Below are 114,300 nucleotides of genomic sequence, written 5' to 3' on the forward strand. Positions count from 1 at the left end.
GCGCACGTCGCGCCGCCACCGGAAAAGCTGGCCCAGATCGCGGTGAAACTGTTCAGTAAATTCATCCATGATCTGAGCCTAAATGCTTTATTCTTCTGCGTTTTCTTCCGCTGGTGCGGCTGCTGCTTCGGCGGCTTCTGCTGCTTTAGCGGCTTTCTCTTCAGCGCGCTCTTGCGCTTTTTTGCCTGGCTTGGCTTTCTCAGGGTTGTTGCGTGTTTTCGCTTCGAGAACGCCAGCTGCTTCGAGGAAGCGGGATACACGATCCGAAGGCTGCGCGCCTTGGTCGAGCCAGTACTTAACGCGGTCGAGGTCGAGCTTTACGCGCTCTTCGCTGTCTTTCGGGAGAAGTGGGTTGTATGTGCCCAGTTTCTCGATGAAACGACCGTCGCGCGGCATACGGCTGTCAGCCGCAACAACACGATAGAAAGGGCGCTTTTTGCTGCCGCCGCGGGCAAGACGAATTTTCATAGCCATTGTAGTAGTCTCCTAGGTTATCAATTATAATCAACGCCTTACGTTGATCATTGTTTCAGTTTTCTTTGTGTTTGTTGTGATGCTGGATCACTTCCTGAATAATGAAATTCAGGAAATTCTTTGCGAATTCGGGGTCTAGATCTGCGCGCTGGGCGAGGTCTTCGAGGCGCGCGATCTGTGCTGCCTCACGGGTTGGATCGGAGGGCGGCAGGTCGTGCTCGGCCTTTAGTTGGCCCACGGCTTGAGTATGCTTGAAACGCTCGCCAAGGGTATAGACAAGGATCGCGTCGAGGCGGTCGATGCTCTCGCGGTGAGACTTGAGCAGGGTGGCTGCGCGTTCTACGGCGTCGGTCATGTCGTGCTCCTGTTCAGGGGCCAAAATGGCGATGTTATTTGCATATGATTTCCATATGTTTTGCATATGCGCGAAATCGGACTCATGCGTAGGCCTCCTGCGATCCGTCGTCGTCATCAGGGGACGGGGCGGGGTGGCGATAGACGAGCGTGTTGTCGTCATCCATGTTGTCGGCCTCTGGGTCGAGGGTGCAGCCAAGTGCTTCTGCCAGCTTGATCGACGCTACGTTCTCTTTGTGAATGTAGCTGACGGCAGTTTCCCAGCCGAGCACATCAAAGGCATAGTCACGGGTTGCAAGCGCGGCCTCGCGCGCAAGACCTTTGCCTTCATAAGCGGGATCGTAAATGGACCAACCCAGCTCCGGCTCTGGCCAATGGGTCGGGTGCCATGGACCAACCGCGCCGATCATCTTGTCGCTGCCTTTGGGGCAGAGCGCGAACAAGCCGTAACCACGCAGCGCCCACATGCCGACAAACATCGAAAGCACGCGGAAGGGCATGCCCTTGTCGACTTCGGCAGGACGCACGAAGCGCGAGCGGTCGGAGTTGATGAACTCCGTCACGATGTCGAGGTCCTCAAGGCGCGGCAGGCGCAGGGTCAGGCGCTCGGTTTCGAGCACGGGTGAATTGATGAGTTCTACGGTCATGCGGCTGCCCCGTTGTATTCGGGGTGGCGATAGACATGATACGCGCCACGCGGGCCTTCGCGGGTATCTTCGCGCGTGGCACCGAGGCGCTCGGCCAAGGCGATAGAGCGCAGGTTTTCAGCCGCGATAAAGCTGCACGGCTTGGTGATTCCGAAATGCTCGCCGCCATAGGCGCGGGCCGCAACAACGGCCTCGTAGGCAATGCCTTTGCCTTCGAATTCCTCAAGAAGAATCCAGCCAATTTCCGGCTCGTCATAGCGCTCGGGCTCGTAGAAACCGATCCAGCCTGCGGTTTTGCCGCTTGCTTTGTCTTCGACGATCCACATGCCATAGCCGCGCAGAATCCATTGACCAGCATCTGCACTGAAGGCGCTCCATGCTTCTTTGCGGTCGAGAGGCCCGCCAATATATTCCGTGCGCTCAAGTTCCCAATGCGCGGCAAGCGGATCGAAATCCGACATTTGCGGCGCGCGCAGGATCAGGCGCTCGGTTTCTATGGTGGGGATAAGGCTCATTTACTTCTTTTTCCCGAAGCCGGACAGACCGGGGGGCAGACCGCCGCCGCCAAGACCGGGAAGGCCGCCACCGGGCATTTTGCCCATTTGCTTGGCTGCTGCTTCAAGGGCTTTCGGGTCCATTTGCGAGGGGTCCATACCGGCGGGCATGCCGCCGCCTTTGCCAAACATGCCTTTCATGGCCTGTTTGAGCATGCCGCCCTTGCCCATCTTCTTCATCATGTCGCTCATCTGGCGGTGCATCTTGAGAAGCTTGTTTAGGTCAGACACCTGAAGGCCAGCGCCCGCTGCGATCCGCTTTTTGCGCGAGGCTTGGAGCAGGCCGGGGTTGGCGCGTTCGCGTTTGGTCATGGATTGGATGAGGGCGATCTGGTGACGCAGGATTTTATCGTCAAAGCCAGCGTCCTGAACTTGTTTGGCCATTTTGCCCATGCCCGGCATCATGCCCATGATTCCTTCCATGCCACCCATCTTGATCATCTGTTCAAGCTGCATGCGCAGGTCGTTCATGTTGAATTGGCCCTTTTGGAACCGCTTCATCATGCGTTCGGCCTGTTCGGCCTCGATGGTTTCTTGGGCTTTCTCAACGAGGGCAACGATATCGCCCATGCCAAGGATGCGGCCTGCGATGCGATCAGGTTCGAACGCTTCGAGCGCGTCCATCTTTTCGCCTAGGCCGACGAATTTGATCGGTTTGCCGGTCACTGCGCGCATGGAGAGCGCCGCACCGCCGCGGCCGTCACCGTCCATACGGGTAAGGACCACGCCGGAGATGCCGATTTTGCCGTCGAACTCTTCGGCGACTTCCACAGCAACCTGACCTGTGAGGCCGTCAACAACGAGGAGCGTTTCGCGCGGGTTGACCGCGTTGCGCACATCCTCGACCTCTTGCATCAGGGACTCGTCGATGTGCAGGCGGCCCGCGGTGTCGAGCATGTAAACGTCATAGCCGCCAAGAGTTGCCTGCTGTTTGGCGCGCTTGGCGATCTGTACGGCGGATTCACCGGCCACGATGGGCAGGGTATCAACACCGATTTGGGTGCCGAGGACGGCAAGCTGTTGCATCGCCGCTGGGCGGTAGATGTCGAGCGAGGCCATCAGGACTTTTTTGCCGGCCTTTTCCTTGAGGCGTTTGGCGAGCTTACCGGTTGTTGTGGTTTTACCGGAACCTTGCAGACCAACCATCAGGATCGGGGCAGGGGCGTTGTCGATCTTGAGATCGTCAGGTTCGCCGTCGCCCTTCAGGACGTGAACAAGTTCGTCGTGGACGATTTTAACAACTTGCTGACCGGGGGTGATGGATTTGGTAACGGCCTGTCCGGTTGCTTTTTCCTGAACCGCCTTAACGAAATCACGCGCCACGGGGAGGGAAACGTCGGCCTCAAGCAGGGCGACGCGCACCTCGCGCAGGGCGGTTTTGACATCATCCTCAGAGAGCGCACCCTGTTTTGTCAGGCGGTCAAAGACACCGGAGAGGCGTTCGGATAGATTTTCAAACATTCTCAAGGCTCCTTGGCCGTTTGTTATGCCCCTAAAGATAGGGACGGTGCGCGAATTGTTAAGGCAACGAATTGCCAAACCACAAAAGCACCCGTGGGCGCAACGCGCTGACGGATGGCGATCCTTCACAATGAAGGACCGAAGGCGTGGAACCCTCGGGATATGGGGTGCGTTTAGGCGCTGTGGGCCGGAGAGTCAAGCGATGTGGGGAATTGGGGGGCTATCGGCGGGGAATAGTATAAGGCGCCCGCGGGGGACTACGGGCGCCTTTTGATTTATGCGGGGATTTGGCCGCGGAAGCGATAGGCGGTTGCAGCCGCCAATGCGCCGAGGACGAGCGCGGGGAGTGCGGATGGTCCGAGGATAAAGAGGTGGGCAAGGACCGCTCCGATCATGGTAACGGTCAGTGCTGCCGCGCCAAGTAGTTGCAAGCCCGGCACCCAAAGCAGGATTGCGCCGCCAACTTCGATCAAGCCAGTCACATAGCGGAACCATTGCCCGACGCCGACGGCCTCGAATGTGCCGACCATCATCTCTGCTCCGAGCAGCTTCGCACTCCCCGCAGCGAGGAATGCGACCGTCAGGAGCGCGCGGATCACAAGAAACGCAATATTGCTGTATTTTGACATGTCGAGGTTCCTTATGCTGCGATGCGGTCGCCGAGGAGCGTGGCGAGTGTTTCATGGGCTTCTGCGTTATCGTCGCCTTTGGCCAGTACGAAATGTACATCTTTGATGCCAACAAACCCGAAGATGAAACGCAGGTAATCCGTTGCGAAATCCACGTTCGAGCCGATGTCTGTTCCGCCGGAGGCAAGGGCGATCACCACGCGCTTGTCTTCGAGCAGGCCGACGGGGCCGTTCTCTGTATATTTAAAGGCAACGCCAGCGCGGCCGATCTGGTCGATCCATGCTTTCAGCGTTGAGGGGATGTTGAAATTATAGATCGGCGTAGAGATCACGATGGTGTCAGCGTCCTGAACTTCCTGAAGGATCTCATCAGACAGCGCGAGGGCTTCGGACTGCGCTTCTGTGCGGCTTTCCGGCGGGGTGAATGTTGCGCCAACCCATGTTTCGTTGATGTGGGGTAGGCCCTGCCCGATATCGCGGGAGGTAACCTCTGCATCAGGGATGAGCGACACAGCGTGATCTGCAAGATCGCGGCTGACGGAGTTCTGGGTGCGGGCGGATGCGTCGATCCGGAGGACTTTGGTTGTCATTGATCTGTTCCTTTGAATTTGCGTTGACATAGAAATGGGGAATTGCGTTTTCGAACGCAATCTGGGAAAAGCAACAGCATGTGTGTGAAAATGCACAACAGTGCAGAATTGGCGTCTGCGACGGAACCAAGGAGCCTAAGATATGAACTGGGATGAGGTGAAAACGGCCTTTCAAGTTGCGCGGGTCGGAACTGTTAGCGGCGCGGCGGAGGTGTTGGGTGTTCACCATGCAACGGTGATCCGGCATATTGATGCACTTGAAGCCGAGCTTAAGACCAAGCTCTTTCAACGGCACGCTCGCGGTTACACGCCAACGGAAGCAGGGCAGGACCTGTTGCAGGTTGCGAAGGTGACCGATGATCAGTTCACCCAAATGGTCGGGCGGTTGAAGGGGCAGGGCGCGGAAATCTCAGGCGACCTTGTGGTGACGAGTTTGCGCCCTGTTGGGGAACTTCTTGCGCCGATCTTGGTGGACTTTCAGCGTATGCACCCGGGGTTGCGGGTTCGGTTCCTGACGGGTGCTCGCGTGTTCAGGCTGGAGTACGGCGAAGCGCATGTGGCGATCCGCGCCGGCAAGCCGCCCCAAGAGCCGGACAATGTTGTACAGCCGTTCAGTACCGTTCAGATCGGGCTTTACGCAGATAAAGACTACGTCGCGCGCAATGGCATGCCCAAGACAGACGAGGAACTGGCAACGCATGATTTTGTAGGGCCGGATGATGAGAGCAGCCGCGCTCCGTTCTTTCAATGGATGAAAGAGACCATTCCGCAGGATCGGGTACTGTTCCGCTGCTCTGATCAGGAAGATGGCGAGCGAGCGATTATAGCAGGGGCGGGAATCGGGTTTATGAGCGAGGTTATGGCGCGTTCGCATCCAAATCTGGTCGAGATTGCCGCGCCGCGCAAAGAATGGGAAGCTGCAAGCTGGATTGTGACCCATGTTGATTTGCATCGCACGCCCAAGGTTCAGGCCTTTTTGAAGTTCTTGAAGGAGCGCGCCCGTGCGCAAGGATATGGTTGAGACAGTCGGGCGCGCGCAGCCCCTTCATGACGCCAGACGGCGCGAATGGGTGGGCCATGCGGCGATGCTCGGCTTTTCCTGCTTGGTTGCGGGATCGTTTAGCCTTGGGGGGCTGGTCGCGAATGAGGTGGCGCCCGCCGCGCTCAATGCGGTTCGGTTTCTGATTGCGGGGGCAATTGTACTGGTGATTGTTCTGGTGCGGGAGCCCGCGCCAAAGGCGGCGTTCCAACAGGCGGCGCAGGCCCCTTGGCGGCATTGTATCAATGGCACGCTCATCGCGATCTATATGGTCTTGATGTTTGAGGGGCTAAAAACTGCGACTCCGGTTTCTACGGCAGCTGTGTTTACGCTCTCTCCGCTTATTACGGCGGGGTTCTCTTATTTGATCCTTGGGCAGGTGTTGCCAAAGCGTGTGGCGCTGGCGATTGCTCTGGGCGGTGTTGGAGCGCTTTGGGTTATCTTTCGGGCCGATTTGGCGGCGCTTGTGCAATTCGAGATCGGGCGCGGCGAGGCGATCTTTTTCGTCGGGTGCGCGGCTTATGCGCTGCACATCCCGCTTTTGCGAAAATGGAATCGCGGCGAGAGCGCGGTCATGATCTCTTTTGCAAACCTTGTTGCGGGGTCTGTCTTGCTGCTGACTCTCGGCGCGCCTGCGATATTGGCAACGGATTGGGGCAGCTTGCCTGCGATTGTCTGGATCACGATCCTCTATACCGCGATTTTTGCCACGGCGGGGAGTTTTACCCTATTGCAGATTGCGTCGATGCGGCTGCCGGGGGCGAAGGTCATGGCATATACCTATGTAATCCCGAGCTGGGTGATCCTTTGGGAATTGGCGCTGGGCCATGGCGCGCCAGCGGGCGTCGTGTTTATCGGAGTTGGCATCACGATTGCAGCGCTGTTGATGCTGTTGCGGCAGGACTAGCTGTTTTCGCCCGTAAGTTTGTTTTCGGTCAGGAAGGTTTCGAAGGCGTCAAGATTGATGGCTTCGAATTGGCCGAAACTTTGCATCCAGACTGACGCGTCCTTGAGGGCATCAGGCTCCAGCTTGCACCATTTCACCCGCCCGCGCTTCTCCTGCGAGATCAAGCCCGCGCGGGTCAGAATGGTGAGATGTTTGGAAATGGCAGCCAAAGACATATCAAACGGCTCCGCCACATCGGTGACGGCCATGTCATCCTCCAGCAGCATAGAAAGAATGTGCCGCCGTGTCGGATCGCTTAGGGCGGCGAATGTCGTGTCTAGGTCCATGAGATTTGTGTAGGGAGAGGGCGCGAATTGGTCAACTGTTTGGTTAAGTGTTCGGCTTTGGGTGGCCGCGGTTTCCTCAAGTTTAACCTGTTGGTTGAATAAGAGATTTGAGCGGTTTTACCCGAAGCAGGGATACTGAGGCGGGATGTGGGAATCCTTGCTCCAATTATTGTTGTTTGTTTACAATAAGTTAGCCAGCAAGAAATCCCGCGTTTGTTTTATTGACTCTGAACGCGACCCTTCATAGGTTGCGGCGAAACCTTGGGGGCCGTTCCGTCATGGCAAAAGAGCACAATCACGACCAGCTAAAGAGGCTGGAAGACAAGATTGACAAGCTCAAGAAAAGCCATGAACCCGCGCCGCCAAAGGACGAGCATTATTCGTTGGCCAATCAGGCATGGCGTATGGTGATCGAGCTGGTAGTCGGTCTTGGGATCGGCTTTGGCATCGGATACGGGCTGGATGTTCTGTTTGGAACGCTGCCGATATTCATGGTGCTGTTTACATTGCTGGGGTTTGCCGCAGGGGTCAAAACAATGATCCGCACCGCGAGCGAGCTTCAATCGGAAAAAGAGAAGGCAGACGCCGACTCGACAGAGACAACAGCGGCACATGCCGCAGAGAATTCGAAGGACTGAACATGGCCGCACAGCAGGAAGCAAAACAGGGCTCTTCTTTTGGAAAGATCGCGTTCTGGGCAGCAATCGCATTGATGATTGCCGCAAGCGTATTCCTTCAGCCGGAGCATGCTGGCCTTGCAATTCACCCAATGGACCAATTCAAAGTGGCACCTCTCTTCGGTGACGGTCACGGCGAAATCCACTGGTACACACCAACAAACGTGACCCTCTGGATGGGTCTGGCCGTTGTTGCAATCGTTCTGTTGCTGGTATTCGGCACAAGCAAACGCGCCATGGTGCCAAGCCGCACACAGAGCGTTGGCGAGATGCTCTATGGGTTCATCTATAAAATGGTCGAGGACGTTGCAGGCAAAGACGCTGTGAAGTTCTTCCCATACATCATGACGCTCTTCCTCTTCATCATGTTCGCGAACTTCCTCGGCCTTCTGCCGATGAGCTTCACAACAACATCGCACATCGCGGTTACTGCTGTACTGGCGCTTCTGGTGTTTGTGACAGTAACGGTTGTTGGCTTTGTTAAGAACGGCGCGGGTTTCCTCGGCCTGTTCTGGGTCTCGTCGGCGCCTCTGGCGCTGCGCCCGATCCTCGCGATCATCGAGCTTATCTCTTATTTCGTGCGCCCCGTTAGCCACTCCATTCGTTTGGCGGGTAACGTCATGGCGGGCCACGCTGTTATCAAAGTATTCGCCGGTTTTGCGGGTGCGCTGGGGCTGTTTGCCTTCCTGCCGATCCTCGCCATCACCGCCGTTTACGCCCTCGAAGTTCTCGTGGCCTTCATTCAGGCTTACGTGTTCACCATTCTGACCTGCGTGTACCTGAAAGACGCGCTGCATCCATCGCACTAAACGGATCAGGTCTGAACAATCACTAACTGACATTCCAAATTACCATCGTAAGGAGAAATACAATGGAACTCGTAGCAGCAGCAGCTCTCGGCAAATTCATCGGCGCAGGCCTCGCAGCCATCGGCTCCGGCGCAGCAGCCATCGGTGTGGGCCACGTCGCAGGTAACTTCCTCGCAGGCGCCCTTCGCAACCCATCCGCCGCAGCGGCACAAACAGCTACTCTCTTCATCGGCATCGCCTTTGCGGAAGCTCTGGGGATCTTCTCGTTCCTCGTTGCACTTCTGCTGATGTTCGCTGTTTAAGTCTGACGGACCATCCTTACGTGCGGGTGGGTGCCAGTTGTGGCGCCCACCTGTTGTAAACTAGGTTCCTGGAGGACGATATGGCGGATGACGCACATAAAACAGTAGACCTGCACGATCTGCATGAAGCAGAAGCCGCCGCAGGTATGCCACAGCTCGACTTCTCGTCGTTTCCAAACCAGATCTTCTGGTTGGCCGTAACCCTCGTTGTGATTTACCTCGTTCTGTCCAAGGTTGCGTTGCCACGCATTGCAGCCGTTTTGGCCGAACGTCAGGGCACGATCACCAACGACATTGCTGCTGCTGAAGAGCTGAAGCAAAAAGCGGCTGAAGCGGAAGAGGCCTATAAGAAGGCACTCGCAGACGCACGCGCAGAGGCTCAGACGATTGTTGCTCAGGCAAAGGCCGATATTCAGGCCGATCTTGATAAAGCAATGGCCAAGGCCGACGCAGAGATTGCCGCCCAATCCGCCGAAAGCGAAAAAGCCATTGCGGCAATTCGTGAAGGTGCGATGGACAGCGTGAAAAAGGTCGCAAAAGACGCAGCCAAGGAAATCGTTGCAGCCATGGGCGGTAAAGCCGATGCGAAAACGATCACCGCGGCCGTTTCCGAGCGGATGAAAGGGTAAGACGATGAAAAAACTTTCCGTTGCATTTGCCCTTTTGGCGAGCCCGGCCCTTGCGGCTGACGGCCCGTTCCTGTCGCTTGGCAATACGAACTTTGTTGTTCTCATCGCGTTTCTGGTATTCATCGCGGTTCTGCTGAAGTTTGGCGTTCCTGCCATGCTCGGCGGCCAGTTGGACGCCCGCGCAGAAGGCATCAAAGCTGATCTGGACGAAGCCCGCGCACTGCGTGAAGATGCTCAGACAATCCTCGCGGACTACGAGCGCAAGCACAAAGAAGTTCAGGCTCAGGCCGACAAGATCGTGGCTGCGGCCAAGGTTGAAGCGGAAGAAGCTGCCGAGCTTGCAAAAGCCGACATCAAAGCCTCGATCGAGCGCCGCCTTGCCGGTGCCAAAGACCAGATCGCTTCTGCGGAAGCGGCTGCTGTCAAAGAGGTTCGCGATACGGCGATTGTTGTTGCTGTGGGCGCTGCCCGCGACGTGATTGCCAAGAGCACAACCGCTGCTGAAGGTAACGCCCTGATCGAAGATGCGATCAAGGAAGTTGGCGCAAAGCTACACTAAATTCCTGTTCATTCAGGCTAAAGAACCCGGCCCAAGTGGTCGGGTTTTTTGTTTTTGGGAGCGGGTTATAGCGCCTTGATGATCGGATGTACTTTACGGAATAGGTCGTTGTCTGCTCGGCGCAGCCACTCGAAGATGACCATCTCTGTGGTAACAGCTTCTGCTCCTGCGTTTACCATGCGCGCAATACCTGTTGCCTTATCGGCTTCGCGCCGCGAACCGCAGGCATCTGTGGCCAAAAGTGGTGAAAACCCGTGCTGTAGAAAGCCGAAAAGCGTTTGCAGAACACAAACATGAGTTTCCGTGCCGCAGACTATGGGTCGCCGGCCGCTAAATTCCGCAAAGGTTTTCTGGTGTTCCGCTTCTTCAAGTGTACCGAAATGCGTTTTGTGAAGAACGGGTGCATTGGGGGCCGCCTCTAGCAGTGTTGGAACCGTTGGGCCGACCTTAGCGGCGCAATGCTCGGTAAAAATCACAGGTACGCCCATAACTTCGGCCGCCTGAACCAACGCCATGGCCGAGGCGAGAACGCGATCAAATTCCGCGATTGCTGGTGCGAGCCGCTCTTGCAGGTCAACCACAACGAGGAATGAGGTGTCGCGGCTCATGAGGTCTGTCGGCATGTTCGTATCCTTTGCTTCGTACCTCACGATACTCCGTTCTGATGAAATTTACGACATGGCCGATTGCAAAGTGATCACTCTTAAACTCTCGGCGAGGGAACGGGGTTCATGAGCAATCGGTTCTTGAGTTTTGTGAAGACCAGTGCTACCACCCGCAGAAATGCCCGTAGGGGTATTCCATTCTATGTGGCGGTGTTTTCGTGACCTTTACTCTCCTCCTTGGCTTTTTCATTGGCATGACCCACGCCCTTGAGGCGGATCACCTCGCGGCGGTTGCCAGTTTTTCGGTTCGGAAGCGGTCGCTTAAGGATACGTTGAAGCAGGCCTATAGCTGGGGCATGGGCCATACTGTGACTCTGTTTCTGGTGGTTGTGCCAGTGTTTCTATTTGGTGGAAACATCAGCCATACAACCGAGGCTGCGCTTGAAGGTATCGTCGGCTTGATGCTGTGTTATCTCGGTGGCTCCCTTGTATATCGCCTCCGCAAGGAAAAGGTGCATATGCATGTACACAGCCACGAAGACGGCGAGCGCCACGCACATTTTCATTCGCATAAAGACGATGCTGTTGAGCATTCGCATTCCGATCACAATCACGCTCATAAGGCCGGTGTTTCGCCTCGGGCGTTGGGTATCGGGCTGATGCACGGGCTTGCTGGCTCCGCGGCGTTGTTGATTTATGCGCAGGAGGTAGTGGAACAAAAATGGGCTATTGTGCCCTATGTTTTCTGCTTCGGTGTTGGTTCGATTGCTGGGATGATGCTGATCTCTAAGGTGATTTCCTTCCCGCTTCATGCAGTGAAAGAACGCAGCAGCATTTCATTTAACGGCATTCGCGCGGTGGTTGGCATCGCCACCGTTGTGCTTGGCTTGAAGTTTACGGGAAGCAGCCTTACCGCACTGCTCGGGTAGGCCTGCTTTTCAGTTGCCGCTAAAAGTTATGGTAGAGCTTTTAGATAAGCGGCAATTGCTTCCCTGTCTTCTGGCGAGATTTTTGCAAGACCTTCGACGACACTTGCCATCGCACCGCCTGCGCTATCGAACTCCGGCGTGAAGCCTGTCTCTAGGTAATAGGCGATATCGGGTGCGCTCCAGTCGAGCTTGTCAGGCGCTATGGCCGGAATGTTGCCTTTGCCAGACGGGTTCGGCGCGCCCCCCATCCAGTTTGCATGATCCAATCCGCCCGTAATGTCGCGGGGTGTATGGCATTCAGCGCAATGGCCAAGCGCTTCGACCAGATAGCGCCCACGCTCGATTTGTGGGGTTTCGGCGTTTTCAAGTACCCAACCTTCTTTGAGGTTCACCATTTTCCATAGGCCGAGCCCACGGCGCATGTTGAATGGAAAGCCGAGTTCGTGCGGCGCACTTTCCTCATCAGACGGCGGCAGCGTATCGAGGAACGACTTTAGGTCAACGATGTCCTGCGGAGTCATGTTGACGTAGGTTGTATAGGGGAATGATGGATAGAGATGCTTGCCGTCAGGAGAGACGCCTTCCTTGAGTGCGTTGGCCAAGTCGAGTGCGGACCAACCGGCGATACCGGCATCGCTTGGCGAGATATTGGGCGCAACAAATGTGCCAAAATCACTCTCGATTCTGTACCCTCCACTTAGGACAAGCTTGTCGTCCCCTGTTGATTTGGGCGCAGCATGACAGGAAGCACAACCAGCGGCCCAGAACACCGTTTCGCCGTGTTCTGTGTTGGGTTTAAGTCCTGCGAGGTAGTCTTCTGGGAGGGTTTGCGGCCGCGTTAGAAACCATGCCAAGGCAAGGCCAATGACGCCAAGAAGCAGCAGAAACCGTAAGAACTTCATAACCTTCCCTCCACGCATTAAAGGGGCAGAACCATGTTCCGCCCCGATAATTTGTCCTGAATATTCAGCCTAGTTGCGGCGCTGGCGATAGTTTTTGTGACATGCGTTGCAGGTTTTGCCTGCTTCACCGAACGCTGCGCGCATCGCATCAAGCCCATCACCGGCAGATTCGGCCAGTGCAGCAGATGCATTGGCAAGATCCATACCGTGCTTCATCGCCATGCTGTCAGCTTGCCAGATTGCCGGAAGTGCAGCGGTTTTGTCTCCGAGCGCTTCTGTATCCGAACCTGGAGGCCAGAGTTTGGATTGATCAAGAGCGGAAAGTGCGGCGAGGTTGGACGCGGCCGCTGTAGCAGCGTCGGCGTCATACTCGACTTCGCCTTTCGCCATCGCCGCAAGTTGTCCGACATTGAATGCATAGAGCTTCATTACGGCCTGGCGGGCTTCAACCGCTGCCATCAAGGCTTTTTCATCGTGGGAATCGCCAATCGCAGCAGAACCAAGTGTTCCGAGTGCAACGGCTCCGGCCAAAAGGGTAAGTTTAAAATTCATCGCGGGCCTCCAATAAGTTGGTCATATCCTTCGAGTATACATGTGAATAAAAGCAGGTATATTGGTAAATATTGCAGAAGGTTTGTTAATTTATGCACAAGCGGAATTGGGATGATCTACGTTTCGTCCTGACCGTGGTGGATCAGGGGTCTGTGAGCGCGGCGGCGAAACTGTTGGGCGTGAACCACGCAACGGTGATCCGACGTGTCGCGGCATTTGAGGATGACCACGGCGGCCCGATTTTTGCGCGAAGCCATAGCGGATATCGCGTTTTGCCGGATAGATGGCGAGTCATTGAGGCGGCGCGAGAAGTTGAAAATGCGATGTTTGCTGTCGAGCGCACGATGCAGAGTGCGGTCGCACCACTGAGGGGTGTTGTGCGTGTTTCCTCGACGGATTCGTTCTGTCAGATTCTGTTGCCAAAGTTCGTTGCGCGCCTACATTCAGAATCTTCCGAGTTGACGATTGACCTTCTCAGCAACAACAGTCACCTCGATTTCGCGCGGATGCAGGCGGATATTTCTGTTAGGCCTACGCCAACTTTGCCAGATGATATGCGGGGCGAAATTGCTTGCGACCTAGGGTTTGGAGCTTATGCAGCTAAGGATGCACCGGAGACGTGGCTTGGCCTAACTGGTGAATTGGCGCGAGCGGTTCCAGCAAGGTGGATGGCAACGCATATCGCACCAGAGCATATTACGATCGGGGCGGATTCATTCCTCGTTCTTCGCGAAATGGCGGTATCGGGGTTAGGTAAAGTTGTTTTGCCGAGATTCTTAGGAGATGCGGAGCCGCAACTGCGTCTTGTACCCGTTGAAGAGGACATTGCGTCCGTTCCTGTTTGGGTCGCTTCTCACGCGGATATGCGTATCGTTCCACGTATTAGAGCCGTTGCGGACCGTTTGGCGGCCTATCTCGGCGAAAATGCCGATCAACTTGCGGGACGTGGCCCTGAATAGCCTGGATCAGGCTCTTAGGAACTTGAAGCGATCCCAGATGGTAAGTGGTGCGATTGCGCCTTCAGGCCTATAACGCGCTAATAACTCCATCTCGGCCTCAGTCAGCCTCGAATTCAGATATCGCCACACGCGTGCAGCTTCTTTCGGGTTTAGCTTTCTTTGATGATACCTGAAGTCTGTTGGATTGTCTTTGGTGTGCGCGCCGCCGGTGCCGCTTTGCTTGGCGTCATAGTTGCTTCTGCTAAGCTGGCCGAGCTCGTCCCAGCGGTTTTCAACGTCTTGCGCGGTTGGCTGCGCGTAGCCCGCAGCGGGCTTGATCTCAAGGAATTCCATGGCCTCGTACATTGCGGCAGGCGATGCCACGATGTCCTCGTAATAAGCGATCTTACGGTCGGCCTTCTTCGCTTGCTCATAGAATTTAATGTTCGAAACATACGAGGCATATTTCGGATAATGGAATTCTGCCATTCGAACAAAAGATTCAAGCGGGTCGCGGACGATGAGCAAAACTTTCGCATTGTCCATTTTCTCAGGGTCAAACTTCGCCCAAGAGCTGGTTTTGCCACGTCGCGACCGTGGCGACAGATTGAGCGCATCATGCGAGCGACGGAAGGCCAGTTCAGGACATTCTTCTTTGCTCAACACGGATTTTTGACCGGGGGTGCGTTTGCCGTAAAAGGTTTCGATACAAAACCGAAGCCAGTTAAAGCCGCTGCGCTGCGAAGAAACTACGTATCTGTTCATACTGCCCCCAAACCTATGAACGGGTTATATGGGGCTGCGCCTGATTTCAAGCGTGAGGGATAGGTGCTCGATTATCTGCGGCTAAGGGCTTTCGAAGTACTCAGGGTGTTGTGCGCGGACTTGTTGAAGGATGTCTTTGATGCGCGCGAGATGTTCTTCCAGAAGTTTGGAAGCGCGCGGGGTGTTCCGCTCTTCGATCGCGTCCATGATCCGTTTGTGTTGCTCAAACGCGGTTGGGAGGCCAGATGGAAGCGAAAGAAAGCGTACCCGATCTATGTGGGCTTTCTGCTCTTCGATGAGGGGCCATGCGTGGGCGTGCCCTGCGGTTGCGCATATTGCTTTGTGAAACATGTCATCCAGAGCGTGAAAACCTTGGAGGTCATTGGCCTCAACCGAAGCTTCTTGTTGTTGGATCAAGGCTCTAAGCTCGTGGATGTCTTCGTCAGTTCCAAGCTCTATAGCTTCGGCGAGGCATGATAACTCGATGGCCTTGCGGATAAATGCCGCTTCGAGCACGCTTTGTTCAGATATCTTGGTGACCAATGTTGCGCGTTGCGGGCGAATTGCGATGAAGCCGAGCTTAGACAGACGGAAAAACACGTCGCGCACCGGTTGCCGAGAAACATCAAGCTGTTTGGCGACCTCCGCCTCGGAGACTTTGGTGCCCGGCGGCAGTTGAAATGTGATAATAGCTTGGTGAACCGCGTCAAACACTAGATCGGTGGTTGTTGTGCTGCGCCTATTTGCGTCGAGACTTATGCCGAGGTCGTTCATATTTCATCCGCGTTTTCTGACATGACTTTCTTAGATCAAAAGCCGTTTTGACACAACTGGTATAGTAGCGTATTAGAATATCGAAGCTCGAAATCAGATGGATGAACTAGTGGCGCTTTTAGATCAAGACAGACTTTTCCCTGTAGAAGACAAGCCACGGCAAATCGCCCGCGCGCTCTATGAAACAGTAGCTGATCTCCCGATTATTAGCCCGCATGGGCACTGTGATCCGCAATGGTTTGCCGAGAATGAGCGATTCCCCAACCCGTCGGAACTCTTTGTAACGCCGGATCATTATGTGTTCCGGATGCTGGTCAGCCAAGGTGTCTCGATGGATGACCTAGGCGTTCCTCGCGCTGACGGTAGTGTTGGGGAGGCGGATCCGCGCAAGATTTGGCGCATCTTTGCAGAGCATTTCCACCTGTTCAGAGGTACACCCTCTTCTTTGTGGCTCAACCATTCATTCGAGCATGTATTTGGGTTGGATATCCCGTTTAACACGGACACAGCTGACGCGTATTACGATCATATTGAAGCAAAGCTCGCCGAAGATGCGTTCCGCCCGCGTGCATTGTTCGAGAGTTTTGGCATCGAATGCCTAGCAACAACCGAAGGTGCGCTTGACGATCTGAAGTGGCACGCTCAAATCCGCGATAGCGATTGGAACGGGCGAGTCATTACGACCTATCGTCCCGATGCCGTTGTTGATCCTGAGTTTGAAGGGTTTGCCGAAAATGTTGAGAAATTCGGAGCGCTCACAGGCGAGGATACAGCTACGTGGAGTGGGTATCTAAACGCGCACCGTCTGCGTCGCGCGTTCTTTAAGGAGCATGGTGCGACTGCGAGTGATCACGGTCACGCGACGGCGCGGACCGAGTCATTGTCACGTCAAGACGCGGAAGCCCTGTTTCAAAAAGCAATTGCAGGAAAATGCAGCAAGGAAGAAGCCGATGCATTCCGAGGGCAGATGCTAACGGAAATGGCGCGCATGAGCCTTGATGATGGTTTGACGCTTCAAATCCACGCCGGTTCGGTGCGCAACCACTCCTCGAAAGTGTTGGCCAGTCATGGGCGGGACAAGGGCTTTGATATCCCGTCTCGTACTGATTACGTGCATGCGCTTCGGCCACTTCTTAGCGAAGTCGGCATGGAGCGTGACCTCAATATCATTCTGTTTACTTTGGACGAGACGGTTTATGGACGCGAGCTTGCGCCACTTGCTGGCGCATATCCGGCGCTGCGTCTTGGGCCACCTTGGTGGTTCTTTGACAGCTACGAAGGCATCATGCGATTCCGCGAGCAAACCACAGAGACCGCAGGTTTTTACAACACCGCCGGCTTTAATGACGATACGCGGGCGTTTTGTTCCATTCCAGCGCGGCATGATGTGTCGCGGCGATCAGATTGCGCTTATTTGGCGACGCTGGTTGCGACAGGCCGCCTTGGCGAAAGTGATGCATTCGAGGTGGCTCATGATCTTACTTACCGCCTCGCGAAAGAAGCGTACCGACTTTAGTGATCGGGCAAACCAGATCAAGAAACACTCTTTGCAAACCGAACAACGCACCAGTCTAAACGAGGAATTATGTCTGACTTGAAAAAATTTCCCACTGTCCAAGTGGATGACTTTGTAACGCGCGAAGTTCTTTCGGACTCCGCAGATCTGATGGTTGTCAGCTTTTCGTTCAAAAAGGGCGGGAAGGGTGACCTTCATAACCATCCACATGTCCAATCAACCTATGTTGAAAGCGGAGAATTCCGTTTCACGATCGAAGACAGGGAGTTCACCGTCAAAGCCGGTGACTCTTTCGTTATTCCATCAAACGCAACGCACGGGTGCGTCTGTCTTGAGGCAGGCCGCTTGATCGATAATTTCACGCCACGCCGTGAAGACTTTTTGTAAGGAACCACAATGCTCACAGTAGAAACCCGCCATGCCATTCACCAAGACCATGCAAAAACCATGGACACAGACAATCTGCGTAAGAACTTCCTTGCAGAGGGTATGTTTAAGGATGGCGAAATTCGCCTTGTATATACGCACTATGATCGTTTTGTGCTTGGCGGCGCCGTTCCAAATGGTGCGGAACTCGTACTCGACAAGGTCGAGGAAACACGCACAGCAACGTTTCTAGAGCGCCGCGAGATGGGCATTGTGAACATCGGCGAAACAGGAACCGTATCCGCAGCGGGCGAGACATGGACGCTAGACCGCGGTGATGTGCTTTATCTCGGTAAAGGCGCAGGAGCGGTTACATTTGGCGGGCAGGGACGCTTCTATATCACGTCTGCGCCGGCTCATGAGACACACCCAAACAAGCTCGTGAAACTCGAGGATGCGGCCAAGGTCGAAATGGGCGAGGCCGAAACTTCGAACAAACGCGTGATTTATCAATTTATCCATCCGTTGGTAATGGAAAGCTGCCAGCTTGTGCTTGGTTATACCCAGCTTCTGGATGGTTCGGTTTGGAATACGATGCCTTCGCATGTGCATGACCGCCGGATGGAAGCCTATCTCTATTGGGGTATGGATGAGGCGTCCCGCGTGATGCACTTTATGGGTGAGCCACAAGAAACGCGCCACCTTGTTGTTGGCAACGAAGAGGCGACAATTTCGCCGCCATGGTCGATCCATTCTGGCGCTGGTATCGGATCTTATACCTTTATCTGGGCGATGGCTGGCGACAATGTCGACTATACCGATATGGACTTTGTCCAGCCAAGCGAGCTTCGCTAGTCGCTCATTTGGAAAGACAAGCGCAGGAGGCATTCGTGTGTCCTGCGCGATTTGTTTGCGAATTTAGATCACCGAATAGACTGGAGACTGATATGAGCGTGCCACGGCTAAAACGAACCGGATCAAAGCCGAACGTCGGCATTGTTCATCTTGGGCCTGGTGCGTTTTTTCGCGCATTCAATGCAGTCTATACCGATGATGCCATGAAACAGGGCGACAAGGATTGGGGAATCCTCGCGGTGTCGCTTCGAAGCCCGACTGCGAAAGATCAGCTTGACCTGCAGGATGGGGCGTTTACCTCGGTCACGCTTGGCGCTGGGCATACGGAGTACCGAGTAATCAACTCGATCAGCGGAGTACTTGTTGCGCCCGAAGACCCTGAGGCTGTTCTTTCGAAAATGGCTGATCCCGCCGTCAAGATTGTCTCGCTGACGATCACCGAAAAGGGATATTGCCACGAGCCCGCAACAGGTGAACTCCAACTTGACCATCCGGATATCTCGCATGACCTTGCAAATCCGGAGGCTCCGAAGTCTGCAATCGGGTTTATCGTTGAGGCCCTCGCGCGCCGCCGCGCCGCGGGCGTTGCGCCCTTTACAGTCATGCCATGTGACAACATCCCTTCAAACGGGAAGCTCGCAAAAGGCATGGTACTGGCATTTGCCAAGGAACGTGAGAGCGCACTTGCGGCGTGGATAGAGGAGAATTGCGCATTTCCCTCGACCATGGTTGATCGGATTACACCGGCAACAACGCCGGCCGATGTGAAAAGCCTTGAGGAGGCTCAGGGGTATCATGACCCAGCGTGTGTTCAGCATGAGCCGTTTCGTCAATGGGTGATTGAAGACAATTTTGTGAACGGAGAGCGCCCGCAATGGGAGACCGGTGGCGCGCAATTCGTTGCAGATGTGGATGCGCATGAGTTGATGAAGCTTCGGTGTTTGAATGGAACCCATTCGACGCTCGCATATCTCGGATACCTTGCAGGGTTTGAAACGATCGCGGAGACAGTTGCAGAGCCAGCATTTGCCGAACTCTGTAAACGGATATGGCGCAACGAGATTATCCCAACGGTTCCAAAACCAGAGGGCGAGGATCTTGAGGCGTATTGTGATGCTTTGCTTGAACGATACCAAAATCCAAGCATTCGACACCGCACGTGGCAAATCGCGATGGACGGGTCACAGAAGCTGCCGCAGCGTCTTCTGGGTACGATTGCTGACAATATTCAAGCTGGCCGCGACTACACTTGTCTTGCATTGGCTGTTGCTGGCTGGATCAGATATGTGGGTGGCGTCGATGAGAACGGAGACCCGATTGAGGTCAAAGATCCGCTCGCAGACAAGCTTAAGGCGGCGATTGATGGAGCAAACACCCCTGCGGCTAAAGTTCAGACGGTTCTGTCCATGAAAGAGGTGTTTGATCCGTCTCTTTCCAGCAATCCAGACTTCGTCGCACGCGTGACCGAGGCTTATGAAGGTTTGCTTCAAAATGGTGCATTGGCGGTGGTCAAAAGCTAGTTCTTTACAGATAACAGGTTTGATTTTGTTCGGTCATCTGCGATGATTGGAATGTAATAACATAACGATTGAAAGTTCCAGATGGATCGGCCATTGTGCAGCCATTGCGAAATCAATTTGGAAGTTTGATATGTATCGACCGATTGTCTGCCTTTTGGCACTTGTCCCGACAGCCGTATTTGCCGACGAAACCCGTGAACTTGATAGCCATGAGCATGGCGTTGGTGAGCTCAATCTTGCAATCGATGGCAGCACGCTTGCGATGGAGTTACATGCGCCTGGTGCGGATATTGTTGGGTTTGAATATATGGCGGAAAGCGCCGAAGATAAGGCAAAGGTCGAGGCTGCGGTCGCAGTTCTGAAACAGCCGCAGAGTTTGTTTGTTCTCCCAGATGCGGCGGGCTGCGCAGTAGTTGATGTTCATGCAGGTCTAGAAGAAGAGGATCATCATGACGACGACCATTCAGAGCATGATGAAGCGCACGATCATGATGATGATCACGACAAAGACGGTGAAGAGCACGGCCACGACGACGAACACGATGACGAGCATGACGAACACAACGAACATGATGAGCACGACGATGACCACGAACATGGTGCGGCTCACTCCGAATTTCATGCCGAGTACAGCTTTACTTGCGAAAACCCTGAAGCTCTGACTAAGATCACATTTGACTATTTTGAAACTTTCGAGAACGCACTCGAACTCGAGGTGCAGGCTATTGGTCCAAACGGAGCACAAGCCTTCGAGGTCGAACGCGCAAATCCTGAACTTGACCTGAGCGGACTATAATAAGCTTGTCTCAATTCCCTGTAATAGAATTGCGGGATGTCCGCTTTCGGTGGTCGTCCCGATCATCATTCGCGATTTCCGTTCCAGAGTTGCAAATCGAACAGGGCGAGACTGTTCTGCTTCTTGGGGAAAGTGGATCGGGAAAATCGACCCTATTGTCTTTGATGTGTGGGACGGTCCTTGCCGACAGCGGCGAGATCAATGTCGGTGGAACCAACCTGAATTCGCTGTCGGGATGGGCTAGAGACAGATTCAGAGCCGAGCAAATCGGCATCATATTTCAGCAGTTTAATCTTCTTCCCTTTGGAACCGTACTCGACAATATTCTGCTGCCGCTAAAGTTTGCGCCAAAGCGCCGCGCGCGCTGTCCGGATGCAGCGGCAAAAGCTGTTGAGATGTGCAAAATGCTTGGATTGCCTGAAGGTGTTGAGAAGTCGAAGGCGGCGAACCTAAGTGTTGGTCAGCAACAGCGCGTTGCTGTTGTTCGTGCGCTTATCGGTGAGCCACCAATTCTGATTGCTGATGAGCCGACATCTTCGCTTGATGAAACCAGTCAGGAAAATTTTCTCGACTTGTTGTTCGCTCAAGTTGCAGCGCAAAAATCGACGCTGCTTATGGTAAGTCACGACCCAAGGCTTGCGTCTCGGTTTGATCGGGTTGTCCATATGAAAGACGTTGTGAGCGTAGAGGGTAGGCAGGCATGATCTTGCGGCTTGCTTTCGGTTCGCTCTTGGCGCGTGCACTCACTGTAGGCATGACCATACTGGCGATTGCGCTCTCGGTTGCGTTGTTTCTGGGGGTGGAGAAGGTTCGTACAGGGGCAAAGGCAAGTTTCGCTGATACGATTTCGGGTACAGATTTGATTGTCGGTGCGCGGTCGGGGTCTGTGCAATTGTTGCTCTATTCGGTGTTCCGAATTGGGAACGCAACGAATAACGTGACTTGGGAAAGCTACCAAGATATCGCGTCGCGTTCAGAGGTTGATTGGATCGTGCCGATCTCGCTTGGGGATAGCCACCGTCAGTTCCGCGTTATGGGGACCACGGAGGCGTTTTTTGAGCATTACAAATACCGAAACGGAAGAAGCCTAGCCATTCAGCAGGGCGAGCTTATGGGCGATTTGTTTGATGCCGTGATTGGGGCGGATGTCGCGCAGGCGCTTGGCTATAATACGGGTGACCCAATTGTTGTGGCGCATGGCATTGCATCTTTCTCCGAGCACAAAGATCAGCCATTTCGTGTATCAGGAATTCTAGAAAAGACAGGAACGCCCGTTGATCGAACGGTGATCGTTTCGCTTGAGGCGATTGAGGCGATCCATGTTGACTGGAAGAGCGGCGCGCGCGTTACCGGACAGTCGACGCCGGAAGAGGTCATTCGGCAGATGGACCTCAGCCCAAGTTCAATCACTGCCGCGTTGGTGGGCGTGAATAGCCCCATTCAAACCTTCGCGCTCCAGCGCGCCATCAATGAGTATTCCGAAGAGCCGCTACTGGCGATATTGCCGGGTGTTGCACTGCAGGAACTTTGGGCGATTGTCGGAATCGCCGAAACGGCGCTGCTGGCCGTTTCAGTTATGGTGGTTGTGACTGCGCTGCTTGGAATGATGGCCACAATCTTGTCGAGCTTGAACGAGCGGCGGCGTGAGATGGCTATATTGCGAGCAATGGGAGCTAGCCCTTTCACAATACTAGGACTGCTTGTGTTGGAGTCTGCGCTGACGGCGTTTTGTGGCGCTGTGTTAGGGCTCGGCATTCTCTACGTGGGCTTGTTTGTTGCGCAGCCGATCGTTGATCAGGCATTCGGTCTGTACTTACCAATAACACCTCCTGGAACGAGCGAGCTTTGGGTGATTATTACTGTTGTCTGTGCTGGCGCGATTGTGAGCATGGTTCCTGCAATCCGTGCTTTCCGCCTTTCACTCGCTGATGGTATGATCGTGAAATCATGAGCCAACTGAACCGACGCGACTTACTCGCAACGACAATCGCCGCTGTGTCTTTCCCATCGATCTCTCTTTCTGAGAGAGCGACAGAGATTATGTGGGAAGATTTGATCCCGCCAGGTGTTCCCTACGCCGAAATCATTGGCGAGGGTGAGCTTGATGAAGCAAGTGACTATTGGCGCCCGATTTATGATGACAACGGCGCCAAAGTAAACGACCTGTTAGATGGCGCCTATATCCGCATGCCGGGTTATATTATTCCGCTTGAGATGACATCGGAAGGCGTAACAGAGTTTGTGCTTGTTCCCTACGTCGGCGCGTGCATTCACACGCCTCCACCGCCAGCAAACCAACTTGTTTTCGTACATAGCAAAGAACCTTGGCCAGATACCGATCTTTGGGCTGCGGTTTGGGTTAGCGGCCGAATGAGTACGGAGTCCCTATCGACCGAGGTCGCAGATACAGGCTATAGCTTGGTTGCTGACCATATGGAGCTGTATGAATGGGAATAAGCACCTTTAGCCGCAGACAAGCGCTTGCTATTGCCGCAGGGGCCGTAGTGATGCCAAAGCTGGGTACGGCCGAAGAAGTTGTGGATTTGAATTGGGATGACCTCTTGCCCGAGGGGCAAACCGGCCTCGCGCAATCTCTTCAGGGGGTCGTTCAGCATGACCAATCTGCGCTTGCAAGCCAGCAACCTGAAGCCACAGGTTTCCGTTCTGATTGGAACGGAAAGATTGTGCGACTACCGGGGTACATGGTGCCCATTGAGTATGAAGGCACAGGGGTAACGGCATTTTTGCTGGTGCCATTTATCGGTGCCTGCGTACATGTTCCGCCTCCACCGGCCAATCAACTTGTACTTGTCCAAACCAACGAACCCTATGAATCCGAAGGGTTGTTTGAGGCTGTGAACGTAACAGGGATGTTCGGAGCGAGTGCGTCCTCCCTTCAGATCGCTGATGTCGGATATGTAATCTCCGCTGAGAAGATTGCTCCGTTTTATTGAACTGCGAAAATCAATGCCTATTTTGAACTGACGTTTAGAAAGGCGGTTCTAGAGAAGCAGAAGAAATCGCATTGGTAGAAAGCCGAACTTTTTGTTGCAGCGTTTAGCGTGCCTATCCACCCGCACATGCCTTTGAGATAGGGCGCGTGAATCGGTTCTAGAGTGACGAGCTCTATGTTCGGCTAGAAAGCTTGGGTCTTGAAGGTTGGGTGAGTGCATAGTGGCACAGATTGGACTTTCCGATGAAAAGTGAGTGCTTTTCCCTCTGATCGATCTTAAGTTTGCGCCTTGAACAGAAGTACTTTTGAGTGCTTGAAGGGATGGGCGATCACTATGGGGCAATTCAACCCAATTGATGCTGGTTTGGTCGCTTCAATGGGTACGCAGATGATATTACTAGGCAGGAAGAAAAGATGAAAACTGTGATTAGTTATGGCACGTTTGATTTGTTTCATCTGGGGCATGTGCGCTTGTTGCGTCGTTTGAAGAGCCTTGGGGGGCAACTTGTTATTGGTTGCTCGACCGATGAGTTTAACGCCTTGAAGGGTAAGAAATGTATTATGTCCTATGAGCAGCGCGTGGAAATTCTAAGATCCTGCAGATATGTTGACGCGGTGTTCCCAGAGCAAAGCTGGGATCAGAAGCGTGAGGATATTATACGAGAAAAAGCTGATATCTTTGGTATGGGATCTGATTGGGAAGGGAAGTTTGACGACCTCAAGGATATCGTAGACGTCGTATATCTACCGAGGACGGACGGAGTTTCGACTACGATGTTGCGGCAAGAAGTTATCAAAAACTATACAGTCCCCAAAAACTAATGCATGTCTCGTTTGAATAACGAATTGCGATTATGATCGGTAAAACAATACAAAATGAAAACAAAGCTTAAAAAATTATTCGGCGCTCTCGTTCCGCTACGAGATCCGATCATTAAGCGTTTGCTTAAAGAAAGCATGGCATTGGAATGGCGCCAATACGGGATCGCCATGGTTGCTATGGTTGTAGTCGCAATCACCACCGCGCTCACAGCATGGTCAATGGAAGGGATCGTGAATGCGCTCACCGAAAGCGAGGGTAGTGGTCACGTCTATTCAGTAGCGCTGATGATTGTCGGCATATTCTCGTTAAAAGGAGTTGCCACATATATTCAGACAGTTTTCATGCAGCGTGCGGGTAATCGAATTGTTGCACGCAAGCAAAATGAGCTGTTCGAGAAAATGCTTCAACAAGGGGCAGCGTATTACAATACGAACGAGTCTTCTGGCATCCTTAACCGGCTAACAAAAAGCGTTCGTGCGGCTCGATCGCTGGTCGAGACGATTGTCGTTTCTTATGTAAGGGATTTGCTGTCGCTTATTGGATTGGTTGCTGTGATGTACTATCAGCAACCCGTACTCTCACTTGTAACATTGATTTTCGGACCAGTTGCAGTCCTTGGCGTACGCAAACTTATTTCGGCTGTTCGCGACGTGATGTCGAATGAAATGGCGGCGCACGCCAAGATTATCAAACTTGCCCAAGAATCGATGCAAGGCGCACGTGTTATCAAGGTTTTCGACCTCGAAGGTGAGATGCGTGGCCAAATGCGCCAAGCTGTTTCTGATGTAGAAAATCGAGCGAATAAAATCGTGCGCTTACAAGCAATAACCGGCCCATTGATGGAAACCTTGGCGGGCTTTGCAATAGCGGGCATTCTGATCGTTAGTACACTAAAGTCATTTAATGCACAGCCGTTGTCAGCGGGAGAGCTTATGTCTTTCGTGACAGCGCTGATGATGGCCTACGAGCCTGCCAAGCGTCTGTCTCGCATGCGAGTATCAATCGAGACCAAACTGGTTATCACACGTCAATTGTTTGAGCTAATTGATGCTCCATTATTGATTGAGGATCGACCGAACGCGAAGCCATTGCCCGAGGGCGATGGAGAGGTTCGATTTGAAGATGTGAGTTTTGGTTACCGTAAGAATAAGCCAATTCTTAATCACATTAATCTAACCTTTGAGGCGGGTAAGATGACTGCGCTGGTAGGGTCTTCCGGCGGAGGGAAATCGTCTATTCTGAACTTGATTATGCGTCTATACGATCCAAGCGACGGTTCCGTTAAAATCAACAATATGGACCTGCGTGATGCAACCATGGCGTCGATTCATAGAGAAATTTCCTTCGTAGATCAGGATACATTTTTGTTTTCCTCAACAGTTTTCGAGAACATTAAATGTAGCCGCCCTGATGCAACCGATGAAGAAGTTTACGCCGCAGCACGCGCAGCGAGCGCAGAAGATTTTATTAAGGACCTTCACAAGGGTTACAAAACTCCAGTAGGTGAAAACGGTGCGTTTTTGTCTGGAGGACAAAAGCAACGTCTCGCAATCGCACGAGCTTTGCTTAGAAACAGTAAGATTCTTATCTTAGACGAGGCGACGAGTGCTCTGGATGCAAACTCCGAAACCCGAGTAAAGTCCGCTCTGCAAAGTAATATTGCTGATCGTACAACAATCGTTGTAGCGCATCGTTTAAGTACCGTTATGAATGCAGATATGATCTATGTTCTAGATCAGGGCGAGGTCATCGAGGCGGGTCGACCAAGCGATCTCCTCAATCAAAACGGACCGTTTCGAGCTTTGGTTGATCAACAATTTGAATCTGCAGCGGGTGAAAATACAGAGACCTCATCTTCTTGAACGACGATTAACGGCGTTAGTAAATAGATTGAGACATAAATAGAAATGTTTATGAAATCTAAGCTCTACTTGGCTTTGCAATCATTAAGTGTCACATTGCATAACCACTGTCAGTTGCTCGATTAGCAATATTGGGAACCACGTTCTAAACTTAAACAACGGTTGCGGATGTACTAATTTATCCGAGATGTTTTGAGAAATCGTGCATGAAGTACATACCACTATGAAAATTCTAATGGTTTGAACGCATTTTCAGTCGGGATTGGTTGGTTTCTAAACGTTCCTGAATGAAAAGCCAGATCGCCAGCAAATCGGTTCTACACGCAGTGCGAGCATTGAACGGTTCTAAGCGCCAAATTGAGCTAAAACGTTAGCAGGGAGTGTCTGCGAGTATTACGCATTTCAAATCCTGTCGACGGCCCGTTGACCATGTTCCTGCCACTTAAGTCAGCGCCACCCAAAAAGAGGGAAACGCTCGATTTGATCATCCAGGCGTTCTCATTGCTCTAGGCTAACATCAATAAAGGTTCGATGCGGTTCATAGTCTTTTACGCTACAAGAATAATCTACCGAGCCATCATCGTTTTCTGATACAACGTTGAATCCCATGTCCGAATAGAAGCTGGATACCATTTTGTTACGGTCTGTCGGAATATACTGCGCGACAATTTTCTCAACGCCTGCCTTCGCGGCTTCTTCAAACAGGCTGTTCATAACGCGCTGCTCTACGCCCCGTTCCAAAACACGACAGGACTGCAGCCAAGTATCGATCGACCATTCTTTGTTATCTTGCCGCACAATCACGACACCGATCATTCCGTGCTGAGCAAATTTGTCGTCCAGACGAACTTGCCAACCTAGTTGATTGGGGTCGTTCTCAATTGCCCTGACATCTTCTTCTCCATAGCGCCGCGTTGTCAGGTTGAATTGGTTCGATTTGTTGATCAACTGAGTTATGCGCGCACGCCCAACGTCATCGAAGGGCGAGATCGTCATACGCATTTCGAGGGTGGTCAGGTAATCGTCGTAATTTCCGATCTTGGCTCTAATTTCAGCCGCTGCGGCGCGCCCACCATAACTTTCAGCCCGTGAAATATCTTCAGTATTCAAAGGTAAATGATCAAACTGGCCAGACTGGGCGATCCGCTCAATATAAAAGGATGGGTCCTCACCGACTTCGATTGTCGAGACTAGAGGCAGCTCCTGTCTAACGCGCTCGCGCTCTGCCGCATTGTCATCGATGAACACGAAAGTTTCGAGGCCCAAGCTAAGCGTTTCGGCGATGGACTTGATGTTTGTCGCTTTGTCGCTCCAGTTGGCCTGAAACACAGCGATATGGTCTTCCTTAATAACCATCTCGGAATGTTCACGGAACGGCTCGCGGGCGATTTCATCGGTATTCTTGGAGCAAACAGCGAGTACAACACCTCGCTCACGCAAGCCCAATACGAAGTTCTGAAATGCGACGAAGGCTTCACCTTCAGGCGAATTCTGGCCAAGCTTGATTCCTCCTAGCCCGTCGTCACCAATGACACCGCCCCACAATGTGTTGTCGAGATCTAGAATAAGTCCGCGCGCGGACTTGCCCTTCATCGCCGCTAGTATGCTTGCTATGTTGTCCGCCGCCAATGGGCACATTTCTAGGCTGAAGGGTATTTTTGCAGCATGGTACCGAACTGGGTCTAGCCAATTCTCAAGCCCAACCCTGCTTGCCAGCGCCGCCTGATCCCACAACAACCATTTGCCTTCAATAGCACCTTCTGCGAGCAAGAGATTAATGCGTTGCCTAAACCGCGCACTTGAACCGGGCGTCGCTAACTCCGCAGATGAGACCTGAAGCGCGGTGGGGAGCGTCGCAAAAATCGCGGGGCAGCCCGTTTTTTGCTTTGCTGCTGATGCCAGTGCGGCAAATAGCTCTTCGGCATCGGCAAGAGCTTCATTCTCGGCCGAAACATCAAGCAGAGGCCGCTTGCTCGCAAAAGCACTTTCATCCAGCACAACCAAGACCGCATCCAGAGATTGGGCAAAACAGTTGGCAGGCGAGAAGGCAAAACTCGCCACGCTGTCGTAGGGCGCTTCTATAGAAGATATAGAGAGGCCTCGCGCCAACCCAGCTGCCGCCAAAGGGTCAGGAAGATAGCTTAGCGTACGATTGCCAAGTAACCCGATGGTTATGGGCGCAAACGCATCGTCTAATTGGGTCGCTTTCTTGAGCTTTTTTGCTAAGCGCTCTACCAGAAGCTGCTCGCGTCGGCCCAATTGCTGATTGGCGAGCGTTTTCACCGTTGTATAGTCTGGCACCCGGCCATCGGCGAGAGTTGCCTCGATTTCAGTCAAACGCTCAGCCCAGTCTTTGGCCAGAGGTGGCCGCCAGGGGAAGTTGCAGTTTGTCATGTGCTTTGCTTTGCCGCTGCTTCAACCAGATCCCCTAGATTTTGGAACCCTTGCATTTCAGATGTGCTGAATTGAACGCCGAGTTCCATCTCGATCATGATCATCAATCGGACGTGTGAAAGACTATCCCACTGAGGGACATCATCTGCTGTCGTAGTCATTGTGACAGGACCGTCATATTCATCGAATAAGTCTCTGATAATCTCTGTCACTTTGTCGAGAATGACTTGTGAATCTGCCATAATTTGAATCCTTCTTGTCCGAGAATACGAGCAGTCTAAAATTTGAGAGTGACCGCTCTATTTATCATTTAACGCTGTTTCGGGCATTAATAAGCTGTTTGTGGGGCGATATTGTTCCACAGCCAACCGAATTTTATTCTCATGGCTAGGGAAGTTTTCTTTGGTTAGGCGATCGCTGCCGGTTTTGACCGCAGAGATAAACCTGTGCAAAACTGCGGGGTCAAATACGTGTCCTACCTCGCGAAAGTTAGCTAGATCACTGGCAATGGCGGGGTCGTCATCAAATGCGTAGATGCTCACATTGGGAATATCACTCGCTGCATTTACCAAGCAGCGACGGGCAACCATCATTTCATCAAGCAAAGTCGCGCTGATATCGTGCCGCCGGACATAATAGAAGGCATAAGAATTGATAGGTACTAGAATGTCTACTTTGACACCACGTTCGGAAAGCGTTCTCACCGAAGGAACAAGTTGTTCGTTTATAGCTTGAAAGCTTTCACAGTCTCTACCGCTTGAGGCACCAATTCCCGCCTGATAAAGCTCCACAAGTCGCTCGATCTTTTCCATCTCAGCGGGAGTTTGGAAATTATCATACATCCGCTGAACAAACTTTGAATAGATTTCATCGTCTGGGTTGCTGTATGTAAGTTCGCCCCTCAAAATCTTAAATGTCTGTAGGATCGTCGGTAAGTTAACCATGCGCAAATCGTTGGTGATATCAGCATCGTAAAGGAATGTCGGAAAGCTGCGATTTGTAATGTCTGGGTTGCGGATATATGTCCAATCGAACGTAAGGATAACATTCTTGATGTCAGGATGTTCGGCAAGCCGGTCAAGGATCATATCACGATCCCGTGGCCTCGGGCCGCCATAACTAAGGTTCATCGCCCGCGCGTCTGATCCGAGCAAATCATCTAGGAATTCAGGCGTGTACATCGCTGTCACTGAGCTCCCTACAAGGAACGTATTGTATGTAGGATCCTTGACGGCAACATCTATCCAATCGATGACGAGGTCTCTGGGCGTATCACCCGCTTGGATCCGCGGCTCTGTACCCCATTTGTAAATGTTATAGGGGTCAACGGCGATAACCAGTATAGCCAGTGAAAGGTAAATACACGATATGAGACCCGCAGCAATCAACATGGGCTTCGCCGCACGCCAGCGAATTGCAGCAAGCTTGCCGTGTGGTTGGCAAACCGCGGGAGAAGAGGCTGATTTGTCGGCATACTTCATATCGTTAGAACCCCTGATAGAGGAAGGGTGGTTGCCGCGAGACGTAGTAAAGTGAGGCGATCACCAAAATGGAAAAGTAACTCGCCTGAACCCATCCAGGACGCCATAGTCCGCGCAAGAAAGACGGTCCGTAGCTCTTATTGTCATAGGTCATGATTGCGGGACGGTAACGTCGCATAAGCTCAACACTATTCGGACAGCAATAGATGATGAAAAAGGCGCCAGCGAGCATCAAGACAGGTTCACGCATATCAAAGAGAGAACGCGCATCAAACGATGTACCGAACATTTGCGAGAACAAATGGAACCCACCAAAAACGCTTTCTGAACGGAACATTGCCAGGCTAAGGCATAGCGGCATGAAGAATATCGCGCGCTCAATAAAACCAAGGATGTACGGGTTTGCTGTTTTGCTGATTGATTTATACCACTTCGTTGAACGAACTTCGGTCTCAAGCGCATACCAGAAACCATGCATCAGCCCAAACACACAGAACGTCCATAACGCACCGTGCCATAGTCCGATGATTTGAAAGTTAATCAACATGGGCAGCCACAAACTGAGCAAATGCGCAGGTAGCGGGGCAAGCCGGTTGAACATACTGTAGCGCGTCCCTGCCACGGATAGTGGGGTGTAAAGGAATCTGGCGATCACTCGCGTAAGTGTCATATGCCAGCGCCGATAATAGTCTATTATTCCGTTCGCTTTAAAAGGTGAGAAAAAATTTATCGGATATCGTAACCCGAACATTCGCGCGAGACCGATCGCCATATCAGAATAACCTGAAAAATCGAAGTAAAGCTGCCCCATGTAGGCCAGCGCTCCGATCCAAGCTTGAAGTGGATGTATCTCCCCCCCAACCTGCGCTGCGCTAAATACTACATCCACGGTCGGAGCAAGATTGTCGGCAACAACGACTTTTTTGAACATTCCAATCGATATGAAACTCAAACCGACGGCAAAGTCGATCGGGTTTATTCTGAGGAAACGTTTAGACTGCACTTGCGGATTGAATTCGCTGAAATATGTAATCGGCCCGATGATGAGCTGCGGAAAGAAGCTGACAAACGCGCCATAACGGAAGAAAGCCGCGACTATTGATTTTACCGAACCAAGTTTACCCAGGAACTCCATGACGTTGTCTTCACGTCGATAGGCATCAGCCAAGAAGGCAGCTTGGTGGAATGTATAGAATGATATTCCTGCAGGAATTGCGATACCGGCGAGATCAACCATCAAACCCGCGTCGGGCCCAAACAAAAGCATCACAATCTTGTATTTAAAATAACAGAGAGAAATGATGTTGTAGGCTTGCCCAGCCAAATAGATACGTCTTCTATTCTTATTGTCATCATCTAAAGAAGAAATAGAGATTGCGGCGGTAAAATTAATCGTTAACGCCAAAAGCAATAAAATGACCGAATTGATGCCGTGAGGTACATAAAAAATAATTGAAAAAATGAATAAAACAGCAAGAGCAGCGCTTTTTCCCAAAAAATGAGAGATAGAATAAAATGCAACCAATGCCGTCGGTAAGAAAACAAACAAAAATATTGGATCTGTAAATATCAATCCCGCTATTCCTTCAAATAGATACTCACAAAATTGATCTGGGGCTTCCCAGAACGATTGAACAAAATTACTTAAATGTTCCCGAAGGTAGGTCCATTGTCTCGCTTACATAGGCCGACAAATAGTCGACGCCCGCAAATGATTTTTGACCGTACACGCCCAGTGCTTTGAGTCAAAGGGTTTTTTCGGGCAGCTGAGAAGTGGCTGCCTTCTTAAATGCGCTTCCATTTCGTGGAACTAGCTATGGTCGGAGGCAGTATTCGGGAGTTCCCAATTGTTCTGTTGTACACAGCATTCGACGCGTTAACTACTCTTCGCGCCGCGGAAGTTTTAAGCGCATTGCGGGGTTTCCGATAACTGTAGAATCTTCAGCAACAGTTGAGAATACAACGGCCCCTGAGCCGACGGTTGAGGACTTGTTAATCTTCTGCCCTTGTAAAACGGTGGAGCCTGAACCGATCACGACCTCTTCGCCGATTGAAACGGCGCCACCAATTTGCGCTCCCGGGTTCACTTGAACGAAGTTATCGAATGTAGCGTCGTGACCGACCCCGACCATAAAGTTAATGTAAACATGGTTTCCAAAATGGACGTTAGTGCCGACAACACAGTTCGGAGAGATGATTACCCCTTCGCAATCAGCCTCAACTACGTTTGTTGCCGTAACGGCTGATGAATGCACTAAGTTAGGAAATACGAACCCTAACTTTTGGAGCTTGTCTGAAACCGCTCTCTTTGTAGCAGGGCTTCCTATTGCTAGAACCGCATGTTTGGTTCCAACACTGTCTGGAGAAATGTCGCTACCGAAATACTGCCCAGGTAGGGCGAACTCTTCGAATTCTTGTGGGTTGGTCGAGGAGTAGCCAATGATGTTTACTTCTTCAGAAAAGAAAGCTGAAAACTCTCTCGCGAGACCCCCAGTGCCGACGACAACTAAGTCCATAAAATACCCTCTTGAATTCGATCAGACTAAATTGTGTGATGCAATTTGAGTTGCAAAATGTGTAGCAAATAATCGCGTGCCGCAGAAGCTCTTCTTCTTGGTGTGGGCGGCTATAAATCGTGTATCCGCTTATTAATTAAATGTGACCTTTCTCAAAAGTCTTAATGAGGTATTGAGCGGCAACTGCAGGCGCTTACATGACAAAGGAACCTCACATCTTTGCTCGTCAGTTTGCTCTGACGTCACGCTTTTTTCCGAAAACCAGCCCTCAATCCAGAAGTATGCCGTCGGCCTTGGTGAGAACAATCCCGCGCGATTTCTAAGCTTTATCACGCTACCGGATGTTCTACAGTTCAAGTCTTCCATTTAAAAAACCTTGAAAGCCGCTGTTTTCTAGTAGCATTGATATGTTTTTGCGTATCCTCGCAAAACGCGTCAAGAAAGTCAGAGAACTTGATCTCGGCCTCTTCCCAAGGGAATTTAAACTTCGAGTCCGGTGTGTTCCAGGCATCTCCGTAGTTTAGCGCCAGCATCTTTTCGGGGTTTGCAGGTGCCGGAAACTTCTCTCCTTTGATGATACATTCCTTCACAGGCAGGATATCACTCATCTTAAGTTCGCCGAATGTATGGGGCCAGATATAGATCTTACCATTGCGCTGCCAGGCTGGAAATACATCAATGGCCAATCCGCTCTTGGTCTTAACCTTCACATGCGGCTGTTTGCACTCTGCTCTAGGGCGTAATTCGGTTCCGTAGTGTTTGTGTAAATCGTAGAATAACCGATTGAAGCTGTCGACTAGTTCGGAATCAGTTTGCCCTTCTAGCAGCACTGCGAGATCTGCGTCGCAATCATGCGCGATGAAATCCTGTTCACGTACCGCCCCCAGCAGGGTTCCGGAATTGATAAAGGCCGCATACCCCTCTGTATGCAACCGGTCGAACAAAGTCCTGAGCTGCTCCAATGCAGACGCATGATCGCTGAGCTCGAAGACCAAATTGAACGTTTTCTTTGTATCTACCATGCGGAGTTGAGATTTAAGGCGGTTTTTGAACTCTTGGAACTTATGCTGCTCGCCTGTGGCGGCGCGAGCGCGCTCAATTGAAGTCACCAGAGCTAACCATCTCTTGCGCTTTGCTTGTTTAACAGCATAGATGCTGACTACACGTTCGACCCAATCCACGCCGCGCTCTGCTCTTGGTACTTTGTTGATTGTCTTTCGCAAGGATTTTACCGTGCTTTTTTCAACCAGCTTTCGGTTGAGCAAATCCTCGTCACAAGACTTGAGCAAAGCCCACGATTTCTGGCTTAAGTCCCGTTTCTGCACCGGTAGAACTCGCGGTCGCCATAGTTTAGGCATAGATTAGATCTCATTTGTTTTTGGGGGGAGTGAATAGGTGGGGCGTTTGTAGCATATTTACGATACTCAACAACTCAAGCGAGCTACAATTAATAATGATTTTCAAATGATGTTTTATAAAGTATGTGAGCTACGCTGGATTTGAATCATGCCTGTTTTATTGGAGGCTCCAACACATAAGTAAGATGGAGCATCGTGGACAAGTCAACGAATAATCCGTCACCAGGAATATGTGAACGATCCGTGCCGACTTATCTCAACCCGAATTTATTGAGAGTAGCTCCCTAGTTGTTTGGTCTCAAGACTGTTTCGGTCTTACGTTTCTTGTCGACGTTTAGCTCAATCGATAACTGCAAACTGGTTGGAAAACTAAGGCCACCCGTAATTGACGCCAAATTTGCGTGCTGTTAAGTGCTAGAGATTAATAGTTCTTTCGTTTTCAACACATCAGAAGAATCGGAATCTGCATCAGATGACGCAAAACCCAACAATTGAGAATAATGGTGTAAGCCGTTTTCCTTTGGTTTCTGTTATCATTCCAATTTATAAGGTTGCCCCTTTCGTAAGGAAATGTCTTCAATCAGTTGCTGGTCAAACATACGGAAATATTGAAACCATTATTGTTAATGACGCTTCGCCTGACGAAAGTATGGTCGCTGTTGAGCGCAGTTTAGGCGGGGTGCCGCAGCCTAATATAATCAATTTGACAGAGAACGGCGGGTTGGGGAACGCCCGTAACATCGGAATGAAAGCCGCGCAAGGGAAGTATATTTTCTTTCTGGACAGCGATGACTGGCTGGACCCTACGACAATCGAGAAAGCCGTCGCAAAAGCAGAGATTGGCCAATCTCAAGTTGTTGTTGTTGATTTCTGTCGATGGGAATTTGGCAAGACAAGTCAAGCAAAAAATCGCGAACCATACAGAAGTGCAAAGTTCGATTTCATTGATCCTCGAGAAGACCAATCGGTGCTTATGTTGTTCAATCTCGCCCAGACTAAGCTCTATCAAAAAGCATTTCTTACCGAGAACGATTTTTCTTTTCGCTGTGGAGTAATCTACGAAGATGTCGACTGGACATTCAGGGTGATGACAACAGCTACCCGCGTTTCTATCGTCGATGAACCACTTTACTATTATCGGATAGCAAGACCGGGTTCTATTTTGGCATCAAAAGGCGACAAACACTTTGATGTAATCCGTCAATATCAACGCGTATTCGAATATTTACGCGAAAACAATAAGCAAGAGTTTTTCGATACTACTTATTCCTACGCTCTCCATGCTATTTACTCCGTTCTAGCGATTTCAAGACGAATTCGTAATAGTAGAAGAAAGGCTTTTTTTTACGAAGCACAGCTTATGCTTCGAGAGGCATGCGGCGTTCACGAGCCAAAATTAGGGATGCGTAGAAGTAAGAGGTACGATCGTATCTTGCGGAAAGGGAGTTATTTTAGTTTTCGCCTTCGGAAATCCAAATTTATACGAAAGATTGTAGTGAAGCTGGAGGGTACATCGAAGCAAATAAAAGAGAAAGTAACTATCCTCCACAGTAAGCACCCATTAATTTTTGACAAGCTGGTTCACCCTGTTCCGAGGGGCGACGTCGTATTTGAGAGTTATTGGGGCACTCAGTTCTCAGATAGCCCAAAGTACATTTATGAATATATCCAAAAGCATCATCCTGATATTAAGTGCGTGTATGCCTTGAATAGGGACGTGGATGCAGCTTTGCCAGCAAGCGATCGCGTAAGGCGCAACTCCTATGATCATAGAGTTGCTATGCTGGCGGCAAAGGTATGGATTAACAATAACAACTACATTTTTGCCAAGAAAAAGAGCAGTAAGCAAAAATTCATACAAACATTTCATGGAATTCCGCTCAAGAAAGTTGGAATTGATCTTTGTGGAAAATCAGCAGACCAGGACACAGATTACGCCGCTCTAGCTGAGCGTTGTGCTTTATGGGATGATGTTATTACAGCTGGCGCGCATCATACTGAGACTTTGCGAGCTGCTTTCCAGACCAAAGCAGCATTTCATGAAGTGGGGTCGCCACGGACGGACTGCCTGCAAGACAAACAGTTTCAACACGAATGGCGACTTAAGATTCGTGATGAATTTGATCTCGCGCCCTCATGTAAGATTGTTTTGTATGCGCCAACTTGGCGCGCGGGTTCTACTGACGCCTATCTCTCCAAGACCCAACTCAACCGTATTTGCGATGCCGTGAATGAGGATGCGATCGTGCTCTATCGCGGCCACCATATGGCTCAGAAAATTTCACGCAGTGACCACAAAATAATAGATGCAACAGATTATCCGGACTCTCAGCATCTTTGTGCCGCGGCGGATATGCTAATTACTGACTACTCATCCATTGCCTTCGATTTTGCGACAACCGGTCGCCCCGCGCTTTTTTATACTCCCGATTATAACGAATACGAAAAACAACGTGGCCTATATGTGAATATGCCCGAAGAGGTCGCAGACGTTACACACTCCGATTTTGATGGCTTGCTGGCAGCATCGGTGAAATGTTTGAGAGAGCCGAATTACGCAACAAAAATGAACAGGATCATTGTGGATAAATTTCTCGAAGCGGAAAGACCCAATAGTTGCAATTACGTTGTTCAGCAGCTTATTTTGCCGCACCTTCGGAGAACGAAAGCCTTGGAGTCGTGAGCTAATAGGCGGCCCGACACCCCAAATCAGTGCATTTACAAGAAGTGTTTGAGGACCCTACATAATCACATAGAGCGAAGTTGATGCCACAAGCAGAAACGCTGCCGAAGGATTTGAGCTACTCCCCATTTGTCGGACAGTATCTGGCGTAAATTAAGCTACTCTTTGAGCCTGCTGATCGGGTTTGGTCGTTTCAATTCTCTGCCAATAGACCACAGCAGGTGCTGCTGCTTTTCGCAAATGAAATTCCGGCTCTTGTGCAAGGAAATGTAGTAATCTTCGGACATTTGCGACCTAGCAGCCGACGAGGTGAATATTGTAGAGATCGTATCACCGAGACACTCTTGAGCCTAGAAATGAGTTTTGAATCATTCTTTGCGCGTCAAAAATCTAGATGTAGGAACGGGTGCAGCCTTATCCATTAAATTATCTTATCCCCAATGCAGGGTGCGGATACTCGTGACCTACTGCCCGAAAAAGGTCGTACGTAGCCCAGACCAAAAATTGGGTGAGTTCCAAAAGGGTGAAAAGCTCTAACAAATGGTTTAAAAAAATATGTTCCAGTGCAGAGTTAGGCTTTAATTGAGACGCACTCTAAACTAATATCGAAATTATTATCGAAACTATAACGAGCGCGTGTAAATTGACTAAGGTTATCGCAAGTGTGGGAGCCCACAAGACAGCATCCTCCCTGCTTCAGCATCATTTCAAGTGGCGTAGCGAACATTATATAAATTGTGGACTTGCGTCATTGACGCGAGATGAAGTTAGCGAGTGTGTTGGCGGGGGAGGGATAAAAGAACAATCCCATAAACTTGCGAATGCGATAAATGCTCGGCTTCAAGAATCTGATTGTCAGAAACTATTCTTTTGTTTTGAAGATATGTTCGGGAAACCTTTTTCCGTCGAAAATAGCTTATACGGTCAAGCATTTGACGGATCTCCAATTTTGGCAGATGCGCTTTCTGAATTTGATACGCGCGTTGTCTACGTGGTTCGTCCCCAGTGGGAGTTTCTAGAGTCTTTTTACCTTCAAAAAGTTCATGAAGGCTACTTCTTGACATTCAATCAATTTATCGAAGGGATAAACCTAAATGAGATTTCATGGGTCCCACTTGTCGAACAGCTTCGTAAAGATTTTGGCAAGAACCAGGTAGATATCGTTGATTTTAGAGAAGTCCGAAATGGACAGCGTCAGTTCATTGAGAAAATCGTTCATAAAAGCGTTTCAAAAAAGGTTAAAATAGCGAAAGTAGACCCTAAAGTGCATAATGCGTCGATCTCTGACAGAGGGCTACAACTAGCTCTGCGTATTAATCCACTTCTTAAACCCGGCTGGAGTGAAGTTGGGAAGGTTCGTAAGTTCTTACAAGAAAATTTTTCTAACAGAGATGAACCAAGACCAAACCTATTGAGTGAAGAACTTAGAGTCATGTTAATTAATCGATACCAAAAAGAGTACGAGAATTTGGTAACTGTTCGAAAGTCCGGCTTCATGGGCATAAGAACTAGATGATATTGTAAACGTGTGCGGATCCTCGGCACAATTCCTTTAAATTCCCTGATTTGGGACGGAGGAATAATTCATGACAAACAACGAGCGCGATATTCAATGCTGATCTGCCACTGAATTTTCATTCAGCCTCGACCGGAGCCCGGTGGTTGATTACGCCGTGTGGCGTGGTTTGAGCAACTGGCCGACGCGCTGAGCTTTCAATTCGCGCAGCGGGGCGGGCGATCGAGGTGTTCAGGATCGCGGTGAGGCACTCACGGGTGACGTCGCCGACTACGTTGAACACCCGAATGTTCTGGCTATTCGCAAATTGATCATGAACGAAATCCAGTGACCCGCGCGCATTGGGATGGGCCTCGACCAGGATCGGGTCACGTGGTCTCACGGCTTTGCGCGGTGCCCGCCGCTTGCGCACCATCTTGCGATCCGCTCCAGCAATCCGGCACCGCCGCCGCTCCGACAGCTCAAGCCGGGCCTTCAGATGCGCGATGGCCTAGCGTTTCACGGCAGGCGTCACCACTTTTTGAAACCAGCTCTTTCATCGCGATGAGTTCTAGCATCTGTTCGTCAGTAAATCTCGTTCGTTTCATTGTCCGTCCTCAAGTTGGATCGGATTCTAATCGAGGGCGGAAGGAAAAATCCCGTGGCTAGTCATTCCCGAGACCTGTCATGCACTAGCGCTCAACTCGAACTGCTCAGTCGAAGGTCGAAGCGCTAGATTCAATAGGCACTACCCAAAACAATGTTCAAGCACCATAAACCAAATCCCGATCCAGTGGAAATATTGGGTTGCGTGCGAATAACGGCGAGCTATTGTTCGGTACCGCTAAACAGGTCGCTATCAGCTACCGTTGATGCTCCAATTAAAGAGGGACTTTATTTTGGATTGTGTTGTTCATATCGGGTTTTCGAAAGCTGCAAGCACCTATCTTCAATCTACTATTTTCTCAGGAGCTCATCCCGAAATCGGCTTGCTTGATAAAAATGATCAGCAATTGTCGAATGCGGCATGGCAGCCACACAAAACAGGCGCGTTCACCGACCGCTTCGTTGACCTGAATGGGAAGCGATCGCGACAGGCTCAGGCGCTGTTTCCATTTGAGTTCGACGCTGAGAAAGAAGCGAGCAAAATTTATTCACGTCTTAAACATACACGCAAAATAACGGCGATATCAAATGAAGACTACGTAGGGCATCCTTTTAGTGGTGGAGCATTAGGTGAGCAATTCGGAAGGCGAATTCATGCTACATTACCTAATGCCAAAATCCTTATCATAGTTCGCGAACAAAGAAAGATGGTACTTTCTCATTACGCGCATTTTTTAACTGAAGGAAATGCGCGTCTAAGCTTAGAGAGGTTCTTAGTTCCCAGATTTTGGCTGCAATCTCCAGGTTTTCATCACACTGTGTTTGCTTATAGTCGAATTATCAGCTGGTATCAGAAGCAGTTCGGCACTAATCAAGTTCTCGCAATTCCCTTTGAACTGCTAAAAATAGATGAAAATGATTTTTTTGGTCGTATAAGTAACTTTTTAGAGGTTGAAAGTTTTCTTCCAAGGCCTGTCAAAACCAAGAACCAACGTGATTATGCGGAGTATTGCGCTCTTAGGGTGGCCCCGTGGATTAACAAATTTGGCAGATGTGTTCCTGCTAACGGGTACACGGGAACTGAACATAAAAAGATTCGCCAGCTATTGCTGAGAACGGCAATTGCGACAATTTCTCAACAAAAACAACGTAAAATCATTGAGCGAGATTTGAAATTTATTGAGAAACGAATTCTCCCTGAAATAAAAGAAGATAATGTAAGGCTTTCGAAATTGCTCGATTTTGATCTTCAAAGTCTGGGGTATGCAGTCGGAGATTCCAAAGAATCGAGTAATTAGCCCGATGAGGTCGGACATAAAGGCAGCGTCTCTAAATTATCCCCTGTAAAAGTTTTATACCAATTATTTATTCTGATAGTATCAATGTGACGCTTTTGGCGTTTAATGTTTGAATAGAGTATGAGGACGTTTGCGTTAAGAAACCCGTGGACACATAGAATCGGTTGCTCTGCTACCCAACCCCCCTGTCGTAACGCTGGTTGGACTGGTCTGGTAATGCTGCTCGGTTTAATCTACAAACTTATTTCAGGACTCTATTTCACCTAATTCAAGATGGCAAATTGTCGAGCATGAAAAAAAACAATCTTATTGATACAAGGGATACTACCGCAACGCGTCCCCGAAAAAAAATCAAATTTGGAAATATTCCTCGACCATACCTAAAAAACCGTCAGCTACTCTCAATGGTCGTGCCTTGCTATAATGTTTCATTGTATCTCGACGATTTTTTCGAAAGTCTTTTCGCTCAGCGTGGCGGGTTGAAAAACTTGGAAGTTATTTGTGTTAACGACGGGGCCACAGATGATACGCTTGAGAAACTAGAGTATTGGGCATCGAAGCGACCCGATGTGATCCGAATTATTTCGCAGGAAAACGGCGGATTGTCGGCGGCACGGAACGCGGGCCTCGCTGCGGCGAAAGGGGCTTGGGTCAGTTTTCCAGACCCAGATGATTACCTAGATGAAACTTATATACTAAACATCAGAAAAGCGCTTGGAACCTTTCACAGGACGCCTCTTCTCGCAGTGTGCGCTAAATTAATCTACTACTTAGAAGATACTGATGAAGTATCAGATAGACACCCACTGACTTGGCGTTTCAAGAAGCCGATAACTCATCGCAATACAAGCGATATGAAGAAACACATTCACCTTGCCGCAAATACCGTCTGGCTTCGCAGGAAGGATATTGAAAAGCACGGGATTACCTTTGATGGGCATGGGTGGGCCAGTTTCGAAGATGCCCATTTTATCAATAGATTATTTATGCTCGAAAATGATAAGAGAGTAAGCTTCGTTGCAAATGCGCGTTACTACTATCGCAAGCGACAAAATGGCACTTCACTGGTTGACACAGCAAAAGAGAAAAAGTCGTTTTGGTTGTCACAGATGGAAGATGGTTATCTTGATCTCATAAAAAAGAGCCGAGAATTGCACGGAAACGTTCCCCTTTTTATTCAACGTACTGTGCTTTATGAAATGATGTGGCGAATTCACGCAGAATTGAGTGCGCCGAAGAAGCTTAGGGAGGTGCTTTCTAGTTCTGAGTATCAAAGAAGCAAAGAGATTTTTAAGAATATCTTTGATGGGATTGATGTCGAAACTATATCCAATTTCAACCTTGCGCGCTGCTATGAAGAACACAAGGTAGGCTTACTAAGCTTATTCAAAAGAAAATCACGTGAAAAGTTTAGGATCTATCTCAAAGCGCTTAACTCAAGGGCCGGAATAACCCGTTTCTCATTTTATTCGGGTGAGATCGAGCAGATCACGCCAACCGCCATAATTAACGGTCGTCCTGCGGAAGTGGCTATTGCTGGTGCGCGGAAGGCCAAGTTTCTTGGCGAAGACTTTTTCAATGAAATTTACATGGATTTGAAGCTGAAAAATGGCGATCGAATTGAATGGCTGGCCGATGGGAGAGCAGTCGAGATCAAGATTGGGAACAATGTTTATGGTAACACGATATTCTTTGATGATCTCGAAGCTCTCCTATCTCCGGCCCCCGCGATTAATGACATGGAACAAGATCCGGAAACACAACGGTTGCGTGAGCTGATAACATCTTCTGATTCCAAAGAAAAATATGGCGGGTGTTGGATATTAATGGATGCTGATACGCGCGCTGATGACAACGCTGAACATCTTTATCGTCACCTGATGAAAAAAGACGCTCACAAGGACGCTTATTTCATTCTGGATCGCCAATCAGCGGATTGGCAGAGACTTGAAAAGGAAGGTTTCCAGCTAATTGACGTTAGATCAGATGATCACATTGCGGCGCAATTTAATTCTTCGCTTCTCATCTCTTCCCACGCAGACGAATACGTTAAATGGCCTGTAAAGAGAAAGTTATTTAGTGATCTGGCAAAGTGGCGGACGGTGTTTCTACAGCATGGAGTCATTAAAGACGATCTTAGCGAATGGTTAAACTCAAAGGCCTTTGATATATTTATTACATCTGCTAGAGCCGAATATGAATCAATAACATCTTGTGAAAGTCGATATGCATATACCGAATCTGAAGTGTTCTTGACTGGTTTGCCACGTCACGACGCGTTGTTGGATTCTGCAAGAGTATCCGAACCGGAATATATAGTCATAATGCCTACCTGGCGCCGCTATCTTACAGATGAAACTGATCGAATTGGAAACACCAGAGGTCGTATCTCTTCATTCCTCGAAAGCGACTTTGCAAAGCAATGGACTACGTTCTTATCGAGCCAAGAGTTACGAGACGCTGCAACAAAATTTGACAAGAAAATAGTTTTTGCCCCACATCCAAATATGGCGATGTATTTGAGCGATTTTTGTGTTCCTGATTGGGTAGAAGTAGTGGATGTAAGAAAGGGCGCTAACTATCAGAAAATTCTATCCAAGTGTGCGCTTATGGTATCGGACTACTCATCCCTCGCCATGGAAGTGGCCTACATCCAGAGACCAGTGGTCTACTTTCAATTTGACGCTAACAAGTTCTTTAGCGGTGATCATGTGTACCAGAAGGGCTATTTTGATTATGAATTAGATGGCTTTGGTCCAGTAAAATCAAATGTTAATGACGCAATCCGATCATGTTGCGATATCTTGATTAACGGTACCCCAGAAATTTATGCTGAGCGAGCACTTAATTTCTTTGAGTTTCGTGACGGGCGGTGCTGCGAACGTATTGAAGGAATACTTAGGTCGATCGACGTTTTACCCCATAGAATCAATTGAATTGTCTGAGGTACCCCTAGATTATTAGACGCTTTGCTTAGTAATTTCGGAAGCAAAGGACGATGCAAATGTCAGGGCAAATAAGCTATTCGGATGAGTTTAAGATTGACGCCGTGGCGCAGGTCCGGAGCGAGGGTATTCATTTAAAGAGTTGGCTGAGCGGCTCGGGATCAGCGCCAAGTCGCTATACAGGTGGATGGCGCAATTCACGAAGCCGCAGAGACAGACTGATCAGGAGGCCGAGGTCAGGCGTCTCAACAGCGAACTTGCTCGTGTGACCGAGGAGCGCGAAATCTTAATAAAGCCCACCGCGTACTTCGCCATGGATGCAAAGTGAGGTGCGCGTTTATTGACGCGAATTGACAGCAGCACCCCGTTCGCGTTCTCTGCAAAATGCTGAGCGTTCATCTAAGTGGTTTCTATGCTCGGGTTAAGGAACCGTTAAGCCAGCGTGCGCTTGAAGATCAGCGACGGATCAAGCTGGTGAAGCGGGCGTGGAACGACAGCGGCAAGGTATATTGATACCACAAAAATCTGGCGTGCCCCTGATCAGCCCCAATTGAGTGGTCCAATTAGATTGTTAGTATATGATTGGCCTTTGGTCTATCTGGACGATGGTTTCGGGTGCCGGTGGGTGGTAGCCAAGAGCACTGTGTGGTCGTTTAGTATTATAGTGTTTTCTCCATTCTTCGATCAGGATTTGGGCTTCGCGTAGGTTGTAGAAGATTTCGCCGTTGAGGAACTCATCGCAGAACCTTGCATTGAAGCTTTCGCAGTATCCATTTTCCCAAGAGGACCCTGGTTCGATGTAAGCCGCCTTTGCGCCAACAGCTTTGATCCAATCCTGCACAGCCTGAGCAACGAACTTTGGACCGTCGCCCATTGGGCTCGAATCAATGGTGCCCTCAATTGGCAACTCTGAAAAATGAACGACGGGATGCCACGCAGGATTAACAAGTCACTCAGGACATCGATGACATTGCCAGAATTGCGCTTCCGGTCCACACGGATGGCCATGCACTCTCTGCTGTATTCATCAATAATGTTGAGTGTGCGGAATGCCTTTCCATCGTCTGTGCGACAATGCACGAGGTCATAGGACTCGACATGGTTGCGATAATCGGGGCGAAGTGCTGACGCACGATCCATCCATTGCCCCACAGCGGTTTGCAGAGCAAACCATGAAAGGGGCTCAGCCAAAGCCGCCACTTCTTTGTTTGTTTCATTGGCACTTTCAGCCCCTCTCGTCGCCACAGCCTTTCGACCCGTTTTTCGTTCACATGACAGCCAGCATCTCTCAGCAGCGCTGCGATCCGACGGTAGCCGTATCGACCATATCGGCCACCAACTGCTCTTCGTCTGGACGACCAACTGGCACCTTGTTCTGTGTTGACCAGTGTTGCTTCAGAACGCGACACGCTCGGCGTTCTGAGACATTCAGTTTAGCACTAACACGATTTAATGCAGGCACGACGGCTAGCGGGGCTTAGAAGTTTCCCTTTGCTGCCTCGGCCAAGATCAGCTTGTCCAGCTTAAGATCAGAAACAGCCCTGCGCAGCCGCGCATTCGCTTTCTGAAGGCGCTTCAGTTCCTTCAATTGATCTTTGCCCATTCCACCGTATTTCTTCTTCCAGCGATAATAGGTTTGTTCAGTCACTCCGATCTGGCGGATCGCATCCAGACGCGGCATTCCTTGCACCGTCAGAACCTCAACCTGCCATACCTTTGTGACAGTCTCTTCGGGCTTCGGTCGCTTGTTTGACATGTGTTTTCTCCGTTTTCCTAAACATAGCGGAGGACCACTTCAGTGGGGGAGGATCAGAGGCGATTGTTGTCGAAGGGTTTTGAGAAGCGTAGCGGAGCGATCTGTCTGGCTCCCAATTTCAGGGCCTCTAATTTTGGGTTTCTCTAATAAGGTTTCTGGCACGGGTGATCGCGACCCGAGCCTGTTTGATGCTGTGGAACCATTCAGCGTTTAAGGCTTCTCGGCGCAGAGTACCGTTGAACCGTTCGTTATATCCGTTCTCCCGGGGTAGGTTTGGATCGGCTTAACCCAAATCTTCCTAAGCCAGTCTTGAAGATTTTGAGTAATGAACTCCCCGCCTTTTTCAGAACGGATAGAATCGGATTTTCCGTATTTCACTAGCAGGCGATGCAACACTTCCAAAACATCGTCGGACCCCATTCTTTCTTTCACCTCAACACAAAGCGCTTGGCAGGTATGCTTGTCCAAGACAGTCAATATTTTAGAACTCCGCCCGTTGCTCAGCTTGTCGTGGATCGAGACATTGGGAGCGCCATTGGTCCGAGCGACAATGGCGAGCATCGATTGCCCAGACGTGATTTGAATTTATGGGGCGTAGGCGAATGATTGACCTGTCTTTGTGGTAAAGCCGGCGTCGCATCTTATGTCGCTCAGGCAGCTTGAGCTCCTCTTCACGCCACAAACGCTCAACTTTCTTGTGATTGACCCGCCAGCCTTCGACCCACAGCAACATAGTGATTTTATGATACCCATATCGCCCATACTGCTTTGCCAAACGGATCACAGCCAAGCGCAGCGCTTCATCATCACGAACCTTGGTTTGATAGTGTAGACTGGATCGTGACCTGCCCAGAACGGCGCAGGTTCGACGCTCTGAAATGTTCAACCTTTGACGGGTGTGGATCACGGCCTGACTCACCCCATCAATCGTCAGGCATTCGGCTTTAAATGATCAAGGCTCTCCTTCAGCATCAACTTGTCCAGCGGAAGATCCGCAACAATTTTCTTCAGCCGCTCGTGTTCCTTCTTGAGTGCTTTCATTTCGGAAGGCTGCGGGCGCCCCAGGCCGCCGAACTTCTTGCGCCAATAGTAATAAGTCTTATCGGAAATACCCGCTTTGCGACACGCGCTGACAACATCAAGCCCATCGTGTAAATGGACATCAATCTCGCGCAATATCTTAAGCGCATTTTCATCTGAATACCGTTGCCGTGCCATTCTTTGGAACTCACTTCGTCAACAAATAGTGGCACTGTTTTTGGGGCCAAGACAATCCATGGTGCTGCAAGAGGTGAAGAAATGCCCCGTTTTCTTCAGGTTTCTCCAGTCGAAAGTGATGGGGCGTCTTCCCTATTACAGCGTTACGAATACGTGTAATATCTTCTTGCAAATATCGCTGAGTGTCTTTGCGTGATGTGCGGTGAAAAGCAGTTCTAAGTAGCCACGGAGCAGATTGGCCTCTAAAAATATATCGCCGTGGCTGAGAGTAGCATTGTTCAACATATTCTTGAAAGTCGCTCCACGTGCTCGCTTCTGATTCGGGTGTAATTTCAGAAGCCCTGTCTGCTCTGCTTCGAAAGAGTTCTGCATTCCCTTTCGTTCCCAAGTCCGTAATCGAAGACACGTGGAGCTTTTCTTTAACTTTTTGCGCCGTTATTTGGACGCTTTGAGCTAACTCCTCTTCCTCTAACATCGCCCGATCAACGAGTTGAGGTAGGTTCGGGTGAATTAGTAGAATATTTGATTGAGTCTCGAAGCGTTCGCCGTCCTTTATCTAGAGCGGGATGAATGAACTGAAATTGTCCGAATTGCTATCAAAGGCGTACGCACTACCTCGCAAGCCATTTTCAAATTGATCTAAGTCCAATATTACGCGACCTTGATTGGTCCCGTTAAATCACCCCAACCATTGTCCAGTAAGCCCGTTTTGCATTCTGCATTAGCCCAATCAATTTTGATTCCTAGATAGAAGCACTGAAGGTTCCGGCTTACAACCCAAGTAGGCTTTTTTGTGGCACGTCATCAGTTACGTGACGTGGCGTACCGCATTTGGCATGTAATATATTAAAATTGTTTAAGTTATTTATAATGAAGTCGAATCCCGCCTCCCTCGCTTTTCCATTTGTGCTGACCACGAGAGCTTGCTCTTCTTGAAGCACTGACAGCTTTTCACCCTGTTTCAAACTAAGCCCAGCAATGCGTCAACGGTAAACGCTGTTCCTGCCGCGACCCCCATAATCTCAAGTGTGGACCGAACCTCACGTGCATCAATCGCCTGCCCCTCAAGAATGGCTTTGGCTTGCAGCGCCCCTCCAACTAACAGCGATGTAACTACACCATCTTGCAGCACGTCGCCCAAGTTCTCTCCCGCGAGATGCTCGAGAGTATCGCGGGTCGCTTGTGAGAGTTCCTCGTTGCTGATCCCAGATGTTCCGAGCCGATCCCCGAACTTCTCTTGGAGAACCTCGAACACCTCGGTTGTAGCCCGAACGTCGATGTCGGGATACTTCGAGAAATGCTCAATGATCGAAGCCGGATCTTGGACCGCCTTAAGTTGCACCTGATGCACAACCTCGCTGTCGATTAGGAACTCGATGTCCGCACCGGGATGGTTCGTTTGCTCGAATATCTGGGCGAACATATCGTCGCCATCGGTGTTCTCGAGATGCTCCACGAGTAGCTCGTGATAGATGCCCTTCACATTGCTTGTGACGCCCTGTAGGCCTGCTCGATCAAAGCCCCGAAGGTACTCGCCGAGTTCTGCTTCGCTGGCGTCTGAAATATCACCAGAAGATCGCCTGAGCGCCTCAATCACGAGTTGCTGATCGAAGGACCAACTGCTGATGCTACCCTCAATGAGTTGCTGGAAGGTGACTGCAATCGTCACCGCGACGCTACGACGGATCATTCGTTCTCCAGTCTCTTCTGCAGCTTTTTGAGGTTGATGACATGTCCCCGCAGCCGCGTTCGTTGATAGGTCGTCAGATCGGCAAAGCAGCCATCAGCGAGAGCTTGCTCTATCTCCGCGACCAGCGGTGACAAACCGATATGGGAGAACAGCTTCAACTCTGCCGTCGTCGTCTTGCTACTCTCCCGCGATTTGGCAATAGAAGCCGTGAGGGACTGAATCGCATGGAGGATTTTCTGCTCACGGGGGGAGATCGCCTCGCTTCTCCGAGCATACCCCAAGAGGACTCGACGCACCTTAACAGAGCCATACAAACCAACGCCTAGCGCCCCTGCTCCAAGAACCATGGTCCCAGCCGCCACTCCGCCTCCGACGACCCCACCAATCCACGCAAGGGTGGCTGAGGTCTTAGCGGCACCAAACAGGCCTGCGATGGCCGCTCCGGTCCCTGCCGTCCCCACAGAACCCACCGCTCCGGTCACCGCAGCAACGAAGGCCGAACCCGCAAGAGCGTTTGTCGCCGCACCAAGTGCCACGGATGCTTTCTTGTCGGATACCTGAAGTATACGGGCTGCAATCGAAGTTAGGAGCGAAGAGATGAGTTTCAGGTCAGGGTCAAGCCCGTTGAGCGTCTCGGTGGTCCAGGCTTCCCGTCTCTTTGAGGTTGCGTTCTGTCGTCGACGTAGGAACGGTGCGCGTGAGGTAGTTGTCAACTTCAAGTTACTATCAGAACCCTTCGAGATAACCAGCGCGTTTCAGTTCATCCCAGACCTGCTGCTGTGCCTCTTCAAGCTGTTCCTCTAGCAAACCGTGATCATAGGCGGAGTTTGAGGCGCGAGGGCCAGCCCATCCTCCAAGGTCGTTGATCGTGGCTTCATCCACTCTAGCGCGGCGGGCTGTCAGCAGCTCTCTGGCGTCCTCTACAAGCGGAATAAACCGCTTGGCGTTGTCGGTCTTGCCCTGTGCCAGCGTGAAGCCAGACCCGTCTGGGCGGATATCATCGGTGGAGAGGGTGGCGAGTTCGTCGGCACGACACCCTGATGCGATAGCGAGGCGGAGGATGTCTCCTTCCTTGGTGCCGCGTGTCGTGGCCTTCAGTAGGGCGCTGAACTCGTGGGGCTGATAATCCTCTCGGACCCGTTCACGCTTGTTGATGGTACGCCTGAGACCCTTGCGGAACTCCCATGGGTTCTTCGTCTTCTTCCCGAGATGTCCCTCGCCAATGGCCCACACCCAGACCTGCTTCAAGAGGTTGACGTTTTTGGCGACGGTCTGTGCGGAAAGACCATCAGGGGAGCGGTGATTTCTGACGGAGGGGAGGAATTCGTCACGGAAGCTCTGTGCCAACTCGGGCGTCACATCCTCTAAGCAGGCAGTTTTGGCGTCATCGTTGAGGAAGGTGCGGAGATGCTTCATCGCAGTGTCGAGGTTGGCGACCGTTGCTTGCTTGAGAGGCTCATAGCCGTATGGGTTGCCGGGGCGGCGGGCTTCAACATTCTTGGCGTAGGCGAGGTCAAGAGGGAAGCCTTTCCCTGTGGCCACACGAGCGAACCGCTCGAGTTGGTCGCGAGCGATACCACGTGCTTCGGCGTCTTCCAGCTTGTTAATCAGAACCAACTCGGCCCCGACGTTGTACGGATCGTCAGCACTCTCACGAGCGGTACCTATATCCTCCCGCCACTCAACGGCTGACCTCAGCGAGAACGCCGCGTTATCACTCAACTCGTCCTGTAGCCTTCGGATGTCGCCCAGCGCGATGTCTCGAAGCTTACGAGCCTCTGGGAGATGCCGTGTCCCAAGCCCCTTCTTGATCTCTATAGGTAGTGGTCTGCCGTCCCAGGGGTTAGGAACACCCACCAGCTCGCGAGGGGTCATCATCCTAAATACCCAGCTTTTGCCGGGGCCGCGTGGCTGCTTGAGATATTTCATGTCTTCTCTGGTGTCCTTTTTGTGGTCCATTCTGGACAACACACTCTTGGACATCACGCGAAAACCTTCACATTATCAATAACTTAGATGTAGTGGCGGAGACGAAGTCCGCCATTGAGTGGTCGCGTCCTGTCGCAATCTGTAGTGTAACTACATGTAATTAAATGCATTTTGATTTTTCAAGGCCGTATTGTGTTGCAATCAATCGCAGGGAATGGCATATTTTTAGGCGGGTATAATGATGGGTAAATATGCCGCGTGTAGCGAAAGAACTTTCAGCGCTAGAGGTGAAGCGTCTTCAACACCCTCAAATAGGCGGAAAAGTGACTTTTTCTGTAGGTGGGGTCTCAGGCTTGCTGCTCCAAATTTCTCCGAGCGGAAGTAGGAGTTGGCTACTTAGGACGACAGTCGGCCATAAACGGCGAGAAATTGGCCTTGGCGGATATCCAGAGGTTTCCTTGGCTGAAGCTCGAGTGCGAGCGCAAAATGTCAAAGAAAAAATTTATTCTGGTGTAGATCCAGTCGAAGAGCGAAGAGCCATGAGAGAAAAACTGGCTATTGCTCAAGCACGCACGCTCACTTTCGCCGAAGCAGTTGAGCGATGTGTTGCTGCGAGGAGTGACGGGTTCAGGAATGACAAGCACCGGAAACAATGGCGAAGCACTCTAAATAATTATGCTGTTCCTGTAATAGGCGCGATGAGTGTTGATCGAATACAAGTGCAAGATATCCTCCGTGTCCTAGAGCCAATTTGGCAATCAAAGACAGAAACCGCCAAAAGGTTGCGCGGAAGGATTGAGGCCGTTCTTACTTGGGCAACTGTCGCGGGTCACCGCGTCGGTGACAACCCCGCGCGGTGGTCAGGTAACCTCAAAGAATTGCTTCCCAACCCAGAGAAGGTGGCCAACAAACAACACCATCCTGCCATTCGCTTGGAGGACATGCCACGTTGGATAGGCGCTTTAAGATCTCTCGAAGGGGTTGGAAGTCGTGCGCTCGAATTCCTTGCTATCACAGCAGCTCGCTCCGGCGAAGTCAGAGGAGCTGTTTGGGACGAAATTGATTTCAACAAGGGTATTTGGATCGTCAAAAAGGATCGGATGAAAATGTACCGTGAGCATCGGGTTCCACTACCCGAACCCGCTTTTGTGCTTCTTAAGGCGTTGCCTCGATCTGCGGACAATCCACTCATATTCCCAGCGCCAAGGGGCGGACAGCTTTCTGACATGACACTTTCGGCCACAATGAAGCGCCTTCATCTTTCAGATTTGAAATCTGGCTATTCAGGCTTTTTTGACCCCCAAAACAAGCGAGCTGCGGTCCCCCACGGGCTGCGCTCGACGTTTAGAGACTGGGTGGCGGAAAAAACGAACTACCCAAACGAGATGGCCGAGATAGCTTTGGCTCATAAGATTAGCAATGCTGTCGAGGCGTCGTATCGTCGAGGAGACATGATTGAGCGGCGCAGAGAAATGATGAAAGATTGGGCGTCCTTCTTATCAAGCGATGTCCGTTGATGTGATTTGGATGACGAACTAAAAATTGGAAGTTGGGGCAAGTTCCTATGACACGAAAAGCCAATCAGATCCTTATTCGTTCCAACGTTTTTCAGGTTACCCAGACTGTCTATTGGCTTCGGTCCTATTACATCCCACTCATGAAACGAGTTCCTAAATCTGTTATTTCTTCAGAAAAGAGAAGTGTAGGAGAGGAACATTTTCGTTCGATGTTGGACCGTCTGGAAAAAAGCGCCAGAAGAAAAAGGAGTAGTAAAAATTTATTATTGGTTCTCTTCAAGAGCGAGGCTTCTAGTTTAACTTCTGCCGTCGATAGTATGATCGTCGCTTCGAGAATGAGTTCAATCTTTCTGCTTCCTCCGCCGCAAGTGTTGGCTCTTGCGAGCAAAGCGAGACTGGCTCGCTCGAGTAGGCGAGGGCCCAAACGGCATACTGCAGAACAAATAAGATTACGGTTAAATGCGGATTATCACATCGACGAACGACATCGGAAACGTTTGCGTGCAAAATACAACAATGAGAGAAAAATGCAAAAATGGCTCGATGAGACACGAGCGAGAGGACAAACTATCTTAACTAGTTATGACACCTCTTCCCAATAATAAGTCTGAATTGGCGCCACTTATCAACTGTGCCCGATTTCTCCAGATTGCCTGTCATAACTAAGCAAAAATGGAGATCCCAAAAATCTTATAGTTTCTTATCTGCAGCGCAATTTGCAGAACGCTATGGTGTTCATCCCCCCCACTAAATGTTACGCCACTATTGTTTCATGGACATCGATAAACCTTTCAATCAAATTGACTAAAAACTCACACGACATTCGAAAATAGACTTCGGTTAACTTTCGAAAACTTAGCGATTACTGGGGCCAATATGAGACGTTTAGTTTTAGCAATAGTCATGTCTTAAGCAGCTTGCGTCGCAATGGCAGACAGTAGGTATCCATTCACAATTTCGGCTTTCTCATGCGATGAAATTGGTGGCCTGTTCGTATTTGAGGTGGAGGGTCAGAAACCCTACATGGTTCCCGATATCGGAATGGAAATTCTCCGTTCAGACTTGGGTTTCATTTTTAGAGATGAAACTGAGAGAGGTGGAGTCCCGATTGAAGAGTACACCTTCTTAGAGAGGGAGAGGAACGGCGGCTGGTCACTAAACGGCGGTTTTCCAAGTGATGATATGCAGTTTGAATGTGAGAATATTTCTGATGCCATCGAAGAAATACTTCCCTTAATTGAGGTAGAGGTTCAGAAATCGGAAGTTGCTCCGTCGGAGCAGATAGCTTCTCTGGAACAGGAATTATCGGAAAGTATGTCGTTGCTTGAAAACGATCTTGAAAAGGCAAAAATTGATCTCGATAAACTGAGACGGACTGCAAATTCAAGGCAACGAGAAATTGACCAACTTCGTTTGCTAAATAGCGATCTTATTCAGAAATTGAATGCAAGATCAGCAAATGTCGTTAAGGGGTCAGTTTCAAGTTGTTGGGACGTAGAAGAGCTGTTTCCTGAAGCTAGGAATACAAGAATTACCGTTGAAGTAGAGATAAACGCAGATTCTACTGTTAATATTGAATCATTAAGCCTGAGAGACTTCGAGGGAGGTTCAGAGCAAGCAGCAAAACAGACCTTATCATCTGTAAGGCGTGCTTTTATCCGCTGTAGAGGGCAAAAGCTTAACTTACCTTTAGACAAAATCAGCGAACGAAGGACTGTCTTGCTTACTTTTGATCCGAATGAGATAAGCGAAAATTAGTCAAAAAATCCTTTGATTCATTATTGGTTTTCTAATCCAGCATACGGGCCTGAATTACTAAGTTGTTAAGAAATCTTGTTGAGAGTAGTTGAAGTGATCTCGATTGAACAAGGCCGTAAGTCACTCACAAGATTCAACTAGCTCATACAATCGTATGCTGGTGAGTTGTCAGTCCAGAAGATTATTGTATTTACGAACCAGATCGTCGTGCTCTGATAGTAAGCTGTTGTAACTATTAACCAAATCTCGATTGTCTTCCAGTAGGCTGTTGTACTCTCTAACCAGTTCATTGTACTCATCTACGGCATCGGTCAAATTGGATTTGCAGGTAAATCCCTCATAATTACATTGGTATGAATCAAAGCAAGCAGCACTACTGTCTACACACATTCCAGTGCTAGAGCAGACTTTATCTCCGTAGTCTAGGCAAGAAGGTTGCGTTCCATATGGGCAAGAAAAACTGCTCTGCGCATGAACTGGAAGCGCGAAAAAGAGTGCTCCTCCGATAATAGTAAGTAACTTCATTTAAGCATGTTCGCCCTTATGGTCTGTTTATTGATGTTCCACGCTGGGAATAGCATAAATGGCTGTTTCGTGAAGCCTTGTGACAATGTTTTTTCTTAATGAATCTAGCCGAGTTTTCAGGTCATTGGTTTGTTTTGATTAGCAGAGCTTCCGTAACCCTGCTGCAAAATCAAAAACCCCAACCGGATCCACTCCAGTAGCTGAGGCGGGTCAGCGGCAACCAATAGCAATTTCTTTAGCAAGTATGCTTTCTACTAATTCGCGTTCACGCGGAGGCATCATAATATTGCCAGCTTCAACTCCTTGCTTGCAATTCTCATTAGAGAAAGTTTGTCGTCCACGTTCGCTTTTGAAGCAATAACCGTATTTGGCAAAGATAGAGTTTCGTTCAAACCATAGATCGTCACAACTTCGGGGTGCCGTGACGCTGGCTGATTTGATTTCACGAACCCAGTTAGAATGTGCCCAACCTTCTTGCCCTGTTTCAGTGATAACATTTAGCCAAGCACCTTGTTGTTTCAATACGCGAAGCCCAGTACCTTCTGTCATTTTGGTTATTCGCGAGCCAATTTGCGCGTTTGGTCTAGTCCTTAGTGCTAGGAAGCCGTCTCCGTTTGGGTCCAGCCCAGAAACACTATGTGTCATTTCAAAGTGGGTAGTTACTTTAGGTGCTGCCGTCGTTGGAGCATTTTGAGCTCTGCCATTTAGTGAGAACTGCGCTTTTTCTTCCTCAGTAAACACATACATATCCTCAGGAGGTGTGCGGAACATGACGACGTAGATCTCAGGATCTATATCGAAATCATCCAGAACATCGATAATATCGGATACACCCACTTGAGAACCATGGTTGCTTTCTGCTTCGGAGCTAATCTGATGAACTCCCAAGTTTCCAAGTGCGTATCTCACAGTCCCAGCGAAAAACAAAAATGAACATGCTGAATAGCAGCTAGAATTGATTGGTACGATCGTTGTGAGCTGGTTGCGTCTGATTTTACGTGCACCCTCTAAAGCGGCATGCACATCCCCACCGTGACTATCGAGAACCAGTGTTTTAGCTTCTGGGTATTTCTCTAATGCTCGGTCAAGATTTAGCGGCATACGAGATGTAATTTCACCGAATAAATACAACTTCGATGTATCGCTAGTGTCTACGATAATCGGACTAAACGCCACGCTCATTTCGGCATTCACTGGACCTCTCAACGGTAAACACAGGAAAACAAAGCTTACAACCGAAAGAATGGACCATTTCATCTCTCAACACCTTATACGAATTGGACGTGCATTTCGCAAAAATAATCTTTGCTATTAGGAAGCTACGAGTATTCTAGGTCAAGCCTCTAGCTCGGCATTCTCCGTTCTTAAGAACCACGAAATAGTTCGCTGAGTTCGATATGCACTTGATGAAGCTGCGGATTAGGCCAACTGGCATGCTCGATACGAAGCGTAGCGACGTTTGTCGAAAAACTATGAGATTGTGCGGGATGGTTCTGGGAGATGCACGCCCCAAGAGAAGCACGGCGCCAACGAGAAAATGCTGGCTCACTACCGTGGGACGGCCATCAGTCAGCAAAATGGATCTTGGAACGAGGTGGTTTAACCTTTGATCCAAGGGAGCCGAGATTAGGTCGAAGTATGGCGTTGGAGCGATGCGGTAAACTGATCTTCGGAGGTCTCGGTCGCTCTCGCGTCAAATATTTTTTATTCAGGCTCAGCGACCAGCTCCGATACCTACTGAAGGGGGCTACGGATCTAGCTCCGCCCTCGACTCAGATTAGCCCAACGTCAGTTACGCGGAAAAAATGAGGGCATAGGCAGCCCTCCTTTCGATCAAAGAATTGAATGTGTTTGTGATGTTGATGGTAAGGGCGCCACGGAAAACCTACCGAGAAGTAACGTTCTTAACAAAATAGCCTCAATTAACGCCACTCCCCGATCGCGGTTGTTTTCTTCAAATTGCGTAATATTACGACGCATGACGGAGGTGACAATGTCACAGAATTTCTTATCAGTAGTTGAGATTGCGAAACGCTATAGCGTACACCGCGCCACACCTTGGCGTTGGGTCCAGACGGACCCGAGCTTTCCGCGCCCCATTCAGTTGACCAATGGTTGCACACGCTGGCGGTTAACAGACATTGAAGCTTGGGAAACTCAAAAGCGGGAGGCATCATAATGTTTGTCGCCTTTAGAAAAAACATGTGGGCAATTACACAACATCCCTCAAACGAGTTCTCAATCGTGGAGTTTGGTAATGTCTAAATCTCATCGAAAAACAAACTCAGAACATTGGACAAAGATGGTTCGCAACACAATGGAGGAGCCCGCGTGGCAGGCGCTCTCCCCAGTCGCACAGGCACTTTACCCATGGCTAAAGTTTGAATGGCACGGCCCAAGAAACAACAACAATGGCAAGATAAATTTCAGCGTTAGACAGGCAGCACAACGCTTGGGCGTTAGTGTTAATACTGCTTCACGTGGTTTCCATGATTTACAGAGAAAAGGTTTCATAGTTATTACGGAAATAGGGACACTAGGACACTCGGGCTTTGCCAAATCGCCGAAGTACGAGTTGACCGAAATTACTTTGCCTTACGGACAACAACCTGCTGGTAGGAAGCTCTACAAACAATGGCGTAAAGGTAACGATTTTCCAGTTCAAAAATCTCGCGCAAATAACCCGCATGGTGCGAATGGAAAGAGAAAAATCCTTTCTCAAAGTGAAGACAATGACGTCATTAAATTGAATACGCGTTCTAAATGTGCGTCATCCTAATGAAGACAGGCAGTCATAAATCTAGTGACGTTTATAACGGTTATGGGAGTGTTGACGTCATCAATCCCGAGACATCCTTATTTACCATTGGGGTGATCACCTGCTTAGTGGTTCGAAGGAAACTTGCTTGCTGGATTTCGGGACCGGTATCGCGCGCGCGACATCATGGGGTGTTACAAATATCGGCAATTGTTCATGACGTTTAGGACAATCATCATCCACCCACCATTCTCCGGTGCGGAACTTCGCCGTCACCGAAAAAGAACTGGTCAATCTCAGGCGGAGCTAGCAAAGAGGTCAGGTGTTTCCCGCGACACAGTTCAATACTGGGAAAGGAAACAATTGGTAGACGTTGAGGGCTGGGGGCCAAAACGTATTCTGAATGCACTGTATCTTCGAGTTTGTTTCCGATCAAATTCGCAGTCGCGTACCCAGAATTCCATGGAACTTCGAAATGAGGCTATGGAACGGGCAGTTGTATTCCATCTCCAAGATTTGGACGAAAAACGAAAAGCCCGCCTTTTGCGTCAACGTGTGATTTGCGGCGCAAAAACCCGAACAGGCACTCCTTGCAAACGTAAGAGCGAGGTTGGTCGCCAGCGATGCAGCTTACATGGAGGTAAAAGCACTGGACCGAAAACTACCGAGGGTAGAAAGAGGATCTCTGAAGCGCAGAAAGAACGATGGAGACGCCGCCGAAATAAGATTTCTTAAAATAAAGCTCAACCGTGCCAAGGCCACCCACAAGAGCTTGAGAGACCCTCTGAGCCGCGTCAGAAGGACGTGCGCCGAGGTAGGCATGGCTGAGGTGGTGCGTCACGCGCTGCAGCCATGCAGCATCCTCCTCCGCATCTTCGCGTGGTTGTTGATTTGGGTAATCCCATGGCCCGTCAACAATGTTCGTCACTCGAATACGCCTCTATCGTGAAAACAACTTAATACGGCTCAGTTGTAGGTTTTCCTCTCCGCTTTCAAACAGGTAAGTTGCAAGCGGTCCAGTCGTACCGGCTGAGTAATCCAAGCAGAGTGCATTGTGTGCTTGACGTGTAGGGTCTCCATCCAACCAGTAGTGGCCAAAGAACACGGGCGTAGCAGCTTCACAATAGAATTCGATTGGTGTGCCAACCGGTACTTCGCTCTTCGGTAGAGCTTCTAGATCTGGAACGGAAATTGCAATGTCGCCCCAGTTCTTGTTTCCCTTCGCCCACCATTTTGCACGAACTTTAGTTCGAACCGCTCCATTTTTGTCTGTGAAGGCGTAACCCTCGGGAAGGTCGATTTCTGGCCCTTTGGTCGTGATATCTACCAATGGGAACAATTCGCTGTCTTTGCGACCTGCCTCAATAAATTGCTCCTCCGACAGTACGCCATTTTGTGTGCATGCATTCAGCGATGCAATCTTGCCATCACTCCAACAGGCGTGCACAGCCCGAAACCCATCCAACTCTAGATATAGTGGTAGCGTCTTCATCCATTCCAAAGCACTGTGTGTGTTTACCTCACCAATCGGAAACTCTTTCAGAAAACTCTGGTGTTGCTTAGTGTTTTTATCGGATCGCGCTCGTAGATATTTTCCGTTTTCTGGGTCTCGCGTGTGGAAGTGAATGGCGTTTAGTTCATGGTTCCCCATAACTGCTACAGCCCGACCTGCCTCCATCATGTCACGCACGATCGAAATCACTTCCTTGTTGCTTGGGCCACGATCAATGAAGTCGCCTAGAAATACACACATTCGCGACGGGTCTGAATGCTTCCATGTTGCGCCTCGTTGTCGGTAGCCAAGTTGATCGAGTGCGAATTTCAGTTTGTCTGCCTGCCCATGGATATCTGGTATTATATCGTATCTCATTCAATTCCTTTCCTTGAAGAACTAAACACATAGACTTATCCGCGCGAGTTTGGTTCAACTTCTCGAACTCGAGAAGTCGGATCATTTCCTAGCCATGAAGTGTTCAAGTTTCCTATGCTTCCCAACTGGGCTCGTGTGCTAACGCAAAACCACCGATTTAGAATTCGGTTGGTGACATACGGTAATGTGCCCGATGTGCTCTTCACGATTGGTAGGGAGACGCTGTCTCCGCGAGGTTATTGTAGCGCTCAACGGTCGCAATCAAAAGGAAATAGTGGAGAATAGTTAAAAAATTCTTGGGCAACGTGCATCTATCGAGGCAAGGTTGAGGCTTTGAAAACGCATTAACCAAGCGTGTGTCGGCTTAGGAACGACTGATCAAACATCCAGTAAACATATGGGCAACGTTGCATAAAAAATGACTGCATGCGATGGACAAAAGCTGCTCCCTTGAAGCATGGCACAATCCCGTTAAAATAGGCGCATCTCATTGGGTAAGCACAAATTTCTCCATCTCGCCGTCTACACAAGAGCAAAGCATGACTGACCAGCTACTCGATCTCACCAACGACACAATCTATGAATGCATCTTGGGTGCCGCCGCACCGGCTTTGGAAGAGATGGCTGGAATGGAATTACCCGCGTTCGAAGCAATTCCGGACAATGATGATGACGACCACACGAAGCATCAAGTAAAAGTGTCGTATCTGGAGTCCTACGACGGAGGTGAATTTCAAAATGTATACGTAGAAGGAGCTTTTGATGTTCCCGAAATCCTTCTCAAGGGCATAGCCAGAAATCGAGAAAGCGCTATGAAAGCTTTTCTTGATCAATTCCTTCCCGATTATCGAGCGAAGTTGATGGAATACGAGCTTCAGTTTCAGCTACATGTCTTCGAACGGGAAACTAATAACAATCCCTTCATTCCACTCTGGAAGCGCGACGATGCTTTCACCTGCAAAGCGCAACCAAATTGGGTTTTGATGGACGCCTCTGTAGCAGCAGTAAATGTCGATCTCTTTAAAGTTAATTTCTTATTTCAGGATCATAGAGTATACCGAGCCCCCCCGAAAAGCTCGGATCAAGTCACAGACTACGATATGCGCCACTTACCTTATGCGCTGAGTTGGAGCGAGTACAATCGGGCCATTTCTGACAAGAAAAAATTTAAGGCGTTCATCCGAAACGTTCAACAGACGTTCATTGTCATGTTTTCAGATCTAGAAGAATCTTACTCTCCTTTCATCATAGGTGAACTAGAACGATTGGAGGCAATTGAATCAGAGGATGATGAGGAAGAGAATCCGTTCACTACGGGTGAGCTCTGCATCGACAGCGATGGCCGCGTTCATTTTTCTTCCGACATGGAAAACTAAGCGCCAAGCGGAAGTCACATGCATCTTTTAGACCGATGGTACGAGCGTTCCACCAGCGCCCGCGCAACCCGACGTGAGCAAGCGGGTGTAGCCGGTCAGATCAACTGGACAATCCGAATTAAATTTAGAAGGTGCGGAATGCATAATCAGCCGGCTCTAACTGCTGGGCGTTAAATGGCGCGGATAAGTGGTCCTGAAGTTTTTTAAGCTAGATTTGTGCACCTCCAATCAACAGCAAAATCACTTTGATTTTCGAGAAAGTGGTTTGCACGCCCCAATTCGCTAGAAAGTTTGAAAAGGACTTCCGTTGACGCTGCGCTATCTGCATGAATGTCATAAAACACAAGAGGGCGCTCCATGACCGATGAACAAAAGAAGAAGCTAAAGCAAAAGCTCTGGGACATTGCCAACACACTGCGCGGCAAAATGAATGCGGATGAGTTTCGCGATTACATCCTCGGTTTCATTTTCTACAAGTATCTGTCCGAGCGCCTTTACCTATATGCCAATTCAATTCTTGAGGCTGACGAAATCAACTTCGCCGATATTGATGAGAACACTGACGAAGGTAGAGCTTACCTTGATGCTGTCGCAGAGGCATCGATCGATGAACTAGGGTATTTCCTCAAACCTTCCGAATTATTTAGCGCGATCGCCAAGCGGGGTAGTAAGGCAGGGAACTTCATCATCGAAGATCTCGCTCGTATCCTCAACAATATCGAGCGCTCCACCATGGGAACGGAATCCGAAGACGACTTTGACGACCTCTTCTCTGATATGGACCTGACCTCCAACAAGCTTGGCCGCACCGAGGAGGCTAAGAATACGCTGATTGCCCGCGTCCTCACTCACCTTGATGAAATTGACTTTGAACTTGAGAAGGCCGACAGCGATGTTCTGGGAGACGCCTATGAATACCTGATCGGACAGTTCGCTAGTGGGGCGGGGAAAAAGGCGGGTGAGTTCTATACACCTCAACAGGTCAGCACGGTACTTGCTCGCATCGTTACCACCGGAAAAACACGGATCAAGAATGTCTATGATCCGGCTTGCGGTTCAGGTTCGTTGCTTCTTCGGGTGGCGAAAGAAGCGGAGGTCGAGGACTTCAATGGCCAAGAGTTGAACCGGACCACTTACAACCTCGCGCGCATGAATATGATCTTGCACGGCGTGCATTATCGTAACTTTGACCTCAAGCAAGAAGACACGTTGGAACATCCCCAACACGTTGAGAAACGCTTCGAGGCTGTGGTCGCCAACCCGCCGTTCAGCGCCAAATGGTCGGCTAACCCGCTCCTGCTGAATGATGACCGCTATAGCCAGTACGGACGACTGGCGCCCGCATCTAAGGCGGACTTTGCTTTTGTCCAACACATGCTGCACCAATTGGACGAAAACGGCACAATGGCTGTGATCCTGCCCCATGGCGTGTTGTTTCGACGCGCGGCTGAAGGGCATATCCGAGAATATATTATCAAGGAACGCAATTGGCTCGATGCGGTGATTGGCCTACCTGCGAATATTTTCTACGGAACGCCGATCCCCACTTGTATTCTGGTGTTCAAAAAATGCCGCGAACATCCAGAGGATATCTTGTTCGTAGATGCCTCTACTTGTTTCGAAAAAGCTAAGAACCAGAATTTCTTGCGCCCCAAAGATATCAACAAAATTGTCGATACTTATCGTGGTCGGGTCAAGGAGGATAAATTTTCCCGCCGCGCACCGTTAAGTGAGATCGCAGAAAACGACTATAACCTCAACATCCCGCGCTATGTGGATACCTTTGAAGAAGAAGAGCCGATTGATCTGGCCGCAGTCGCTGCGGAACTCAAGACAAACGCCGCAGGCATGGCCGATCTGGACGCGCAGATCAAAGGGTTTTGTGACGAGCTAGGGATTGAGGCGCCGCTATGAGTATCACGGATACCGCGAGTGGGGCGAAGCGCGTTCCAGCGCTGAGGTTTCCTGAGTTTGAAGGGGAGTGGGGCAAGTATACCGTAGACGATGTACTTCGCAGGGAAGGCGATCCCGTTGAAGTGAACCCCGATGAACTCTACCGGCAAATTGGCGTTCGCTCACATGGACGCGGTCTCTTTCACAAAGATGCGGTGACTGGCGCGGATTTGGGAGGGAAACGCGTGTTTCATGTTGTTCCAAATTCATTAGTAGTGAACATTGTTTTTGCTTGGGAGCAAGCAGTTGCCCTTACCACGGATGCCGAAAAAGGCTTCATAGCGTCGCATCGCTTCCCAATGTATCTTGAGAAAGACGAATTGTCGTTTCTTCCATTCATTAGAGAAATGTTTCTTAGAAAACGGGGTAAGCAACTCCTTGAATTGGCATCACCAGGGGGCGCTGGTCGAAACAAAACATTAGGGCAACAGGAGTTTCTGAAGCTCAAAGTCACGCTTCCTAAACGAGAAGAACAAAAGAAAATCGCGGAATTCTTGGGGGTGGTGGATTCGAAAATCGCGGGGTTGAAAGCGCGGCAAGAGGGGCTGGAACGCTATAAACGCGGATTGATGCAAGCCCTCTTCAGCCAACGCCTCCGCTTCACCAGACCAGACGGCACCGCCTTTCCTGATTGGGAAGAGAAGTTGGTGGGTGATATCTTGTCTCCAAGTAGCGTCAAAGGCTCTCGTGGTGATAAAGCGCGAAAAATTTCAGTGCAACTCTGGGCACGAGGTGTTCGGGAGAGCGGCCGTGCAGGCAGCATCTCAACTCAGTATTATGTCCGCAAGTCAGGCCAGTTTATTTACAGCAAACTCGATTTTCTGAATTGCGCGTTTGCTATCATCCCAGATGAATTCGACGGGTTGGAAAGCACAGTGGACTTGCCCGCCTTTGATATTTCGCCGAAGGCTAACCCTTACTTTTTGTTGAATTACATTATTCGCAGAAGTTTTTACGAAAAATATGGGTCAACCGCTGATGGTAGTCGGAAGGCAAGGCGAATCCAAGAGAACGTCTTTATGGGGTTTCCCATTTTTCTACCCCACCCAGACGAACAACAAAAAATCGCTGGCGCCCTCCAAGCGATGGACGCCAAAATCGCGGCTTTGGCGAGGCAGGTGGCGAAGATGGAAGATTTCAAAAAAGGTCTGCTTCAGCAGATGTTTGTGTGAAGGTGCCGGATGAATATCTTAACTTACAAGAGTAAAAATTTTCCGTCGGCTCCGCCGGATTCTTCAGGATCAATCTCTATCTCATCGGCAAAACTTTGTTGGGCCGCAATTACGATCGGTCGCCCTAACAAAACATCAGTCCGCTCCTTCGGTAAATATTCCACCCATGAGGCATTGTTTCGATGGAATATGGTGCAAGCAGCATTAGATATGCGTGGCACAAGCAGGCAATTTCGTAATTCAGATTTATTCAATGCCCTTGATCCGACCGAAAAAGGAGGAATAAATTTTTACCTTGGAATGATTTTCGCCAAAATTGCAGCTCAAGATCTACTAGAGATACCTTGGTTAGTTCACTATCAATTAATGACCCAAGATTATTCAGTTCCTTTAACTAAAGGAAAGTCATCACCAGATCTTCTTGGTTATTCTCCTAAGTCAAGAAAGTGGAGCGTTTTTGAAGCTAAGGGTAGGGCCAGTGGGTACTCTCAAGACCTTATGGAAAAGGCTAAAGGCCAAGCAAACAACCTGACTACTGTTGATGGGCAGGCGTGTGAACTTTATGTGGGGACCCAGCTTTATCGAAACTCAGCTAAGCAACTTAAATTTGCTTGGGAAGACCCGCCTCCTGACGAGCAAAGCCCGAGGAATTTGAAAAGCAATCGCGATATTTGGACTAACTACTATGCGGCTGCGTATTCTCTCTACAAATTGCAGCAAGAACCTACTCTTCGGCGAAGAGAACCGCTGGGATTTCAGATAAATCTGGCACCTCAGTTATTAGCGCTGCTTGAAGCCTTAAAAGATCCCGATAGCTCGTTTGAGCAAGAGCTACATGAGTTACATAAATGGTCCTCTGAGAATCTTGGTCAAAAATCAGAAGACTGGTTCGGTGACGGAATACAAATCATAATGGAAGAGGAATAGGTTCTTTGGCAGGCTACCAGTCCGAAGCACAGTTAGAAGCTGAACTTGTTACGCGGCTGACGGGGCTAGGATATGCCTCTGTCTCCTTACCAGATATGGATGCGATGCGTGCAAACCTGCGGGCGCAATTGGGTAAGCATAACGGCGTCACACTATCAGACGCCGAATTCGCAAAGGTGCTTAATCACCTCGACAAAGGCAATGTGTTTGAGAAGGCAAAGACGTTGCGCGGGCGGATGCAGTTGACACGCGATGACGGAACACCGTTGTATCTGCAGTTTCTCAACACGCAAGAATGGTGCCAGAACCAGTATCAAGTCACAACGCAAGTCACTGTTACCGGCCACCACAAGACCCGCTTTGATGTGACATTGCTGGTCAATGGGTTGCCGCTTGTGCAGATAGAGTTGAAGCGTCGCGGGGTGGAGTTGAAAGAAGCGTTCAACCAGATCAACCGCTATCAGCGCAACAGCTATTGGTCCGAAAATGCACTGTTCCAATATGTTCAGTTGTTTGTGATCAGCAATGGCGTCAATACCAAGTACTATGCCAACAACCGTAATCAGGACTTCAAGCAGACGTTCTTTTGGGCCAAGGAAGATAACACGCTGGTGACGCAGCTCGACGCGTTCGCGGATGCATTCTTGGAGAAATGCCACGTCAGTAAGATGATCAGCAAGTACATCGTACTGCATGAAAGCGACAAAGTCTTAATGGTATTGCGCCCCTATCAGTATTACGCGGTCGAGGCGATCGACGCACGAGTGAAGGCGGGCCGCAAGAATGGCTATATCTGGCACACTACTGGATCGGGGAAGACACTCACGAGCTTTAAGGCGGCACAGGTTCTAATCGAGAACCCCAAGGTCGATAAGGTGGTGTTTGTCGTCGATCGCGCCGATCTGGATTACCAGACCGCGAAAGAGTTTAATCACTTCTCCGACGGCTCGGTTGATGGCACCGACAACACCAAGGCACTTGTGGGCCAGCTAGGCGGCGACAGGAAGCTGATCGTCACCACGATCCAGAAACTGAACACAGCTATTTCTCGCGATCGTTATGAAGGTTCGCTTGAAGCTGTCAAAGATCAGCGGGTCGTGTTTATCTTTGACGAATGCCACCGGTCACAATTTGGAGATACACACAAACGGATTGTTAAGTTCTTTAGCAAAGCACAAATGTTTGGCTTCACCGGAACACCGATTTTTGCGGACAACGCTGTTGGCAAACGGACAACCAAGGATTTGTTCGCCGAGTGTTTGCATAAGTATGTAATCACTGACGCGATCAGCGACGAAAATGTGCTGCGGTTCTCTGTGGAGTATTGGGGGAAGCTAAAGCGCAAGGATGGAGGGCTGATCGATCAAGAGGTGCCCGCCATCAACGTCAAAGAGTTCTTTGACAACCCAGATCGGATCGATGGGGTCGTAGATTGGATAATCCAGAACCACGATCGTAAGACCCACAACAAACAGTTCAGCGCTATGCTTTGTGTGAGCTCTGTAGACGCATTGATAGCCTATTATGAGGCTTTTAAGCGAAAGAAAGAAGCGGGGGAGCATCACCTTAGGGTCGCGACGATTTTTACCTATGGCCCGAACGAGGCCGATCCAGATGCCGACGGTTTGATTGGCGATCCAAACCTAAACGTCGCAGATCTCCCAGTGGATGTGCATAAACGGGACAAGCTTGAAACCTTTGTGGCTGACTACAACGCAATGTATCAAACAAAGGAATCCGTTAAGGATAGCGCGGGGTTCTATACGTATTACAACCACCTCAGCAAAAGGTTGAAGGATCGCGATCGCAAAGATGCACTGGACAAAGATCGTCTCGACATTCTGCTAGTCGTCAATATGTTCCTAACGGGGTTCGACGCTAAAAAACTCAACACGCTCTACGTCGACAAGAACCTTAAGTATCACGGGTTGATTCAAGCTTTTTCTCGCACGAACCGAACACTGGGACAATTGAAGTCACAAGGGAACATCGTGTGTTTCAGGAATCTCAAGCCCAACACCGATCAGGCTATTACTCTGTTCTCCAACAAAGAGGCCGTCGAGACGATCTTGATGGCCCCTTATGAAGACTACGTTGATCAGTTCAACACGGCCGTTAAGGTGCTTCTCAGGATCGCCTCAGAACCAGCTTCGGTAGATGGGTTAATTAGCGAAGATGACCAGCTGCTGTTCGTACGAGCCTTTCGCGATTTGATGCGGCTACGAAATGTGCTGCTGAGTTTTACGGAATATGACGCAAATGATTTGAATATAGATCCTCAGACTTTCGAGGATTTTAAGAGCAAGTATCTAGATATTTTTGAAAAGACAAAGTCGGATACAGGTGGGGATTCCGTTTCCATTGTCGATGAGGTTGACTTTGAATTGGAGCTTATCCAGCGCGATGAAATTAACGTTGCCTATATTCTAGGGTTGCTGGCCGAAGCTCTCGCTGATCAAGACAGCCTCGACCCTAAAACCCGCGATGCATCCGTTGCCAAAAGGAAAATGGCAATGGACTTGCTTGGATCGGAAAGGCACCTTCGTAGCAAGCGTGAACTCATTGAAAAATTCATTGAACAGCATATGACGGGGACTTCCGAAAAACCGCTCAACGAGACATTCAATGATTTTTGGGATGAAGAGAAAAACAAAGCGATATCTGAGGTATGTGCTCAGGAGGGTATAGAGTCAGAAGCTTTCAGAAAAATGATTGAGCAATACCATTTCTCCGGTAAGCAGCCCTTGCAGGGTACAATAGTGGACGCCTTGGAAGAAAAGCCTAAGATTCTGGAACGCAAGAAAATCGTGGAGCGTATTACTCAAAAATTGCTCGATCTTATATCCAAATTTGATGAGGGCATCGGAAGCGTGTAAAAAATCGGTCTTGAAAATTGGCTGGTTCGCTAAATGTGACGTTTGCCGTATTGAAGGCTGGATTGGGACTGCACTTCAGGGTTGTCGTAACCGCTAGTATTCAATCGCAACCAATCACAATTTTCTTGGCGGGTTTTTAGGCGGGCAAGATCATTGGAGCCACATTTTTTGCAATAAAATCAGTGTATAGTGGCGGAGACGAAGGGATTCGAACCCTCGAGACCCTTCCGGGCCTACTCCCTTAGCAGGGGAGCGCCTTCGACCACTCGGCCACGTCTCCGCTGACCCGTCTATCAGCGGCGCATAGGGGGAAACAAGCGCAAAAACGCGTTTGCGGGCATTTTTTTGCGCTTGTTGGGGATGTCAGGTATTGAAGAGGAAATGCATCACATCGCCGTCCTTTACGGCGTAGGATTTTCCTTCTGCTCGCATCTTGCCTGCTTCTTTTGCACCGGCCTCGCCGCCGAGTTCGACATAGTCTTCATAAGCGATTGTTTCGGCGCGGATGAAGCCCTTTTCAAAGTCACCGTGGATTACTCCTGCGGCTTTCGGAGCAAGCGCTCCGGCAGGAAAAGTCCATGCGCGGGCTTCTTTGGGGCCGACGGTGAAGTAGGTCTTGAGATCAAGAAGAGTGTAGCCAGCGCGAATGAGGCGATCCAAGCCAGCTTCGTCGAGGCCCATTTCGGAGAGGAACATTTCGGCTTCTTCGTCCTCGAGCTGGCTGATTTCTTCTTCGATCGCGGCGGAAATGATCACGTGCGCGGCGCCCTGCGCATCAGCCATTTCAGCGACTTTGGCAGAAAAAGCATTACCTTCTGCTGCTGCGGATTCTTCGACGTTGCAGACATAAAGGATCGGCTTAGAGGTCAGTAGTTGAAGGAGCGACCATGCGCGAGCGTCTTCTTCGTCAACTTCAACCGTGCGCGCAGGCTTACCATTTTCGAGCGCTTCGAGGGCAGCTTTAAGCAGTCTTTCCTGCTGAACGGCTTCTTTGTCGCCGCCGCGAACTTTGCGCGATAGGCCCTGAAGACGTTTCTCGATGCTTTCCATATCGGCAAGCATGAGTTCGGTTTCGATGGTTTCTGCGTCCTCAACGGGGTCAACGCGGCCGTCAACGTGCGTGATGTCTCCATCTTCGAAGCAGCGAAGAACATGGGCAATCGCATCGCATTCACGGATGTTGGCAAGGAACTGATTGCCGAGCCCTTCGCCCTTGCTTGCACCCTTTACGAGGCCAGCGATGTCGACGAATGTCATACGTGTGGGGATGATCTGTTTTGAGCCAGCAATTGCCGCGAGCTTGTCAAGGCGCGCATCCGGTACGGCGACTTCGCCGACGTTCGGTTCAATGGTGCAGAACGGAAAGTTTGCGGCCTGTGCAGCAGCGGTTTTGGTAAGTGCGTTGAACAGAGTGGATTTGCCTACATTCGGCAAACCGACGATACCCATTTTGAAACCCATGAAACTCTCCGGTGGCAGTTGATTGGACGCATGTAGTGGCGCAGAGGGGGCAAGGTCAAGCGGGGCATTGATTTCCGGCCTGTTTTCGCGCAAAACGCTTGGGAAATACTGTGCCGCACTATGGCCCGCGCGAAGGAATGACCATGACAAGAATTGATGCCAAGTTTTCAGAGCTGCGTGCGGCGAATAAAAAGGCGTTTGTGGCCTATGTTATGGCGGGTGACCCAGATTACGAAACGTCTCTTGAGATTGTTAAGGGCTTGCCAAAAGCAGGCGTTGACGTGATCGAGCTTGGGCTGCCTTTTACAGATCCGATGGCGGATGGCTCTACAATTCAACTTGCAGGACAGCGCGCGTTGGATGGCGGCATGACACTGGCGAAAACGCTTGAGTTGGCTGCGGAGTTTCGCAAGACAGATACAACAACGCCGATTGTACTGATGGGGTATTATAACCCGATCTATAGCCGGGGCGTGGATGCGTTTCTTGAGGACGCTAAGGCAGCAGGTATAGACGGGATGATTGTTGTCGACCTTCCGCCAGAAGAGGATACAGAGCTTTGTATTCCCGCGCAAAATGCAGGGATGAATTTTATTCGTCTGGCAACACCAACAACCGATGATAAGCGCCTTCCCAAAGTGCTCCAGAATACCTCCGGATTTGTTTACTATGTTTCGGTTACCGGAACGACGGGTGCCGCCGAAGCAGAGGCGGGTGACGTGGGGCCGGAAGTGGCGCGGATTAAATCGCAAACCGAACTTCCTGTGATCGTTGGTTTCGGTATCAACACACCAGAGAAGGCCGAGAATATTGCCAAGACAGCAGATGGGTGTGTCGTTGGTTCCGCGATTGTAGGCCAAATCGGCGCGGGTAAATCTGCGGATGACGTTCTTGAGTTTGTGGCCAAGTTGGCGGAGGGCGCGCACCGCGCCTGAAAACTTTCAAACTGTAGAATTTGAGGGCGGCTCCGGTTGGGGCCGCCTTTTTTGTTTGCTGAAACGCGCCTGTTCGCCCTGCGGTACAGATTCATGTTGCAATGCTCGGAAATGGCGATATTGGTAAACGAAAGTTACCAATATTGACGAAAGTGCTCTGAAATGCCCGTTATTACCTGCATCGATGATCTGAAGCGCCTGCACAAACGGCACTCGCCTAAAATGTTCTATGACTATTGTGAAAGCGGAAGCTGGACCGAGCAGACATTCCGCGAGAACACGAGTGATTTCGAGAAAATCCGTCTGCGGCAGCGTGTTGCGGTCAATATGGAAGGGCGTACGACCAAGACCCAGATGATTGGGCAGGATGTTGCAATGCCGGTGGCTCTGGCGCCAGTTGGCTCAACTGGGATGCAGCGCGCAGATGGCGAAATCAAAGCCGCTCGCGCCGCAGAGAAATTCGGGGTTCCATACACTCTATCTACTATGTCGATTTGTTCGATTGAGGATGTGGCCGAAGCAACGAGCACGCCTTTCTGGTTCCAGCTATATGTGATGCGGGATGCAGAGTTTGTGTCTGGTCTTATCGCACGGGCGAAAGCGGCAAACTGCTCAGCACTTGTGTTGACGCTCGACCTCCAGCTTTTGGGGCAGCGACACAAAGACCTGAAAAACGGCCTCACAGCGCCGCCCAAGTTTACACCGCAAACAGCGCTTGATCTATCGCGCCGTTGGAAGTGGGGCCTTGAGATGATGGGAACAAAGCGCCGCACGTTCCGCAATATCGTCGGCCATGCCAAAGGTGTGGAGAATCTCGGTTCGCTGTCGCGCTGGGCGGATGAGCAATTTGATCCGCGTATGAACTGGGATTGGGTCAAACGCCTTAAGGACGAATGGGGCGGCAAACTGATCCTCAAGGGCATTTTGGATGCAGACGACGCACGTATGGCGCTTGAAGTGGGTGCTGATGCGATCGTTGTGTCAAACCACGGAGGCCGTCAGCTTGACGGCGCGCTGTCTTCAATCCGGATGCTTCCGGCAATTCTCGATGCTGTTGGTGATAAGGTTGAGGTGCATCTTGATAGTGGTATCCGCTCGGGTCAAGACGTCCTGAAAGCAATCGCTATGGGAGCAAAGGGCACTTTCATCGGTCGCGCCTATATTTATGGGCTTGGTGCGATGGGCGAAGAGGGCGTGACTAAGTCGCTCGAAGTGATCCACAAAGAGTTGGACTACACAATGGCGCTCTGTGGCCACCGCGATATCAACAACGTTGATCGCGACATCCTGCTTGTACCGAAAAACTTTGGCGGCGAGTGGGAATAGCCTCAGTCAATTCGTGGGTCGCGCCGGAGCAGCATAAGAAGCACCGGCACGGCCGCGAGAACGAGCGCCACGAATACAAATGAGGCGGGTAGCCCAATGAGTTCGGCAAGGAAGCCGACAACGGGCGGCCCGACAAAGAAACCAAGATAGCCGATGACTGCAACGCGCGAGATAGCAAGCGAGCGGATGTCATCCGGTACACGTCGGCCAACAAGTGCAAAGACCATTGGCCCGATCACCGAAACACCTAGCCCCAGCGCGCCAAAGCCGACATAAGCAACCATCGGGGTAGGGGCTGCGGCCGCAATGAGTGCGCCGGATGCTGCCAGCAGCGAAGACCAAAATACGACCGTTGCTTCTCTGAACCATTGAACGAGCGCTTGCCCAGAGAGACGGCCAATTGCCATGGTGATGCCAAGCATCGCAGGGCCAAGCGCGCCCTCTGCCGCGCCGCCGCCAAGACTGCGTTCGATGTGTAGTGCGGACCACCCTTCGACTGCGTTCTCGGAAAGAAATGCCGCAAATACAATCAGACCGCCCCAGAAGACTGCCCCGCCGAGCGCAGGTTTTCCCGTTGGGGTACTGACGTTTTCTACGCCAAAATCTTCACGCGGCTCACTCATGAATAGGCAAGAGGTGCCTATGACCGCGAATGCAATCAAACTGGTCGTCGAGATTCCGGTCCCTGAATCCCGAAGCAACCCCGCGCTAATGGCCGCGGTTGCATAGGCCACAGAGAAAAGCCCGTGGTTGAGATTCATGAGCGATGTGTTGTTACGGTTCTCAATGTTTGAAAGACGCGCGTTCATGACCACATCAAGCAACCCAGACGCGGCACCCACGAAGAAAAGCGCTGCCGCAAAGGCTTGGGGAGATTCGAGGCGTACGGGAATCTGATAGGCCAACGCCAGAAAGAGCGCAGCAATCGGAAGCCCAAACCTTCCAGACGCCCGATCAAACCTTGGCGCAAGCCACATGGCGGTTACTGCACCAATGGCTCCGAAGAGCAGGACAGTTCCAAAGGTTGCATCAGTTGCGCCAATCTGAGCTTTGATCGCGGGGGCGTAGGCGGCAAAGCTGCCCCAAACGATACCCTGTGCCATAAAGCCAAGCGCGGTATGTCGGGAAAGATAGAGAGAATGGGTCCAGTTCATATGCATCGCGTTCGCATGGAAAAATTGGCAACGCAAGTCCCAAAGACAGAGAGCGTCAAAAAAGACTTTTCAATTGCGAGATTCTCACATATACGCGCGACTTCATCGAGCCTTACACCCTTGGAGGAAGGCTCTCTAACTTAGGAGAATCAATATGGCTGGCCAAATTCCAGACCTAGAAGTTACGGTTCGTACGGGGACAGGCAAGGGGGCCGCTCGTCAAGCACGCCGTGATGGACTCGTTCCAGGTATCGTTTACGGCGGTGGCGAAGATCCGCAACCCATCAACGTTCCTTACAACGTACTTTATAAAAAGCTGAAAGAAGGTCGCTTTCTTTCGACACTGTTCAACCTGAAAGTTGAAGGCCAAGAGGACGTCCGCGTTATCTGCCGGAACGTTCAGCGTCACACAGTGAAAGACCTTCCAACGCACCTCGACCTGATGCGCCTCAAGCGTACCAGCAAGATCGCGCTCTTTATCCACGTTGAATTCATCAACGAAGAAGAGTGCCCAGGCCTCAAGCACGGCGGCGTTCTGAACGCAGTTCGTCCTGAAGTCGAGCTGACTGTTACTGCTGGCGATATTCCTGAAAGCATCACAGTTGATCTTACTGGTCTTGAAGTTGGTGACACTGTCACAATCAACGACATCAAGCTTCCAGAAGGTGCGAAGCCGACAATCGACCGTGACTTCGTTATTGCAAACATCTCTGCTCCATCGAGCCTCCGTTCTTCCGACAATGAAGAAGAGGAGACAGAAGGCGAAGAGGCAGAAGCCACAGAAGAAGCAGCAGCAACAGAAGAGTAATCTTCTCTTTCTACTGTATGATTTACGAAACGCGGGGCCTTGGCCTCGCGTTTTGCGTTTGGGGGTGGATAAAATTCTGACCGTTGCGCATAGTGCGGTCTGAACCACTGATATTGCACAACTTGGGGGTGCCGATATGACCTGCGTATTTGTTCAGATCCGCTGCAAGCCGGGAACAACCTATACTGTCGCAAATGAAATCACACTGCGCGAAATCCATTCCGAGCTTTATTCCACGAGCGGGGACTATGACCTTCTGATGAAGCTTTACATTCCAGAAGGGCAGGACGTGGGTAAGTTCATCAATGATAATCTCCTCAATATTGAGGGGATCGAGCGCTCGCTAACGACGCTGACTTTCAAAGCATTCTAAGAAAAACAAACGAGGGAGACTACAATGGGGATTCTGAAGAACTGTGCCGTCGCGCTGGGCGCGCTGGCAATTGGAGCAACGGCAAATGCCGAGCCACTTAAAGTTGGGATGATTACCACACTTTCCGGCGGTGGTGCTGGACTCGGGCTTGATGTGCGAGATGGGTTCATGCTGGCGGTAAAACAGGCCGGCTCCGACATGGAAGTTGTGATCGAGGACGACCAGCGCAAACCTGATGTGGCCGTTCAGCTTGCCGATAAGATGATCCAATCCGAGAAGGTAGATGTTCTGACTGGCATCATTTGGTCTAACCTCGCTATGGCGGTTGTGCCGAGCGCTGTTGCGCAGGACAAATTCTATCTGTCGCCCAACGCGGGCCCTTCCGCGCTTGCTGGCAAAGGCTGTCACAAGAACTATTTCAACGTGGCATGGCAGAACGACAACCTGCATGAAGCTGCGGGGGCTGCTGCGAATGAAGCAGGCTACAAGAGCAGCTTTATTCTCGCGCCAAATTATCCTGCGGGCAAAGACGCGCTTACTGGTTACAAGCGGTTCTTCGAAGGTGATGTCACCGACGAGCTTTACACCAAGCTTGGCCAAACAGATTACGCCGCAGAGATCGCGCAAATCCGCGCCTCCGGAGCCGAGAACGTCTATTTCTTCCTGCCTGGTGGTATGGGGATTTCCTTCCTCAAACAGTACGCGGATTCCGGCGTTGATATTCCTGTAATCGGCCCTGCGTTCAGCTTCGACCAAGGGATTTTGCAAGCGGTTGGCCCTGCGGCATTGGGTGTGACCAACACATCTCAGTGGAGCAAAGATATCGACAACGAAGCCAACGCGGCATTTGTCGCAAGTTTCCAAGAAGAGTACGGCCGTCTGCCGTCTCTCTATGCTAGCCAAGGGTTTGATACTGCAAATCTTCTGATCAGTGCTGCGGCCAAGGCCGATGTAGCGGACCAGGACGCGTTCCGCGCTGCTTTGAAAGAAGCCGATTTTGCATCGGTACGTGGTGACTTTGCTTTCGGGCCAAACCACCACCCGATTCAGGATATCTATGTGCGTGAAGTTGTTCAGGAAGACGACGTGTTCACAAACAAGATCATCGGTGTCGGCCTAAGCGATCACGCTGATGCTTATGCTGCTGAATGTAAGATGTAGGCCGCTTTAAACGAAATTACCAAAGGCTCCGTGCGTAAGTGCGGGGCCTTTTTATTTGCTCCAAGCCTCTGCTGGGTCGCGTTCGGCATATTCGGCAAGGTCTTCGGTATCGGCAATTACAGCATGGTTCCGCTGAATGGTGACGCCGATGGCGCGAAGCTTTGCGAAGGCTCGTGACAAGCTTTCGGGCTTCATTCCGAGGCGCCCCGCAATGAGTGCCTTGTCGTAAGGGAGCGTGACCGAACATTCCCCGATGTGATCTTTCGGGCAAAGGGTCAATAGAAACTCGGCAACCCGCTGTGCGCCGGTTTGGGCTTTGAGTTGTTCGATCTGCGAAACCAGCCCATGCAGATGCGCAAAGGTCGCTGCCAAAATAGCCGTGCAAACCTCGGGCCGCGCTTGCATCAATTCTAGAAGCTTGCTGGCGCTCACCTGAACAACAACAGCATCCGTCACGGCCTCTGCGCTAACCGGATATTGATCGCCCTTGAACGCAACGGCCTCTCCAAAGCTGCTTCCTTGCGTAAACACGCCCACAACGGCCTCTGAACCGTTTGGCGTGACGCGGAAGAGCTTTACCCAGCCTTCGATCACAACGAAAATGCTCGACGCAACATCGCCATGCGAGAAAATCATTTGCCCGTGTTTAAAGCGGCGGGTCTTTGTTTCGCTCAGAATCTCGTTTGCCAGATCATCAGGGATGCTCGAAAGCAAAAGTGATTCACGTGCGATTGTACGGTGTTCTTCTTGCATGGAGCTGTTTCTTTGATGTTGGAGCGCGCGTTGTAGGTTGGGCAATTGAGATACTGGTCAATCAAGCAACTGGCAAGGCAGAAAGAATATGATCACGCGGGACGGTTAGGGCGGACTTGGCGTTCGTCATCGCCATTTCACCAGCGGATTGGTAGGGCGCGCGCCACGTTGGGTCCTGCGCGTTGATCACGGCTGAAGCCAACTCTCGCTCTGTTTCGATTTTGATTGTTGCGCCGTTTCCGTGAAGCGTGTCGTAAATATAAGTGAAGTCGCTATACTCCGGCCCGTGAATGACCACAGAGCCGAGTGTGATCGCTTCATAAGGGTTTTTCCCCGGCAATGGCGCGCCAACAGAAGGTAACGAATGGCCGATGAAACTTACCGGTGATAGGCGGAAGAATAACCCGAGTTCGCCGAGCGTGTCGGCGATATAGACTTCTGTATCAGGCTGAATTGCTTCGCCCTTGCTTCGCTGCGCGATGCGAGAGAAATAACCAAGGCACTTTGCGCGGGTTTGTTCACTGTCTTTCGGATGACGAGGCGCGATCACCAAAAGTAAATCCGGAAGGGTTTCCCGCGCAATTTGGTGCGCTTCAAAAATACGATCTTCTTCGCTGTGATGTGTTGATGCCGCGAGCCAATATGGCCGGTTGCCAATTGCTTCTCCCAGCTTCTGGCGTTCCTGCTCGTTGTCCGGCAGTGGTTCGGAAGCTACCTTTAGCGGTCCTGTGACGATTGTTTTCTCCGGTGCGGAACCAAGAGTAATAAAGTTCGCGCGCGAGACTTCCTCCTGACAAAGGATCATGTCGAACATCGAAACCAAAGTGCGATATAGACCTCGGCCAAAACGGCGCTTGTGAATGCTTCGATCACTCATGCGCGCGTTAATGAGGAACATGGATACGCTCGATTTATGCGTTTCCCAGAGTAGGCAGGGCCACATATCCAATTCCGAGAACACGGCAAGATCAGGCTGCCAATGCGCCAAGAATTTTCTAACCGCAGAAGTAGTATCTGCTGGTTGATATTGATGGATGACGCGCGGCGGCAGATCGATCTTGGCAAGCATATCCGCGGAGGTTCGTGTGTTCGTTGTTAACACAAAGCTAACGTCTGGCCGCGCTTTACCGAGCTCTTTGAGGAGAGTAAGCAATGACAAGCTTTCGCCGACACTTACGCCATGAACCCAGACGACAGGGCCAGCAGGTCGCGTAGCGAGGTTATCGCCCAATTTCTCGGTCATGCGGGCGGGGTCTTCTTTCCCCATTTTCAGCCGCTTGCGGAGGATCATGCGCCAGAGAGGCGCATTCAGCGCAGCAAACCCGAGATATAGGCGCAACAACACGTGATCTTCCTCTTACAGCGTTTTCAGAATGTAGCGCCAAGACAGGCGGGATTAAACATCTATTCGCCTGTTCGTACCTGTTCCGCAAGCTCGATGATTTTCGGCGCAAGTTCCTCGGCGATGAGTGCAACGCCGTCCTTGTTCGGGTGGATCGCGTCACCTTGCATATATTTGCGAAGCGCAGCTGGGTCGGTTAACTCATCTCGGAACGCCGCGAAGATATCCGGATATAGCAGCACGCCTGTTTCCTGAGCAAGTTCGGGATATATCGCGTCAAATTCTGCCTTAAATTCCGGGCCGAAGTTGTTGCTGCTCTCGATGCCGACAAGAAGCAGCGGTAACCCTTTGGCCTGAACCCGTTCGATGATTTGAAGAAGGTTCTCGCGGCTCTGTTTCGGGTCGATCCCGCGCATGAGATCATTGCCACCAAGCGCAACAATCATGGCGTCGGTTTCGGGCGTCATTGTCCAGTCGATTCGCGAAAGTCCACCTGCTGTTGTATCTCCGGAAACGCCCGCGTTGATAAGGACCACATCCGCGTTTGCATCGTCCAACTCGCGTTGAAGCTGGGATACCAGCCCCTCTTCAGCGGGGAGGCCATATCCATGCGTTAGGCTATCTCCGAGGGCGGCGATTGTGACGGTTTGCGCTGAAACTGATTGCACAGTTGCAACCAACGAAAATGTTATGCCGAATAAGACGTTGCGAGCCGACAATGCCGCCCCATATAGAATTGATACGCCTTGAACAGGGAAAAGATTAATGGCCGACACGGTACTCTCGCTTTCTGATGTAACGCTCTCGCTTTCGGGGAACGTCGGAGTAGTGGATATTCTGAAGGGGATTTCTCTTGATGTCACCCGTTCTGAGACTTTGGCATTGGTTGGGCCGTCGGGTTCGGGGAAGTCCTCGTTGCTTATGGTCATGGGTGGCCTTGAGCAGGCCAGTTCGGGGCGTGTCCTTGCATTGGGGCAAGACCTCTCAGTCATGAATGAAGATGCCCTTGCGCGGTTCCGCAGGCATCATATGGGCGTCGTGTTTCAGTCTTTCCACCTCATTCCGACAATGACCGCGCTTGAAAACGTCGCCACGCCGCTTGAACTCGCCGGAGATCGAGACGCGTTTGACAAGGCACGTGCCGAATTGGAACAGGTTGGGCTTGGGGCGCGTGTTGGTCACTATCCGGCGCAACTCTCTGGCGGGGAACAACAGCGCGTTGCACTTGCCCGCGCCGCGGCACCGAGACCAGAGATTTTACTCGCGGATGAACCAACCGGAAACCTTGATGGAGAGAACGGTGCTGCGATTATGGACTTGCTGATGGGGCTGCGCGATCGGCACGGCGCGACGCTCGTGATGGTCACGCATTCCAACACTTTGGCGGCGAAATGTGATCGTGTGGTACGATTGGTTGATGGGCGTTTGGCCGAACTTGCCGAGGCGGCCCAGTGAAACTGTGGAGCCAACTGACGCAATCCGCCCGCATTGCTCGCCGCGAATTGCGTGGTGGTATCGCGGGTTTTCGGGTCTTTCTCCTGTGCCTTGCGCTTGGGGTTGCCGCGATTGCGGCCGTTGGCTCTGTGCGCGAGGCGCTTCAGCAAGGACTGGAAAACGAGGGCGCAGCTATTCTAGGTGGCGATGCGGAGCTGACCTTTACATACAGATTTGCAGATGATGCAGAGCGTGCATGGATGGAAGACACGGCGCTGGCAGTGTCGGAGATTGCAGATTTCCGCTCCATGGCCGTTAAAGGCAGTGGAGATGACGCAGAGCGTGGCTTGACGCAGATAAAGGCGGTTGATGGGCTCTATCCGTTATACGGAGATGTGGGGTTGTCTGGTATAACATTGTCAGACGCCTTCTCTGATGAAAACGGAACACCTGGCGCGGCAATGGATCAAATTTTGGCCGATCGGCTGGGGCTTGCGTTAGGAGACAGTTTTTCACTTGGCCTTCAGGAGTTTCGGCTCGGTGCGATCCTTGAGAAAGAACCAGACAGCGCGGGTATGGGATTTGGGTTAGGGCCGCGTACGATTGTGTTGAAAGAAGACCTTTCCGAAAGCGGTTTGCTTGCACCGGGAACGCTTTTTGAAACGAAATACCGACTAAAACTTCCAGAGGGTTCTGACCTTGAGGCCCTGAAGAAGGAGGCGCTCGACCTTTTCGGTGATAACGGCGCAAGGTGGCGCGACATGCGAAACGGCGCGCCGGGAATTTCGCGGTTCGTTGATCGGATCGGAGCCTTTCTTGTGCTGGTCGGGATCGCTGGTCTTGCAGTCGGCGGTGTGGGGGTCTCTGCTGCGGTGCGCGCCTATCTTGAGAAAAAGACAGAAGTTATCGCTATCCTGAAAACGCTCGGCGCTGAGCGGCGCGTGATCTTCGGAGCCTATGTCATTCAGATCGGGATACTGTCTATCGTTGGTGTTTTGATCGGCCTTGTTCTTGGCGCTGTGCTGCCGCTTGCTGTTGCACCAATACTGGAAGCCCGCTTGCCAATTCCGGCAGTTGTACAGGTGCATTGGGGTGCGCTTGCAGAGGCGGCGATCTATGGCGTGCTGGCCGCAAGCTTGTTCACGCTCTGGCCATTGGCGCGGTCCGAGAAAATCCGTGCGGCTGCTTTGTTCCGCGAAGTTTCTGGCGGCCCGAGTGGATGGCCGAGGCCCGTTTATATCGTCATCACAGCAGGTATCCTTGCTGCTCTGATCGGTGCAGCTGCATATTTTTCAGGTGTTCCGAAACTGGCGATTTGGGCGGCTGTTGGCGTGACTGGGGCGTTGGTCCTTTTAGCTATTTGCGCAGCAGGAGTGCGGGTATTTGCCCGTCATTCTGCGAGGTTTGCTCATGGGAGAAGCGCGCTGCGGCTCGCGCTTTCTGCCATCGGTGCGCCGGGTGGGTCAGCGACATCCGTGGTCCTTTCGCTCGGACTTGGCTTGTCTGTTTTGGCGTCGGTCGGCCAAATCGACGCGAACCTGAGAGATGCAATCGCACGGGACCTTCCAGAGATCGCGCCGAGCTATTTCTTTGTAGATATCCAACCCGACCAGATCGACCCTTTCCGAGACCAAACGCTTAGTACGACTGGCGTAGACAACATTCAAACCGCACCGATGCTGCGCGGTATTATCACCAAAATTAATGGCCAACCCGCGCGAGATGTGGCCGGTGAACATTGGGTGCTCCGCGGAGATCGCGGCGTCACATATGCGGACGCCCCACCAGAGAACTCAGCAATTGTTAAGGGGGATTGGTGGTCGGAAAACTATTCGGGGCCGCCCCTTGTAAGCTTCTCTCAAGTCGAGGGCGAAGAAATGGGGCTGAAGCTAGGAGATACGCTGACGGTCAATATTCTTGGCCGCGATCTAACGGTCGAGATTGCCAGTTTCCGTGCGGTCGATTTCTCCGACATAAGCATGAACTTCATCATGATTTTCAACCCAACTGCACTCGCAGGCGCACCCCACAGTCATATCGCAACCGTTTATGCTGAGGAATCCGCAGAGGCAGGATTGGTGCGGGAGATTTCTAAAGAGTTCCCAAATGTAACGGCCATTCGTGTTCGAGATGCCATTGATCGTGTGTCAGAGGCGCTTGGCTCGATCGCGACGGCAACATCCCTCGGTGCCGCTGCGACGCTGATAACAGGATTTGTGGTCTTGATCGGTGCCGCCGCAGCAGGGGAGTCTGCTCGCGTGTTTGAAGCTGCGGTTTTACGAACTCTTGGCGCTTCACGGGCAACGGTTCTGACAAGTTTTGCGCTGCGTTCTGCTGTTCTTGGTGCTGCTGCTGGCGGAGTTGCCATTCTTGCGGGAGGCATTGCAGGTTGGGCCGTGATGACGTTCGTAATGGAGACCGACTTTAGTTTTGATATCCCATCTGCTCTCGGGATTGTCTTTGGCGGTGCACTGATCACGCTTCTTGCAGGGTTGCTCTTTGCGTGGCGGCCACTTTCTGCGCGGCCCGCTCAGGTCTTGCGCGCAAAAGAATAGCGCGCCAACAAAAAAGGCCCGAAGCAATGAATGCCTCGAGCCTATGGAATCGGGTTTGGCGCTATCTACGGAAGTTTAACTTGGTGCTCCGCTTGGCCCTTGCCGGCATTGCGCGAAATGAAGGTCGAGCCTGCCAGTGGCTCTTTTGCAAGTGCTTCATCTGACAGCAAGACACGAGCTGTTGTGACCAACAAGTCTGTCAGGTCTTTCCCGCCGAATGCAGGGCAGGAGGTCTGGCTCGCATCAGGAACCGCGATGGTTTCGAGCAAAACGCCTTCAGGGCTGTAACACGCAACGCGGTTCGCGCCCCATTGTGCATTCCAAAGGCAACCGCGAGAGTCGACGACAGCGCCGTCAGCGCCAAAATCTTCATTGGTGAAATCGAGCCATACTTCGCTTGGGCCCGTTGGCCAGCCGTTTTCTTGGTTAAGCTTCTGGCGGCGGATAACCTTTTCGGCGGTGTCGCAGAAATAGGCAAACTTACCGTCTGGAGAGAAACAGATCGCGTTGCTGATGGTGATCTCTGGGAAGATACAGCGCACTTCGCCTTTGTAGTAGCGATAGATTGCGCCCGCATTCGGCTCTGCGTCATAGCCCATCGTGCCAATCCAAAAGCCACCGAACGGATCAGCGCGGCCATCATTGGATCGTGTGATTTCGTTGTCGGCTTCGATCTGTGCGAGTGTTTCACCCTTTTCGCCTTTGTCGACATCAAAGAGGAAGAGCGAGGTTTCGCTTGCGATTAGGAGAGTGGAGTGGTCAACCCAGCCAGCAGCAGAGACGCATTCGTCAAACTCCCACTCGAGGGGGCCAGTCTCATCTTTGGAGTAGAGCTTCTTTTCAAGAATGTCGAACCAGAAGAATTGCTCGCGCTTTGGATGCCAAAGCGGCCCTTCGCCAAGCGTGCATTGACGATCATCAAAAAGCGTTGCGTGTGTCATTTGCTTACCTCCTCAAGCGCTTTGTCGTACCCTTCGGCGGTTTCGACAGCGCGTTTATAGACTTCCTCGGCGGTATAGCCGGGTTGATATAGTTTTGTTCCCATCCCGAACCCTTGGGCGCCCGCAGCGAGCATCTCGGCAAAGTTCGCGGGCCCAACACCGCCGACCATATAAATCGGCGTCTCGGCAGGGAGAACGGCGCGGATGGCTTTCAATCCTGCGCTGCCAAGCAAGAACGATGGGAAGATCTTAAGGCCATCAGAGCCAGCTTGTAGTGCGGCGAAACATTCTGTTGGTGTGAGTACACCAGGGAAACTCTGGAGGCCGCGCGCTTTGGATGCGCGAATTACATCGACATCCATGTTCGGCGATACGATGAGCTTACCGCCAGCATCGGCAACAGCGTTTACGTCATCAACAGTGAGCACAGTTCCTGCGCCGATTAGAGCTTTGTCGCCAAACTTCTTTGCCATTGCACTGATGCTATCAAACGGCGAGGGCGAGTTCAGCGGCACTTCGATACGGTCAATCCCGCCTTCGATGAGTGCTGCTGTTATGTCGGTTGCTTCGTCTGGTTTGACGCCACGGATGATGGCGATGATAGGACGGCTCATGAAGAGGTCTCCTTTAGGGTAAGGTAGGCGGCGGCCAAGCCAGCGAGCGTAAGGTTCTCGGCATCCGGACAGCGCGGCGCGCACCCTTGTAGCTCCAATGCGCGAGAATAAAGGCCAGACAGCGTGTCAGCCCCTATAATCGCGATATCCATGCCGAGCCAATAGGGGCGGGCTGCTGCGATTTCTGCGCCGATCAACAAGCCCGACAAGCGCGCGCGAGCTTCTGCATTTCCAAGATCGTGCAAAAGAGAGTCCGCACGCAGGGAAAATAGTCGGCCAGCGAGTTTCTCAGGATGCGAGATAGCGTCATTGATTGCGGTTTCAAATGTTTCGTCGTTCCACGCCTTGCCCGCGACCGAGTGGCGCAAAACGGAGTGATTGCTTAGGCAAGCAAAGAGTTCACCCGACATAAAGGTCTGAAAACTCACGACCTCCTTTGCAGATATCCGAGCCCATTTGGTATGCGTGCCAGGTAAACAGACCACGCCGTCGAAATCTGGCTCTGCGGCGATGAAGCCAGCGATTTGGGTTTCTTCGCCGCGCATAACGTCAGCGGGCTTCATCTGGCTTAAACCCGAAAGCAGGTGAACGTCCAATCTGCTATCATGTGTCTCGACTTTCGTCGTTTTGCCATCAAAAGGAAGGCAGGGAACCTCGGCATAAGGCGCTTCTTTCCAGCCTTGCCGTGCGCCGACCATGCCGCAGGCTACAACCGTTGTTTGCGCTGAAAGCCACGGTTCTACCAATTCAAGAAGCGCGGGTTCAAACTCATCTTTTGCAAGCGATCCCATGCCTTTGGCAGAGCCGTTCTCTGCTATGATTTTGCCTGCATTAGTCATGGCCCAAGCGCGAACGTGCGAGGTGCCCCAATCAACGGCGATCCAGTCTGGTTGTTCAGAAGTCATGATTAACCTGTCACCACCACGCCGCCGTCAATCACCATCATCTGGCCAGTCATCATTTTGCTGCTGTCAGAGGCCAAGAACAAAATGCCGCCAGAGATATCTTCGGGAACCAGTTTGTCTTTGAGGCACTGCAACTCAAGGTGTTTTGCCACGCCTTCTGGCGTTGCCCATTTGTCCAGTTGTTTTTGGGTGAAGACCCAGCCTGGAGCCAAGGCGTTTACACGAATACGGTCTGGCCCGAATTCGCGAGCGAGGCTGCGCGAGAGGCCGTTGATTCCCGAGTTTGCGGTTGTGTAGGCCGGAAAGCCCCCGGCTCCCATCATGTAGGAGATGGATGAGAAGTTGATGATGCTGCCGCCGCCAGCCTCTTGCATGCCTGGAATGACGGCCTGACACGCGAAGAAGTAGGGCTTGAGGTTGATCGATTGCGACCAATCCCAAAACTCCTCGTCTGTTTCGAGAGTTGCATGACGTTGGTCGTTGGCGGCATTGTTAACCAGAACCGTCACTGGGCCATGGGCGTCTGATGCTTTTGCAATCGATGATTTCAGCGCCGCAATGTCGGTGATGTCAGTTGGGATAAAAAGCGGACGGTTGCCTGTTTCCTTTTCCATCTCGTCGCAGAAAGCCGTCGCGTCGGAGCGCTGCACGAATGCAACCTTTGCCCCTTGCAGCAAGAACGCCTTGGTAAGTTCGGCGCCGATGCCCGAACCGCCGCCAGTAATGAATACGGATTTCCCTTTGAGGTCAGGGTAGACAGGTTGTGTTGTCATTGTTCTTCCCGTGAGATATTTTTGGTCCCAATATTTGGAACTAAATTTCATATATTGAAACTATACTGGGTTTTAGGGTATGAATGCAATAGTTTCGTCTGAGAATGGCGAAGACTAAGTGGAGGAAATACGGCTTGAAAAGCTCGAATAGCGGAGATGGTACCGTAGGAAAGGCGCTTGAAGTGCTTGATATGGTTGCGTCGTTCGAGCGGCCAATTCGATTCTCCGAGCTTCTTGAGGCGAGCCCTTATCCAAAGGCGACTCTCTACCGACTCGTTCAAACGCTCACCAATCAACGCATGCTGTCTTACGATCCTGAAAGCCAGTATTACCGCCTTGGCATTCGGCTGGTGAAATTGGCGCATGTCGCTTGGGCGAGCAGTTCTATCGCGCCTGTTGTTCGGCCGCATATCGACGCTCTGTCGCGTGATCTTGGCGAGGTGGTTCACCTTGCGCAGCTCGATAACGCGCAGGTGCTGTACATCGACAAAAGAAATGCCGGCGAGACCATTCCGATGTATTCTCAAGCTGGAAAGGTCGGGCCCGCCTATTGTACGGGCGTCGGAAAAACGATGATGGCTTTCCTGCCGAAGGATGAGCTTGATGAGATCGTTTCACAACAATCATTTCATCGGTTCACGCCAAAAACCTTGGCCGATGCAGAAAGCCTCAAAGCGGAACTTCAAGCGATCAGAGATCGTGGATATGGTTTTGACGACGAGGAACACGAACCGGAAATCATCTGTGTTGCTCTGCCGCTCCTGTCGAGTAGCGGGCGCGTTCTCGGGGGGATTTCCGTGACAAGTACAACAAACAAGACCGATCTCAACGGTCTGGCAAGCTTCGTTCCTCGCATGCGAGAAGCGGCCCGTGACATTCAGGAAGAGGTCCAAAATTGGCGTTTCCCTGATCAAACATTCACCAAATAACGATTGGAATAGCGCATATGTCAGGTGTAACTCTCAAGAATGTAATCAAGAAATATGGTGATGTCCAAGTCGTCCATGGCGTTGATTTGACGGTTGATGATGGTGAGTTTTGCGTGTTTGTGGGGCCGTCTGGCTGCGGTAAGTCCACACTTTTGCGGATGGTTGCTGGCCTTGAAGAAACGACTGGTGGCAATATTGAAATTGGCACGCGAGATGTAACCCATGTTGATCCTGCGGATCGTGGCGTTGCGATGGTCTTTCAGACATATGCGCTCTATCCGCATATGACGGTCGAGGAAAATATGGGCTTTGGTCTGAAAATGACGGGCCACAACAAATCCGAGATCAAGGAGAAGGTCAGCGAAGCGTCCAAAATCCTCAAGCTGGATGATTATCTGGGCCGTAAGCCAAAGGCGCTCTCTGGCGGTCAGCGGCAGCGGGTTGCAATTGGGCGTGCAATCGTTCGTGGGCCCGAAGTCTTCTTGTTTGACGAGCCGCTCTCCAACCTTGACGCTGAACTGCGTGTTGAGATGCGGGTCGAGATTGCGCGGCTTCACAAAGAGATCGGCGCAACCATGATCTATGTGACACACGATCAGGTCGAGGCGATGACGCTTGCCGACAAGATCGTTGTGTTGCGCGATGGGCGGATCGAGCAGGTGGGTGCGCCGCTCGAACTATACCGTGACCCTGACAATAAATTCGTTGCGGGTTTCATTGGCAGTCCTGCCATGAACTTTGTCGACGGAACTGTGGCCTCGGGCAAGGTTAACGCAGCGGGACTGGGCCTCACGCTTGAGGCCGATGTCAAATTGCTAGCGAGCGGCGAGGTGATTGTTGGCGTGCGTCCGAACCATCTTGAGATTGATAAGGACGCTGCAACCCACACTGTTGACATTACCGAGTCGCTTGGCGGTATTTCCTATGTTTACCTGACCGCGGACAACGGCGAGCGGTTGATCGTAGAAGCGCGCGAAGACGAGCCGGTTCGCGCGGGTGCGAAGGTTGGCGTTAAAATCTCTGATGGTACGCCGATGTTCTTTGACAAATCGTCAGAAGCGCGCATTCGCTAAGAAACGCGAAATTTTCTAAATAGGGCTGGCACTTGCCGGCCCTTTTTTGTTGCGCTCATTGAGGGAATGCGCCGGATTGGTAAGATTTTTGTGCCAGTTTCCTCTTGCCGCCGTTGACAAGACCGAACTTCCCGTGAATATATTTTAATCGCTAAATTAAAACTGAGTCGCGATTGGCTCAGTCTCTGGGAGGGGTAATATGTATCTTGGGCTGGACCTCGGAACATCGGGGCTTCGCACTGTTCTTGCTGATGCTTCAGGGCAAATCTTGGCCTCTGAAGAGGCGCATTATGATGTGTCTCATTTGCATTCAGGTTGGAGCGAGCAAGACCCGCAGGAATGGATCACTGCCTGCGAAAAGACCATTACCGCATTGCGGAAGTCTCACCCAAAAGAACTTGCTGCGCTAAAAGGGATCGGTATCTCTGGCCATATGCACGGTGCAACGCTTGTTGACGCCAGCGGCGAAGTCTTGCGGCCTTGCATGCTCTGGAACGACACGCGTAGCGCGAAAGAGGCGGCTGAATTTGACGCAACCAAAGGGTTCCGCGAAATTTCTGGCAACATTGTGTTTCCAGGATTTACAGCGCCAAAAGTTGCTTGGGTCGCCAACAATGAGCCTGAAGTATTTGCCAAAATTCACAAGGTTCTTCTGCCGAAAGATTACCTCCGCTATTGGCTAACGGGCGAGTATTTTGGCGATATGTCAGATGCGGCCGGAACAAGTTGGTTTGACGTTGGTGCGCGCGATTGGTCGGACGAGTTGCTGGCGAAATCAGGAATGCGTCGCGACCAGATGCCCGACCTCGTTGAAGGAAGCGCGCCCGCAGGAATGTTGCGCGCGGCTTTGGCTAGCGATTGGGGAATAGAGGGACCGGTTGTTTGCGTTGGGGGCGGTGGTGATAACGCTGTTGCGGCCTGTGGCGTCGGGTGTTTCTCTGAAGGGGACGGTTTTGTCTCTCTCGGAACGTCTGGAGTGCTCTTGGCGGCGAAAGAGAGTTTCTCGCCTAAGCCCGAAAGCGCCGTTCACACATTCTGTCATGCCATTCCCGACACTTGGTATCAGATGGGTGTTATCCTTGCGGCGACCGATTGCATGAACTGGCTCGCAAAAACACTCGGCTCAAAACCGGCGGAACTTTCCGCACAGCTTGGAGACACGATCTCAGGCCCGGGTTCGATCCAGTTCTTGCCTTATCTATCAGGCGAACGCACGCCTCATAACGACAGCACAATTCGTGCGTCCTTCATTGGCCTGAGTGTTGGCACAACCCATGCCGACCTGACGCAAGCCGTTATGGAGGGGGTGGCCTTCGCACTGCGCGACAATCTTGAGGCGCTTAAATCAACCGGAACCGATCTAAAGCGCGTTCTGGCTATCGGCGGCGGCAGCGCGAGCGCTTATTGGGTCGAGATGTTGGCGACCGTTTTGGATATGCCAATCGATCTGCCCGAAGCGGGCGATTTCGGCGCGGCCCTCGGAGCGGCGCGGCTTGCCATTGTCGGAGACACCGGCGCAGCCCCAAAAGATATAATGACCGGCCCGAACGTGGCCAAAACCGTAAATCCGCGCAAAGAGCTTTCGGCGGCCTATAACGAGGCCTACGAAACCTATCGCGCACTCTATCCAGCAATAAAGGCGATCACAAAATGAGCACCGGATTTTTCCCCGTAGACAAGATCAAATACGAAGGCCCAGACAGCACAAACCCGCTGGCTTTCCGTCACTATAACCCTGACGAGATCGTTTTGGGCAAACGTATGGAAGACCACTTGCGTTTTGCTGCGGCCTATTGGCACTCCTTTGCGTGGGAAGGCGGAGACCCCTTCGGTGGCCGAACATTTGACCGCCCGTGGTACCCACAAGACAACATGGACCTCGCCAAGAAGAAGGTCGACATTGCGTTTGAAATGTTCACAGCACTCGGCGTGCCGTACTACTGTTTCCACGACGCCGACGTTCGCCCAGAAGGGAAGAACTTTGCCGAGAACACTGCGAACCTCAACGCAATCGTTGATCTCTTCGAGCAAAAACAAGCCGAAACTGGCGTTAAACTTCTTTGGGGTACGGCGAACCTCTTTAGCCAAGCGCGCTTTATGTCTGGTGCGTCCACGAACCCTGATCCTGATGTGTTTGCCTATTCTGCGGCAACTATCAAAACCTGTATGGATGCAACGATGCGTCTGGGTGGTGAGAACTATGTGCTTTGGGGCGGTCGTGAGGGCTATGAAACGCTGCTGAACACCGACTTGCGCAAGGAAGACGAGCAAATGGGCCGGATGCTCAATATGGTTGTCGAATACAAGCACAAGATCGGCTTTAAGGGCGAAATCCTTGTAGAGCCTAAGCCACAGGAACCTAGCAAGCACCAGTATGATTACGATACTGCGACGTGTTATGGCTTCCTTAAGCGCCACGGACTTGAGAACGAAGTAAAGCTCAACCTTGAGCAAGGCCACGCAATCCTCGCCGGCCACAGCTTTGAACATGAGATCGCAACTGCTGCAGCACTCGGAATCCTTGGGTCCATCGATATGAACCGGAACGATTATCAATCCGGTTGGGATACAGACCAATTCCCGAACAATGTTCCTGAAGTTGCGCTCGCCTATTACCACATCCTCAAAGATGGCGGCCTAAAGACAGGTGGAACGAACTTTGACGCGAAGATCCGTCGTCAGTCGGTCGATCCTGCGGACCTGTTGCACGGTCACATCGGCGGAATGGATATCTGTGCACGCGGACTCAAAGCGGCGGCAGCGATGATCGAAGACGGAACGCTCGATAAAGAGCTTGCCGATCGCTATGCGGGCTGGGAAAGCGACCAAGCGCAAAAGATGCTCAAGGGCGACTATACGCTTGAAGATATTCAGAAATACGTTGAAGCTGAGGATGTAAATCCGGAACCGCGTTCTGGAAAACAAGAGTATCTGGAGAATGTTGTTAACCGCTTCGTTTAGGTTGCAACACAGCCTATAGGAAAGCGTTACATGGCTTTGCTTAAAACAGTTGCTCGCACTTCTGATGGTGCGAGCATTGACGAGGTGACATTGGAAAGCAATGTCGCCTCGGTCTCGTTTCTTACGGCGGGTGCTGCGACACGGGATTGGCGCGTCAGTCACATTGGTCGCGAAATTCCCGTTGTTCTGTCTTATGACGATCCCGCGGTTTATCTTGAAAACCCGTCCTATTTCGGCGCAATCGCGGGGCGCGTGGCAAATCGTACCGCAGGTGGCCGTTTCACTCTGGATGGCAAGAGCTACCAATGCACACAGAACGAAGGCGAGAACATGCTCCATGGCGGAGCGTTGGGCCTCGCCCGTAGGCTTTGGGCTGTTGAGCTTGATACTGCGAACAACGCTGCGCGGTTTACTTACCACTCCGCAGATGGCGAAGAAGGGTTCCCTGGCGCAGTTGATTTTACAGTTACGGTTTCACTGAATGGTGCCGCGCTTACCTACGAGATGGAAGCGCGATCCGATCAGGTGACGCCGATTAACATGGCGCAGCACAACTACTATAACCTGATGGGGGAAGGTACGATTTGGGATCATAAGCTGCACCTCGCGGCCAATCGATATACCCCTGTTGATGATGCCCTGATCCCAACGGGCGAAATTCTTGGCGTTGCAAATTCGCGATTTGATTTTCGACAGCCAACATTGATCAAAGATGCAGATTCCGAAAAGCTCGGGATTGATCATAACTTTGTACTGGAAGACAGCTCCCCCGCCGCCGTCCTAAACGCGCCAAACGGTCTTTCGCTCACGCTTGAAACAGAACAGCCGGGGCTTCAGGTTTACACTGGTGCCTATCTGGACAATAGCGTTGCTGGGTTAAATGGCAGGGAGCATGTGAAGCATGGTGGCATCTGCCTTGAGCCGCAAACCTTTCCAAATGCGCTGAACCAAGCAGGCTTCGAAGCAAGGTTTGCTACGCCGGATGAGCCTTACAAACAGAAGCTTACCGTTACAATCGACGAGGGTCGCGAATGAGATTGGCAGGGATGCTTGCAATTACCATCGGAGTACCGGCGCTCGCCGGCCCGCTCCCAGATGCGAATGCAGTGTTCCCAGAGGTTTCATTTGAAAGCGCAGAGCTCGGGCAGCTTCTGTTCTATGACCCGATTTTGAGCGGTAACAAGAATATTTCTTGTGGAACCTGTCACCACCCAACTCTCGGCACGTCTGATGGGGTGTCGCTAGGGATTGGAGAGGGCGGGTTTGGTCTTGGGTTGCATCGGATGTTTGACCCAGAAAACCCGCCGGAAGAAAGAATTCCGCGCAATGCGCCAGCATTGTGGAATTTGGGCGCTACCGAATTTACGCGGATGTTCCATGACGGGCGTGTAGAGCTCGATCCAGCGGAGCCAAACGGCGTGCGCACTCCGCTTGGCGAAGAGATGTTGGCTGGCGCCAAAAATATACTAGCGGTTCAAGCCATGTTCCCTGTGCTATCAGGCGATGAAATGGCAGGTCACTACTCCGAGAGCGATATTTCCAAAGCTGCAAGGCTTGGGCAAAACAGTCAGGAAGGCGGAGTTTGGGATATCATCGCAACGCGCGTTGCGAGCATTCCAGAATATCGGGAGCGCTTTGACGCGATAATCGGGGCGGATCAACCGATAGGCTATGTTGATATCGCGAATGCCCTTGCAGATTTTATTGCGTTTGAGTGGCGCTCGGATGACAGCCCGTTTGACCGGCACATCAAAGGCGAAGCCAGCCTTAGTGGCGGAGCACTGCGCGGCATGGAACTTTTTTATGGCAAGGCGGAATGCGACAGTTGCCATAGCGGCCAGTTCCAAACAGACCATGATTTTCATGCCATTGCGATGCCCCAGATCGGCCCTGGCAAATCTGCACCCTTTGAAAGCCACTTTCGCGATACAGGCCGAATGCTTGTGACCGGAGCGGAAGCGGATGCTTATGCCTTCCGTACACCGAGCCTTCGCAACGTTACAGTGACTGCGCCTTATGGCCATTCGGGTGCGTATGCTGACCTGCGCGATGTGGTGGAGCACCATCTTGATCCGGTCGCATCTCTTCGGGCCTATTCCACAGATCGCGCAGCTCTACCTGAGTTCGCTGAGGCAGAGGATTGGCATATTGTCGAGAATGAAGCGGAAGTGAATGCCATTGCCGATGCGAATTCACTCGCACCAAATTCCGGCCTCAGCGATGCTGAAGTGGATGACATTCTTGCCTTTTTAGCAGCGCTCAAGGACGATAATGACGGACGAGGGCGCCTCGGCGTGCCGGAGTCTGTTCCGAGTGGGTTGCCGCTCGATGCGGTTACGCAGTGATCGTGCGTGGGGCTTAGGTGTCGTTCCGAACGGTGATCTTTTGACCAGCCTTAAATGACTGCCAAGCACCTTCTGTTCCGTCCGGCCAAATCACGCGCAGTTCTCCATCAGTATGATCGCCAAGACCAAAGTGCTGCGCTCCCAAACTGCCGCCTGCATGGCCGCCCCCGATGGTAACTTCTCGGGTTTGAATTCCAGACTGGGTTTTGACCTCAATAACACTGCCGATCGCGTCAGTGTTGGTGCTGTTCTGCGATAGCTGCACCGCAAGCCAATTTCCGGTTTCTGTTGAAGTATTTTGATATACTTCTAGTGGCGCTTTGCGGTTGTTCACAGCGAGATCCAAAAGCCCATCATTGTTTAAATCAGCAAGCACCGCACCGCGGCTCCGCACAAGCGAAGCAATGCCAGCAACATCACCGAACTCGGTAAAGTTCCCATCCTCACCTTGAATGAGCAGGTTGTTTGGGTCTTTCATCGCTGCGCCGGGCATGCGCTCGACATTGCCTTTCGCGATGAAGATGTCGTCTCTGCCGTTGTTCTGGATATCACCGAACGCAACATGCCAACCAGTTGAGGGGCGTCCGTCACCGCCGGTATAGGGGCGATGCGCTGTCGTTCCACGCTCGAACGTGTAGTCGGTAAATCGTGGCGCAGTTCGGTCGATAGGAGACTGGATTTTTTGGTCACCCATCGAAGTGAGCGCGATTTCGGCAAGCCCATCCCCAGTCAGGTCACGGCTTGCGATGCCCATGCCCCAAATCGAGAAGGATTCCCAACCATCTACCTGCGTGTACAGACGGGGTGTTTCCTCCATCGCCCACATCTGCTCTTCGCCGCCCTTCACATAGTAGTGTCGGTCATTTGACACCCGCAGATCAGCGCGCCCGTTGCGCCCCCAATCGGAAAAGAGCATCGACAGCGTACAATATCCCGGCGATAGTTCGAACGGGGTGGCGTAACTTTTGCCATTTGGGCGGTAGAGCGTGTTGACGTCGCAGGTCTCAAAAGGACCGTTCGGATCTTCTCGGTCGACATAGTTGCCAAAGGCGAGAGTTGGCAATGAGTTGTTGGCTTCCCACGTTGCTGAAAATGATGTTGTCCAATGGCTGTTACTTGAGAATTCGAGCGTGTCGAACGGGCGAAACGCGCAATTGCCTTCGCCTTTCAGCAACATATTTTCACCGACCCTCAAGATGGCAAGATCGGTAATGCCATCGCTGTCGATATCGATTGGGTAAGCGCCAGTCATGCCTTGAATTGCCAGTGCCTCTGGCGTTTCTTTGCGGAAGTCCAACGCCGTTTTGGTACTTGTGTTCACAAACAGCGCAGCGGGAGCCTCGCCACCGGCGGCGTAAAGTTCGGGCAGGTCATCACCGTTGCAGTCAAACGAAGCAAGCCCGCCGCCGACATAGAACTCCCAGCCGCCAATGTACTCATGCGCCTCAATTGAGATCGGTTCGAAGCTTGGGTTTGCGAAAATCGGTGTGGCAAGGAGTGTGGTTAGGAGGGCCGTGCTAAACCGCATTGTGGGTAATCTCTCGTATGGCAAGTTCTGTCACACCTTCCATCGCAAAGGCGGCGGCCCCTTTGGCCCACATCAAATCGCCCCATTTGTGGATTTTGACCTGCGGGAGTGGGGCGTCAATCTGAACGACTGATTTCTTCATCGTTTCAATTACATCGTCGGCATAGAGGTAATCGAACTGCATCCGTTCACCAGAGAGGATGATAAGCTCTGGGTCGAAAATGTTGACGATATTGGCAAGCCCCATAGCAAACATGGTACCTGCGCGATGAAAAATGGATTGGGCGAGAGAGTCACCGGATTTCGCGTCTGTGAAGAGTTGGGCGAGGCGGTTTTCTGAGAGCTCTTCGTTCCCACCGGAGCCCATGATCTCGGCTTCGCGCATGAGCGCATAGTCGGCGACATAGGCTTCAAGGCACCCGCGTTGCCCGCATCGGCAAAGTGCGCCATTCAAGTGAACCTTTGTGTGCCCGAACTCGGCGCCGCAGCCTCGCGTACCGCGGTAAATTTGGCCGTCGATCACGATGCCCATACCGACGCCGTGTTCAATGGTGACGACGATGAAGTCGCTGTATGACTTGCCCATGCCAAAAAGCTGCTCGGCTTTGGCGACAAGGTTTGCGTCGTTGTCGATGAATACCGGAAGAGGGATATCGGCCTCGATCAGATCACGTAGCGGCACGTTTCTTTCGGTCATGGAGGGCGACCAATATACAAAGCCACGCGGTGCATCGATGATACCTGCAACGCCAAGGCCAAGGCCCGAGAGTTTTTCTATTGAAAGCTCGGTGTCCTCCAAAGTGTCTTCAAGAGCCGTGCGAATGAAGTTGACCATCTCAGGGCCCGAAAGCTGGCTGCTCGGTAGAGGAATTTCGGACTCCGCAATGGTCTGCCCCTCAAAATTCATAAGGGCAACAGTAGCAGAGGTGTTGGCGACTTTTATGCCAGCAACAAAGTGAGAATCCCCACGGATTTTGAGCGCAACCCTTGGGCGGCCTCGTTTTGTGTCGCGCTGCTCGGATGCCGCAACCTCTTCGATTAAGCCCGCGTTGAGGAGTTCGCTTGTGATGGATGTTACCGTTGCTGGGCTAAAGCCCGTCTGCGAAGCAATGTCGATTCGGGCGATCTGTTCAGCCTTACGAATCGCGCTAATCACCTGCTGACGCCCTGATTCGCGCTGGTCGGATGACGATGAAATTTTGTCGTTCTTCACCAAGAAATCATTCCTCCCCAAATGCTTGCTCGCAGAAGAATCCATTGCCTGGATATCTCGAGCATATTGTATTCAAACCAGTTTTTTCTTGGTTTTTCAATCATTTTCAATTTCGTGAGAAGAGGTGCGCGGATTTAATTAGACCTCTGAATTTAATGGTGCTATCAATTTTGGGCACACCCCGATTCCAAACTGTATTATGGGGTGCGTACGATCTTGAAAGGGAGGATCAAATGAAAAAAGTAACTGGTTTCGCTGCGGTCGCTATGGCTGCTGTTCTGGGAACAACTGCTCTTGCTGACGGTGTTGTCGTTGGTGTGAGCTGGTCGAACTTCCAGGAAGAACGCTGGAAAACTGACGAGGCTGCTATTGTTGCAGCTCTGGATGCCGCTGGCGCATCTTACATCTCCGCTGACGCACAATCTTCTTCTGCCAAGCAGCTTTCTGACATTGAATCTCTGATTGCTCAGGGTGCAAATGCGCTGATCGTTCTGGCACAAGACACATCTGCTGTTGGCCCTGCTGTTCAGGCTGCTGCTGACGAAGGCATTCCTGTAATTGCTTATGACCGTCTGATCGAAGACGAGCGTGCATTCTACCTGACATTCGACAACGTTGAAGTTGGCCGTATGCAGGCACGTGCTGTTTTGGCTGCACAGCCAAAAGGCAACTACGTGATGATCAAAGGCTCGCCAACTGATCCAAACGCAGACTTCCTGCGCGGCGGTCAGCAAGAAGTGCTTCAAGCTGCAATCGACGCGGGTGACATCACCATCGTTGACGAAGCTTACACTGACGGCTGGGTTCCTGCGAACGCACAGCGCAACATGGAGCAAATCCTGACAGCCAACGACAACAATGTTGATGCTGTTGTTGCGTCCAACGACGGTACTGCTGGTGGTGTTGTTGCTGCTCTTACTGCTCAGGGTATGGAAGGTATTCCAGTATCCGGCCAAGACGGCGATCACGCTGCTCTGAACCGCGTTGCGATCGGCACACAAACCGTTTCGGTTTGGAAAGACGCTCGTGAGCTTGGTAAAGCCGCTGGTGAGATTGCTGTTGCCCTCGCGGAAGATCCAAACGCGACAATCGACGGTGCTGCTGAGTGGACATCGCCTTCTGGTACAACGCTGATGGCGAAGTTCCTTGAGCCGGTTCCTGTAACTGCAGACAACCTCAACGTTGTTCTCGACGCGGGCTGGATTTCGAAAGAAGCGCTTTGCGCCGGTTCGACACTCGACGTCTGTAAGTAAACCAAACAACGAGCCCTCAGCCTTGAGCTGGGGGCTCTGCTCCTTACAATTTTCCAAAAAACGTGATTTCTGGTACTGCGTCCTCGAGAAAGAGAGGAACGTATCAAAACGCGTATCTAAGCTTTGCCGCTTGGGAGAGGGCAACACATGAAAGATTCAGCTAAAAAATTCGTGTCCAATGTGGGCATTGATCCAAGGCTGCTCGGGATGATCGGCGCACTTGTCGTTCTTTGGGTGGTTTTTGATCTCTGGACCGGTGGGCGCTTTCTGACGCCGCGCAACCTGTTCAATATATCGGTACAGACTTCATCCGTTGCGATTATGGCAACCGGAATGGTGTTTGTGATTGTGACGCGGCACATTGATCTGTCGGTCGGTTCGCTATTGGGCTTTATCGGCATGAGTGTTGCGGCGCTTCAGGTGCATGTCTTGCCGGATATCGTCGGGCTCGGGCATTGGTCGATCTGGATCATCGCTTCAGTTGCGGCGGTTCTGATGGGGCTTGTTATCGGCGCCGCGCAGGGGTGGGTGATTGGTTATCTGACCGTTCCGGCCTTTATCGTTACGCTTGGCGGGCTTTTGATCTATCGCGGTGCTATGTGGTGGGTCACAGAGGGGCAAACTGTTTCTCCACTTGATCCGAACTTCAAGCTACTTGGAGGCGGTGCAGAGGGAACACTCGGTGAAACGCTGAGTTGGGCCTTCGGTTTGTTTGCGTCTTTTGCTGCTGTTGTCCTGATCATTCTGTCTCGTCGCCGTAAAGCGAACCACGGTTTTGTTGTGAAGCCTGTTTGGGCAGAGGGTGTTCTTATCGCTTTGGCTGTAGGGTTGATTATGGGCTTCGTTTGGACGCTCAATTCCTATCCAATCGCCAAAGGCGCGCGCGCACGTGTTGCAGAGGCGCGGGGGCTTGAGCTTACCGATACATTGTCTCTGAACCATGGTGTGGCAATTCCAGTTGTGATCCTGCTCTTGGTGACCGTTGCCATGACGATTGTGTCTAAGCGCACGCGTTTTGGCCGCTATATCTATGCAACAGGTGGCAACCCAGAAGCCGCAGAGCTTTCAGGCATTAATACGCGTATGCTGACGGTCAAGGTATTTGCGCTCATGGGCGCGCTTACAGGTATCTCTGCTGTTGTCGCCTCGGCGCGGCTTGGTTCGGTTGACGTTGGTCTCGGAACGCTCGACGAGCTTCGCGTGATTGCGGCTGCTGTTATTGGTGGAACCGCACTCGCTGGGGGCTTTGGCACGATCTATGGCGCTGTGATTGGTGCTGCGATCATGCAAACTTTGCAATCTGGTATGGCCTCTGTTGGCGTTGACGCACCGTTGCAAAACATGGTCGTGGGCTTCGTGCTGGTTGTCGCGGTTTGGATCGACATCGTTTATCGCCGTAAAGTCGGCGTTTAAGGGAGGATATGAGAATGACTACGAAAACCCCTCTCGTCGAGATGAAGAACATTTCGATCGCCTTTGGCGGTGTGAAGGCTGTGGATGACGTGTCGGTTGATCTGCACGAAGGTGAAGTTGTGGGCCTTCTGGGTCACAACGGTGCGGGTAAATCCACGCTGATCAAAATCCTCTCCGGCGCGTATCACGCAAACGCGGGCGAGATTTATATCAGCGGCGAAAAGGCGCATATCACAAACCCACGTGACGCGCGGAACTACAACATTGAGACGATCTACCAGACACTTGCTTTGGCGGATAATCTCGATGCTGCGTCAAACCTGTTCCTTGGTCGCGAAATTGTAACCAACGTTGGTACGGTTGATGATGACGCGATGGAAGCGGAAACGCGGAAGATCATGGGCCGTCTGAACCCGAACTTTGAAAAGTTCAGCAGCCCTGTTTCAGCGCTATCCGGCGGCCAGCGCCAATCTGTTGCGATTGCACGTGCGGTATACTTCAACGCCAAAATCCTGATCATGGACGAACCAACAGCCGCGCTTGGGCCGCACGAAACCCAGATGGTTTCGGAGCTCATTCAGCAGCTCAAGTCTGAAGGGATTGGTATCTTCCTCATCAGCCACGACATTCACGATGTTATGGACCTCTGCGACCGCGCTTCTGTTATGAAGAACGGTAAGCTTGTTGGCACTGTGAATGTTGATGAGGTTACGGATGATGATTTGCTCGGGATGATTATTCTCGGCAAGCATCCGCATGAAAATAAAGAAGACGCATAAGCGATTTTTCTTTAGGGCCTAAACGAACGGCGGTGCGCTATTTGCGTGCCGCCGTTACGTTTTCAAAACTCTCGACCCTCTTGTCTATGACCATTCCCTCGATGTCGGAGCAAAATGACTTGAAATGCGCGCTTTCAAGGTGCTCATCAAACGCGGCGGCGCTGTCGTAAATTTCATAGAGGAAGAATTTGGCAGTGTCGCTCGGGTCTGTGCAGACATCAAAAAGTTGGCATCCCGCTTCCATCTCTACGGATGCTTTCGCGTTTGCGTTGATGTGCGCGTGGAAAGCCTCGGCCTTAGATGGCTCAATGATGAATGTGACGCAAACGGCGAACATAGCTGCTCCTAAAGTGTTTGTTTGGTTGCGGTTTCGGCGGAAATGTAAGCTGCATCGGTCACGCGAATTACGGATAGATACTCGGCCGCGGTGTTCTCAAATTTCGTTGTACCGTTCAGAGCAGCAACAACATGGCGGTTCAGCGTTTCGACACAGCCACCGCCGAACCGTGTATCGTCGATAGGCTCAGAAACGGGAAGTTCGCTCCAGTTCAGCTCTCCGAACTTGCGCATTGTGATCTTGCCAAACCCATCAAGACGCAAAGTGCCGTTCTCGGCTTCGATCTCCATTTCGCCCATCGTATGGCGGGTGTTCTCTGCGGCGTGATCTAGAAGCCTGTTGCCGTCGAGCATTGTGCGGGTGCCCGTCGTGTGCTGCATCAGCATCACGCCCGAGTCTTCCCCCGCCAACACAGGGTTTAGCTTCTCAATATCTGCATAGACGCTTTGAATGTCACCGAAGAGGAATTGGAACAGATCGACAAAGTGAACGCCGGTTTCATGTATCAACAAACGTTCCATAGCTCGGAAAGCCGGTTGCCGCGACAAGTAGGCATCTTCGCCACGTCCATCACCGGGCCGAAGCGCGAAACGGGCTTGATAAACATGACCGAGCTTTCCGCTTTCGAGCACCGATTTGATCTCCCGATACCACGGCTGAAAGCGAAAGTTCTCGTGAATAATGAGCGTGCAGCCGCGTTCTTTCGCAAGTGCTGCAACGGCTTCAGCTTCTTTGAGGGACGTACAGAAAGGCTTCTGGCAGATTATAACCCGACCATCGCTGGCAAAGGTTTCAATCAGTGCTTTGTGCGCTGGCGGCGGTGCAACAATGTCGACGATATCAAGTTGTTCGCAGGCAATGTCTTCGACGGATCGAAAAGCTTTGGTTCTGTATTCGGCCGCGATTCCCTGCGTGCGCACTTCGTCGAGGTCAAATACGCCGCAAAGTTCGGTATCTGCAATGTCCCGCCAAGCATCCAGGTGGAATTGGCTGAAATAACCCAGACCAATAACCGCAACCTTGTACGGCGCCGCCATTAGGAGACCTCTTCGAGCAGCTCAATTACGGTTTGGGTTACGGCTTTGGTGCCCATATCGCCACCGAACTCCATCGGCCGGAGCGCGTTGCGTTCAAAACCAAGGTCAACCGCCTTGTCGATGAGCGCTCCTGCATTTTCATAACCGCCTGCGCCTGCTTTTTCGCCGATGTAGTCAAGCATCAAACCGCCGGACAGGATAGCTGCAAGCGGGTTGGCTTTGTCTTGGCCCATGATATCCGGTGCGCTTCCGTGGGCGGGCTGGAATAGGCCGATGGTGTCACCGATTTCGCCACAGGCCGCCATGCCCATCCCGCCGACAAGGCCGCCGCAGAGATCAGACAGGATGTCGCCAAACATGTTTTCCATAACCATGACATCAAACTCCCAAGGCTTGCGCACAAGGTCAAGCGCCATGGCGTCCACATAATTGTAAGACGTTTCGACGGTTGGATGCGCGGCTTTCACCTCGTCAAAGATTTGGCGAAAGAAGGCTTGGCTGGTGAATACGTTGGCTTTGTCCACACAGGTAAGGCGACCGGATTTTCCGCGCTCCTTGCGTTTTTCGGCCAATTGGAACGCAAACTCGTGGAGTTTTTCCGTTGTGGCGCGCGAAATGCGCATGATGTCGCGAACTTCAACATTGGGCACGATTTCTGCGCGATTGTGGACAGCGGCGGTGTAGAATAGCCCTTCGGTACTTTCGCGAAGGATTATCATGTCGATACCTTCGGCCCGAGGATCAGCAAGGCGCTGCGGTGCGTTGGGGTAAGCCTTGACGGGGCGAATGCCTGCATAAAGTTGATACCGGTCGCGCAAGCGCAGATGCGGAGAGATTTCTGTACCATCTTTATGACGAATAGCAGGAAGGCCAATCGCGCCGAGGAAAATGGCATCCGCTTCGCCAGCGCGCTCTTCGCCGTCCGGTTCGATATCCATGCCAGTCTCGGCATAGTATCCCGCTCCGGCTTTGATCTCTTGAATGTTCGGTGCCACGGCTCCAGAGTGTTTCAGCGCAGCCGTTGTTACCGCAAGTGCGGCCTCTGCAACGTCAATACCGATTCCGTCACCCTTTATGAGTGAAATCTTGGGCGTCCGTGTCATGTTTCACCTTGTTTAAGCCTTTGCTCTTATCAAGGATTGCGGATACCTTAATAAATGCATTAAAAAACTCATTAATGCACGCAACGACAGTTTGCAATCTGAAATGATCAAAAATACACCTAAAAAGAGCGATAAGCGGGGAGGAGGCCAAATGACAACCAAATGGCAGGTCTATGCGGTTAAATATGCGGAGCGGAATACGCGAACGCGGAAAGACAGCTTCATCTTTGACGATCACCCTGCGGCGCAACATGGAATGGACTATTTTGTTTGGCTTCTTACCGACGGCACACGGAATATTCTTGTGGATACGGGCTATGACGAGGCCGAAGGCCAAAGGCGTGCGCGACCAATCTTGCGCGATCCAGCACAAGCTCTGGCTGCATTGGATGTAAATCCACTGCTTATTGATACAGTAATCGTAACGCATCTCCACTATGACCACGCGGGGGGGCTAGATCGGTATCCAAACGCGAAGTTCCACCTTCAGGAAGTCGAAATGGGCTTTGCGACGGGGCCTTGCATGTGTGACCCGACATTACAGATGCCTTACACGGCCGACCATGTTTGTGAAATGGTGCGGCATGTCTTCGCTGGGCGTGTGGTGTTTTACAAGGGGGACGGCGAAGTTGCGCCGGGCGTCACTGTTCATAGGATCGGAGGCCATTCACGCGGTCTTCAGGCCGTTCGTGTTGAAACAGAGAATGGACCATTGTGTCTCGCAAGCGATGCCGCGCATTACTACGAGAACTTTCAGGAGCGAAAACCGTTTCCGATTGTCGTTGATATGGAAGACATGGTGCAGGGGTTTGACAAGATTCAGGCCCTAGCCGGGGGAAGCGCTTCGCGAGTTATTCCAGGACACGATCCGCTGGTTACGGATCGGTTCGATGAATTCGGCGAGAGTGGCTATGTATGGCGGCTTGATCGGCTCAAAGCGTAGTATCAACAAAAAAGGGCGAGCCGTTTGGCCCGCCCGAATTTCTTAATGTTCCAAACTTAAGCGAGCAGTTCGCGCGCAGCATCCGGAGTGAGCGGGGCAGGGCGCTCGCAGGTTGTTGTCATCTCGACGAAACCACGTTTTTCGCCAGCGGCGAGGATCGATGTCATGACCTCGACAGCGTGCAATGCTAGCGCATCGGAGCAGCGGTGAGGGCGGCCTTCTTGAATGGCGATCGCCATATCGGCCAAACCTGCACAGCGGTAATTTGCGTTGTCTCCGTCGTTAGGAATAGAGAATGGGTGCTCCCATTCACCAGAAAGCTCAACGTCAGCTTCGCGCTTCGTTTGCTTGATCTCGCCGCCAAAGAAGTTTGGATCAGGCACGTGAAGCGTTCCTTCTTCGCCATAAAGCTCCATGTTTGAATGACCGTGCTGCCAGACATCCCAGCTTGTTACCATTGTGATTACTGCGCCGGATTCAAACTCAAGCAACGCGTGAATTGTTGTCGGTGTGCCAACAGGAATTTTCTCGCCATTGCGAGGTTGAGACGTGATGAGGCGCTCTGGAGCTGGCGTAGACGTGAGGGCGGCAACCCGCGCAACAGGACCAAGTAACTGTACCAGATTGGTGACATAGTAAGGGCCGATGTCTAGAACAGGGCCTGCGCCTGGCTGATAGAAGAAGTCAGGGTTTGGATGCCAATGCTCCATCCCGTGTCCCATCACAAAAGCCGTCCCAGACGTGATTTTTCCAACCTCGCCGCTATCAATTATGTTGCGAACACGCTGATGAGCACCGCCCATGAATGTGTCTGGAGCGGAGCCAACACGGAGCCCTTTTTCTTCGGCCAGTGCTTTAAGCTCGGCACCTTCTTCCAAGGTCAGAACGAACGGCTTCTCCGAATACACATGCTTACCGGCAAGCAGCACGTTCTTTGAAACTTCGAAGTGCGCAGCAGGGATCGTCAAGTTAACAACGATATCAATGTCATCCGAAGCAAGCAGGCTATCGACAGTTTCAGCTCGAACGCCGAATTCTTTGGCGCGCTCGTTCGCGGCATCCATATTCAAATCAGCCACAGCCCGAAGCTCGATGCCTTTGAACATAGGGCCAAGTCGGAGATACGCCGCTGAGATATTGCCGGCACCAATGATGCCGACGCCAAGTTTATTAGTCATTTCGAACTCCTAAAGAGCTTTGTAGTTGTTGATCGAACGGGTCGCGAACCGTTTGAAATCGTTTGGGTTGTCATGTTCCAGTACGAAGTGCGCTGCCTTGGTCTTGGTGCGAACAGCATCAAGGATGCCCGCCCAATCCATGGTGCCCTCGCCAACATCTGCCCAGCCATCCTCGTCCGTGCATTCGCCTTCTGGGGCGATATCTTTGACGTGGATCGCAGAGATGCGGTCGGCGTATTTGGTGATCCATGCGATTGGGTCACCGCCGCCGCGCACGATCCACGCGATGTCTGCTTCCCATTCGATTTTCGGCGCGGCTTCAAGGATTACTTCCATTGGCACGGCGCCATCGGCTGTTGCGACAAATTCGAAGTCGTGGTTGTGCCAGCCAAAGCCGATGCCATGCGCCGCGAGTGCCTCTTGAGCCGCGGCGAGACGCGCGGCAAAGGCTTCCCAGCCTGCTTTGTCTGTCGGGCGCTGATCGTCCATCAGGTAGGGTGCATAAATGGTTTTGATACCAAGAGCGCCTGCGATTTCGACGACCTTATCAAGATTGCTTTCTAGGTCATCAATTCCGACATGCGCAGTTGGCATCGACAGGCCCGTTGCATCCATCGCGGCACGAACCTTGTCGGTGTCGCCATAAAGGGCGCCATAGCCCTCCACGCCCGTGTAGCCAAGTTCGGACAGAGTTTTGAACACGTAGTCCCATGGGGTGAAGTCTCTGGCACTATAAAGTTGAAAGGAAGCGCTCATGATTTAGATCCTGCTTTCGGTGGTTTTTTCAAAGAGTGAGAGGCGTGCGGCGCCAAATCCAATCCGCAATGTGTCTCCGGGCTCAACAGAAGATTGGCCGTCGATGCGGATGCGAATGCGTTCACCCATTACCTCGCACCAAACTACGGTATCGCTGCCCATTGGCTCGACGATTTCGACACTTGTGTCGATTTTGAAGTCAGATGCTTCGGCGGCCTCGCCAACAACAATATGTTCCGGGCGAATACCCATCCATGCGTTGCCCGCGGCGGGGGACGAAACAAACTCATACCCCGTGAGCGGAATGGTCTGCCCTGCGGTTTCAAAGGTCGGCGCGCCATCTGTGTTAACTGCGCCGAGGAAGAAGTTCATTGAGGGCGACCCGATGAAGTCGGCCACGTATTTGTTCGCCGGCTTGTTGTAGATTTCACTTGGGCTGGCGAGTTGCTGGATCAGGCCGTCTTTCATGATCGCGATGCGATCCGCGAGGGTCATGGCTTCCACCTGATCGTGTGTCACATAGATCATCGTGTTGTGAAGCTGCTGGTGCAGACGTTTGATTTCAACACGCAGGTCCGCACGAAGCTTGGCGTCAAGGTTGGACAATGGCTCGTCAAAGAGGAACACGTCCACATCGCGAACTAGGGCGCGGCCAATAGCAACGCGCTGGCGTTGACCGCCAGACAATGCTGCCGGTTTACGCTTCAGTAGGTCCTCCATTTGCAGGACTTCTGCTGCGCGCTGAACGCGTTTCTTGATCTCGTCTTTCGGCAGTTTGGCGTTCTTGAGGCCGAAGGAAAGGTTCCCCTCAACGCTCATTTGTGGATAGAGCGCATAGCTCTGGAACACCATGCCGATGCCGCGCTCGCTTGGCTCTGCCCATGTGACGTTCTCGCCTTTGATGTGGATCTGGCCGCCTGTTACGTCCAGCAGTCCGGCGATGCAGTTCAAGAGCGTTGACTTGCCACAGCCGGACGCACCGAGAAGCACGAGGAATTCGCCGTTGGCAATTTCGAGGTTGAGGTCTTTGAGCACTTCGACCGCGCCAAAGCTGAGATCGAGGTGTTTGATGGATACGCTTGATGTGCTTGTCATGATTTAGCCTTTCACCGCACCGGCAGCAATGCCGCGCACGAAGAGCTTGCCAGAGGCAAAGTAGATAATGAGAGGAACGAGGCCGGTCAGAAGAGTAGCCGCCATGTTGACGTTGTACTCTTTCACGCCTTGTACCGAGTTCACGATGTTGTTGAGCTGAACAGTCATCGGATAGATGTCCGGCTTTGTATAGATCACCCCAAAGAGGAAGTCGTTCCAGATACCTGTGACCTGAATGATCATCGCCACAACAAAGATCGGAAGACTCATGGGTAGCATCACCTGGAAATAAATCCCCCAGAAACCGGCCCCATCAACCCGAGCAGCTTTGAACAGTTCATCAGGCAGTGAAGTGAAGTAATTGCGGAACAACAGCGTCAGGATTGGCATACCAAAGATCGTGTGCACCACAACCAGCCCCCAGAGCGACCCCATGAGGCCAACTTCGCGGAGCAGGATCACAATCGGATAGAGCATCACCTGATAGGGAATGAATGCACCAAAGATTAGGATGGTGAAGAATACTTCGGACCCTTTGAACTTCCAGTTTGCCAGTGCATAGCCGTTTACAGAAGCGATCGCGATAGAAAGCGCCACCGAAGGAACAAGGATGGAAACCGAATTCCAGAAACCGCGGCTAAGGCCGTCACAGTTCAGGCCGGTACATGCGGTGGACCACGCCTTCACCCATGGCTCGAACGTAATGTCTACCGGCAGATCAAAGATGTTACCTGCGCGGATCTCTGGCATGCCTTTAAGCGACGTCGTAACCATCACATAAAGAGGTAGGAGATAGTAGAACGCAACGACCAGCAGCGTGCCATAGAGCATGATGTTTGTGCCGGAGAGGCGCTTGCGGGGTTTGGTGCCCTGCGGGCCTTCGAGATTGTACTTATTTTGCACGGCGTTTCCCTCCGTATTCGAGATAAGCGTAGGGAACGAGGATTATCAGCACCGTCACCAACATCATGGTAGAGGCGGCAAATGCCTGTCCGAGGTTTTGGTTCTTGAACATGGATTCAATAACGTACTTGGCCGGTACTTCAGAAGCGATGCCCGGTCCGCCATTGGTTTGTGCGACGACAAGGTCATAGACCTTAACGATGCCGGCAGTGATGAGCACGAGCGCCGTTACAAAAACAGGGCGCATCATCGGGATCACGATAAAGATGTATGTTTTCCACTTTGGAATTCCGTCGACGCGCGCGGCTTTCCAGATCTCCTGATCAATGCCTCGGAGACCAGCGAGCATGATGACCATGATCAGACCAGACCCTTGCCAGATTGCGGCAATCAGAATGCCGTAGATCACGATGTCCTGATTATAGAGAGGATCAAAGGCGAAGCTTTCCCAGCCAAGGGAACGCACGATCTTCTGTACTCCGAAGTCAGGGTTCAAAATCCACTGCCATGTAAGGCCAGTCACAACAAATGACAGCGCAAACGGATAAAGGATGATCGTCCGGATTGTATTTTCAAAGCGGATTTTCTGATCCAACAAGGTAGCAAGGAAGAACCCAATGCAAATCGACAATACAAGGGAGCAAATCCCGTAGATTGCCAAGTTCTCAATGGAAATCAGCCATTTGTTGGTCTTCCAAAGTCGCTCGTATTGGTCGAGACCAACAAAATCGGTTTTTGGAAGAAGTTTTGATTTAGTAAAGGAGTGGACAATCGTCCATATTGTGCAACCTACGAAAACGACAAGGGCAGTAGCGACCATTGGGATCGCGGCAACCTTGGCGTTCAGATTGCGCAAAAGCTGGTTGGGCCTTTTTGCATCCGCCATGGAATTTCTCGCTGTTGGATTTAGCTGAGGGTGTGCGACGGGTTAGCCGTGCCGCACATCAGGGTATTCAGGTTGCTCCCGAGTGCGAACACTCGGGAGCGGCTTACAAACAGAGAGGATCAGTCCGCGCTTGCAATGATGTCGGCGTAACGCTTATGCGCGTCTTCAGCCGTAATCGAAGTGTCGTTCCAGAATTCAACCATCAGGTCTTCAAGCTGGCCTGTGGTGTCAGCGGAAAGAACTTGGTTGCCATCAGGAAGGATGTTGCCAGAAGCGAGGATCTCGAGACCTTTCTTCATGCAGTCGTTCGCTGCGGCAAGGTCAACATCACCACGAACAGGCAGCGAGCCTTTCTTCAGGTTGAAGTTAACTTGTACTTCCTTGGACAGAAGCAATTTAGCCAGCTCTTTTTGAGCGGCTTCGACTTCTGGATCGTCCTGTTTCGGGAAATAGAACGCGTCACCACCAGTAGAGATGATTTCGTTCACGCCCAAACCTGGCAGACATGTGTAGTCTTCACCGGCAACCTGCTCGGCAACCGCGAATTCACCTTGCGCCCAGTCACCCATGATCTGACCACCGGCTTCGCCGTTGATGACCATAGCTGTTGCGAGGTTCCAATCGGACACGTTTGATCCTGCGGAAAGCTCACGTGCGGCTGCAGCAGCTTCAAATACAGCGGCCATTTCAGCGCTTGCAGCTGCTTCTGCGTCTTTCTCTGCGTATACTTTTGTCCAGAGCTCAGGGCCACCGAGTGCAACAAGCATCACGCCAAATGCGCCTGAGGACTGCCAGCTTTGCTGACCCATTGCGAGTGGTACTTTGCCAGCCGCTTCGAGAGCAGGAGCGGAAGAAACAAATTCATCCCAGTTGGAAGGAACGTCTACGCCTGCGTCAGCATATGCTTTGTGCGAGAGCCAGAGCCACTGCCAAGAGTGGATGTTCACAGGAACACAGTAAACTTTGCCGTCTACTGTACAGCTATCAAGAAGCGAAACAGGGTGGACGATGTCGCGCCAGCCGCCTTCTTCTGCGATGTCTGTAAGGTCAAGCATCAGGCCAGCTTCAACAAGCTCTTCGGCTTGACGTCCGTGGTTAAGCTGAGTGGCGTGCATTGGATCGCCGCCAAGAATACGGCTTACGATTACGCCGCGTGCAACGCCGCCGCCGCCAGCGATCGCGCCATCAACCCAGTTGTTGCCTTCTGTCTCGTTGAAAGCTTTTGCAAATTCGGCAACAGCAGCAGCTTCACCGCCTGATGTCCACCAGTGTGTTACCTCTAGATCGGCCGCAGAAACTGCGGAAGCCGCGCAAAGCGCACTAGTTGCAACAAGTGCATTACGGAAATTCATAGATTCCTCCCTTTATGTAAGCGTCATCCCACGACGCCCTTGTAATCGATTGCAATTTCACGCATCGTTACGTTAGAGATGCTGTAATCGATTACAGTATGGGACATTCTAATTGAGATTCTGTCAAGCCCTTCCGTCAAACTTTTGGTGCAGGCAGGGAAAATCTCGTAGGAGGAGGAATGAAGTCACCGAATCAGAGAGCGCGGATTCTCGACGTTGCGAGAGCGGCAGGCGTTTCGACCGCCAGTGTCAGTCGTGCGTTAAGTAATCCGTCGCAAGTTTCGGATGAGACGCGCGAGGCTGTTCTTAAGGCTGTAGAACAGACTGGCTATCGCGCCAACCGCGCAGCGCGGAACCTGAGAACCCAGAAAACGGGCGCAATTCTGGCGCTTATTCCGAATCTGTCTAATCCATTTTTCTCGCAGGTCATTTCCGGCATCGAGCAAGTAGCGAGCCAAGCTGGATATTCAATTCTTGTTGCGGATACGGAAAATCAATCGACCCCTAAAATTCATGTCGCTGACGTTTTCACTGATGGAATTGCGGATGGGGTTATTATCCTTGATGGGTTCATGGAGCCAGAATCCATTGATTCTGTGCGAGCCACAGGGTCGGAAAATCTGGTGGTCTATGCCTGTGAATGGGCGGAGAGCGTCGGCCTTCCTTCTATAAGATCTGATAACGCCGAAGGTGCGCGACTCGCGGCGCGGCATCTTGCGGAGTGTGGCCATAAACGAGTCGGGCACATATGCGGCCCAAAGGACAATATCCTGACGCCTACGCGCAGAGATGAATTTGTAAAAGAGGCGCGCGCGCTCGGCATGGAAGTTCGGGACGAGTGGATTTTGCCTGGAGATTTCCGTCTCGCCTCTGGTGCAGCGGCGGCGGAGACAATCCTTGCCATGGATCAGCGTCCGACTGGAATATTCAGTGCTTCAGACATGATGGCGCTTGGATTTATGAAAGGTCTCTTGGCGGCTGGTATCAAGATTCCGGAAGAAATTGCTTTGATCGGATTTGATGACGTAGCGATTGCGGCTTACATGCACCCTTCGCTCACAACCATTCGACAAAACCGTGTTGAAATCGGTCGGATTGCCGCAAAAGCGCTGTTGGAAAGAATCCAGAACCCGAACAAGGATTGGGAACATTTTCAACATATCGTCCCCGTGGAATTGGTTGGGCGCGAAAGCACAGGTCCGTTGCCGCAGAAATAATTAGGAAGATCCGGCATTCGTTGTTTGCGCGGAGGGCACACCGCAAGAAAACAACGCTGAATGGCCATATTGCTCGTCGAATTGCGCCATTTTGTTGCCTTTTTCTCGGGCGACATTTCCCTTGGTCCTAATGTTCGGACCGCTTAACGAGGCTAAAACGGACGAGTTTATTATGTCATTCCTGAGTGCCATTACAATTGACCAAATCCTTCTGAGCTTTATGGCGTGCTACATTGTACGTGAAATTATGGTGCTCGCACTGCCAGACACAATCGCAGGTCCAGGCGGTTGGCTCGTTAATACACAGTCCTGAACTACGGTTCCTTTCCGAAAAATCTGCCATCGACGTGGCGCGTATCCACATCAGAATTGCGGCTGCGCAATAGGTCGAACCCCCAAATCTCACGAAAATTGAGACAGTAACCGTTTACATTGCTTGATTTCTGCATTTGTAATCGATTACGGTGCCTCTCGGGCGCGTATTGTTTCTCGCCCTAATTGAGATTCTGGGAGGGATTCATGAAAACATTAAAGGGCCCCGGCCTTTTCCTCGCGCAGTTCGCAGGAGACGACGCTCCGTTCAATTCCTGGTCTGCAATCACAAAATGGGCAGCAGATTGTGGCTACAAAGGTGTTCAGCTTCCGAGCTGGGATGCGCGCTTCATTGATCTGGAAAAAGCTGCAACTTCAAAAGATTACTGTGACACGCTTGCTGGCGAAGCCCGTGAGAACGGCGTAGAGATCACCGAACTTTCGACACACCTTCAAGGGCAGCTCGTTGCAGTTCATCCCGCATACGATACGTCATTCGATGGCTTTGCAGCACCTCACGTTCAAGGTAACCCAAAGGCGCGTCAGGAATGGGCGGTCGAGCAGGTTAAAATGGCGCTTTCCGCGAGTAAGAATCTTGGAATCGGTGCACATGCGACCTTCTCTGGTGCGCTCGCATGGCCATATGTTTACCCTTGGCCTCAGCGTCCAGCAGGGCTCGTTGAAACAGCATTTGATGAGTTGGCAAAGCGTTGGAAGCCGATTCTTGATCATGCGGATGAGTGCGGCGTTGACGTTTGCTATGAAATCCACCCAGGCGAAGACCTGCATGATGGCGTTACATTTGAGATGTTCCTTGAGCGCGTAAACAATCACGCCCGCTGTAACATGCTCTATGATCCAAGCCACTATGTGCTTCAGTGCCTTGATTACCTCGACAATATCGACATCTACAAAGACCGGATTAAAATGTTCCATGTCAAGGATGCCGAGTTTAACCCAACCGGACGCCAAGGCGTTTACAGTGGTTATCAAAGCTGGGTCGATCGCGCAGGCCGATTCCGCAGTCTTGGCGACGGTCAGGTTGATTTCGGAGCGGTGTTCTCGAAGATGGCCGCGAATGATTTTGATGGCTGGGCTGTTGTCGAGTGGGAATGTGCGCTGAAACACCCAGAGGACGGTGCACGCGAAGGCGCGCAGTTCGTTAAAGACCACATTATTCGCGTAACCGAGCGCGCATTTGATGACTTTGCCGATGGTGGAACCGATGAGGTCGCCAACCGCAAAATGCTTGGTCTGGAGGTTTAATCATGGCGATTACAGGACGCAACGAAGCCCTGTCCGGACCAATCCGGTTGGGTATGGTTGGCGGTGGCAAAGACGCCTTTATCGGTGGTGTTCACCGGATCGCATCGCGCATTGATGGCAAGTTTGAATTGATCGCAGGTGCACTTTCGAGCACGCCTGAACGCGCTCTGGAGTCCGGTCGCGCGCTTGGGTTGGCGGAGGATCGTATCTACTCCAGCTATAAGGAAATGGCGATCCGCGAGGCCCGATTGAAAAACGGGATCGAGGCAGTGGCAATCGTAACGCCAAATCACGTTCACCTTGATGCGGCGCGCGAGTTTCTAAAGCGCGGAATTCACGTGATCTGTGACAAGCCTCTGACCTCGACATTGCCAGACGCTAAAAAATTGGTGAAGGCGGCGGAGTCATCGGATGCACTCTTTATCCTGACACATAACTACACGGGTTATCCGATGATCCGCCAAGCGCGTGAGATGATCGCGAATGGTGAACTTGGAAAACTCCGTTTGGTGCAGGTTGAGTATGTTCAAGACTGGCTCGCCGAAGAGGCGGACGCCGACAACAAGCAAGCCGCATGGCGTACAGACCCGGAGAAATCCGGCGCGGGTGGTTCAACCGGTGATATTGGCACGCATGCGTTCAACCTTGCCAGCTTCGTTTCCGGCCTCGAGGTCGATACACTTTCGGCGGACCTTCAAGCGTTTGTTCCCGGTCGATTGGTTGATGACAACGCTCATGTGATGATGCGTTACGAAGGTGGTGCGCGCGGCACACTTTGGTGCAGTCAAGTTGCTGTCGGCAATGAGAATGGCCTGCGGTTGCGCATCTACGGTGAAAAAGGTGGCCTCGAATGGTGTCAGGAAGACCCGAACTATCTCTGGTACACTCCATTCGGTGAGCCGAAGCGTTTGATTACGCGCGGCGGAGCGGGTTCGGGTGAGGCCGCTGGCCGTGTGAGCCGTATCCCTCCCGGACATCCTGAAGGGTATCTTGAAGGCTTTGCAACGATCTATTCCGAAGCGGCCGAAGCGATTCAGGCGCGCCGTGAAGGGAAAGATGTGCCAGCTGAGGTTGTCTATCCAACTGTTCAGGATGGTCTTAAAGGCGTGCAATTCATTGACGCTTGCGTGCGCTCGTCGGCGCGTAACGCGGCTTGGGTCAAGCTGGCCTAAGACCCTAGAAACGAAACAAAGAACGGGGGCAGTTTTGCCCCCGTTTTCGTTTATACGGCGTCGTTTACCAATGCGCCGTGGCTTGTGACAACTTTTCCCGCAAGCTCTGCGCCGCTGGCAATCGCGCCCGCAAGATCTGCACCTTGAAGGAGCGCGGCGCAGAAACCTGCATTGAAGCTATCTCCGGCGGCAGTTGTGTCTACGACGTTTTCAACGATGTTCGGCTGCACGGTAATCGGTGCTTCGCCCTTGGTTTGCGCTGTTACAAGACCCGGCCCATTTTTGACGATCACAGTGTTCACACCAGCGGCGAAATAGCGCTCGATTGTCGCCTCCGGCGAAGTATCACCATAGAACTGCTGCTCTTCGTCAAAGGACGGAAGGATGATCTCCGAAACCTTCGCCGCATCCGAAATGGCGTCTGACATCTCTGTTTGGTCTTTCCAAAGGCGCAGGCGCTGGTTCGGGTCGAAGATTGTCGTTTTTCCAGCAGCGCGCGCCTTGCCAATTGCTTCAAGGAATGCTGCGCGGTGTTCGGGCAACACAACGGCGAGAGAAATGCCTGAGAAGAACAATACATCCGCTTCCATGAATCTCTCGGTCATGTAATCCACATCGCCCGCCATTTGCCGAGCCGCGGAATCCGAACGCCAGTAAGAAAAGCTGCGTTCGCCGCCGTCAAGGTGGATCATGTAAAGGCCCACTGTCTTTTCGGCGACCTCGCGTGCGGGCGCCATATCGATCCCCGAAGACTTGGCGAATTCGCGCATCTCACTGCTAGCAGCATCTACACCAAGACCCGAGAAATACTTCACACTCCAGTCAGCGGGGAGAAGTTTGGCGAGGTACCAAGCTGTGTTGAACGTGTCTCCGGCAAACCCGCGGCGATAGGTGTCTGGGCCGACAACGGCCATTTCGATCATTGCTTCGCCAATAGAAAGGAAAGTCTTGTTCGTCATGTTCAGGTGATATCCTTAAAGTAACTCGCGTGCTCTGCGAGGATGCGGGGGAGGGAGGATTCTGTTCGTGTTAGATGATTGGTGATCACCGCCGCCGCAGCTTCACCGTCATGCGCGCGTAGGGCCGTTACGATTTCGTTGTGGTCGGTGAGGGCGTCTCCGGCATCGAAGTTCAGGCTAAGAAAACGGATGCGATCGGCCTGTGCTTTGACGTCGGTGATAAGGTCCCAGACTTCTGGTCGCTCTGCAATTTCGCATATGCGCGCGTGGAAGTTTTCGTCCCACTGATAGAATTCGCTGAGGTTCTTGCGCGAGAGCGCCTGAACCTGCCGCGTGATCATAAGTTCCAATAGATCAGCTTGAATATCATCAATCTTCGCAGCAGCGGCGCGAACGGTTTCTTTCTCAAGCGCGGTTCGAATGAACTGCACGCTCTTGATGTCGCTGACCGAGATATGCGTGACAACGGTTGCGCGCTGTGGCCGCACCAGCAGGAGACCTTGCTTGGACAGTCGATAAAAGGCATCTCGAACCGGCTGACGGCTCACATCATACTGGCGCGCGATCTCCGCTTCAGACATTTTGTGTCCGGGCTTGAGTTCCAACTCAATGATTTGCCGATAAAGCGCATCATAGATCGTTTCGGTAACGGAGGCTGTTCGGTGGTTGTCCATAACATCCAGGCTTGTGACTTCTCGCAGACTAACATATTAGATGGCCGAGCGCCGAGCCGCAATAGGATTCGGTAGGGGAAATGAAGATAACAGTTAAGAGGGAAATTGCATGAAACTACTTAGAATGGGAGCCGAAGGGTCGGAGACACCTTGTGTATTGGATGCGGACGGAAAAGCGCGCGATGTATCGTCTGTTGTGAAGGATTTTGGCCCGCAAACACTTGAAGGTGTCGCCGATACCCTGAAAGGTCTCGATCTGGCTGAGTTCCCACTTTACGAAGGTGATCAGCGTATCGGGACCCCGATCAGTCAGCCAAAAAACATCTACTGCGTTGGCTTGAACTATACAGATCACGCAAAAGAATCTGGGTTGCCTGTTCCGGAAGAACCCATCCTGTTCAACAAATCCGCGTCTACATTCTGTGGCCCAAACGCGCCGCTCTATTATGCGGATCACATGACCAAGCTTGATTGGGAAGTCGAGCTTGGCATCGTTATCGGCAAGACTGCTTTTGGCGTGGCCCCGGAAGACGCGCTTGACTACGTAGCCGGTGTTACAGTTGTGAACGACGTTTCAGAGCGTTCGTGGCAGATTGACCGTGGCGGCCAGTGGATGAAGGGTAAAAGCTTCCCGAACTTCTGCCCAACAGGTCCATGGCTTGTGACGCTTGATGAGCTTGAAGTCCAGAATCTTGATATGTGGCTTGATGTGAATGGCGAGCGGATGCAAACCGGCACAACCTCCACAATGATTTTCGATGTGAAAACAATCGTTTCCTACATGAGCAGCTTTATGAAGCTCGAAGAAGGAGACCTGATTTGTACAGGTACGCCTCCAGGTGTTGGCATGGGGATGAACCCGCCGAAGTACCTGAAAGTTGGCGATACTGTTGAGCTTGGTATCGAGAACCTCGGCTCGCAGAAACAAACGGTTGAGAGCCTCTAAAACGAAAGCGCCCCCAAGGTTTCTTGGGGGCGTTTCTTATTGTGATTAGTGGTTGTCGCGGGCGAGCTTGTCGATGTCACCCACGTTCCGGTATTTGGTGGCCGGTTTAAGCACCATACCTTTGTCGAACTGGTCAACCATGCCTCGCTGAATTTCCTGCCACGGTGTTTGGTGCGCGGGGTAGGGGTATCCGCCCTTAGCCTCTAGGTCTGAGCGTCGGGTCGCGAGTTCTTCTTCGCTGATCAGGATGTCTGCCGAACCTTTGTTCAGGTCGATGCGCAACATGTCTCCGGTTTGAACAAGAGCAAGCCCACCCATAGCCGCCGCTTCTGGGGCCGCGTTCAAGATCGACGGCGAGCCGGAAGTGCCCGATTGCCGCCCGTCGCCGATGCAAGGCAGCTCACTCACGCCTTGCTTGATGAGCGCGGTAGGCGGCTGCATGTTCACAACTTCCGCACCACCTGGATGGCCGATTGGCCCCGCGCCGCGGATCACAAGAATGCAGCTATCGTCGATCTTCAGCGCCGGATCGTCGAGACGGTCGTGGTAATCCTCCGGTCCGTCAAACACGATGGCGCGCCCTTCAAAGGCATTCATGTCATCTGGGTTTGACAGATACCGCTCACGGAAATGCTCGGAAATTACACTTGTTTTCATAATCGCGCTGTCAAAGAGATTACCCGAAAGCTCAACAAAACCAGCCGCTGGCTTGAGTGGTTTGTCGTAAGGATAGATCACATCATGATTGCTAACTTCGGAGTTGGCGTATGCTTCGCCCACGGTTGTGCCACCAACGGAGCGTGCATCAGGATGAGGCAGGACACCTGCTTTAAGCAACTCCGAGAAAACGCCAGGAACACCACCGGCGCGATGGAAGTCTTCGCCCAAGTATTTGCCCGCAGGCTGGACGTTACAAAGCAGTGGCGTTGAATGACCATGCTTCTGCCAGTCCGCGTTGGTGAGTTCGATGCCAAGATGGGCCGCAACTGCGTTGAGGTGGATCGGGGCGTTGGTTGATCCGCCGATGGCCGAGTTCACGACTATTGCGTTCTCAAACGCTTCGCGAGTCATAATATCGCTGGGCTTCACATCATCGCGTACGAGATCCACGATGCGCTTGCCGGTTTCATAAGAAATCTGACCGCGCTCACGATAAGGCGCCGGAATTGCTGCCGAACCAGGAAGCTGCATACCTAATGCCTCAGCAAGAGAGTTCATGGTGCTGGCCGTACCCATGGTGTTGCAATAGCCAACCGACGGGGCGGAGGCCGAGGCGATATCCATGAATTCTTTATAATCAATCTCGCCAGTGGCGAGGTCTTGCCGCGCATCCCAAATCACTGTACCGGAACCGGCGCGATTGCCCTTGTGCCAACCGTTGAGCATCGGGCCAACTGAAAGTGCGATCGAAGGAATATTCACCGTTGCCGCGGCCATAAGAAGCGCAGGCGTGGTTTTGTCACAGCCGATTGTCAGGACAACACCATCAAGCGGATAGCCGTGCAGAACCTCTACGAGTCCGAGATAGGCGAGGTTGCGATCAAGCGCCGCAGTCGGGCGGCGTCCGGTTTCCTGAATCGGGTGCACGGGAAATTCGAAGCAAATTCCGCCTTGGCTTACAATTCCGTCGCGCACGCGTTTCGCAAGCTCAACATGATGACGGTTGCACGGCGAAAGATCGCTACCGGTTTGCGCAATACCGATGATCGGCTTGCCGGATTGGAGTTCTTCTCGAGTGATCCCGAAGTTTAGATAACGTTCGATGTAAAGGGCGGTCATTCCGGGATTTTCCGGGTTATCAAACCATTTTTGTGAGCGAAGTTTCATGTGTGTTCCTGCGTTTGAACGAGGTCGTTTCCGACAGTTTTTTGGATTAAAATCACGCGGGAGGTTGCAAGCCCCTTAAATTGCAAACTACCGC

The 114,300-nt window shown here is 51.6% G+C and carries 107 protein-coding genes, 1 tRNA gene and 4 pseudogenes (1 of these 112 running past the window's edge); 55 read left to right on the plus strand and 57 right to left on the minus strand.

The features are described from left to right. From bluB to OU789_RS01185, 8 genes are all read right to left on the minus strand, one after another. Window positions 1–69 carry the beginning of a 5,6-dimethylbenzimidazole synthase gene (gene bluB / locus OU789_RS01150; protein WP_274652558.1) on the minus strand. Its footprint begins 561 nt before the window's first position, so 69 of the gene's 630 nt are visible here — the first part of the coding sequence; it begins with the start codon at window positions 67–69; the stop codon falls past the left edge of the window. A gap of 18 nt (window positions 70–87) precedes the next feature. Beyond that, window positions 88–474: a 30S ribosomal protein S16 gene (rpsP, locus tag OU789_RS01155; RefSeq protein ID WP_263954325.1), complete on the minus strand. Its 387-nt coding sequence runs from the start codon at window positions 472–474 to the stop codon at window positions 88–90. 55 nt (window positions 475–529) lie between these two features. Further along, window positions 530–829 carry a chorismate mutase gene (locus tag OU789_RS01160; protein ID WP_263954324.1) on the minus strand — a complete coding sequence of 100 codons (300 nt, stop codon included), beginning with the start codon at window positions 827–829 and terminating at the stop codon, window positions 530–532. 82 nt (window positions 830–911) lie between these two features. Continuing rightward, the gene (locus OU789_RS01165; RefSeq protein ID WP_274652562.1) at window positions 912–1,475 is read right to left on the minus strand and encodes a GNAT family N-acetyltransferase; all 564 of its coding nucleotides are present in this window, start codon (window positions 1,473–1,475) and stop codon (window positions 912–914) included. Further along, on the minus strand, window positions 1,472–1,990 hold the full coding sequence (locus OU789_RS01170) for a GNAT family N-acetyltransferase (RefSeq protein ID WP_274652564.1): 519 nt from the start codon (window positions 1,988–1,990) through the stop codon (window positions 1,472–1,474). The genes OU789_RS01165 and OU789_RS01170 overlap by 4 nt, the downstream gene beginning before the upstream one ends. Next, window positions 1,991–3,490 carry a signal recognition particle protein gene (gene ffh, locus OU789_RS01175; RefSeq protein WP_274652566.1) on the minus strand — a complete coding sequence of 500 codons (1,500 nt, stop codon included), beginning with the start codon at window positions 3,488–3,490 and terminating at the stop codon, window positions 1,991–1,993. It abuts the gene before it with no gap. A 275-nt stretch (window positions 3,491–3,765) separates the two neighbouring features. After that, window positions 3,766–4,119: a DoxX family protein gene (locus tag OU789_RS01180; RefSeq protein WP_263954320.1), complete on the minus strand. Its 354-nt coding sequence runs from the start codon at window positions 4,117–4,119 to the stop codon at window positions 3,766–3,768. 11 nt (window positions 4,120–4,130) lie between these two features. Beyond that, entirely contained in the window at window positions 4,131–4,709 is a 579-nt protein-coding gene (locus OU789_RS01185) for an FMN-dependent NADH-azoreductase (protein ID WP_274652568.1), read from the minus strand. 142 nt (window positions 4,710–4,851) lie between these two features. Between OU789_RS01185 and OU789_RS01190 the strand changes: the two genes are divergently transcribed. Next, window positions 4,852–5,730, plus strand: coding sequence for a LysR family transcriptional regulator (locus OU789_RS01190; protein ID WP_274652570.1), 879 nt, complete (start codon window positions 4,852–4,854; stop codon window positions 5,728–5,730). Beyond that, window positions 5,711–6,655 (plus strand): DMT family transporter, encoded by a 945-nt coding sequence (locus OU789_RS01195; protein WP_342453561.1) that lies wholly within the window; start codon window positions 5,711–5,713, stop codon window positions 6,653–6,655. The genes OU789_RS01190 and OU789_RS01195 overlap by 20 nt, the downstream gene beginning before the upstream one ends. Here OU789_RS01195 and OU789_RS01200 read toward each other — a convergent pair. Next, complete coding sequence (locus OU789_RS01200; protein WP_274652572.1) at window positions 6,652–6,981, minus strand: ArsR/SmtB family transcription factor; 330 nt, start codon at window positions 6,979–6,981, stop codon at window positions 6,652–6,654. The two genes, OU789_RS01195 and OU789_RS01200, sit on opposite strands and share 4 nt — an antisense overlap. A 278-nt stretch (window positions 6,982–7,259) precedes the next feature. On the opposite strand from OU789_RS01200, the gene OU789_RS01205 reads away from it, so the two are divergent. The 5 genes from OU789_RS01205 to OU789_RS01225 all read left to right on the plus strand — a co-directional run bounded on the left by OU789_RS01205 (window position 7,260) and on the right by OU789_RS01225 (window position 9,957). Continuing rightward, window positions 7,260–7,619 carry an AtpZ/AtpI family protein gene (locus OU789_RS01205; protein ID WP_263954316.1) on the plus strand — a complete coding sequence of 120 codons (360 nt, stop codon included), beginning with the start codon at window positions 7,260–7,262 and terminating at the stop codon, window positions 7,617–7,619. 74 nt (window positions 7,620–7,693) lie between these two features. Beyond that, window positions 7,694–8,467, plus strand: coding sequence for a F0F1 ATP synthase subunit A (locus tag OU789_RS01210; protein ID WP_263954454.1), 774 nt, complete (start codon window positions 7,694–7,696; stop codon window positions 8,465–8,467). Between the two features lie 62 nt (window positions 8,468–8,529). After that, window positions 8,530–8,769, plus strand: a complete 240-nt coding sequence (locus tag OU789_RS01215; protein WP_039017421.1) for a F0F1 ATP synthase subunit C — start codon at window positions 8,530–8,532, stop codon at window positions 8,767–8,769. A gap of 80 nt (window positions 8,770–8,849) precedes the next feature. After that, window positions 8,850–9,398 carry a F0F1 ATP synthase subunit B' gene (locus OU789_RS01220; protein ID WP_263954315.1) on the plus strand — a complete coding sequence of 183 codons (549 nt, stop codon included), beginning with the start codon at window positions 8,850–8,852 and terminating at the stop codon, window positions 9,396–9,398. 4 nt (window positions 9,399–9,402) lie between these two features. Then, on the plus strand, window positions 9,403–9,957 hold the full coding sequence (locus OU789_RS01225; RefSeq protein ID WP_263954314.1) for a F0F1 ATP synthase subunit B: 555 nt from the start codon (window positions 9,403–9,405) through the stop codon (window positions 9,955–9,957). A 65-nt stretch (window positions 9,958–10,022) separates the two neighbouring features. On the opposite strand, the gene OU789_RS01230 is transcribed toward OU789_RS01225, so the two are convergent. Then, complete coding sequence (locus OU789_RS01230; protein WP_274652581.1) at window positions 10,023–10,580, minus strand: isochorismatase family protein; 558 nt, start codon at window positions 10,578–10,580, stop codon at window positions 10,023–10,025. Between the two features lie 200 nt (window positions 10,581–10,780). Between OU789_RS01230 and OU789_RS01235 the strand changes: the two genes are divergently transcribed. After that, complete coding sequence (locus tag OU789_RS01235) at window positions 10,781–11,491, plus strand: hypothetical protein (protein WP_274652583.1); 711 nt, start codon at window positions 10,781–10,783, stop codon at window positions 11,489–11,491. Between the two features lie 26 nt (window positions 11,492–11,517). On the opposite strand, the gene OU789_RS01240 is transcribed toward OU789_RS01235, so the two are convergent. Continuing rightward, the gene (locus OU789_RS01240) at window positions 11,518–12,393 is read right to left on the minus strand and encodes a cytochrome c (RefSeq protein ID WP_274652585.1); all 876 of its coding nucleotides are present in this window, start codon (window positions 12,391–12,393) and stop codon (window positions 11,518–11,520) included. A gap of 69 nt (window positions 12,394–12,462) precedes the next feature. Next, entirely contained in the window at window positions 12,463–12,945 is a 483-nt protein-coding gene (locus tag OU789_RS01245) for a c-type cytochrome (protein ID WP_274652586.1), read from the minus strand. 92 nt (window positions 12,946–13,037) lie between these two features. Here OU789_RS01245 and OU789_RS01250 point away from each other — a divergent pair, with 92 nt between their 5' ends. Further along, window positions 13,038–13,904 carry a LysR family transcriptional regulator gene (locus OU789_RS01250; RefSeq protein WP_274652588.1) on the plus strand — a complete coding sequence of 289 codons (867 nt, stop codon included), beginning with the start codon at window positions 13,038–13,040 and terminating at the stop codon, window positions 13,902–13,904. A 6-nt stretch (window positions 13,905–13,910) separates the two neighbouring features. Here the strand turns inward: OU789_RS01250 and OU789_RS01255 are convergent, their stop codons facing one another. Together OU789_RS01255 and OU789_RS01260 are read right to left on the minus strand one after the other, a co-directional pair. Beyond that, the gene (locus OU789_RS01255; protein ID WP_274652590.1) at window positions 13,911–14,648 is read right to left on the minus strand and encodes a hypothetical protein; all 738 of its coding nucleotides are present in this window, start codon (window positions 14,646–14,648) and stop codon (window positions 13,911–13,913) included. 81 nt (window positions 14,649–14,729) lie between these two features. Then, a complete protein-coding gene (locus OU789_RS01260) occupies window positions 14,730–15,422 on the minus strand; it encodes a GntR family transcriptional regulator (RefSeq protein WP_274652592.1) in 693 nt (230 codons plus the stop codon). A gap of 109 nt (window positions 15,423–15,531) precedes the next feature. On the opposite strand from OU789_RS01260, the gene uxaC reads away from it, so the two are divergent. From uxaC to OU789_RS01315, 11 genes are all read left to right on the plus strand, one after another. After that, a complete protein-coding gene (gene uxaC / locus OU789_RS01265) occupies window positions 15,532–16,938 on the plus strand; it encodes a glucuronate isomerase (RefSeq protein ID WP_274654487.1) in 1,407 nt (468 codons plus the stop codon). 69 nt (window positions 16,939–17,007) lie between these two features. After that, window positions 17,008–17,325, plus strand: coding sequence for a cupin domain-containing protein (locus tag OU789_RS01270; protein ID WP_274652594.1), 318 nt, complete (start codon window positions 17,008–17,010; stop codon window positions 17,323–17,325). A gap of 9 nt (window positions 17,326–17,334) precedes the next feature. After that, window positions 17,335–18,159, plus strand: a complete 825-nt coding sequence (kduI, locus tag OU789_RS01275) for a 5-dehydro-4-deoxy-D-glucuronate isomerase (RefSeq protein ID WP_274652595.1) — start codon at window positions 17,335–17,337, stop codon at window positions 18,157–18,159. Between the two features lie 92 nt (window positions 18,160–18,251). Then, on the plus strand, window positions 18,252–19,679 hold the full coding sequence (locus tag OU789_RS01280) for a mannitol dehydrogenase family protein (protein ID WP_274652598.1): 1,428 nt from the start codon (window positions 18,252–18,254) through the stop codon (window positions 19,677–19,679). Window positions 19,680–19,809: 130 nt separating this feature from the next. Further along, a complete protein-coding gene (gene zrgA / locus OU789_RS01285) occupies window positions 19,810–20,475 on the plus strand; it encodes a zinc uptake protein ZrgA (RefSeq protein ID WP_274652600.1) in 666 nt (221 codons plus the stop codon). Between the two features lie 5 nt (window positions 20,476–20,480). Continuing rightward, a complete protein-coding gene (locus OU789_RS01290; protein ID WP_274652602.1) occupies window positions 20,481–21,179 on the plus strand; it encodes an ABC transporter ATP-binding protein in 699 nt (232 codons plus the stop codon). After that, window positions 21,176–22,426 carry an ABC transporter permease gene (locus OU789_RS01295; protein WP_274652604.1) on the plus strand — a complete coding sequence of 417 codons (1,251 nt, stop codon included), beginning with the start codon at window positions 21,176–21,178 and terminating at the stop codon, window positions 22,424–22,426. Before OU789_RS01290 ends, OU789_RS01295 begins: the two co-directional genes overlap by 4 nt. After that, complete coding sequence (locus OU789_RS01300; protein ID WP_274652606.1) at window positions 22,423–22,932, plus strand: DUF3299 domain-containing protein; 510 nt, start codon at window positions 22,423–22,425, stop codon at window positions 22,930–22,932. Before OU789_RS01295 ends, OU789_RS01300 begins: the two co-directional genes overlap by 4 nt. After that, window positions 22,923–23,429, plus strand: coding sequence for a DUF3299 domain-containing protein (locus OU789_RS01305; protein ID WP_274652607.1), 507 nt, complete (start codon window positions 22,923–22,925; stop codon window positions 23,427–23,429). Before OU789_RS01300 ends, OU789_RS01305 begins: the two co-directional genes overlap by 10 nt. Before the next feature lie 413 nt (window positions 23,430–23,842). Further along, on the plus strand, window positions 23,843–24,250 hold the full coding sequence (locus tag OU789_RS01310; RefSeq protein WP_274652609.1) for an adenylyltransferase/cytidyltransferase family protein: 408 nt from the start codon (window positions 23,843–23,845) through the stop codon (window positions 24,248–24,250). Window positions 24,251–24,304: 54 nt separating this feature from the next. Next, a complete protein-coding gene (locus OU789_RS01315; protein WP_274652611.1) occupies window positions 24,305–26,113 on the plus strand; it encodes an ABC transporter ATP-binding protein in 1,809 nt (602 codons plus the stop codon). 498 nt (window positions 26,114–26,611) lie between these two features. Here the strand turns inward: OU789_RS01315 and OU789_RS01320 are convergent, their stop codons facing one another. The 6 genes from OU789_RS01320 to OU789_RS01345 all read right to left on the minus strand — a co-directional run bounded on the left by OU789_RS01320 (window position 26,612) and on the right by OU789_RS01345 (window position 33,862). Further along, a complete protein-coding gene (locus tag OU789_RS01320; protein WP_274652613.1) occupies window positions 26,612–28,507 on the minus strand; it encodes an HAD-IIIC family phosphatase in 1,896 nt (631 codons plus the stop codon). Next, a complete protein-coding gene (locus OU789_RS01325; protein ID WP_274652615.1) occupies window positions 28,504–28,749 on the minus strand; it encodes an acyl carrier protein in 246 nt (81 codons plus the stop codon). The genes OU789_RS01320 and OU789_RS01325 overlap by 4 nt, the downstream gene beginning before the upstream one ends. A gap of 57 nt (window positions 28,750–28,806) precedes the next feature. Continuing rightward, on the minus strand, window positions 28,807–29,988 hold the full coding sequence (locus OU789_RS01330; RefSeq protein WP_274652617.1) for a hypothetical protein: 1,182 nt from the start codon (window positions 29,986–29,988) through the stop codon (window positions 28,807–28,809). A gap of 4 nt (window positions 29,989–29,992) precedes the next feature. Continuing rightward, entirely contained in the window at window positions 29,993–31,561 is a 1,569-nt protein-coding gene (locus OU789_RS01335; RefSeq protein ID WP_342453562.1) for an MBOAT family O-acyltransferase, read from the minus strand. 307 nt (window positions 31,562–31,868) lie between these two features. Then, the gene (locus tag OU789_RS01340) at window positions 31,869–32,504 is read right to left on the minus strand and encodes an acetyltransferase (protein ID WP_274652619.1); all 636 of its coding nucleotides are present in this window, start codon (window positions 32,502–32,504) and stop codon (window positions 31,869–31,871) included. Window positions 32,505–32,857: 353 nt separating this feature from the next. Beyond that, window positions 32,858–33,862, minus strand: coding sequence for a LicD family protein (locus OU789_RS01345; protein ID WP_274652621.1), 1,005 nt, complete (start codon window positions 33,860–33,862; stop codon window positions 32,858–32,860). A gap of 472 nt (window positions 33,863–34,334) precedes the next feature. On the opposite strand from OU789_RS01345, the gene OU789_RS01350 reads away from it, so the two are divergent. Then, window positions 34,335–36,545, plus strand: a complete 2,211-nt coding sequence (locus tag OU789_RS01350; RefSeq protein ID WP_274652623.1) for a bifunctional glycosyltransferase/CDP-glycerol:glycerophosphate glycerophosphotransferase — start codon at window positions 34,335–34,337, stop codon at window positions 36,543–36,545. A gap of 643 nt (window positions 36,546–37,188) precedes the next feature. Next, window positions 37,189–38,061 carry a hypothetical protein gene (locus tag OU789_RS01355; RefSeq protein WP_274652625.1) on the plus strand — a complete coding sequence of 291 codons (873 nt, stop codon included), beginning with the start codon at window positions 37,189–37,191 and terminating at the stop codon, window positions 38,059–38,061. Between the two features lie 217 nt (window positions 38,062–38,278). Here the strand turns inward: OU789_RS01355 and OU789_RS01360 are convergent. Further along, window positions 38,279–38,645, minus strand: a pseudogene (locus OU789_RS01360) (IS3 family transposase); the annotation flags it as partial. Between the two features lie 267 nt (window positions 38,646–38,912). On the opposite strand from OU789_RS01360, the gene OU789_RS01365 reads away from it, so the two are divergent. The 3 genes and pseudogenes from OU789_RS01365 to OU789_RS16925 form a co-directional block, all read left to right on the plus strand. Beyond that, window positions 38,913–39,944: a sulfotransferase gene (locus OU789_RS01365; RefSeq protein WP_274652627.1), complete on the plus strand. Its 1,032-nt coding sequence runs from the start codon at window positions 38,913–38,915 to the stop codon at window positions 39,942–39,944. A gap of 290 nt (window positions 39,945–40,234) precedes the next feature. Then, the gene (locus OU789_RS01370) at window positions 40,235–42,880 is read left to right on the plus strand and encodes a CDP-glycerol glycerophosphotransferase family protein (protein WP_274652629.1); all 2,646 of its coding nucleotides are present in this window, start codon (window positions 40,235–40,237) and stop codon (window positions 42,878–42,880) included. 139 nt (window positions 42,881–43,019) lie between these two features. Continuing rightward, window positions 43,020–43,217: pseudogene (locus tag OU789_RS16925) on the plus strand (transposase); the annotation flags it as partial. A gap of 243 nt (window positions 43,218–43,460) precedes the next feature. Here OU789_RS16925 and OU789_RS01375 read toward each other — a convergent pair. The 9 genes and pseudogenes from OU789_RS01375 to OU789_RS01395 form a co-directional block, all read right to left on the minus strand. Further along, window positions 43,461–44,645, minus strand: a pseudogene (locus OU789_RS01375) (IS3 family transposase). Window positions 44,646–44,772: 127 nt separating this feature from the next. After that, window positions 44,773–44,910, minus strand: a pseudogene (locus tag OU789_RS16930) (integrase core domain-containing protein); the annotation flags it as partial. Then, the gene (locus OU789_RS16935) at window positions 44,856–45,206 is read right to left on the minus strand and encodes a DDE-type integrase/transposase/recombinase (RefSeq protein WP_446719151.1); all 351 of its coding nucleotides are present in this window, start codon (window positions 45,204–45,206) and stop codon (window positions 44,856–44,858) included. The pseudogene OU789_RS16930 and the gene OU789_RS16935, both read right to left, overlap by 55 nt. Beyond that, window positions 45,127–45,564, minus strand: a complete 438-nt coding sequence (locus OU789_RS16940; protein WP_446719152.1) for an IS3 family transposase — start codon at window positions 45,562–45,564, stop codon at window positions 45,127–45,129. The genes OU789_RS16935 and OU789_RS16940 overlap by 80 nt, the downstream gene beginning before the upstream one ends. Window positions 45,565–45,575: 11 nt before the next feature. Beyond that, window positions 45,576–45,863, minus strand: coding sequence for a transposase (locus OU789_RS01380; protein WP_274652631.1), 288 nt, complete (start codon window positions 45,861–45,863; stop codon window positions 45,576–45,578). A gap of 10 nt (window positions 45,864–45,873) precedes the next feature. Next, window positions 45,874–46,338: an FRG domain-containing protein gene (locus OU789_RS16945; RefSeq protein ID WP_446719153.1), complete on the minus strand. Its 465-nt coding sequence runs from the start codon at window positions 46,336–46,338 to the stop codon at window positions 45,874–45,876. A gap of 486 nt (window positions 46,339–46,824) precedes the next feature. Continuing rightward, complete coding sequence (locus OU789_RS01385; protein WP_274652633.1) at window positions 46,825–47,553, minus strand: hypothetical protein; 729 nt, start codon at window positions 47,551–47,553, stop codon at window positions 46,825–46,827. Further along, window positions 47,550–48,272 (minus strand): hypothetical protein, encoded by a 723-nt coding sequence (locus OU789_RS01390; protein ID WP_274652635.1) that lies wholly within the window; start codon window positions 48,270–48,272, stop codon window positions 47,550–47,552. Before OU789_RS01390 ends, OU789_RS01385 begins: the two co-directional genes overlap by 4 nt. 7 nt (window positions 48,273–48,279) lie before the next feature. Further along, window positions 48,280–49,482, minus strand: a complete 1,203-nt coding sequence (locus tag OU789_RS01395; RefSeq protein WP_274652637.1) for a tyrosine-type recombinase/integrase — start codon at window positions 49,480–49,482, stop codon at window positions 48,280–48,282. A 251-nt stretch (window positions 49,483–49,733) separates the two neighbouring features. Between OU789_RS01395 and OU789_RS01400 the strand changes: the two genes are divergently transcribed. After that, a complete protein-coding gene (locus OU789_RS01400) occupies window positions 49,734–50,999 on the plus strand; it encodes a tyrosine-type recombinase/integrase (RefSeq protein ID WP_274652639.1) in 1,266 nt (421 codons plus the stop codon). A gap of 927 nt (window positions 51,000–51,926) precedes the next feature. Then, complete coding sequence (locus tag OU789_RS01405; RefSeq protein WP_274652641.1) at window positions 51,927–52,757, plus strand: hypothetical protein; 831 nt, start codon at window positions 51,927–51,929, stop codon at window positions 52,755–52,757. 735 nt (window positions 52,758–53,492) lie between these two features. On the opposite strand, the gene OU789_RS01410 is transcribed toward OU789_RS01405, so the two are convergent. Next, window positions 53,493–54,539 (minus strand): YARHG domain-containing protein, encoded by a 1,047-nt coding sequence (locus OU789_RS01410; RefSeq protein WP_274652643.1) that lies wholly within the window; start codon window positions 54,537–54,539, stop codon window positions 53,493–53,495. A gap of 1,000 nt (window positions 54,540–55,539) precedes the next feature. Between OU789_RS01410 and OU789_RS01415 the strand changes: the two genes are divergently transcribed. Further along, window positions 55,540–56,061 carry a hypothetical protein gene (locus OU789_RS01415; protein ID WP_274652645.1) on the plus strand — a complete coding sequence of 174 codons (522 nt, stop codon included), beginning with the start codon at window positions 55,540–55,542 and terminating at the stop codon, window positions 56,059–56,061. Between the two features lie 195 nt (window positions 56,062–56,256). After that, window positions 56,257–56,775 (plus strand): HGGxSTG domain-containing protein, encoded by a 519-nt coding sequence (locus OU789_RS16950; protein ID WP_446719154.1) that lies wholly within the window; start codon window positions 56,257–56,259, stop codon window positions 56,773–56,775. Here OU789_RS16950 and OU789_RS01425 read toward each other — a convergent pair. Together OU789_RS01425 and OU789_RS01430 are read right to left on the minus strand one after the other, a co-directional pair. After that, window positions 56,702–56,968, minus strand: coding sequence for a hypothetical protein (locus OU789_RS01425; protein WP_274654538.1), 267 nt, complete (start codon window positions 56,966–56,968; stop codon window positions 56,702–56,704). The two genes, OU789_RS16950 and OU789_RS01425, sit on opposite strands and share 74 nt — an antisense overlap. A gap of 12 nt (window positions 56,969–56,980) precedes the next feature. Further along, the gene (locus OU789_RS01430) at window positions 56,981–57,910 is read right to left on the minus strand and encodes a metallophosphoesterase (RefSeq protein WP_274652647.1); all 930 of its coding nucleotides are present in this window, start codon (window positions 57,908–57,910) and stop codon (window positions 56,981–56,983) included. Window positions 57,911–58,449: 539 nt separating this feature from the next. Between OU789_RS01430 and OU789_RS01435 the strand changes: the two genes are divergently transcribed. The 5 genes from OU789_RS01435 to OU789_RS01455 all read left to right on the plus strand — a co-directional run bounded on the left by OU789_RS01435 (window position 58,450) and on the right by OU789_RS01455 (window position 66,214). After that, a complete protein-coding gene (locus OU789_RS01435) occupies window positions 58,450–59,286 on the plus strand; it encodes a hypothetical protein (protein ID WP_274652649.1) in 837 nt (278 codons plus the stop codon). 357 nt (window positions 59,287–59,643) lie between these two features. Continuing rightward, on the plus strand, window positions 59,644–61,200 hold the full coding sequence (locus OU789_RS01440; protein WP_274652651.1) for a type I restriction-modification system subunit M: 1,557 nt from the start codon (window positions 59,644–59,646) through the stop codon (window positions 61,198–61,200). After that, window positions 61,197–62,411 (plus strand): restriction endonuclease subunit S, encoded by a 1,215-nt coding sequence (locus OU789_RS01445; RefSeq protein ID WP_274652653.1) that lies wholly within the window; start codon window positions 61,197–61,199, stop codon window positions 62,409–62,411. The genes OU789_RS01440 and OU789_RS01445 overlap by 4 nt, the downstream gene beginning before the upstream one ends. A 9-nt stretch (window positions 62,412–62,420) precedes the next feature. Next, window positions 62,421–63,338 (plus strand): hypothetical protein, encoded by a 918-nt coding sequence (locus tag OU789_RS01450; RefSeq protein ID WP_274652655.1) that lies wholly within the window; start codon window positions 62,421–62,423, stop codon window positions 63,336–63,338. Between the two features lie 5 nt (window positions 63,339–63,343). Further along, a complete protein-coding gene (locus OU789_RS01455; protein ID WP_274652657.1) occupies window positions 63,344–66,214 on the plus strand; it encodes a type I restriction endonuclease subunit R in 2,871 nt (956 codons plus the stop codon). 190 nt (window positions 66,215–66,404) lie between these two features. Here the strand turns inward: OU789_RS01455 and OU789_RS01460 are convergent. Then, window positions 66,405–66,494: transfer RNA gene (locus OU789_RS01460), tRNA-Ser, on the minus strand. 83 nt (window positions 66,495–66,577) lie between these two features. Beyond that, on the minus strand, window positions 66,578–67,675 hold the full coding sequence (gene ychF / locus OU789_RS01465) for a redox-regulated ATPase YchF (protein ID WP_274652659.1): 1,098 nt from the start codon (window positions 67,673–67,675) through the stop codon (window positions 66,578–66,580). 143 nt (window positions 67,676–67,818) lie between these two features. Between ychF and trpA the strand changes: the two genes are divergently transcribed. Both trpA and OU789_RS01475 read left to right on the plus strand, forming a co-directional pair. Continuing rightward, window positions 67,819–68,610: a tryptophan synthase subunit alpha gene (gene trpA / locus OU789_RS01470; protein ID WP_263954266.1), complete on the plus strand. Its 792-nt coding sequence runs from the start codon at window positions 67,819–67,821 to the stop codon at window positions 68,608–68,610. Between the two features lie 162 nt (window positions 68,611–68,772). Further along, entirely contained in the window at window positions 68,773–69,936 is a 1,164-nt protein-coding gene (locus OU789_RS01475) for an alpha-hydroxy acid oxidase (RefSeq protein ID WP_263954265.1), read from the plus strand. A 2-nt stretch (window positions 69,937–69,938) separates the two neighbouring features. Here the strand turns inward: OU789_RS01475 and OU789_RS01480 are convergent, their stop codons facing one another. Beyond that, a complete protein-coding gene (locus OU789_RS01480) occupies window positions 69,939–71,090 on the minus strand; it encodes an MFS transporter (RefSeq protein ID WP_274652663.1) in 1,152 nt (383 codons plus the stop codon). Between the two features lie 154 nt (window positions 71,091–71,244). Here OU789_RS01480 and OU789_RS01485 point away from each other — a divergent pair, with 154 nt between their 5' ends. From OU789_RS01485 to OU789_RS01495, 3 genes are all read left to right on the plus strand, one after another. Beyond that, on the plus strand, window positions 71,245–71,898 hold the full coding sequence (locus OU789_RS01485; protein ID WP_263954263.1) for a 50S ribosomal protein L25/general stress protein Ctc: 654 nt from the start codon (window positions 71,245–71,247) through the stop codon (window positions 71,896–71,898). 136 nt (window positions 71,899–72,034) lie between these two features. Further along, window positions 72,035–72,271, plus strand: a complete 237-nt coding sequence (locus OU789_RS01490; RefSeq protein ID WP_263954262.1) for an Lrp/AsnC ligand binding domain-containing protein — start codon at window positions 72,035–72,037, stop codon at window positions 72,269–72,271. Between the two features lie 24 nt (window positions 72,272–72,295). Beyond that, on the plus strand, window positions 72,296–73,432 hold the full coding sequence (locus OU789_RS01495) for an ABC transporter substrate-binding protein (RefSeq protein ID WP_274652665.1): 1,137 nt from the start codon (window positions 72,296–72,298) through the stop codon (window positions 73,430–73,432). A 51-nt stretch (window positions 73,433–73,483) separates the two neighbouring features. Here OU789_RS01495 and OU789_RS01500 read toward each other — a convergent pair whose 3' ends face one another. From OU789_RS01500 to OU789_RS01510, 3 genes are all read right to left on the minus strand, one after another. Beyond that, window positions 73,484–74,185, minus strand: a complete 702-nt coding sequence (locus OU789_RS01500; protein WP_263954260.1) for a Crp/Fnr family transcriptional regulator — start codon at window positions 74,183–74,185, stop codon at window positions 73,484–73,486. Between the two features lie 61 nt (window positions 74,186–74,246). Further along, window positions 74,247–75,530, minus strand: coding sequence for a 3-deoxy-D-manno-octulosonic acid transferase (locus OU789_RS01505; protein ID WP_274652667.1), 1,284 nt, complete (start codon window positions 75,528–75,530; stop codon window positions 74,247–74,249). A gap of 59 nt (window positions 75,531–75,589) precedes the next feature. Then, entirely contained in the window at window positions 75,590–76,195 is a 606-nt protein-coding gene (locus OU789_RS01510) for an arylesterase (protein ID WP_274652669.1), read from the minus strand. A 97-nt stretch (window positions 76,196–76,292) separates the two neighbouring features. Here OU789_RS01510 and OU789_RS01515 point away from each other — a divergent pair, with 97 nt between their 5' ends. Next, the gene (locus tag OU789_RS01515) at window positions 76,293–76,982 is read left to right on the plus strand and encodes an ABC transporter ATP-binding protein (protein ID WP_263954257.1); all 690 of its coding nucleotides are present in this window, start codon (window positions 76,293–76,295) and stop codon (window positions 76,980–76,982) included. Next, the gene (locus tag OU789_RS01520; protein ID WP_274652671.1) at window positions 76,979–79,516 is read left to right on the plus strand and encodes an ABC transporter permease; all 2,538 of its coding nucleotides are present in this window, start codon (window positions 76,979–76,981) and stop codon (window positions 79,514–79,516) included. The genes OU789_RS01515 and OU789_RS01520 overlap by 4 nt, the downstream gene beginning before the upstream one ends. Before the next feature lie 65 nt (window positions 79,517–79,581). On the opposite strand, the gene OU789_RS01525 is transcribed toward OU789_RS01520, so the two are convergent. Genes OU789_RS01525 through OU789_RS01540 form a run of 4 tightly spaced genes read right to left on the minus strand, consistent with a single transcriptional unit; the run spans window position 79,582 to window position 82,749 of the window. After that, entirely contained in the window at window positions 79,582–80,457 is an 876-nt protein-coding gene (locus OU789_RS01525; protein ID WP_274652673.1) for an SMP-30/gluconolactonase/LRE family protein, read from the minus strand. After that, window positions 80,454–81,071 (minus strand): 2-dehydro-3-deoxy-6-phosphogalactonate aldolase, encoded by a 618-nt coding sequence (locus OU789_RS01530; RefSeq protein WP_274652676.1) that lies wholly within the window; start codon window positions 81,069–81,071, stop codon window positions 80,454–80,456. Before OU789_RS01530 ends, OU789_RS01525 begins: the two co-directional genes overlap by 4 nt. Then, window positions 81,068–81,976 (minus strand): 2-dehydro-3-deoxygalactonokinase, encoded by a 909-nt coding sequence (locus tag OU789_RS01535; protein ID WP_263954253.1) that lies wholly within the window; start codon window positions 81,974–81,976, stop codon window positions 81,068–81,070. The genes OU789_RS01530 and OU789_RS01535 overlap by 4 nt, the downstream gene beginning before the upstream one ends. Before the next feature lie 2 nt (window positions 81,977–81,978). Next, window positions 81,979–82,749: an SDR family NAD(P)-dependent oxidoreductase gene (locus OU789_RS01540; RefSeq protein WP_263954252.1), complete on the minus strand. Its 771-nt coding sequence runs from the start codon at window positions 82,747–82,749 to the stop codon at window positions 81,979–81,981. 191 nt (window positions 82,750–82,940) lie between these two features. Between OU789_RS01540 and OU789_RS01545 the strand changes: the two genes are divergently transcribed. From OU789_RS01545 to OU789_RS01570, 6 genes are all read left to right on the plus strand, one after another. After that, window positions 82,941–83,678, plus strand: a complete 738-nt coding sequence (locus OU789_RS01545; RefSeq protein ID WP_394358510.1) for an IclR family transcriptional regulator — start codon at window positions 82,941–82,943, stop codon at window positions 83,676–83,678. Between the two features lie 17 nt (window positions 83,679–83,695). Next, window positions 83,696–84,751 carry an ABC transporter ATP-binding protein gene (locus tag OU789_RS01550; RefSeq protein ID WP_274652680.1) on the plus strand — a complete coding sequence of 352 codons (1,056 nt, stop codon included), beginning with the start codon at window positions 83,696–83,698 and terminating at the stop codon, window positions 84,749–84,751. Window positions 84,752–84,950: 199 nt separating this feature from the next. Then, window positions 84,951–86,405, plus strand: coding sequence for a xylulokinase (gene xylB, locus OU789_RS01555; RefSeq protein WP_274652682.1), 1,455 nt, complete (start codon window positions 84,951–84,953; stop codon window positions 86,403–86,405). Continuing rightward, on the plus strand, window positions 86,402–87,712 hold the full coding sequence (gene xylA, locus OU789_RS01560) for a xylose isomerase (RefSeq protein WP_274652684.1): 1,311 nt from the start codon (window positions 86,402–86,404) through the stop codon (window positions 87,710–87,712). The genes xylB and xylA overlap by 4 nt, the downstream gene beginning before the upstream one ends. Window positions 87,713–87,742: 30 nt before the next feature. After that, window positions 87,743–88,747 carry an aldose epimerase family protein gene (locus tag OU789_RS01565; protein WP_274652686.1) on the plus strand — a complete coding sequence of 335 codons (1,005 nt, stop codon included), beginning with the start codon at window positions 87,743–87,745 and terminating at the stop codon, window positions 88,745–88,747. Continuing rightward, window positions 88,744–90,057, plus strand: coding sequence for a cytochrome-c peroxidase (locus OU789_RS01570; protein ID WP_274652688.1), 1,314 nt, complete (start codon window positions 88,744–88,746; stop codon window positions 90,055–90,057). The genes OU789_RS01565 and OU789_RS01570 overlap by 4 nt, the downstream gene beginning before the upstream one ends. A 13-nt stretch (window positions 90,058–90,070) precedes the next feature. On the opposite strand, the gene OU789_RS01575 is transcribed toward OU789_RS01570, so the two are convergent. Continuing rightward, window positions 90,071–91,585: a CRTAC1 family protein gene (locus OU789_RS01575; RefSeq protein ID WP_274652690.1), complete on the minus strand. Its 1,515-nt coding sequence runs from the start codon at window positions 91,583–91,585 to the stop codon at window positions 90,071–90,073. After that, the gene (locus OU789_RS01580; RefSeq protein ID WP_274652692.1) at window positions 91,575–92,798 is read right to left on the minus strand and encodes an ROK family transcriptional regulator; all 1,224 of its coding nucleotides are present in this window, start codon (window positions 92,796–92,798) and stop codon (window positions 91,575–91,577) included. Before OU789_RS01580 ends, OU789_RS01575 begins: the two co-directional genes overlap by 11 nt. 266 nt (window positions 92,799–93,064) lie before the next feature. Here OU789_RS01580 and xylF point away from each other — a divergent pair, with 266 nt between their 5' ends. From xylF to OU789_RS01595, 3 genes are all read left to right on the plus strand, one after another. Then, window positions 93,065–94,051, plus strand: a complete 987-nt coding sequence (gene xylF, locus OU789_RS01585; protein WP_394358509.1) for a D-xylose ABC transporter substrate-binding protein — start codon at window positions 93,065–93,067, stop codon at window positions 94,049–94,051. A gap of 147 nt (window positions 94,052–94,198) precedes the next feature. Beyond that, window positions 94,199–95,464: a sugar ABC transporter permease gene (locus tag OU789_RS01590; RefSeq protein ID WP_263954241.1), complete on the plus strand. Its 1,266-nt coding sequence runs from the start codon at window positions 94,199–94,201 to the stop codon at window positions 95,462–95,464. Between the two features lie 14 nt (window positions 95,465–95,478). Further along, a complete protein-coding gene (locus tag OU789_RS01595) occupies window positions 95,479–96,243 on the plus strand; it encodes an ATP-binding cassette domain-containing protein (protein WP_274652695.1) in 765 nt (254 codons plus the stop codon). A gap of 37 nt (window positions 96,244–96,280) precedes the next feature. Here OU789_RS01595 and OU789_RS01600 read toward each other — a convergent pair whose 3' ends face one another. Genes OU789_RS01600 through OU789_RS01610 form a run of 3 tightly spaced genes read right to left on the minus strand, consistent with a single transcriptional unit; the run spans window position 96,281 to window position 98,720 of the window. Continuing rightward, a complete protein-coding gene (locus tag OU789_RS01600) occupies window positions 96,281–96,580 on the minus strand; it encodes a putative quinol monooxygenase (protein ID WP_274652697.1) in 300 nt (99 codons plus the stop codon). Window positions 96,581–96,588: 8 nt separating this feature from the next. Continuing rightward, complete coding sequence (locus tag OU789_RS01605; protein ID WP_274652699.1) at window positions 96,589–97,617, minus strand: Gfo/Idh/MocA family protein; 1,029 nt, start codon at window positions 97,615–97,617, stop codon at window positions 96,589–96,591. After that, window positions 97,617–98,720, minus strand: coding sequence for an isocitrate/isopropylmalate dehydrogenase family protein (locus tag OU789_RS01610; RefSeq protein ID WP_274652701.1), 1,104 nt, complete (start codon window positions 98,718–98,720; stop codon window positions 97,617–97,619). Before OU789_RS01610 ends, OU789_RS01605 begins: the two co-directional genes overlap by 1 nt. Window positions 98,721–98,871: 151 nt before the next feature. Between OU789_RS01610 and OU789_RS01615 the strand changes: the two genes are divergently transcribed. Next, window positions 98,872–99,663 (plus strand): N-acyl homoserine lactonase family protein, encoded by a 792-nt coding sequence (locus OU789_RS01615; RefSeq protein ID WP_274652703.1) that lies wholly within the window; start codon window positions 98,872–98,874, stop codon window positions 99,661–99,663. Between the two features lie 56 nt (window positions 99,664–99,719). Here OU789_RS01615 and OU789_RS01620 read toward each other — a convergent pair whose 3' ends face one another. From OU789_RS01620 to OU789_RS01645, 6 genes are all read right to left on the minus strand, one after another. Further along, window positions 99,720–100,841, minus strand: a complete 1,122-nt coding sequence (locus OU789_RS01620; protein WP_274652705.1) for a Gfo/Idh/MocA family protein — start codon at window positions 100,839–100,841, stop codon at window positions 99,720–99,722. 9 nt (window positions 100,842–100,850) lie between these two features. Beyond that, window positions 100,851–101,597 carry a sugar phosphate isomerase/epimerase family protein gene (locus OU789_RS01625; RefSeq protein ID WP_274652707.1) on the minus strand — a complete coding sequence of 249 codons (747 nt, stop codon included), beginning with the start codon at window positions 101,595–101,597 and terminating at the stop codon, window positions 100,851–100,853. A gap of 3 nt (window positions 101,598–101,600) precedes the next feature. Then, on the minus strand, window positions 101,601–102,692 hold the full coding sequence (locus OU789_RS01630) for an ABC transporter ATP-binding protein (RefSeq protein ID WP_274652709.1): 1,092 nt from the start codon (window positions 102,690–102,692) through the stop codon (window positions 101,601–101,603). Between the two features lie 3 nt (window positions 102,693–102,695). Beyond that, window positions 102,696–103,595, minus strand: coding sequence for a carbohydrate ABC transporter permease (locus OU789_RS01635; protein WP_263954232.1), 900 nt, complete (start codon window positions 103,593–103,595; stop codon window positions 102,696–102,698). Then, window positions 103,585–104,481, minus strand: a complete 897-nt coding sequence (locus OU789_RS01640) for a carbohydrate ABC transporter permease (protein ID WP_263954230.1) — start codon at window positions 104,479–104,481, stop codon at window positions 103,585–103,587. Before OU789_RS01640 ends, OU789_RS01635 begins: the two co-directional genes overlap by 11 nt. Before the next feature lie 119 nt (window positions 104,482–104,600). After that, a complete protein-coding gene (locus OU789_RS01645) occupies window positions 104,601–105,833 on the minus strand; it encodes an ABC transporter substrate-binding protein (protein ID WP_274652712.1) in 1,233 nt (410 codons plus the stop codon). Window positions 105,834–106,012: 179 nt separating this feature from the next. Here OU789_RS01645 and OU789_RS01650 point away from each other — a divergent pair, with 179 nt between their 5' ends. From OU789_RS01650 to OU789_RS01660, 3 genes are all read left to right on the plus strand, one after another. Further along, window positions 106,013–107,050, plus strand: coding sequence for a LacI family DNA-binding transcriptional regulator (locus tag OU789_RS01650; RefSeq protein WP_274652714.1), 1,038 nt, complete (start codon window positions 106,013–106,015; stop codon window positions 107,048–107,050). 519 nt (window positions 107,051–107,569) lie between these two features. Further along, window positions 107,570–108,628, plus strand: a complete 1,059-nt coding sequence (locus tag OU789_RS01655) for a sugar phosphate isomerase/epimerase family protein (protein WP_274652715.1) — start codon at window positions 107,570–107,572, stop codon at window positions 108,626–108,628. 2 nt (window positions 108,629–108,630) lie between these two features. Beyond that, entirely contained in the window at window positions 108,631–109,800 is a 1,170-nt protein-coding gene (locus tag OU789_RS01660; RefSeq protein ID WP_274652717.1) for a Gfo/Idh/MocA family protein, read from the plus strand. Between the two features lie 50 nt (window positions 109,801–109,850). On the opposite strand, the gene OU789_RS01665 is transcribed toward OU789_RS01660, so the two are convergent. Both OU789_RS01665 and OU789_RS01670 read right to left on the minus strand, forming a co-directional pair. After that, window positions 109,851–110,759 (minus strand): sugar kinase, encoded by a 909-nt coding sequence (locus OU789_RS01665; protein WP_274652719.1) that lies wholly within the window; start codon window positions 110,757–110,759, stop codon window positions 109,851–109,853. A gap of 2 nt (window positions 110,760–110,761) precedes the next feature. Next, window positions 110,762–111,433 carry a GntR family transcriptional regulator gene (locus OU789_RS01670; RefSeq protein WP_263954223.1) on the minus strand — a complete coding sequence of 224 codons (672 nt, stop codon included), beginning with the start codon at window positions 111,431–111,433 and terminating at the stop codon, window positions 110,762–110,764. A 109-nt stretch (window positions 111,434–111,542) separates the two neighbouring features. Here OU789_RS01670 and OU789_RS01675 point away from each other — a divergent pair, with 109 nt between their 5' ends. Then, window positions 111,543–112,379 carry a fumarylacetoacetate hydrolase family protein gene (locus OU789_RS01675; protein WP_274652722.1) on the plus strand — a complete coding sequence of 279 codons (837 nt, stop codon included), beginning with the start codon at window positions 111,543–111,545 and terminating at the stop codon, window positions 112,377–112,379. Window positions 112,380–112,424: 45 nt separating this feature from the next. Here the strand turns inward: OU789_RS01675 and OU789_RS01680 are convergent, their stop codons facing one another. Then, entirely contained in the window at window positions 112,425–114,206 is a 1,782-nt protein-coding gene (locus OU789_RS01680) for an IlvD/Edd family dehydratase (protein WP_274652724.1), read from the minus strand. Window positions 114,207–114,300 lie beyond the last annotated feature (94 nt).

The organism is Halocynthiibacter sp. C4, assembly GCF_028823805.1.
GTDB classification, from domain to species: domain Bacteria; phylum Pseudomonadota; class Alphaproteobacteria; order Rhodobacterales; family Rhodobacteraceae; genus Falsihalocynthiibacter; species Falsihalocynthiibacter halioticoli.

Bases quoted from the DNA above. Each gene is read 5' to 3' on its own strand.
- OU789_RS01260 (WP_274652592.1), bottom strand. From the start codon at position 15,422: ATGAACGACCTCGGCATAAGTCTCGACGCAAATAGGCGCAGCACAACA.
- OU789_RS01160 (WP_263954324.1), bottom strand. From the start codon at position 829: ATGACCGACGCCGTAGAACGCGCAGCCACCCTGCTCAAGTCTCACCGC.
- OU789_RS01605 (WP_274652699.1), bottom strand. From the start codon at position 97,617: ATGGCGGCGCCGTACAAGGTTGCGGTTATTGGTCTGGGTTATTTCAGC.
- OU789_RS01305 (WP_274652607.1), top strand. From the start codon at position 22,923: ATGGGAATAAGCACCTTTAGCCGCAGACAAGCGCTTGCTATTGCCGCA.
- OU789_RS01415 (WP_274652645.1), top strand. From the start codon at position 55,540: ATGTCTAAATCTCATCGAAAAACAAACTCAGAACATTGGACAAAGATG.
- OU789_RS01300 (WP_274652606.1), top strand. From the start codon at position 22,423: ATGAGCCAACTGAACCGACGCGACTTACTCGCAACGACAATCGCCGCT.
- OU789_RS01475 (WP_263954265.1), top strand. From the start codon at position 68,773: ATGCCCGTTATTACCTGCATCGATGATCTGAAGCGCCTGCACAAACGG.
- OU789_RS01680 (WP_274652724.1), bottom strand. From the start codon at position 114,206: ATGAAACTTCGCTCACAAAAATGGTTTGATAACCCGGAAAATCCCGGA.
- OU789_RS01270 (WP_274652594.1), top strand. From the start codon at position 17,008: ATGTCTGACTTGAAAAAATTTCCCACTGTCCAAGTGGATGACTTTGTA.
- OU789_RS01430 (WP_274652647.1), bottom strand. From the start codon at position 57,910: ATGAGATACGATATAATACCAGATATCCATGGGCAGGCAGACAAACTG.
- OU789_RS01330 (WP_274652617.1), bottom strand. From the start codon at position 29,988: ATGAAGTATGCCGACAAATCAGCCTCTTCTCCCGCGGTTTGCCAACCA.
- OU789_RS01255 (WP_274652590.1), bottom strand. From the start codon at position 14,648: ATGAACAGATACGTAGTTTCTTCGCAGCGCAGCGGCTTTAACTGGCTT.
- ychF (WP_274652659.1), bottom strand. From the start codon at position 67,675: ATGGGTTTCAAAATGGGTATCGTCGGTTTGCCGAATGTAGGCAAATCC.
- OU789_RS01655 (WP_274652715.1), top strand. From the start codon at position 107,570: ATGAAAACATTAAAGGGCCCCGGCCTTTTCCTCGCGCAGTTCGCAGGA.
- OU789_RS16945 (WP_446719153.1), bottom strand. From the start codon at position 46,338: ATGTTAGAGGAAGAGGAGTTAGCTCAAAGCGTCCAAATAACGGCGCAA.
- OU789_RS01405 (WP_274652641.1), top strand. From the start codon at position 51,927: ATGGCAGACAGTAGGTATCCATTCACAATTTCGGCTTTCTCATGCGAT.
- OU789_RS01545 (WP_394358510.1), top strand. From the start codon at position 82,941: ATGGTTGCGTCGTTCGAGCGGCCAATTCGATTCTCCGAGCTTCTTGAG.
- OU789_RS01435 (WP_274652649.1), top strand. From the start codon at position 58,450: ATGACTGACCAGCTACTCGATCTCACCAACGACACAATCTATGAATGC.
- OU789_RS01565 (WP_274652686.1), top strand. From the start codon at position 87,743: ATGGCTTTGCTTAAAACAGTTGCTCGCACTTCTGATGGTGCGAGCATT.
- OU789_RS01670 (WP_263954223.1), bottom strand. From the start codon at position 111,433: ATGGACAACCACCGAACAGCCTCCGTTACCGAAACGATCTATGATGCG.
- OU789_RS01535 (WP_263954253.1), bottom strand. From the start codon at position 81,976: ATGACTTCTGAACAACCAGACTGGATCGCCGTTGATTGGGGCACCTCG.
- OU789_RS01485 (WP_263954263.1), top strand. From the start codon at position 71,245: ATGGCTGGCCAAATTCCAGACCTAGAAGTTACGGTTCGTACGGGGACA.
- OU789_RS01325 (WP_274652615.1), bottom strand. From the start codon at position 28,749: ATGGCAGATTCACAAGTCATTCTCGACAAAGTGACAGAGATTATCAGA.
- zrgA (WP_274652600.1), top strand. From the start codon at position 19,810: ATGTATCGACCGATTGTCTGCCTTTTGGCACTTGTCCCGACAGCCGTA.
- OU789_RS01500 (WP_263954260.1), bottom strand. From the start codon at position 74,185: ATGCAAGAAGAACACCGTACAATCGCACGTGAATCACTTTTGCTTTCG.
- OU789_RS01370 (WP_274652629.1), top strand. From the start codon at position 40,235: ATGAAAAAAAACAATCTTATTGATACAAGGGATACTACCGCAACGCGT.
- OU789_RS01190 (WP_274652570.1), top strand. From the start codon at position 4,852: ATGAACTGGGATGAGGTGAAAACGGCCTTTCAAGTTGCGCGGGTCGGA.
- OU789_RS01610 (WP_274652701.1), bottom strand. From the start codon at position 98,720: ATGACACGGACGCCCAAGATTTCACTCATAAAGGGTGACGGAATCGGT.
- OU789_RS01380 (WP_274652631.1), bottom strand. From the start codon at position 45,863: ATGGCACGGCAACGGTATTCAGATGAAAATGCGCTTAAGATATTGCGC.
- OU789_RS01645 (WP_274652712.1), bottom strand. From the start codon at position 105,833: ATGAATTTCCGTAATGCACTTGTTGCAACTAGTGCGCTTTGCGCGGCT.
- OU789_RS01215 (WP_039017421.1), top strand. From the start codon at position 8,530: ATGGAACTCGTAGCAGCAGCAGCTCTCGGCAAATTCATCGGCGCAGGC.
- OU789_RS01615 (WP_274652703.1), top strand. From the start codon at position 98,872: ATGACAACCAAATGGCAGGTCTATGCGGTTAAATATGCGGAGCGGAAT.
- OU789_RS01570 (WP_274652688.1), top strand. From the start codon at position 88,744: ATGAGATTGGCAGGGATGCTTGCAATTACCATCGGAGTACCGGCGCTC.
- OU789_RS01220 (WP_263954315.1), top strand. From the start codon at position 8,850: ATGGCGGATGACGCACATAAAACAGTAGACCTGCACGATCTGCATGAA.
- xylB (WP_274652682.1), top strand. From the start codon at position 84,951: ATGTATCTTGGGCTGGACCTCGGAACATCGGGGCTTCGCACTGTTCTT.
- OU789_RS01315 (WP_274652611.1), top strand. From the start codon at position 24,305: ATGAAAACAAAGCTTAAAAAATTATTCGGCGCTCTCGTTCCGCTACGA.
- OU789_RS01185 (WP_274652568.1), bottom strand. From the start codon at position 4,709: ATGACAACCAAAGTCCTCCGGATCGACGCATCCGCCCGCACCCAGAAC.
- OU789_RS01385 (WP_274652633.1), bottom strand. From the start codon at position 47,553: ATGATCCGTCGTAGCGTCGCGGTGACGATTGCAGTCACCTTCCAGCAA.
- OU789_RS01320 (WP_274652613.1), bottom strand. From the start codon at position 28,507: ATGACAAACTGCAACTTCCCCTGGCGGCCACCTCTGGCCAAAGACTGG.
- OU789_RS01295 (WP_274652604.1), top strand. From the start codon at position 21,176: ATGATCTTGCGGCTTGCTTTCGGTTCGCTCTTGGCGCGTGCACTCACT.
- OU789_RS01450 (WP_274652655.1), top strand. From the start codon at position 62,421: ATGAATATCTTAACTTACAAGAGTAAAAATTTTCCGTCGGCTCCGCCG.
- OU789_RS01225 (WP_263954314.1), top strand. From the start codon at position 9,403: ATGAAAAAACTTTCCGTTGCATTTGCCCTTTTGGCGAGCCCGGCCCTT.
- OU789_RS01400 (WP_274652639.1), top strand. From the start codon at position 49,734: ATGCCGCGTGTAGCGAAAGAACTTTCAGCGCTAGAGGTGAAGCGTCTT.
- OU789_RS01170 (WP_274652564.1), bottom strand. From the start codon at position 1,990: ATGAGCCTTATCCCCACCATAGAAACCGAGCGCCTGATCCTGCGCGCG.
- OU789_RS01625 (WP_274652707.1), bottom strand. From the start codon at position 101,597: ATGAGCGCTTCCTTTCAACTTTATAGTGCCAGAGACTTCACCCCATGG.
- OU789_RS01540 (WP_263954252.1), bottom strand. From the start codon at position 82,749: ATGACAACACAACCTGTCTACCCTGACCTCAAAGGGAAATCCGTATTC.
- OU789_RS01210 (WP_263954454.1), top strand. From the start codon at position 7,694: ATGATTGCCGCAAGCGTATTCCTTCAGCCGGAGCATGCTGGCCTTGCA.
- kduI (WP_274652595.1), top strand. From the start codon at position 17,335: ATGCTCACAGTAGAAACCCGCCATGCCATTCACCAAGACCATGCAAAA.
- OU789_RS01595 (WP_274652695.1), top strand. From the start codon at position 95,479: ATGACTACGAAAACCCCTCTCGTCGAGATGAAGAACATTTCGATCGCC.
- OU789_RS16950 (WP_446719154.1), top strand. From the start codon at position 56,257: ATGACGTTTAGGACAATCATCATCCACCCACCATTCTCCGGTGCGGAA.
- trpA (WP_263954266.1), top strand. From the start codon at position 67,819: ATGACAAGAATTGATGCCAAGTTTTCAGAGCTGCGTGCGGCGAATAAA.
- OU789_RS01395 (WP_274652637.1), bottom strand. From the start codon at position 49,482: ATGAAATATCTCAAGCAGCCACGCGGCCCCGGCAAAAGCTGGGTATTT.
- OU789_RS01575 (WP_274652690.1), bottom strand. From the start codon at position 91,585: ATGCGGTTTAGCACGGCCCTCCTAACCACACTCCTTGCCACACCGATT.
- OU789_RS01600 (WP_274652697.1), bottom strand. From the start codon at position 96,580: ATGTTCGCCGTTTGCGTCACATTCATCATTGAGCCATCTAAGGCCGAG.
- OU789_RS01250 (WP_274652588.1), top strand. From the start codon at position 13,038: ATGCACAAGCGGAATTGGGATGATCTACGTTTCGTCCTGACCGTGGTG.
- OU789_RS01640 (WP_263954230.1), bottom strand. From the start codon at position 104,481: ATGGCGGATGCAAAAAGGCCCAACCAGCTTTTGCGCAATCTGAACGCC.
- OU789_RS01550 (WP_274652680.1), top strand. From the start codon at position 83,696: ATGTCAGGTGTAACTCTCAAGAATGTAATCAAGAAATATGGTGATGTC.
- OU789_RS01665 (WP_274652719.1), bottom strand. From the start codon at position 110,759: ATGACGAACAAGACTTTCCTTTCTATTGGCGAAGCAATGATCGAAATG.
- OU789_RS01660 (WP_274652717.1), top strand. From the start codon at position 108,631: ATGGCGATTACAGGACGCAACGAAGCCCTGTCCGGACCAATCCGGTTG.
- OU789_RS01205 (WP_263954316.1), top strand. From the start codon at position 7,260: ATGGCAAAAGAGCACAATCACGACCAGCTAAAGAGGCTGGAAGACAAG.
- OU789_RS01490 (WP_263954262.1), top strand. From the start codon at position 72,035: ATGACCTGCGTATTTGTTCAGATCCGCTGCAAGCCGGGAACAACCTAT.
- OU789_RS01440 (WP_274652651.1), top strand. From the start codon at position 59,644: ATGACCGATGAACAAAAGAAGAAGCTAAAGCAAAAGCTCTGGGACATT.
- OU789_RS01245 (WP_274652586.1), bottom strand. From the start codon at position 12,945: ATGAATTTTAAACTTACCCTTTTGGCCGGAGCCGTTGCACTCGGAACA.
- OU789_RS01345 (WP_274652621.1), bottom strand. From the start codon at position 33,862: ATGCCTAAACTATGGCGACCGCGAGTTCTACCGGTGCAGAAACGGGAC.
- rpsP (WP_263954325.1), bottom strand. From the start codon at position 474: ATGGCTATGAAAATTCGTCTTGCCCGCGGCGGCAGCAAAAAGCGCCCT.
- xylF (WP_394358509.1), top strand. From the start codon at position 93,065: ATGGCTGCTGTTCTGGGAACAACTGCTCTTGCTGACGGTGTTGTCGTT.
- OU789_RS01280 (WP_274652598.1), top strand. From the start codon at position 18,252: ATGAGCGTGCCACGGCTAAAACGAACCGGATCAAAGCCGAACGTCGGC.
- OU789_RS01620 (WP_274652705.1), bottom strand. From the start codon at position 100,841: ATGACTAATAAACTTGGCGTCGGCATCATTGGTGCCGGCAATATCTCA.
- OU789_RS01530 (WP_274652676.1), bottom strand. From the start codon at position 81,071: ATGAGCCGTCCTATCATCGCCATCATCCGTGGCGTCAAACCAGACGAA.
- OU789_RS01230 (WP_274652581.1), bottom strand. From the start codon at position 10,580: ATGCCGACAGACCTCATGAGCCGCGACACCTCATTCCTCGTTGTGGTT.
- OU789_RS01200 (WP_274652572.1), bottom strand. From the start codon at position 6,981: ATGGACCTAGACACGACATTCGCCGCCCTAAGCGATCCGACACGGCGG.
- OU789_RS01340 (WP_274652619.1), bottom strand. From the start codon at position 32,504: ATGGACTTAGTTGTCGTCGGCACTGGGGGTCTCGCGAGAGAGTTTTCA.
- OU789_RS01445 (WP_274652653.1), top strand. From the start codon at position 61,197: ATGAGTATCACGGATACCGCGAGTGGGGCGAAGCGCGTTCCAGCGCTG.
- OU789_RS01515 (WP_263954257.1), top strand. From the start codon at position 76,293: ATGGCCGACACGGTACTCTCGCTTTCTGATGTAACGCTCTCGCTTTCG.
- OU789_RS01590 (WP_263954241.1), top strand. From the start codon at position 94,199: ATGAAAGATTCAGCTAAAAAATTCGTGTCCAATGTGGGCATTGATCCA.
- OU789_RS01350 (WP_274652623.1), top strand. From the start codon at position 34,335: ATGACGCAAAACCCAACAATTGAGAATAATGGTGTAAGCCGTTTTCCT.
- OU789_RS16935 (WP_446719151.1), bottom strand. From the start codon at position 45,206: ATGCTCGCCATTGTCGCTCGGACCAATGGCGCTCCCAATGTCTCGATC.
- OU789_RS01240 (WP_274652585.1), bottom strand. From the start codon at position 12,393: ATGAAGTTCTTACGGTTTCTGCTGCTTCTTGGCGTCATTGGCCTTGCC.
- OU789_RS01675 (WP_274652722.1), top strand. From the start codon at position 111,543: ATGAAACTACTTAGAATGGGAGCCGAAGGGTCGGAGACACCTTGTGTA.
- OU789_RS01410 (WP_274652643.1), bottom strand. From the start codon at position 54,539: ATGAAATGGTCCATTCTTTCGGTTGTAAGCTTTGTTTTCCTGTGTTTA.
- ffh (WP_274652566.1), bottom strand. From the start codon at position 3,490: ATGTTTGAAAATCTATCCGAACGCCTCTCCGGTGTCTTTGACCGCCTG.
- OU789_RS01310 (WP_274652609.1), top strand. From the start codon at position 23,843: ATGAAAACTGTGATTAGTTATGGCACGTTTGATTTGTTTCATCTGGGG.
- OU789_RS01650 (WP_274652714.1), top strand. From the start codon at position 106,013: ATGAAGTCACCGAATCAGAGAGCGCGGATTCTCGACGTTGCGAGAGCG.
- OU789_RS01630 (WP_274652709.1), bottom strand. From the start codon at position 102,692: ATGACAAGCACATCAAGCGTATCCATCAAACACCTCGATCTCAGCTTT.
- OU789_RS01365 (WP_274652627.1), top strand. From the start codon at position 38,913: ATGCTCCAATTAAAGAGGGACTTTATTTTGGATTGTGTTGTTCATATC.
- OU789_RS01495 (WP_274652665.1), top strand. From the start codon at position 72,296: ATGGGGATTCTGAAGAACTGTGCCGTCGCGCTGGGCGCGCTGGCAATT.
- xylA (WP_274652684.1), top strand. From the start codon at position 86,402: ATGAGCACCGGATTTTTCCCCGTAGACAAGATCAAATACGAAGGCCCA.
- OU789_RS01525 (WP_274652673.1), bottom strand. From the start codon at position 80,457: ATGACACACGCAACGCTTTTTGATGATCGTCAATGCACGCTTGGCGAA.
- OU789_RS01165 (WP_274652562.1), bottom strand. From the start codon at position 1,475: ATGACCGTAGAACTCATCAATTCACCCGTGCTCGAAACCGAGCGCCTG.
- OU789_RS01480 (WP_274652663.1), bottom strand. From the start codon at position 71,090: ATGAACTGGACCCATTCTCTCTATCTTTCCCGACATACCGCGCTTGGC.
- OU789_RS01180 (WP_263954320.1), bottom strand. From the start codon at position 4,119: ATGTCAAAATACAGCAATATTGCGTTTCTTGTGATCCGCGCGCTCCTG.